Origin of the sequence: Shewanella atlantica, assembly GCF_003966265.1 — a bacterium.
GTDB lineage: Bacteria > Pseudomonadota > Gammaproteobacteria > Enterobacterales > Shewanellaceae > Shewanella > Shewanella atlantica.
On sequence record NZ_RXNV01000001.1, the window covers coordinates 346,030 to 461,372 of the forward strand.

Annotated in this window: 93 protein-coding genes and 1 riboswitch (2 of these 94 only partly in view); of the genes, 46 read left to right on the top strand and 47 right to left on the bottom strand. The window is 46.9% G+C overall.

Translation table 11 applies throughout. From position 1 onward, the window contains the following. The 6 genes from EKG39_RS01395 to EKG39_RS01420 all read left to right on the top strand — a co-directional run. A protein-coding gene (locus tag EKG39_RS01395) for an MtrB/PioB family decaheme-associated outer membrane protein (RefSeq protein ID WP_126503522.1) crosses the window boundary here: on the top strand, positions 1-1,020 show its 3' portion. 1,092 nt of this gene lie to the left of the window's left edge; the window shows 1,020 of its 2,112 coding nt (coding positions 1,093-2,112); the start codon falls outside the window, past its left edge; its stop codon occupies positions 1,018-1,020. 351 nt (positions 1,021-1,371) lie between these two features. After that, positions 1,372-1,962, top strand: coding sequence for a hypothetical protein (locus EKG39_RS01400; protein WP_246028387.1), 591 nt, complete (start codon positions 1,372-1,374; stop codon positions 1,960-1,962). Positions 1,963-2,002: 40 nt separating this feature from the next. Then, the gene (locus tag EKG39_RS01405) at positions 2,003-2,647 is read left to right on the top strand and encodes a uracil-DNA glycosylase family protein (protein WP_126503526.1); all 645 of its coding nucleotides are present in this window, start codon (positions 2,003-2,005) and stop codon (positions 2,645-2,647) included. Between the two features lie 126 nt (positions 2,648-2,773). Next, positions 2,774-3,754, top strand: a complete 981-nt coding sequence (locus EKG39_RS01410; protein WP_246028388.1) for a sensor domain-containing diguanylate cyclase — start codon at positions 2,774-2,776, stop codon at positions 3,752-3,754. Between the two features lie 143 nt (positions 3,755-3,897). Continuing rightward, complete coding sequence (locus EKG39_RS01415; RefSeq protein ID WP_126503528.1) at positions 3,898-4,671, top strand: hypothetical protein; 774 nt, start codon at positions 3,898-3,900, stop codon at positions 4,669-4,671. A gap of 186 nt (positions 4,672-4,857) precedes the next feature. Next, positions 4,858-6,015, top strand: a complete 1,158-nt coding sequence (locus EKG39_RS01420) for a sugar diacid recognition domain-containing protein (RefSeq protein ID WP_126503530.1) — start codon at positions 4,858-4,860, stop codon at positions 6,013-6,015. 307 nt (positions 6,016-6,322) lie between these two features. On the opposite strand, the gene EKG39_RS01430 is transcribed toward EKG39_RS01420, so the two are convergent. After that, positions 6,323-8,071 carry a phospho-sugar mutase gene (locus EKG39_RS01430; protein ID WP_126503531.1) on the bottom strand — a complete coding sequence of 583 codons (1,749 nt, stop codon included), beginning with the start codon at positions 8,069-8,071 and terminating at the stop codon, positions 6,323-6,325. Positions 8,072-8,560: 489 nt separating this feature from the next. Between EKG39_RS01430 and EKG39_RS01435 the strand changes: the two genes are divergently transcribed. Both EKG39_RS01435 and EKG39_RS01440 read left to right on the top strand, forming a co-directional pair. Next, positions 8,561-8,887: an SMR family transporter gene (locus EKG39_RS01435; RefSeq protein WP_126503533.1), complete on the top strand. Its 327-nt coding sequence runs from the start codon at positions 8,561-8,563 to the stop codon at positions 8,885-8,887. Between the two features lie 67 nt (positions 8,888-8,954). Continuing rightward, complete coding sequence (locus EKG39_RS01440) at positions 8,955-9,803, top strand: RluA family pseudouridine synthase (RefSeq protein ID WP_126503535.1); 849 nt, start codon at positions 8,955-8,957, stop codon at positions 9,801-9,803. Positions 9,804-9,870: 67 nt separating this feature from the next. Here EKG39_RS01440 and EKG39_RS01445 read toward each other — a convergent pair whose 3' ends face one another. Together EKG39_RS01445 and EKG39_RS01450 are read right to left on the bottom strand one after the other, a co-directional pair. Continuing rightward, entirely contained in the window at positions 9,871-11,235 is a 1,365-nt protein-coding gene (locus EKG39_RS01445; RefSeq protein ID WP_126503537.1) for an aldehyde dehydrogenase family protein, read from the bottom strand. Positions 11,236-11,275: 40 nt separating this feature from the next. Further along, positions 11,276-11,638, bottom strand: a complete 363-nt coding sequence (locus tag EKG39_RS01450) for a nuclear transport factor 2 family protein (RefSeq protein ID WP_126503539.1) — start codon at positions 11,636-11,638, stop codon at positions 11,276-11,278. Positions 11,639-12,799: 1,161 nt separating this feature from the next. Between EKG39_RS01450 and EKG39_RS01455 the strand changes: the two genes are divergently transcribed. Next, a complete protein-coding gene (locus EKG39_RS01455; protein ID WP_126503541.1) occupies positions 12,800-15,238 on the top strand; it encodes an endonuclease in 2,439 nt (812 codons plus the stop codon). 166 nt (positions 15,239-15,404) lie between these two features. On the opposite strand, the gene EKG39_RS01460 is transcribed toward EKG39_RS01455, so the two are convergent. From EKG39_RS01460 to EKG39_RS01490, 7 genes are all read right to left on the bottom strand, one after another. Next, entirely contained in the window at positions 15,405-15,854 is a 450-nt protein-coding gene (locus EKG39_RS01460) for a GFA family protein (protein ID WP_126503543.1), read from the bottom strand. A gap of 120 nt (positions 15,855-15,974) precedes the next feature. Then, complete coding sequence (gene oleD, locus EKG39_RS01465) at positions 15,975-17,072, bottom strand: 2-alkyl-3-oxoalkanoate reductase (protein ID WP_126503545.1); 1,098 nt, start codon at positions 17,070-17,072, stop codon at positions 15,975-15,977. A 5-nt stretch (positions 17,073-17,077) separates the two neighbouring features. Beyond that, a complete protein-coding gene (gene oleC, locus EKG39_RS01470; protein WP_126503547.1) occupies positions 17,078-18,799 on the bottom strand; it encodes an olefin beta-lactone synthetase in 1,722 nt (573 codons plus the stop codon). A 75-nt stretch (positions 18,800-18,874) separates the two neighbouring features. Continuing rightward, positions 18,875-19,768 carry an alpha/beta fold hydrolase gene (locus tag EKG39_RS01475; RefSeq protein WP_126503549.1) on the bottom strand — a complete coding sequence of 298 codons (894 nt, stop codon included), beginning with the start codon at positions 19,766-19,768 and terminating at the stop codon, positions 18,875-18,877. Positions 19,769-19,931: 163 nt separating this feature from the next. Continuing rightward, complete coding sequence (locus tag EKG39_RS01480) at positions 19,932-20,981, bottom strand: 3-oxoacyl-ACP synthase III (protein ID WP_126503551.1); 1,050 nt, start codon at positions 20,979-20,981, stop codon at positions 19,932-19,934. Between the two features lie 258 nt (positions 20,982-21,239). After that, positions 21,240-22,481: a methyltransferase gene (locus EKG39_RS01485; protein WP_126503553.1), complete on the bottom strand. Its 1,242-nt coding sequence runs from the start codon at positions 22,479-22,481 to the stop codon at positions 21,240-21,242. Positions 22,482-22,710: 229 nt separating this feature from the next. Further along, positions 22,711-23,889, bottom strand: coding sequence for a chemotaxis protein (locus EKG39_RS01490; protein WP_126503556.1), 1,179 nt, complete (start codon positions 23,887-23,889; stop codon positions 22,711-22,713). Positions 23,890-24,183: 294 nt separating this feature from the next. Here EKG39_RS01490 and EKG39_RS01495 point away from each other — a divergent pair, with 294 nt between their 5' ends. Then, positions 24,184-24,432, top strand: coding sequence for a DUF1289 domain-containing protein (locus tag EKG39_RS01495; RefSeq protein WP_126503558.1), 249 nt, complete (start codon positions 24,184-24,186; stop codon positions 24,430-24,432). A gap of 381 nt (positions 24,433-24,813) precedes the next feature. Here the strand turns inward: EKG39_RS01495 and EKG39_RS01500 are convergent, their stop codons facing one another. From EKG39_RS01500 to EKG39_RS01530, 6 genes are all read right to left on the bottom strand, one after another. Next, the gene (locus EKG39_RS01500; RefSeq protein ID WP_126503560.1) at positions 24,814-25,179 is read right to left on the bottom strand and encodes a YajD family HNH nuclease; all 366 of its coding nucleotides are present in this window, start codon (positions 25,177-25,179) and stop codon (positions 24,814-24,816) included. Positions 25,180-25,687: 508 nt separating this feature from the next. Further along, on the bottom strand, positions 25,688-27,655 hold the full coding sequence (locus tag EKG39_RS01510; protein ID WP_126503562.1) for a BCCT family transporter: 1,968 nt from the start codon (positions 27,653-27,655) through the stop codon (positions 25,688-25,690). A 461-nt stretch (positions 27,656-28,116) separates the two neighbouring features. Beyond that, entirely contained in the window at positions 28,117-28,827 is a 711-nt protein-coding gene (phoU, locus tag EKG39_RS01515; RefSeq protein WP_012141851.1) for a phosphate signaling complex protein PhoU, read from the bottom strand. Between the two features lie 72 nt (positions 28,828-28,899). Further along, positions 28,900-29,718, bottom strand: a complete 819-nt coding sequence (gene pstB, locus EKG39_RS01520) for a phosphate ABC transporter ATP-binding protein PstB (RefSeq protein ID WP_126503564.1) — start codon at positions 29,716-29,718, stop codon at positions 28,900-28,902. A gap of 89 nt (positions 29,719-29,807) precedes the next feature. After that, positions 29,808-31,460: a phosphate ABC transporter permease PstA gene (gene pstA, locus EKG39_RS01525; protein WP_126503566.1), complete on the bottom strand. Its 1,653-nt coding sequence runs from the start codon at positions 31,458-31,460 to the stop codon at positions 29,808-29,810. A gap of 279 nt (positions 31,461-31,739) precedes the next feature. Further along, on the bottom strand, positions 31,740-33,998 hold the full coding sequence (locus EKG39_RS01530; RefSeq protein WP_126503568.1) for an ABC transporter permease subunit: 2,259 nt from the start codon (positions 33,996-33,998) through the stop codon (positions 31,740-31,742). 182 nt (positions 33,999-34,180) lie between these two features. On the opposite strand from EKG39_RS01530, the gene EKG39_RS01535 reads away from it, so the two are divergent. The 4 genes from EKG39_RS01535 to EKG39_RS01550 all read left to right on the top strand — a co-directional run bounded on the left by EKG39_RS01535 (position 34,181) and on the right by EKG39_RS01550 (position 40,632). Beyond that, on the top strand, positions 34,181-34,681 hold the full coding sequence (locus EKG39_RS01535; RefSeq protein WP_126503570.1) for a glycine cleavage system transcriptional repressor: 501 nt from the start codon (positions 34,181-34,183) through the stop codon (positions 34,679-34,681). Positions 34,682-34,938: 257 nt separating this feature from the next. Next, positions 34,939-35,778 (top strand): DUF2797 domain-containing protein, encoded by an 840-nt coding sequence (locus EKG39_RS01540; RefSeq protein ID WP_246028389.1) that lies wholly within the window; start codon positions 34,939-34,941, stop codon positions 35,776-35,778. A gap of 354 nt (positions 35,779-36,132) precedes the next feature. Next, positions 36,133-38,199 (top strand): methyl-accepting chemotaxis protein, encoded by a 2,067-nt coding sequence (locus EKG39_RS01545; RefSeq protein WP_126503572.1) that lies wholly within the window; start codon positions 36,133-36,135, stop codon positions 38,197-38,199. 282 nt (positions 38,200-38,481) lie between these two features. Further along, complete coding sequence (locus EKG39_RS01550; RefSeq protein WP_126503574.1) at positions 38,482-40,632, top strand: TonB-dependent receptor; 2,151 nt, start codon at positions 38,482-38,484, stop codon at positions 40,630-40,632. A gap of 128 nt (positions 40,633-40,760) precedes the next feature. Here EKG39_RS01550 and EKG39_RS01555 read toward each other — a convergent pair whose 3' ends face one another. Continuing rightward, complete coding sequence (locus EKG39_RS01555; protein WP_126503576.1) at positions 40,761-41,324, bottom strand: DUF4136 domain-containing protein; 564 nt, start codon at positions 41,322-41,324, stop codon at positions 40,761-40,763. A 195-nt stretch (positions 41,325-41,519) separates the two neighbouring features. Here EKG39_RS01555 and EKG39_RS01560 point away from each other — a divergent pair, with 195 nt between their 5' ends. The 3 genes from EKG39_RS01560 to EKG39_RS01570 all read left to right on the top strand — a co-directional run bounded on the left by EKG39_RS01560 (position 41,520) and on the right by EKG39_RS01570 (position 43,668). Further along, positions 41,520-42,113: a LysE family translocator gene (locus tag EKG39_RS01560; protein WP_126503578.1), complete on the top strand. Its 594-nt coding sequence runs from the start codon at positions 41,520-41,522 to the stop codon at positions 42,111-42,113. Positions 42,114-42,256: 143 nt separating this feature from the next. Continuing rightward, complete coding sequence (locus tag EKG39_RS01565) at positions 42,257-42,754, top strand: DUF1415 domain-containing protein (protein ID WP_246028412.1); 498 nt, start codon at positions 42,257-42,259, stop codon at positions 42,752-42,754. A gap of 140 nt (positions 42,755-42,894) precedes the next feature. Then, entirely contained in the window at positions 42,895-43,668 is a 774-nt protein-coding gene (locus EKG39_RS01570; protein ID WP_126503582.1) for a ribonuclease H1 domain-containing protein, read from the top strand. 131 nt (positions 43,669-43,799) lie between these two features. Here EKG39_RS01570 and EKG39_RS01575 read toward each other — a convergent pair whose 3' ends face one another. Next, the gene (locus EKG39_RS01575) at positions 43,800-45,287 is read right to left on the bottom strand and encodes an MFS transporter (RefSeq protein ID WP_126503584.1); all 1,488 of its coding nucleotides are present in this window, start codon (positions 45,285-45,287) and stop codon (positions 43,800-43,802) included. A 382-nt stretch (positions 45,288-45,669) separates the two neighbouring features. Here EKG39_RS01575 and EKG39_RS01580 point away from each other — a divergent pair, with 382 nt between their 5' ends. The 4 genes from EKG39_RS01580 to EKG39_RS01600 all read left to right on the top strand — a co-directional run bounded on the left by EKG39_RS01580 (position 45,670) and on the right by EKG39_RS01600 (position 50,853). Next, positions 45,670-46,068: a hypothetical protein gene (locus EKG39_RS01580; RefSeq protein ID WP_126503586.1), complete on the top strand. Its 399-nt coding sequence runs from the start codon at positions 45,670-45,672 to the stop codon at positions 46,066-46,068. A gap of 209 nt (positions 46,069-46,277) precedes the next feature. Next, positions 46,278-47,639: a leucyl aminopeptidase family protein gene (locus EKG39_RS01585; RefSeq protein ID WP_126503588.1), complete on the top strand. Its 1,362-nt coding sequence runs from the start codon at positions 46,278-46,280 to the stop codon at positions 47,637-47,639. A 748-nt stretch (positions 47,640-48,387) separates the two neighbouring features. Further along, complete coding sequence (locus tag EKG39_RS01595; RefSeq protein WP_126503590.1) at positions 48,388-49,599, top strand: NupC/NupG family nucleoside CNT transporter; 1,212 nt, start codon at positions 48,388-48,390, stop codon at positions 49,597-49,599. A gap of 468 nt (positions 49,600-50,067) precedes the next feature. After that, positions 50,068-50,853 (top strand): helix-turn-helix transcriptional regulator, encoded by a 786-nt coding sequence (locus EKG39_RS01600; protein ID WP_185817500.1) that lies wholly within the window; start codon positions 50,068-50,070, stop codon positions 50,851-50,853. Positions 50,854-51,034: 181 nt separating this feature from the next. Here EKG39_RS01600 and EKG39_RS01605 read toward each other — a convergent pair whose 3' ends face one another. From EKG39_RS01605 to EKG39_RS01615, 3 genes are all read right to left on the bottom strand, one after another. Continuing rightward, positions 51,035-52,603, bottom strand: a complete 1,569-nt coding sequence (locus tag EKG39_RS01605; RefSeq protein WP_148103045.1) for a hypothetical protein — start codon at positions 52,601-52,603, stop codon at positions 51,035-51,037. A gap of 454 nt (positions 52,604-53,057) precedes the next feature. Then, entirely contained in the window at positions 53,058-54,656 is a 1,599-nt protein-coding gene (locus EKG39_RS01610; RefSeq protein ID WP_126503595.1) for an ABC-F family ATPase, read from the bottom strand. Positions 54,657-54,878: 222 nt separating this feature from the next. Further along, positions 54,879-57,137, bottom strand: a complete 2,259-nt coding sequence (locus EKG39_RS01615; RefSeq protein WP_126503597.1) for a heavy metal translocating P-type ATPase — start codon at positions 57,135-57,137, stop codon at positions 54,879-54,881. A 157-nt stretch (positions 57,138-57,294) separates the two neighbouring features. On the opposite strand from EKG39_RS01615, the gene EKG39_RS01620 reads away from it, so the two are divergent. Next, a complete protein-coding gene (locus EKG39_RS01620) occupies positions 57,295-57,675 on the top strand; it encodes a MerR family DNA-binding protein (protein WP_126503599.1) in 381 nt (126 codons plus the stop codon). A 32-nt stretch (positions 57,676-57,707) separates the two neighbouring features. Here the strand turns inward: EKG39_RS01620 and EKG39_RS01625 are convergent, their stop codons facing one another. The 3 genes from EKG39_RS01625 to EKG39_RS01635 form a co-directional block, all read right to left on the bottom strand. Further along, positions 57,708-59,759, bottom strand: a complete 2,052-nt coding sequence (locus EKG39_RS01625; RefSeq protein ID WP_126503601.1) for a S9 family peptidase — start codon at positions 59,757-59,759, stop codon at positions 57,708-57,710. Between the two features lie 78 nt (positions 59,760-59,837). Continuing rightward, on the bottom strand, positions 59,838-60,086 hold the full coding sequence (locus EKG39_RS01630) for a hypothetical protein (RefSeq protein WP_126503604.1): 249 nt from the start codon (positions 60,084-60,086) through the stop codon (positions 59,838-59,840). Positions 60,087-60,533: 447 nt separating this feature from the next. Next, positions 60,534-62,480 (bottom strand): B12-binding domain-containing radical SAM protein, encoded by a 1,947-nt coding sequence (locus EKG39_RS01635; protein WP_126503606.1) that lies wholly within the window; start codon positions 62,478-62,480, stop codon positions 60,534-60,536. Between the two features lie 358 nt (positions 62,481-62,838). On the opposite strand from EKG39_RS01635, the gene EKG39_RS01640 reads away from it, so the two are divergent. Beyond that, complete coding sequence (locus EKG39_RS01640; RefSeq protein ID WP_126503608.1) at positions 62,839-63,150, top strand: hypothetical protein; 312 nt, start codon at positions 62,839-62,841, stop codon at positions 63,148-63,150. A gap of 164 nt (positions 63,151-63,314) precedes the next feature. On the opposite strand, the gene EKG39_RS01645 is transcribed toward EKG39_RS01640, so the two are convergent. From EKG39_RS01645 to EKG39_RS01685, 9 genes are all read right to left on the bottom strand, one after another. Next, positions 63,315-64,073: an SDR family oxidoreductase gene (locus EKG39_RS01645; RefSeq protein ID WP_126503610.1), complete on the bottom strand. Its 759-nt coding sequence runs from the start codon at positions 64,071-64,073 to the stop codon at positions 63,315-63,317. Positions 64,074-64,077: 4 nt separating this feature from the next. Then, positions 64,078-65,004 (bottom strand): 3-hydroxyisobutyrate dehydrogenase, encoded by a 927-nt coding sequence (mmsB, locus tag EKG39_RS01650; RefSeq protein ID WP_126503612.1) that lies wholly within the window; start codon positions 65,002-65,004, stop codon positions 64,078-64,080. A 153-nt stretch (positions 65,005-65,157) separates the two neighbouring features. Beyond that, positions 65,158-66,318, bottom strand: a complete 1,161-nt coding sequence (locus EKG39_RS01655; protein ID WP_126503614.1) for an enoyl-CoA hydratase/isomerase family protein — start codon at positions 66,316-66,318, stop codon at positions 65,158-65,160. Then, the gene (locus EKG39_RS01660; protein ID WP_126503616.1) at positions 66,318-67,091 is read right to left on the bottom strand and encodes an enoyl-CoA hydratase; all 774 of its coding nucleotides are present in this window, start codon (positions 67,089-67,091) and stop codon (positions 66,318-66,320) included. The genes EKG39_RS01655 and EKG39_RS01660 overlap by 1 nt, the downstream gene beginning before the upstream one ends. Before the next feature lie 46 nt (positions 67,092-67,137). Beyond that, positions 67,138-68,295, bottom strand: coding sequence for an acyl-CoA dehydrogenase family protein (locus EKG39_RS01665; protein ID WP_126503618.1), 1,158 nt, complete (start codon positions 68,293-68,295; stop codon positions 67,138-67,140). A gap of 246 nt (positions 68,296-68,541) precedes the next feature. Continuing rightward, positions 68,542-70,047, bottom strand: a complete 1,506-nt coding sequence (locus EKG39_RS01670) for a CoA-acylating methylmalonate-semialdehyde dehydrogenase (RefSeq protein WP_126503620.1) — start codon at positions 70,045-70,047, stop codon at positions 68,542-68,544. A gap of 185 nt (positions 70,048-70,232) precedes the next feature. Further along, positions 70,233-71,423, bottom strand: coding sequence for an acetyl-CoA C-acyltransferase (locus tag EKG39_RS01675; RefSeq protein ID WP_126503622.1), 1,191 nt, complete (start codon positions 71,421-71,423; stop codon positions 70,233-70,235). Between the two features lie 413 nt (positions 71,424-71,836). After that, complete coding sequence (metA, locus tag EKG39_RS01680) at positions 71,837-72,784, bottom strand: homoserine O-acetyltransferase MetA (protein ID WP_126503624.1); 948 nt, start codon at positions 72,782-72,784, stop codon at positions 71,837-71,839. Between the two features lie 82 nt (positions 72,785-72,866). Beyond that, positions 72,867-73,295 (bottom strand): YbaY family lipoprotein, encoded by a 429-nt coding sequence (locus EKG39_RS01685; RefSeq protein ID WP_126503626.1) that lies wholly within the window; start codon positions 73,293-73,295, stop codon positions 72,867-72,869. A gap of 210 nt (positions 73,296-73,505) precedes the next feature. On the opposite strand from EKG39_RS01685, the gene EKG39_RS01690 reads away from it, so the two are divergent. Beyond that, positions 73,506-74,273, top strand: coding sequence for an SDR family NAD(P)-dependent oxidoreductase (locus tag EKG39_RS01690; protein ID WP_126503628.1), 768 nt, complete (start codon positions 73,506-73,508; stop codon positions 74,271-74,273). Between the two features lie 85 nt (positions 74,274-74,358). Here the strand turns inward: EKG39_RS01690 and ompW are convergent, their stop codons facing one another. The 5 genes from ompW to EKG39_RS01715 form a co-directional block, all read right to left on the bottom strand. Further along, positions 74,359-75,006, bottom strand: coding sequence for an outer membrane protein OmpW (gene ompW, locus EKG39_RS01695; protein WP_185817501.1), 648 nt, complete (start codon positions 75,004-75,006; stop codon positions 74,359-74,361). A gap of 491 nt (positions 75,007-75,497) precedes the next feature. Continuing rightward, positions 75,498-76,121 carry a nucleotidyltransferase family protein gene (locus EKG39_RS01700; protein ID WP_126503632.1) on the bottom strand — a complete coding sequence of 208 codons (624 nt, stop codon included), beginning with the start codon at positions 76,119-76,121 and terminating at the stop codon, positions 75,498-75,500. Between the two features lie 82 nt (positions 76,122-76,203). Then, entirely contained in the window at positions 76,204-76,602 is a 399-nt protein-coding gene (locus EKG39_RS01705) for a YbaY family lipoprotein (RefSeq protein ID WP_126504690.1), read from the bottom strand. Between the two features lie 89 nt (positions 76,603-76,691). Further along, positions 76,692-77,558, bottom strand: coding sequence for an acyl-CoA thioesterase II (gene tesB, locus EKG39_RS01710; RefSeq protein WP_126503634.1), 867 nt, complete (start codon positions 77,556-77,558; stop codon positions 76,692-76,694). Positions 77,559-77,645: 87 nt separating this feature from the next. Continuing rightward, the gene (locus EKG39_RS01715; RefSeq protein ID WP_126503636.1) at positions 77,646-78,569 is read right to left on the bottom strand and encodes an SDR family NAD(P)-dependent oxidoreductase; all 924 of its coding nucleotides are present in this window, start codon (positions 78,567-78,569) and stop codon (positions 77,646-77,648) included. 421 nt (positions 78,570-78,990) lie between these two features. Between EKG39_RS01715 and EKG39_RS01720 the strand changes: the two genes are divergently transcribed. Then, on the top strand, positions 78,991-79,863 hold the full coding sequence (locus EKG39_RS01720; RefSeq protein ID WP_126503638.1) for a 1,4-dihydroxy-2-naphthoate polyprenyltransferase: 873 nt from the start codon (positions 78,991-78,993) through the stop codon (positions 79,861-79,863). A gap of 154 nt (positions 79,864-80,017) precedes the next feature. Here the strand turns inward: EKG39_RS01720 and EKG39_RS01725 are convergent, their stop codons facing one another. The 3 genes from EKG39_RS01725 to EKG39_RS01735 all read right to left on the bottom strand — a co-directional run bounded on the left by EKG39_RS01725 (position 80,018) and on the right by EKG39_RS01735 (position 84,992). Next, complete coding sequence (locus tag EKG39_RS01725) at positions 80,018-80,965, bottom strand: hypothetical protein (protein ID WP_246028390.1); 948 nt, start codon at positions 80,963-80,965, stop codon at positions 80,018-80,020. A gap of 191 nt (positions 80,966-81,156) precedes the next feature. Beyond that, positions 81,157-82,710 (bottom strand): NADP-dependent phosphogluconate dehydrogenase, encoded by a 1,554-nt coding sequence (gene gndA / locus EKG39_RS01730; RefSeq protein ID WP_126503640.1) that lies wholly within the window; start codon positions 82,708-82,710, stop codon positions 81,157-81,159. 365 nt (positions 82,711-83,075) lie between these two features. Continuing rightward, positions 83,076-84,992, bottom strand: coding sequence for a propionyl-CoA synthetase (locus EKG39_RS01735; RefSeq protein ID WP_126503642.1), 1,917 nt, complete (start codon positions 84,990-84,992; stop codon positions 83,076-83,078). Positions 84,993-85,549: 557 nt separating this feature from the next. On the opposite strand from EKG39_RS01735, the gene EKG39_RS01740 reads away from it, so the two are divergent. From EKG39_RS01740 to EKG39_RS01795, 11 genes are all read left to right on the top strand, one after another. Then, the gene (locus EKG39_RS01740; RefSeq protein WP_126503644.1) at positions 85,550-85,948 is read left to right on the top strand and encodes a MerR family transcriptional regulator; all 399 of its coding nucleotides are present in this window, start codon (positions 85,550-85,552) and stop codon (positions 85,946-85,948) included. Positions 85,949-86,141: 193 nt separating this feature from the next. Continuing rightward, positions 86,142-87,311, top strand: a complete 1,170-nt coding sequence (locus tag EKG39_RS01745; RefSeq protein ID WP_126503646.1) for an isovaleryl-CoA dehydrogenase — start codon at positions 86,142-86,144, stop codon at positions 87,309-87,311. Between the two features lie 67 nt (positions 87,312-87,378). Further along, complete coding sequence (locus EKG39_RS01750) at positions 87,379-88,986, top strand: carboxyl transferase domain-containing protein (RefSeq protein WP_126503648.1); 1,608 nt, start codon at positions 87,379-87,381, stop codon at positions 88,984-88,986. Between the two features lie 142 nt (positions 88,987-89,128). Beyond that, positions 89,129-89,953, top strand: coding sequence for an enoyl-CoA hydratase-related protein (locus EKG39_RS01755; protein ID WP_126503650.1), 825 nt, complete (start codon positions 89,129-89,131; stop codon positions 89,951-89,953). Position 89,954: 1 nt separating this feature from the next. After that, positions 89,955-92,015, top strand: coding sequence for an acetyl/propionyl/methylcrotonyl-CoA carboxylase subunit alpha (locus tag EKG39_RS01760; protein WP_126503652.1), 2,061 nt, complete (start codon positions 89,955-89,957; stop codon positions 92,013-92,015). After that, the gene (locus EKG39_RS01765; RefSeq protein ID WP_126503654.1) at positions 92,012-92,155 is read left to right on the top strand and encodes a 3-methylcrotonyl-CoA carboxylase; all 144 of its coding nucleotides are present in this window, start codon (positions 92,012-92,014) and stop codon (positions 92,153-92,155) included. The genes EKG39_RS01760 and EKG39_RS01765 overlap by 4 nt, the downstream gene beginning before the upstream one ends. Further along, positions 92,155-93,045 carry a hydroxymethylglutaryl-CoA lyase gene (locus tag EKG39_RS01770; RefSeq protein WP_126503656.1) on the top strand — a complete coding sequence of 297 codons (891 nt, stop codon included), beginning with the start codon at positions 92,155-92,157 and terminating at the stop codon, positions 93,043-93,045. Before EKG39_RS01765 ends, EKG39_RS01770 begins: the two co-directional genes overlap by 1 nt. A 13-nt stretch (positions 93,046-93,058) precedes the next feature. Next, entirely contained in the window at positions 93,059-93,772 is a 714-nt protein-coding gene (locus tag EKG39_RS01775) for a CoA transferase subunit A (RefSeq protein WP_126503658.1), read from the top strand. A 16-nt stretch (positions 93,773-93,788) separates the two neighbouring features. Beyond that, entirely contained in the window at positions 93,789-94,445 is a 657-nt protein-coding gene (locus EKG39_RS01780) for a 3-oxoacid CoA-transferase subunit B (RefSeq protein ID WP_126503660.1), read from the top strand. Between the two features lie 410 nt (positions 94,446-94,855). After that, positions 94,856-95,437, top strand: coding sequence for a prepilin-type N-terminal cleavage/methylation domain-containing protein (locus tag EKG39_RS01785; protein ID WP_185817503.1), 582 nt, complete (start codon positions 94,856-94,858; stop codon positions 95,435-95,437). A 384-nt stretch (positions 95,438-95,821) separates the two neighbouring features. After that, complete coding sequence (locus EKG39_RS01795; protein WP_126503665.1) at positions 95,822-96,259, top strand: hypothetical protein; 438 nt, start codon at positions 95,822-95,824, stop codon at positions 96,257-96,259. 121 nt (positions 96,260-96,380) lie between these two features. Here the strand turns inward: EKG39_RS01795 and EKG39_RS01800 are convergent, their stop codons facing one another. Then, entirely contained in the window at positions 96,381-96,959 is a 579-nt protein-coding gene (locus EKG39_RS01800; protein WP_126503667.1) for a thymidine kinase, read from the bottom strand. Positions 96,960-97,245: 286 nt separating this feature from the next. Here EKG39_RS01800 and EKG39_RS01805 point away from each other — a divergent pair, with 286 nt between their 5' ends. Beyond that, positions 97,246-99,399 (top strand): M3 family metallopeptidase, encoded by a 2,154-nt coding sequence (locus tag EKG39_RS01805; RefSeq protein ID WP_126503669.1) that lies wholly within the window; start codon positions 97,246-97,248, stop codon positions 99,397-99,399. A gap of 105 nt (positions 99,400-99,504) precedes the next feature. On the opposite strand, the gene EKG39_RS01810 is transcribed toward EKG39_RS01805, so the two are convergent. The 3 genes from EKG39_RS01810 to EKG39_RS01820 all read right to left on the bottom strand — a co-directional run bounded on the left by EKG39_RS01810 (position 99,505) and on the right by EKG39_RS01820 (position 103,201). After that, complete coding sequence (locus EKG39_RS01810; protein ID WP_126503671.1) at positions 99,505-101,070, bottom strand: Na+/H+ antiporter NhaC family protein; 1,566 nt, start codon at positions 101,068-101,070, stop codon at positions 99,505-99,507. Positions 101,071-101,151: 81 nt separating this feature from the next. Next, positions 101,152-101,372, bottom strand: a riboswitch (Lysine riboswitch). 156 nt (positions 101,373-101,528) lie between these two features. Next, positions 101,529-102,452, bottom strand: coding sequence for an electron transfer flavoprotein subunit alpha/FixB family protein (locus EKG39_RS01815; RefSeq protein WP_126503673.1), 924 nt, complete (start codon positions 102,450-102,452; stop codon positions 101,529-101,531). After that, positions 102,452-103,201: an electron transfer flavoprotein subunit beta/FixA family protein gene (locus EKG39_RS01820; RefSeq protein ID WP_126503675.1), complete on the bottom strand. Its 750-nt coding sequence runs from the start codon at positions 103,199-103,201 to the stop codon at positions 102,452-102,454. Before EKG39_RS01820 ends, EKG39_RS01815 begins: the two co-directional genes overlap by 1 nt. A 327-nt stretch (positions 103,202-103,528) precedes the next feature. Between EKG39_RS01820 and EKG39_RS01825 the strand changes: the two genes are divergently transcribed. The 7 genes from EKG39_RS01825 to EKG39_RS01860 all read left to right on the top strand — a co-directional run bounded on the left by EKG39_RS01825 (position 103,529) and on the right by EKG39_RS01860 (position 111,555). After that, positions 103,529-103,921, top strand: coding sequence for an H-NS histone family protein (locus EKG39_RS01825; RefSeq protein WP_126503677.1), 393 nt, complete (start codon positions 103,529-103,531; stop codon positions 103,919-103,921). A gap of 164 nt (positions 103,922-104,085) precedes the next feature. Further along, a complete protein-coding gene (locus EKG39_RS01830; protein ID WP_126503679.1) occupies positions 104,086-107,160 on the top strand; it encodes an amidohydrolase family protein in 3,075 nt (1,024 codons plus the stop codon). Continuing rightward, on the top strand, positions 107,157-108,476 hold the full coding sequence (locus tag EKG39_RS01835) for an amidohydrolase family protein (protein ID WP_126503681.1): 1,320 nt from the start codon (positions 107,157-107,159) through the stop codon (positions 108,474-108,476). The genes EKG39_RS01830 and EKG39_RS01835 overlap by 4 nt, the downstream gene beginning before the upstream one ends. A gap of 124 nt (positions 108,477-108,600) precedes the next feature. Then, positions 108,601-108,984, top strand: a complete 384-nt coding sequence (rcsF, locus tag EKG39_RS01840) for an Rcs stress response system protein RcsF (RefSeq protein ID WP_126503683.1) — start codon at positions 108,601-108,603, stop codon at positions 108,982-108,984. 60 nt (positions 108,985-109,044) lie between these two features. Further along, positions 109,045-109,767 carry a tRNA (N6-threonylcarbamoyladenosine(37)-N6)-methyltransferase TrmO gene (tsaA, locus tag EKG39_RS01845; RefSeq protein WP_126503685.1) on the top strand — a complete coding sequence of 241 codons (723 nt, stop codon included), beginning with the start codon at positions 109,045-109,047 and terminating at the stop codon, positions 109,765-109,767. Further along, complete coding sequence (locus tag EKG39_RS01850; RefSeq protein WP_126503687.1) at positions 109,767-110,402, top strand: acyltransferase; 636 nt, start codon at positions 109,767-109,769, stop codon at positions 110,400-110,402. Before tsaA ends, EKG39_RS01850 begins: the two co-directional genes overlap by 1 nt. Before the next feature lie 667 nt (positions 110,403-111,069). Beyond that, a complete protein-coding gene (locus tag EKG39_RS01860) occupies positions 111,070-111,555 on the top strand; it encodes a VOC family protein (RefSeq protein ID WP_126503692.1) in 486 nt (161 codons plus the stop codon). Positions 111,556-111,672: 117 nt separating this feature from the next. Here EKG39_RS01860 and EKG39_RS23300 read toward each other — a convergent pair whose 3' ends face one another. After that, on the bottom strand, positions 111,673-111,846 hold the full coding sequence (locus EKG39_RS23300; RefSeq protein ID WP_185817504.1) for a hypothetical protein: 174 nt from the start codon (positions 111,844-111,846) through the stop codon (positions 111,673-111,675). Positions 111,847-112,433: 587 nt separating this feature from the next. On the opposite strand from EKG39_RS23300, the gene EKG39_RS01865 reads away from it, so the two are divergent. Together EKG39_RS01865 and EKG39_RS23305 are read left to right on the top strand one after the other, a co-directional pair. Beyond that, positions 112,434-113,726 (top strand): HD-GYP domain-containing protein, encoded by a 1,293-nt coding sequence (locus EKG39_RS01865; RefSeq protein WP_246028391.1) that lies wholly within the window; start codon positions 112,434-112,436, stop codon positions 113,724-113,726. 48 nt (positions 113,727-113,774) lie between these two features. Continuing rightward, the gene (locus EKG39_RS23305) at positions 113,775-113,936 is read left to right on the top strand and encodes a hypothetical protein (RefSeq protein ID WP_185817505.1); all 162 of its coding nucleotides are present in this window, start codon (positions 113,775-113,777) and stop codon (positions 113,934-113,936) included. A gap of 209 nt (positions 113,937-114,145) precedes the next feature. Here the strand turns inward: EKG39_RS23305 and der are convergent, their stop codons facing one another. Continuing rightward, positions 114,146-115,343: the 3' portion of a ribosome biogenesis GTPase Der gene (der, locus tag EKG39_RS01870; RefSeq protein WP_126503694.1), read on the bottom strand. It continues 269 nt past the right edge of the window; 1,198 of the gene's 1,467 nt are visible here — the last part of the coding sequence; the start codon falls outside the window, past its right edge; the stop codon is at positions 114,146-114,148.

Consider the following 115,343-nt stretch of genomic DNA (forward strand, 5'->3'; position numbering starts at 1 on the left):
CGCCTTAATGCCAGTTACGACTACACAGACCGTGACAACAAGACCAGTGTCGAGCAGTGGACTCAGATCAGTATTAATGAAGTTAATGGTCAAGCCGCTTACAACACGCCTTACGATATCACCACTCAGCGCGCTAAGTTAGGTGTCGATTACCGTATTACACGTGGAATGAAACTCGAAGCTGGTTACGATTACCGTACCGATGACCGTAGTTACCAAGATCGCGAAACCACTGACGAACATACGCTGTGGAGTAAATTCCGTCTAAGCGCGTTCGAAAACTGGGATATGTGGATCAAAGGTAGTTATGGCGAGCGTGATGGTTCTGATTATGAAGCATCCGAGTGGACTTCATCGGAGTCTAACGACTTACTGCGTAAGTACAACCTGGCCGACCGTAAGCGTACTATGATTGAAGCTCGTGTGACTCACAGCCCAATCGATACGCTTACATTAGACTTTGGTACTCGTTACGCGATCGATGACTACAACGACACTCAAGTCGGTCTGACCGAATCGAAAGATTTAAGTTACGATGCCAGTGTCAGTTACCTGCTCAACGATGACATGACTGTGACGGCTTTCTATAACCGTCAGAATATCGACTCAGAGCAGGCTGGTAGCAGCAACTACGCCGCGCCAAACTGGACTGGTATAGTCGAAGATCAGGTCGATGTTATCGGTGCTGGATTTAGCTATAACAATCTGATGGAGAAGAAGTTACGTCTAGGCGTTGACTACACTTACTCAGATTCAGACAGTAACACTCAAGTCACTCAAGGTATTACAGGTGACTACGGCGATTACTATGCTAAAGCACATAACGTCAATATCTATGGTCAATTTCAAGCCACACCAAAAATGGCTCTGAGATTAGATTATAAGATGGAGAAGTATGAAGATAACGATGCTGCAAATGAGATAGCACCAGATGGTATCTGGAATGTAGTCAGCTTTGGCTCTAACAGCCACGACTATACAGCACACCTCATTATGTTAAGCATGAGTTACAGGCTCTAGTAGTGAAACAGGTCATAGATCCGGGCTCTAACAGCCAGCTCTATGACCCATCACTGCACATCTTATTATGCTAAGCATGAGTTATAGACTTTAAGCTTTAAGCTGTAAAAAAGGCTGGTTTCCATATTTAGGAAGCTGGCCTTTTTATTTTCAGGCTTACTTTTAAACCTTGAACTGGATCTGAACTTCCACTTAAATATCACTCAAGTCTCTAATTGAGCTTGAATTGTCATTCACTTTAGTAGATCTTAATGCAACTCTTTTTATGCCTCATGAGATCCCATGCCTTCACTATTTAATCTGGTAATTACAGATACAAAAGTATCAAAGTTAACCGCTAAGTTTTTAAAAATGATTCACTCAACCATGGATGCACAGCGTCTCTCCATCAGCGCTCTTTTATTACTTCTCCCTGTACCCGCCTTCGCTTTTAGTGCTGCGGGTTCTACTGCAACGGCATTTATCATATTAGTCTTAGGTGGCTTTACCTTACTGAACCTGGTCTTAAATGCACTTTTCTTCTTTGCAGGCAAATACCAGAGCCGACGCTTCAGTAAAGTCCATACCCTTGGCTCACTCATTGTTCCGTTAATCGCATTAGTCCTTACTGTGATGGATCACAGAGGTTTCGCAGACATAGCCTTTAACCTTGGATTGATACTCGTAGCCATTGCACTGGCACTGCTTCCGCTTCAACTCACACTCAGCAAGCGTGCTCCAAGCCAGCATAGCCCCTTGATTCTAGCTCTTGGTGCCTTTGTGTTTCTCGCCATCGCCTATGTGATTCCTCCGGTGGTATTGTTTGCCGTTTTGGTCGCTCATGTGGCGCTACAGAGCCAACCGAATAACAAGACCCGTATTGTCTCATTTGCCGCCCTTTTTATCGGTTATCCATTGATGGCTTATTGGCTATATCAAACTCTGCAGATGTTCACCTCATAACATCAGGTTTCCCCGTATTGAAGATCACAGATAAGCACTGATGAGCAGTAAAACTAGCCTAGAAAAATTAATCGCTCAGATCTCTGCCTGCCAAATATGCCAGGCGGAGCTTCCCTACCAGCCGAAACCCATCATTCAAATGAGTGCAGATGCAAAAATTCTTATCGCAGGTCAAGCTCCAGGAATGAAAGCCCATAACCAAGGCATGCCATTTCAAGATATGAGCGGTGACAGGCTCAGGAGTTGGCTTGGTGTGACAAGTTCACAATTTTACGACCCAAGTTTATTTGCCATTTTGCCTATGGGATTTTGTTTCCCGGGCAATATCGTTAGAAATGGAAAAAAAGCCGGCGACAAGCCTCCTATGCCCATATGCGCCGAGACTTGGCGTAGAGCCATACTAAAGCATTTAGGTAAAGTCGAACTCACAGTGATCCTTGGGCAATACGCTATCGACTATCATCTCGGTAATGCCTCCTCCGGTCTTAACAAAACTTCAAAAAAGACCACTAAGATATCGGTTACATCTGCGGTGGCAAACTGGAAACAGTACTGGCCTTCACAGATAGTTTTACCCCACCCCAGCCCTCGAAATAATATCTGGCTTAAACGGCATCCTGAATTTGAAACACAGCTCCTTCCTCAGCTAAAACTCAGGGTTGAGCGCATCATAAGCTCACTCTGAGCTACCACAGGCAGCCCGGTGTTAAAGCCTTATCAGGTAAAGTCGCCTAAAAATATCGCAATAACTTACAAAAAGTCATCAGTTGGCTAAACTTAAGCATACCAACTAATAAGATAAGGCCGCTTTGTGAGCGAATTGCCCGGTAAGACACTTCCTCCCTACCCTTACGCCTCTATCCTGAATCTTGAGATAGAGGAGATCGACTGGCACCGATGGCAACGCTTAGTCAATACCGTAGCAGATATGTTTAATGCCCCGGCAACATTTATCAATCAGGCAAACTTGAAGGGTATAGAGGTCATTATCGCCTCACAAAAGCCTGAGACCCACTATCAGCCCGGAAGCAGCAGTTTAGACACTAATATCTACTGTCACCATGTGGTAAAAAACTCCTCAGAACTCTACGTTCGCAATGCCGGACAAGATCAGAAATGGAATGATAATCCTGAATACACCGAAGACAATTATGTTTCTTACCTTGGACTCCCCATCTCCTGGCCCGATGGCAGTGTGTTTGGCACACTTTGCGTGCTCGACACTAAAGTGACCAATTACCCTCAGACCTACATCAACGCCCTTGCAGTAATAAAAGAGGTGATAGACAGCGATCTACGCCATCTCTACAAGGAGAACCAGCTACTCACACTGAGTTATACCGACCCGTTAACACAGATCTTTAACCGCAGGGGCTTCACTGACCTGCTTAGAAGCACTCAAGAACTCGCTCAGCGGCTAAACCGAAAACTCATCTTACTCTACTTCGATCTCGATGAATTCAAGCATGCCAATGACACCTTCGGCCATGATGCCGGCGACATCATGCTGAAAACATTCGCCAAAACACTCAAAAAAAATAGCCGAAGCTGTGATCTCGTTGCCAGATGGGGAGGAGATGAGTTTATCGTTCTGATCCATGCAGAGAGTGAAAGCTGTGTAAACCTGTTTACCGAAAGGCTGAATACGCTACTCGCGCGGCAACAGCTGGAACACGACATAAAGTATTCCTTTGGGTATGCGGTGATCAAGCCCGGCGACAAGGCGGAATTAGACGAGCTTCTCAAGCATGCCGACGACTATATGTATCAAAACAAACTCTCTAAAAAGTAATCAGGACTAACGTATACTAACCATTACCGTTTCAGCACAAAATGCGAGCATTCAAGCATTCCGATACTAGAAAAGTTGATACATCCTTAATAACAAGGATAAAATAACTACATATTGGAATAACTATAGATGGAACCTATACCGTGAAATCCCCTCTCCTGACAGCCTGTATGGCCTCTTGTATCAGTACGATATTGATAGCTTGCGGTGGCGGCGGAGCCAGCTCGGAAGCGACAACGACACCGAACAGCTCGAGTAAGCATGAATTTCGTGCCGATGTAATAAACTTCATAACGGCATCTGACACAGCCCGACTCAACAGCAAAGTAGATCTCTTTTATAAAAATGCAGGAATTGATGAAGCTGAAATTGCATCAAACGTCGATTATCTCCAGAAACTACGCTCATCCAGCTTTGGCTGGGAAGGCTTGGCTAAAGCGAACCTAATCTTCAGCGTCAAAGACTCGTTTAACAATCAATCTGTGCTATCGACTACGACCATGGAATTTAGCTCAGCACAACCAGAGTTCTTCCTCCTAGCAATGGGCAGGACCTCAGGTTTGGAGAGAAGAACATTACATAGGGTCAATAAACTTGAGGGCGTGCTGAACAGCTATCGCTTCATACATGCTAATGCAATCTCCCCTGGCGGCGTTGACATATACAGTGTCGATACCCAACAGGCATTAGTACTGAACTTGAGTTATAAGCAGACATCGAGCGTACACGTCTATGACGCAGGCTTAGCACAGACCGCTATCATAGTGATCCCGGCCGGCACACAACCCAGCTTCAGTAACACCTCCAACTATCTGCTGCAAACATCACTCTCTCATCTCGATAGTAATCACCTGAATGTGCTTGTTGCGGATCCGGACTCACCATCGAACTGGTCATTAAAACAGTTCTCAGAATAATGTAAGTCGTACCGTGGCTAATCTCTGGTTCGATACTGTATCGAACCAGAGAAATAAATAGCTGACAATTTGATTAATATTTCATTGAGCGACCCTTATCGGCCCACTCCCGCAAATTCTGCACAGCGAATAGCCCTCAACAAAAAAATGTCTTAAGCTGACAAAAATTTTGGGGAGATCTTCATCTTGTACTTTCTTGATTCAGGTTTGGCGCAGCAGATCGTCGCTCGTACGATGAAAATAATTGCCCATAATATTAACGTTATGAACCACCATGGTATTATTTTAGGCTCAGGAGAACCTCACAGGATAGGTGCAACCCATGAAGGTGCCCTACTCGCCATCAGCCAGAATCGCACCGTCGAGATCACCTCGGCAACCGCATCAGATCTGCATGGCGTTAAAGCTGGTATTAACCTCCCCTTACATTATAAAGGTGAGATCATAGGGGTTATCGGTATAACCGGAGAACCTGAATGTCTGCGTAGCTATGGCGAGCTTCTTAAAATGACGGCCGAACTGATTGTCGAACAGGCTAACTCATTAGAGTTGACACTATGGCAATATCGACAGAAAGAGGAGTTTATTTTTCAACTGATCAAATCTGAAAATGGTTTTAGTACTCATCTTCTGAACTGGGCGGCTCAACTCGGAATAGACCTGACAGAGCCTCGTGTGGCTGCCGTTATTCAAGTACAGGGAGATAAGGACCAAGCTCCTGCAAACTCAGTACTCAAAAAAGTACTTAACCTATTGGAAAACCCCTCTCGTGGAAACTTAGTGGCTATGACTTCGATGACAGAGTTAGTCATTTTAAAGCCCGCCTTTCTCGATGGCAAGCAGTGGGATCCTGAGCTGGAGAGTCTTCGTATAGATAGATTACTGACACGCATCCCGAAAGAGATGAATGTCAGGCTTAAAATTGCCTTGGGTCACTTCTTTCCCAATGCCGCCGATATCAGTCGCTCCTATCAAACAGCTAAAGAAACACTCGATGCAGGCAAACTGCTGCGCCCGGCTGAAAGTAAGTATCTTTATGAAGACTTTTCACTTTTAGTTCTACTTTCCGGACTAAAGGGTGATTGGCGTGGTCAGGAGTTGACAACACCTTATCAAGCCTTGCTCAATGCCGATAAGAATGGTCAACTTAATAAGACATTATCTGTCTACTTACAACACTTTGGCGATCAACAACTCTGCGCCAACACCCTATTTATTCACAGAAACACCTTAAGATATAGACTGGAAAAGATACAGCAGATCACCGGGGTTAATATTCAGGAGCTGGACGGATTACTGCAGCTTTATTTAGGCCAGGTACTGGTACCCACTCAGCCCACCTAAGCACCGATGGTTTAACAAATCATACCAATCAGTATAAGAAAGTGATCTACTCAGAGTTATTTTTGGCAAACTAATTCAAGGCGAATAGATGATGCAATGGTGATCCCTTGTGAAGTTATTCAACGAGGAAATAGGCAGCCAAAAACACTCCTGAAAGGCGAGTTTTAGCGCTTCTGATGCTGTGTTAACGAGCTTAAACGTAGAACAACTATGCTCTTCACTCGCTGCCTTGCCTCAGAAGCGCTAAACTCTCGCTGAGCGATCACATCTTTATACTGATTGGTATCAGTGCTCAGATAGCTAAATGCTATTGGGGTAACGACAGTTGATGAGAAGCGATAAATTCATCCATCACCTCTTGTGCCCTGGCCTGAGTACTCGCTAGTGAGTCCGCGGGAGTCATGGTTTCCACGACTTCGTAGTAACACTTAATCTTAGGCTCGGTACCCGAGGGCCTGACAATAACCCGTGCTCCTCCCTCCAGTTGATAGATGAGCACATCGCTGGCTGGCAAGGCAATAGGTTCGGTGGAACCATCTTCGAACCGACGCAGACCAGTACTTATATCATCGGTTACCAACACCTTTTTTCCAGCTATCGACGAGGGCGGGTTATCACGCAGATAAGCACCGATGTTTGGGGTTTCAGGCTTGAGTGCAATGCTGACCTGAAAATTAAGGTGAAAACCATGTTCGCGGTATATCTCTTCCAACCTATCCCAAAGGGTTTGTCCCTTATTAGCAAGCTCGGCCGTCAGTTGAGCAAAAGCCACTAACGCAGATAAGCCATCTTTATCCCATACCATAGAGCCGACGGTATAACCCAAGGCCTCTTCATAAGCAAACAGGAAGCGATTGTCATCACTTTGCTCACTCATGCCTACATTGGTGAGCCATTTAAATCCGGTAAGTGTTGTACGACAGGTGGCATTGAGACTCGCGGCAACTTTGGATAACAAACTCGATGAGACGATAGTGGTACAAGTTAACCTTTGATCTTTTGCGGAGTGTGTCAGCAGATAATGGCCCAATAACACACCCACCTGATCGCCGGTTAACATCTGATACTTTCCCTTTCCGGCCTCAGCTTTACTCCCGTAGTCGTCTTTACGCACGGCAACGGCGAAGCGATCGGCATCGGGATCATTGGCACAAGCCAGAGTCGCACCATGCTTTTTCGCCTCGGCGATCACCCTATCCATAGCGCCCTTCTCTTCCGGATTAGGGAACTTGACCGTGGGAAAATCACCATCTGGTTCACGCTGTGAAGCAACCGAATATACTTGAGTGAAGCCGGCATCCTTGAGCACGGTTTCCGCCATCTCAGCACCAACACCATGCATAGCCGTATATGAGAGACTAACCAACTCCGGACGCGTATGATTTTGTAAAGTATCGGCCGTTCTTACTCCCTCACGATAGGCTTCATAAAAATCAGCCTCGAGCATGATCAAGCAGTTAACGGCTATCGCCTTATCTAACTCCTGCATAACAATGGCTTGAGTGGCCGCCCTATCGATACAGGCCGCAATACCGCTGTCGTGAGGCGGGATGATCTGCGCTCCGTTACCCCAATACACCTTATAGCCATTGTATTGAGGCGGGTTGTGACTGGCGGTCACCACAATTCCCGCCGCGGCGCCAAAATGGGTCACCCCAAACGCGACCAGAGGGGTGGCCGCAACTGCGGAGGTCAAATAAACCTTAATACCCATTGCCGTTAAAACGGCGGCAGCATCATGGGCGAACTGCTTAGAGTCATGTCGTCCATCGTAACCGATGACAACTCCGCGGGTTTCTACATCACGAGTCTGATGTTTAAGGTATAGGCCAAGCCCAGCGGAGGTCTGCTGTACTACCAAGCGATTCATTCGCATCGGGCCCGCACCGACAACGCCCCTGAGACCTGCTGTACCAAATACTAACCGCCCCGAGAAGCGTCGCGCTAGCTCGGTTTCATCATTGGCATCGATTAACCCTTGAAGCTCTTGCTTAGTACGGGGATCTGGATCATTTTCGAGCCAGTTATTAACCTTAAACTTTAATTGTGTATCCATATTGCACTCCAGCGTTTATCCAAGAGCATCGTCGCCCACTTCGCGACAATTAAAAATGATTTACATTTAGATTAAGCCTGACAGGGAATGAGGACAAGCATATTTGAATTAAATATAGGAAATGAAGCCAATGAATGCCTACATCCTCCTCAAAAACACAAGCAAGAGTTTATCCAACGGTTTATTTTAAGGCGTTAATATGGCCTCAGTTGTTATATCTGGCATACATGATTACCAAGATTTATAAATTGTCTTAATGATGATTGGTAAACAAATGGCGGGCAAAATGGCTCTCGAAGTCAAACAGGATTCAACCGGGTTTTCACTCTTTACACTTACGGGTCACATCATCGTCCGGTGAGTAAAATCAGTGATAAATCATTTCAACCTGCTTCTCCTTTGTATCTACTTAGTGTTTTTTAGGCCCTATCTTTCAGTAGGGCCATTTTTTATCCCGTTAGTGACCTTATCTCATGGAAGGAACATGTCTTGAACAGCTACTTATATCTGGCTATAGCGATTATCTCCGAGGTCATAGCAACAACCTTGCTCCCCATAACCATGGGATTTACCCGAATTATCCCCTCGCTGGCTTGTGGCGTTGGCTACGCGAGTGCTTTTTATTTTCTCTCTATGGCGACCGCCCATATTCCTACCGCCGTTGCTTATGCAATCTGGTGTGGTGCGGGTATAGTCTTGATAGCCCTGATTGGCGCAATACAGGGCAACATGCTAAATCTGGATACTATCTTTGGCATGGTGCTAATTATCATAGGGGTCTCTCTTATCAATATGAATACACCCTCGCTGCACTGATATTTCATACCAATTGCATTAAATAATGTAAAATGTGCTCGTCCCTAGGCAGCACAGATTGTTATCAATGAGTAAAAAACAGATAGAAAGCCATATTCAAGTAACCTCGTTAGACTCGGACGCCGCAGCCTTGTTAGCACTCGAATCCGGCTTATCAAAACAGTTAATCAAACAGGCCATGAATAAAGGAGCCGTCTGGTTAACGCGTGGCAAGCACACTCAAAGATTACGCCGCGCCAAAAGAGCACTGAAAATAGGCGATGAACTCCATCTCTACTATAACCAAGACGTACTTGAGCATGAAGTTGCTGACGCTGAGCTTATTGCTGACGAAGGACAGTACAGCCTCTGGTACAAACCCTACGGCATGCTCTGTCAGGGTTCAAAGTGGGGCGATCATACGACGATTAACCGTTACGCCGAGACCCACTTAACCCCTGACCGGCCCGCGTTTATTATTCACAGATTAGACAGAGCCGCCACAGGGCTGGTGCTTATCGGTCACAGCAAGAAAACGACAGCAACGTTAGCTAAGTTATTCGAGCAGAGGCTATTAGAAAAATATTATCAGGTCATCGTTGAGGGAGACTTTTCAAATCATGGAGCCGATGGATTAGTGACTATCGACAGTGAAGTCGATGGCAAACCTGCCCGTTCACATGCAAAGCTGCTTAAATATGATAATGAGAAAAAACGCTCACTCGTGCAGGTGAAGATAGAATCGGGACGTAAACATCAGATCCGTATTCATATGGCATCGATTGGTTTCCCGGTAGTGGGAGACCGCCAGCACGGCATTGCCGATGACTCAGAGGTAAATCTTCAGCTGACCTCCTGTTATCTTAAATTCCCGTGCCCTATCACCGGCGAAGAGAAGAAGTTTGAGCTACCACAGAGGCTCAGACCTGCGCTTTAACCCTCGGCCGCTCCCTAATATCCCTTAAGCAGCTCCCTCTCGATTTTTTTACTTTAGCGGGAGCCCTCTAATCAGCGGCTTTACTGATAACCCGAACCTGACTGAATTGGCGATAACCGTCGGGTGAACCATGATAACCAAACCCACTCTGCTTAGCGCCAACCCAGGGGTTATCTCCAACGCCAAAGATACTCTTGTTTATACCCACCATGCCCGCCTCTAGACGATTAGCCACCTTTTCAGTAGCTGACTCATCCCGACCGAAGACGACAGCACCGAGCCCATACACGGTATCATTAGCTTGTTGGACCGCATCATCTATTTCAGAGTAACGGGTAATACAGACAACCGGCCCAAAGGTCTCATCCTTCGCAATAGACATGTCATGTGTCACACCGCCCAATACCGTAGGCATCACATACCCTTTCCTGAGATTCTTTCCTCCCAGTAATACACTGGCTCCTTTGGTTATTGCAGCATCAATCTGATTGAGCACATGTAATCGCTGTTTATCGTGGATCATCGGGCCCATCTGAACCCCTGATTCATTCCAGGGTCCGACCTTTATCTCTTTTGCAATGTCTACAACCCGCTGCTCAAATGCATCGGCGATATCCTCATGGACAAAAACCCGTTCGGTAGAGACACACATCTGCCCCGCATTATCCACACTGTTACTGACCGCAAATTCGGCCGCTTTTTCAATATCAGCGTCCCTTAACACTATGAGAGGATCTTTGCCGCCTAACTCGAGGACCAGTCGCTTTAAGCCGTCAGCACTGCGCTTCATAATATCGATGCCAACGGCTCGGGAGCCCGTAAAGGTAATTAAATTGATATCGGCTTCAACCAAGGCTTTTCCCTGCTCATCGGCTCCGTGAGCTATTTGTAATACTCCGGCCGGGAGAAATTGATTTAACGTATCGACATAGCATTGCGCTATCAGAGGCGTCTCTTCCGAGGGCTTTAAGATCACTGTATTACCCGCCATCAATGCAGGGAGCAACATCCATTGAGGCATAGCCATGGGGTAATTCCAGGGGCTGATAACTCCCACAACCCCGATAGCCTGATAGGTTATGCTTGTCTGTGCGCTGTCATTTGCATGGACAACGGTCTGCAGGGCAGATTTAATCGCTTTAACCTTACCTGCTATGCTATTGCCACAATTACGCACCTCCCCGATACCACTTTTCAGAGGCTTCCCCATCTCTTTACTTAATATCTCACCGAACTCTTCGGCGTTCTCGACTAATGCCTGACCGGCATTGCTTAAACATTCCGCCCTGTCACTTAATGAGGTCTCTCTCCATGTTTTCAGCGCTTCTCTTGCTATCCTAACCTGCTTGTGGATCTCTTCAACCGAAGAGATAGGCACTTCGCCCACGACCTCTAATGTCGATGGGTTGATTGATTTTAAGGTCCTGTTCATAATCCTCCCTCCACGGAACGTTAGTAGCTCTGCAAACGACTCATTTACGGTTTTTTAAAAATGTACGCTTCACTGCGATTTTGCCGTTTTGAAAGGTGAAGAGATCGCATCCATCAACCTCAATAAGGGAGCCATCACTTTTTGTCGCGACGAATGTCCATTCGCTGCAGCCTCTGTCGGCAGCCACGAAATGGCTGCTATTTTCGAAACGCACGTCAGGAAAATCATGCCAAACCGACATAAAACGTGACTTAACCTGAGTATATCCGGTATATCGTGTACCGAATTTTTCCGCTCCGCCACCGGTTTCAAACACACACTCCTGAGACATAAAGGCCATAATCTTGTCGATATCATGTGCATTCCATGCATCACAGTAAGAGCGAAGATCATCAATATTCATCTTCAATTCTCAACAGTTATTCAATTATTAAGCCTGAATCTGGAGTCAGACCTAGCAAAACAGCAAGAGATATGAGTATAGCAACTGCTGTCATTGTCGGGTTTCACATCAAAAATGGATTGAAGAATACAGAGATAAAGCAGGATCGGGACAGAAATGAAAACAGATCTTCGAACCAGGCTCATCGGTTCGGCTGTAGCTTGCGTTTCTTCCAGAAAGCGTATATTTCCTGCAGAAAACTAGCTTGAACACCAAAGGAGCCTCCTTGAGTTTCTGGCATGCAGTGACGCTTCAGGGGGAAATCTTGGAATTTTTCTTTTATATTTTCACCACTTTTTATTTAAGATTATTGGATGTAGTCTCAAAAATGGAAGCCAGTAGATGGGAATGAAAAAACACCTCCATTCATCTTGAACAATATAAAATTAATTTCATGTTTATGCCTGATAAATCTTAATGAGCAGATGAGTTATCCAACGGTACAAAGTAAAATCTAAACCCATAGAAGCTTAAAGAATGTAATATCGTATAATATATATCTCCAGATATAAAAACAAACCCGCAAGTCCTATTTTAAGGACTAATATAAAACTAACATTACAATAAACATGTTTACCACATAAATATCAGAACATTAATTGTACCCAAAACAGAACAGTCACCTCCAACTGAGATTTAATACATTAACCAAAGGTATTATTTACATCAAAATACCTGATTCACTTCATTCTTAGAGCGTAAATCCAACCTTACACATCCTGATACAACTGTTAACAAATTTCGGTATGGATTTAGCGACAAACCGTTGACAACTTGTTGCAAATACGTTCAACGGTGCGAGTCAGAGTTAATAAAACAAAAAAGCACCCACAATAAAACCAAGGGTAAAGCACTGATTACTAAAAACTTAATGACAACCACTTCAGTTGATGAAATATATCTACCACAACAGACAAGAAACAAAACCCCACACGTTAAAAATTATCGACCCAGTTAACAAAAATGGAACACGAGACACGTTTCGAGGTTAAACAGTTTGCGCTAGATCACACTTCCTCAAGCGTCTACCGATTTATAACTCTATTTAAGTCATTAATATAGGCGGCCAATAAAAGGCCATATAAATAACAAATAAATTATATTAATAATTAGGGGTTAAAGATGCATTCTATAAAAAAGCATCCAATTAAAACTTTCGTTCCGTTAATATTGATAGCAAGTAGTTCGGCTTACGCTGCTATTCCGGATGGCTATTACAACACAGCGGATACGACTAACACTCAGACACTTCATAGCTCGTTACACGAGATCATTGACGACCACCAAAGATTCCCATATACATCATCTTCGACAGATACATGGGATATTTTAGAGGCTGCCGATCAAGATCCTGATAACTCGGGTAACGTCATCGACGTCTATAAGAACGCAAGCTACACCAAAGCCGGTGGTGGTAATACATTCTATAACCGTGAGCATAGCTGGCCTAAATCATATGGCTTTCCCAAGGACGGAAGTACCAATTATGCTTATACTGATACTCACCACTTATTTATAGCTGATAGTGGATATAATTCGAGCCGCAGCAATAAGCCTTATGCCAACTGTGATTCTGGATGTATCGAGAAGATCACCCTGGTCAACAACAATCGTGGGGGCGGAGTTAACGATTCAAGCTGGACGATAGGATCCGGTGCCGAGGGAAGTTGGGAAACATGGCCAGGACGAAGGGGAGATGTAGCGCGTGCCTTGATGTATCTGGCCGTTCGCTATGAAGGCGGAACTCACTCGATTACAGGTGTGAGTGAACCCGATTTAAAGTTAACCGATGACAGAGCCCTTATTGGAGCGTCAAATGTCGGCGCTAACCTTTCTGTCGCCTACATGGGACTAAAGTCTGTGCTACTTCAGTGGCATAAAGAGGACCCTGTTGATGCTTTTGAATTCAGGCACAATGAAGCCGTATACAGTTTCCAGGGCAACCGTAACCCATTTGTCGATCATCCTGAATATGTTGCCTGTGTATTTGAGAGTGACTGTAACTTTGGTAGCGGTGATACTTTACCACCGTCCACTCCAACAGACATTACCGCTACCGGCGGCAGTGGACTGATAGAACTCGCCTGGACCCCTAATACCGAGCAAGATCTGCTTGGTTACAATGTCTACAGAAGCAATAGCTCTGGCGGCAGTTTCATAAAGCTAAACAGCTCAGTGATAACGACCAGTGCCTATACAGATAATAACCTTCCAGGTAATACCACTTACTTCTATACAGTCACAGCGATCGACAGCTCAAGTAATGAATCGCCACAAACTGGTGAAGTATTTGCGACTACCGAAGAGGGCACCACGCCAGCGGAGTCGGCGCTGTGGATCAATGAATTCCACTATGACAATGCCAACACCGATGTAGGTGAATTCATCGAAGTCGCAGGCACAGAGGGGCTTAATCTCACTGGCTGGAGCATTGTTGCCTATAACGGCAATGGCGGAAGTGGATATAAGACCATCAGCTTGTCAGGGATTATTCCCGATCAACAAGCTGGCTTAGGTAGCGTGAGTTTTGTAGCCTCAGGTCTGCAAAATGGTGCCCCCGACGGCTTGGCACTGGTAGATAGTAATGGAAAAGTCGTGCAGTTTATCAGTTACGAAGGCTCATTTACTGCTACAGATGGCGCCGCTGCGGGCATGACATCAGCTGATGTTGGAGTGTCAGAAACCACATCAACACCCGCAGGATATTCACTGCAACTGGTCGGTACAGGCGTAAGTTATGCGGACTTCAGCTGGCAAGCTCCCACTGCGGATAGCCCAAACCAGCCCAATACAGGTCAGGTATTTGGCTCATCCACTCCTGTGAATCAGGCACCGACAGCCTCATTTAACGAGACATGCATCAATCTCAGCTGTACATTTGATGCAGGCACCAGCAGCGATAGTGACGGCAGTGTCATCAGCTTCGACTGGAGCTTTGGCGACGGCGGAACTGCGACAGGTGCGACACCTCTTCATAACTATGATGCAGATGGTGATTACACAGTGACACTAACGGTAACGGATAATGACGGCGCATCTGCCAGCCGTTCCACTAGCGTAACTGTTATCAATGTGATCAGTATCCCCTGGATTAACGAGTTCCATTACGACAACAAAAAAACCGATGTTAACGAGTTCATTGAAATAGCCGGCAGTGCGGGAACTGATCTTAGTGGTTGGACAATTGAGGTCTATAACGGCGGTAATGGTACTGTCTACAACACCTTCAATCTGACTGGTGTTATCGCAAATCAGCAAAATGGAATGGGGACCTTAGGGTTTGATACCTTAGGGCTTCAAAATGGAGCACCCGACGGCATAGCTTTAGTCGATGACAGCGGTAACCTGGTTCAGTTCCTTAGCTATGAGGGAACCATGACGGCCACTAACGGTGCGGCAACGGGCGAGACATCAACCGATGTTGGCGTAAGTGAATCATCCTCAACCAAGAGCGGTTACTCACTGCAGCTTTCCGGCACAGGCAAGGAATATGCTGATTTCAGCTGGCAATCTGCCACGCTAAACACTAAAGGAGCCTTGAACAACAATCAGTCTTTCTGATAGTTATGGCTATCAGGCCTATTGATTAATAGAGTCTGTTGACTAAGTAAGAGCCGTCTCATCACAGACGGCTTTTTAATACAAGCAACCCGGTAATAAAGCGTGAGGACCCATCATTGCCATCCAATAATTTAGAACACAAAACTCAGCCGTATAATAGATCTAGTCAGTCACATCTCTCATCAACTCCTTCGAGTATGACCCAAGGCTGAGCGCGCTCCTCATAGATAGAGATCTTAGGATTAGGTAATTTAAGGTTCGACTGGTGTTCGAGAAAAGCCTGCTCATCGGCAAAGTTGCCCATAGGGACCACCACATCGGTAGGCGCGCTGTCGAGAATGAACCACACAGTTGCGCCACAATCGGGACAGAAATGAAAACATATCTCCGAGCCACTGTCTCCGCGGCGGCGATAACTTTTACTCTGCCCGGCGAACTCAACACTTTCAACAGGAAATCTCACTTGAACACCAAAGGCACTGCCGGTACGTTTTTGACATGCTGTGCAATGACATACTGACACTCTCTTAGGTTCACCAGTAGCACCAATAGACAACTGACCGCAGTTACAGCTCGCCTTTCTGACCAGCTGATTGTCATCCATGTTTTTTTGCATTATTCACTCCTAAATGCTTAATGGTGGGCACTAGTAGCAAGGTTAGCGCTCACTTAGCACCTGAAGCTGAACCACACACCAGAGGCTCACTTCTTACTGATCACTTCGCTGCAGTCGATATCAAACTGAACTGGCTTTAAGATACTCTCTCAGTTTTGTCATCCCCTGGTCAATACTCACCAAGGGCGAATACCCCAGATCTCTCTTCGCAGCCGAGATATCGAAATAGTGACTGGTGGATAACTGCCTTGCGACAAAACGTGTCATCAGGGGTTCATCTGTTTTACCAAGCGCGCCGTATATCATTTCAAGAATACTACCGACAGCATATGCCAGGTTAGCGGGTACTCGCTTATCAACTTCAGGCAGGTCAGCACAATTCAATATTTTATTGAGCATGGCGGCCATGGTAATAGGTTCATCATTACTCAGGAAGTAAGCTTTACCTGCTGCAGAGGTATTCACATCAGTGAGGTTCAGTGCCGCAAGTATATGCGCGTAAGCGGCGTTACCGACATAGATAGTATCGACAAGCTTATCTTCACGGCCCACCAATTTAAGCCGTCCGGCGCGGGCTCGTTCGATGACGCGAGGCACCAAATGGGGATCTTCAGGTCCCCAGATAAGGTGCGGTCTTAAGGAGACCGTTTTCAGAGCGGAGCCATTCGCATCCAGTACCATCTGCTCGGCAATCGCTTTCGATTCACCATAATAATTAAGGTATGTATCGGCATAGGGTGCCGTTTCATCGATCCCCGCCTCATCGACACCGGCAAAGGTCACGCTGGGGGTACTGGTATAGACCAGATATTCGATATTGAGTCGCTTACAGGCGTTAATGATATTGGCCGCACCGTCGACATTAGGTGAGAAGTAACTTTGTTTACTGCCCCACACTCCAGCCTTAGAGGCCACATGAAACACCAGGTCGCAGCCCTTCATCGCGTCGATAACCGCAACGCTATCGCCGATATCCCCCTGGATCATATTAACGCCCATGGCACTTAGCTCAGGATAGGTGCTGCGGGCAAAACCGGTAACCTCAACGCCGGCATCGATCAATCGCTGGCAAATGGCCTTTCCCAGAAAACCACCTGCGCCGGTGACGAATGCTCGCTTAACCTGACTACTTAACTTTTTAAGCGCCGTTTGTTCATCAATATGATAGTGCCCGAGAGCCAGTTGGCTGTGAGATACAGATACATTGCTGGCTGACATCTTAACTATTCCTTATGATTTTTCTGGGCCCATACGGCCAATTTTTCACGGAAAATTTTTGCATTATGGCGAATATCGACCGGAAAGTCGGGATGAATAAGAAAACGTTTTATTCCCTTTGTTTGCACATGCCGCTCCGCTATCTCATTTAGTTCGGCAAACAGGCTCGCCCCCATAGAGCAACCTAATGATTTTTCAAGTTCGATACACAGCAAGGGAACGGTTTGATCCGCCACTTTTACCGCAACCAGCGCCGAACGTTTCACCTGGGGATGAGTATTAAAAATTCGCTCACAGGGAATAGAGAAATATCTGGAGGGTTCTCCCTTCACACTTTGACTAGTATCGACTCTGTGGGCCTTACGGCCACACATCCATAGCTCTCCTGCTTCATCGAGATAACCTAAGTCGCCCATTCGATGGCGAATGGCACTGCCATCGATTATCTTAGCCTGCTCGGTGGCGCTGTCTCGTCTGTAATAGCTTCGGCTGACCATAGGACCTTTAACCACAATCTCACCAATTTCGCCCGGCTTTAAACTTAAACTATCATGCCATTGTGCAATCGGCGCTTCATCGATATCAATAATCGCAATATCGACTCCCTCTATCGGACTGCCCACACAGATGCCGCCACCAGCATCGGTGACTTGGGTCGTGGCAAACAGTGCTTTACTACCCATCTTACTCAGAGGTAAAGATTCGGTTGCCCCATAGGAGTTAAGCACCTCGACGCCATCATTTAACATCTGGCTGAAATGCTTAATCGAGGCAATCGTCGCAGGTGCCCCCGCCGAAATAACCCGTTTAATACTCGATAATTGATGTGTCTTGGTTTGTGTTACACCCGCTTGGCCTAATCGTTCAATCAAGGCCGGATTGACGAACATATTGGAGCATTGATACTTCTCTATCGCGGCAAACAGATAACCCGGATTAGCAGTAATAGGTTTACTGGCATCCATTTCAGGCACAATTGAGGCCATACCAAGTGCCGGACCAAACAGAGAAAACAGTGGGAAGGTCGCAAGATCCCGTTCTCCGGATGCGATACCGTAATCATGCTTTAACGCTGTGATCTGCGCCTCGAACATCTTATGAGAATAAACCACGCCCTTAGGCGTGCCAGTACTGCCGCTGGTAAATAAGATTGCGGCCATCTCATCTTCATCCAGCCAAGCCATCTGGTAGGGACTTACCGATGAGGTTGATGCAGCGTCCTCCATCAAGCGATTTAGGCTCACCCCGCCCCATAGCCCACAGCCACCGACAGTCACAAGGTGCTTAACCGAGTCTTTGCCCCAGGAAAATAACCTTCTGGCCAGATGCGCCTTAGGGATGCCGATAAATGCATCGGGCTGAGACTCGATAAAACACTGCTTGAGATTCTTAACGCCCATTCCCGGATCCACAAGAATTGGAATTATCCCGGCTTTAAAGAGTGCGAAGGTTAAGGTGAAGAAGTCGATACAGGGCGTCACCATCAACACGGCTTTCATGCCACGTTTAATCCCATATTCATTTAAAGCATGGGCAAGCTTATCACTGCGGCTTTCCAGCTCGGCAAAGGTAATCTCTTGATAGCTTAAGGTTTTAGCAGAAAATATTGATCCGGATGCTTGTTGTACCGCAACGGCAAGTTGCCCGGGGGAGTGCTTCGCGGCGTCATTAAGGTGACGACAAAGGTTAGCGCCGGCTCCTCTATTCATTTCCGAAGAATTAGACATAATCGGTAACCGTTCTCGCTTCATTGATACGTTAGCGGATCGTGACGATCCGCTAGCTTGTATTCCAGACTTTACCTAGCTGTCACTAACGGCAGAGTCATGGGACATAAAGTCTGTGATATGACCGACCACCTCATCACTCGCATCTTCCAGAATATAGTGACCACAATCGGCAAATTCATGCACCACGGCGTGGGGCATCTCTGCTTTCCATTGATCAAGAAAGTGTTTGTCGAAGACAAAATCTTTCAAGCCCCAGCAGATAAGGGTGGGCACTTTTGAAAACTTTGGCAGACTCGCCGCAATTTCCGATACCAACTCATAATTTCTATCGCCGGGTTTAAGCGGAATGTCCTGGACAAACCTAAGCGTAGAGATGCGGTTGGCCCAGGAATTAAAGGGAGCGACATAGGCCTCTCTGATCTCTTTCGACATCGGCTTACGTTTCACGCCCACATAGGATGCGATCGATGAAAAGGCATTAAACCCACGTACTAATGCTGTACCCAACAGAGTATTTCTGCAGATCCAAAGCGGCCATGGAAAAGGTTTAGACGAAGGAAGGTGGAAAGCACCGGTATTGAGCACCACAAGACGCTTGATTCGCTCAGGGTAGCGAGCCGCATAACCCATACCGATCATTCCTCCCCAATCATGCACGATTAGGGTGATATTCTCTTTCACATCTAAGTGTTCGAGCAGGGCCTCAAGATCGTCAATGCGATTCTTAAGGGTGTAATCATAACCACTGTCATCGGGCTTATCCGATAAACCACAACCAATATGGTCGGGGACGATACACTGGTGATTGCCACTCAAAGCGGTTACCACGTTACGGTAATAGAAAGACCAGCTAGGATTACCATGAACCATAACCACAGGTTCACCCTGCCCTTCGTTCACGTACTGTAACTTATTGCCATTTCTGTCTAAATAATTGCGCTTGAAGGGAAACAGAGTGTCTAACATGACTCTTCCTAAATATTCTTATTGTGATGGCCAGATTATGGGCCATTGATTATATAGTGCTAACACCGAGTCAATAAGAGAAACCCGGCAAACGTGAGGCACGAGTTACCGAGTTAGCAGCTTATTATCAGTCAAGCTCAGCGATAGATGACCTGAATAGGCGTTACCACTTGATTCCAAGCATCATACAGTTTAAGCCACTGCCAATACCAAGAAAGCTTACCTGATCGCCCTTTTGAAGGAAGCCTTGATCATGGGCCATCGCGGCTGTAACAGGCAGAGAGACCGTCCCCATGTTGCCCAGCAATTGATAGGTCGGAAACTCTTTCTCTTGAGGTATATTGAGCGCATTAAGTACTTGGCGGCGGTTAGATGCGCCCACCTGATGACAAATAACTTTATCGACCTGCTCTACCAACCAATCTCTTTGCTCTAAGAAGTGGCTCCAGGTATGGCGCGCCAGCTCAACGCCCTCTTTTAGCAAGGCTACGCCATCGGTACGCATAAACTCGCGATAGAGATGCACTCCAGCCTCCTGTAGGCCCCACTGACATAAATTGTGGTGCTCAGGTGCCGATAGGTGACTCGCACCTAACAATTGATGTTGACGTTCACCACGAAGAGGCAAGCTGCCATCGGTCAGCAATACCGCTACAGCTCCTGAACCACCGGTCAAGGTCGCCAGAGATTGAGCATAATTCTGCATGGTAGGATCGGCCAGCATATTGTCTATGGTGATATCGACAATATGACGCGCCGATTCACAAGAGACGACTAAACCAGCCTTAATCTGACCTAACTCGATGCGGTTAGCAATATCTAAGATACCTGACAAGACACCTAAACAGGCGTTACTGATATCATAGATTGCCGTATCTTTAGACACGCCAAGTTCGGCGGCGATACGACACGCAGTTGCCGGCTCATGCTGATCACGGCACACGCCGGTATAGACGACAGCACCTAAATCGCCAACCTGAACGCCGGTTTCATTGATGGCTTTATGCGCCGCAGCTAAAGCTCCGTCGGACAACCTGTGACCTTTGGGCCACCATCGACGTTCTTGGATCCCAGTTAGTGCAGCCAACTGGCCCATTGGAATACGAAACTTTTTATATAGCGGTGCCAATCGAGATTCTAATTCGGAAGTGGACACCACTTCAGGTGCCAGTTCATATGCCAGGCTATTGATAAATACTCGGGAATATTTCATGAAACAGTATTATTTCGCTCACTATATCGGCGCTTCGACAGCCAATAAATATTGTTATTTAGTGTTAACCCGACATTTGAGCAAGAAAAAGCTAATGATTCAATAAAAAACCGTCCAAGGTCCGATTTTTTCACCAGTTAACTCTATACGTAACTACAAAATTGCAGGTCTTTGATTAGAAAACGCTCACACATTAACCCGACCAACCTTAATAAACAGTGACTTAGATTTTACTTTATCACTTAAAATCTTTTTTGTTTATTTTTCGGCCTGAATTAATGAATTTCTCGGTGTAACCCGCTCAGAACAAAACTTCCTGAGAGAAACCCGATAGCCTTGTTCTTCGAGAAAACAGATCCTGTCCAGTAACAACCAATGCTCAAGCACGGCACGAAAAAGGTGAGCAACAAGGTCGATTCTTCTGGTCAATCGCTGACGCTTTAAGCCTAATTGTTCAAAATAGGCGAAATCTGTATTTTCTGATAAACGCACTGCTTTGCTTTGTGCTGCCCAAAGACAAAAACCGTTAAAGTCGCCACTGAGCTGACTCTGTTTTATCGAAGGAATGGGCAGATAATGTTCACAACCTCGAACCTCACGCTGCAATGAATCAAACCCAAGACGCCAGGCAATTTCCTTGTGCCTCAACTCCTGTTGCTTACTGCCTGCAATGGTACTTTGTTGTAGTGGTAGCTGCAGATCATGTCGACTCAAGCTCAACTTGCTGTTACGCGCATCGACGCTCAGCGCTTCATACTCTTTGGCACGAATAAGGTGATAGCAACAAGGTGAAAATGCAATATTTCTGGTTCCTGCCGATGCGGCTAACCGCAGCAACTCGATATGAAGATCACCACAAGCATGCAGTGCAACGGCCTGCTGGTTCACCTTTAGTTGGCTTTGGTTGGCCGCAAACGCATCGGCGCAGATGAAGGTTTGCGGCAGATGCCACTGTTCGGCAAAGGTTTTACCCGCTTCACACAAACTCTCTTGCCACTCAAGACTGACAACAGAACGGTTATGGGCCTTTGCAATCAATCGCCCCAAGTGCCCCTTACCGGCGCACCACTCTAATACTTCATTGTCAGACGGGGTTAACTGCGCTGCAAATGCGCTGATCTGTTCAAACTTACGCCCCTTAATGCCAGCACTGAAATGGGAAAGCGCTTTACCCGATAACAAGAGTTCGTCAGGTTTATCACACAAGGGCGCTGAGATATCCAGCAGGCTCAACTCCCACTCTAGTCCAGCCTCCGCCAGGTCTTCTGTCAGAGAGGGCAATAACGCGGCAATGAGATCTGACTGGACTCTGTCGACATCATCAATATCTTCATCAGCAATACTCCAAACACTCTCGGCTAAGCGCGGAAACCGAGTCGCCCATGGCAGAACCATACAATCGAATGCCTTAACTTGCCATAAGTCACGACTTTGGATTAGCAGGGTATCGAGCCTTTTAAATAAGGCACTTTGTGTGGGCTTTTTTGGGGGATTAGACATAGGCTAAATAGTTGTCACTCGATTTTCAGGATATCAGAGATTGCGTTACGCTCGACACGAGCTACGAGGCGGGATTATAAAGCAGAAACGTTAGGAAGCATAATTAGAAAAGTTACGAGTTGCGAAGAATATAAATCAACAGCGGTTAAGTCTATCGCCGTCACCCGCTTTTAAATAAAGCGTCTGTGGGTGACAGCGTTCAGACGAGTACTAAACAGAAACTTAAAACTTATAGCTCATGCGCTTTTTGTGTTTTTTTAACTTCCATACGCTTACCTAACCAGACGCCTAAGCCTAAGGGGGCAAAGAAAACCACAACGAGAAAGAGCACAAAGTAAAGGATCAAACTCTTGAGTGTTTTTGTCAGCTCTTGAAACACGACCTCGACTGTATGCTTGGAAAGTTCATCTAAATTGGCGGCGGCAGCAACACGCTCCCTTGCGACCATTTCTTCTAACGCGATACGCTCGCTCTTGACCATTAATTCTAAAGCTTGTCGCTCGGTAGATAACTGAGCTAACTTACTGTCGGTTGAGTCACTGAGCTGTTGCAATAAGGGGCTTAACTCGCGACGCATATCGACAGCCAATGTCTGTATCATCTCTGGGCTTTGTGCCATAAGCTCCTGGAACTTAGCCGATGTGACGCTGATATGGTTCAGGGTCTTCTGTATCTCCTCGGCATTAATATTAGAGTGCATGGCATAGAGTTCGGCCTTCCAACCAAGAATTTTAGGCATCTGCTCAGAGATCATTGCCATACGATCAGAGATATCACTCATCACCTCCGGCACTGAACCAAAGGTTGTCACCGCTTCAAATTCATTTATCTCTCTGAACTTTAACCAATCATTAAATGCCGACTTACGGCTGAAGGTCATCTCGGTCAGCGGGTTAGCGATGACGTATTGCTCGATGAAATCACGGTTTTTCTGAAATTCCCCCGAGGTTAAGAAGCCTTTAACGGTAGATTCAAACTGTGACTGTAATGCCCTGCTTGTCTCAATGGCCAGTGTTTGCTGTGAACCAAAAAGAGACTGACCGGCACCAGTGTCATAGAAGGCCGTCATCTGCGCAGTTAACGCCCAGGTATCGACCATGGCTGCCACCGGTGATGTTTGAAAAATGCTTCTCTGCAGCGCCTGTTCGGAATAGATCTTCCACATCAACGAATTAGATCTCAGATAGAGGCTTTGATCTCCATCGTCTTCAGAAGAGGCTATTTTATCGGCCGTAAGCTCGACTTTACTATAAAATGAACTGCTAAAATCACGGCTGAAGACACGCATATTCAACTGCTCTTGAGGCAGGGGTTCGATACCACTTTCAAGCTTAACTTCCAATAAAGAACACGCAGTCAAAAACAGCCCTAGCATGACCACAACAGTTAAGCGTAACAACACGTTCATAAAACCCTCTAAAAATAGTAACAACCCATTGAAAAGTTAGTATAAAAAACAAATTAATTCGTTTGTTAGTTTAACTTAATAGCCGGGTATAACCTATCACTGATCCCGCTACCGGTTATTCACCAGGCAATAATTGGCAAAAATTATGTCTGTTATTAGATCGATCGGGAAAGGGTCGTTACTTAACAAACAATTCAGACCACCTAGCACCAATTCACCTTGAATACTATGACGAAGCGCATTAAAATCGACACCCATTAGAACGTATGACATTAAATTAAAAATGGATGTGACATGATTCAATCTCCTTGTGTGGCGAAGTGTGGTGTAAACGAAGATGATATCTGCATGGGGTGCTATCGAAATATTGATGAAATCGTCGGCTGGAGTAAAGCCGATGATGCCTTTAAGGCCCAAGTCTGGAAGAAGATCCCTGGCCGCAAAGCTGAATTAGGCAAAGGGGTGAACAGTGAAAAAATAAGCAAAGATAGGTGGCAAGAAGTGGCGGCACGCCTCAAGGAAGAGGCATTAGTCGCAGGCTAGAGCCTAGTTCCATATTAACGATAGTATTAGAGATGTTGAACATATCTCTAATACGCTCGGGGTTGCCCGACTAAGTCTTGAAAGCCAGAACAGCAAGAATTAAAAATAGTCTTACTTTTTATTCATCATGCCTTTGAAAGCAGCCATAAACGCATTGTAAGTCGCCGACTCTATTTCAACTTACCAGACCTTATGATCTTTGAACTATTTCTTATTCATCATGCCTTTGAGAACAGCCATAAACGCATTGTAAGTTGCCGACTCCGTTTCAACTTACCTGACCTTTATGATCTTTGAACTACTTCTTATTCATCATGCCTTTAAGAGCAGCCATAAATACCTTGTAGGTCGCCTCTTTAGCGACCAGGGAGTTATGCAAAACTATTTTTTATTCATCATGCCTTTGAGGTCAGCAAAAGGATTGTAAGTTGCCGCATCTACTTTAGCTTCCTTAGTCGCTCCGTATTGAATCAACTCTTCGAATCTAGAATGTTCATTATCGTGGCAATATAAGCACAACAACTCCCAGTTAGAGCCATCAGACGGGTTATTATCGTGATTATGATCTCTATGATGCACAGTGAGCTCACGTAAGTTGGCATTATTGAACTCTCGCGAACAACGCCCACAGACCCAGGGGTAGAGCTTTAGCGCTTGCTCTCTATAGCCAGTTTCTCGTTTCGCTTTATACTCTCTGGCTTCTGCCAATACTTTATCTAACTTACTTTGGCCTTGGTTTGCTGACATATCTTTCATCTCGAATTAGGTTGAACGCTTATTCAGTCCCATTGTTAAACAACCTACGTAGAGGTTCCGGACACGATTATCGATCGTTAAATGAGTGAATATAAAAAAACAGCCCTAATGATACCATCAGGGCTGTTTCATACCAATCAGTATAAAGATGTGCTCGCTCAGCGAGAATTTAGCGCTTCTGAGGCAAGGCAACGAGTGAAGAGCATAGTTATTCTACGTTTAAGCTCGTTAACACAGCATCGGATGCGCTAAAACTCGCCTTTCAGGAGTGTTTTTTGCCGCCTAGTTCTGCGTTGAATGACTTCACAAGGGAGCACCATTGTCTCATCCATTCGCCTTGAATTAGTTTGCTAAAAATCACTCTGAGCAGCTCACTTTCTTATACTGCTTGGTATTATAACCAGGTTTTCGAGACAAAATATTTATCCTATCTCTTATTAAACTTAGCTTGGTTATTTAGTTTATAAACTGGCTCTTAACCACTCTCCTAACCTAGCTCTTAACCTAAGTACTCTGAACTGGATAGGTGCAGGTAATGAAGGTATTTTTCATACTGAGTCACCACATCTGCCAGGATCTGATCTTGAGTAAAGCCCATCACGTCATAATGTTGGCCGCCATGCTCGAGGAACACCTCCACCCGATAATATTCGGTTTCACCTTCATCGAGTTCACTCTCGAGTGGATTGATAATGGAAAAGGCACGTATTCGTAGACCATAGGCAAAGTCATCATATTCCTCGTTGGCGATAACGAAACGAATTCGATTATCAAAATTCAACAATTCGGCCGGAATATCTTTACTGATAAAGCTCTCACACACCTTAGTCAGCGCCGGTGTGGCCACGTCATCGAGAAAAGCTTGTGCATCCTTTTGACTCGGATGAGACACTAACACATCGATATGGTCTTCCCAGTTCACGTTGGTTTTGGTGAACTGCACACTCGTATTATGAAGCTGCACACTGTTGATCTTAAGCCAGTCGTCCTGAAGTGCCTTATACAAACCAAAACACATCAAAAGCATGATTAGCAAGAAAGGTAATGCACTGGCAATCGCAACCGTTTGTAGTGCCTGCAGACCGCCTGCAAGCAGTAGAACAGAAGCGACGACTCCCTGAAGTAGGGCCCAGAAGACACGCTGCCATACCGGTGCATCATGATCGCCACCCGATGTTAGGTTATCGATAACCAGTGAACCAGAGTCAGACGAGGTGACAAAGAAGGTGATAACCAGACACAAGGCAATCGTAGATAACAGAGTCGAGAACGGCATATGTTCGAAAAAGACAAACAGAGCAACGGAAACATCACTTGAAACCGCTTCCGTCAGATAGTTTGCCCCATGGTTCATGATCGCATCAATCGCCGTGTTACCAAATACTGTCATCCACAAGAAGGTAAATGCACTTGGTACGAACAACACGCCCACCAAAAACTCTCTGATGGTACGGCCACGGGAAACTCTGGCAATAAAGGTTCCTACAAATGGGGACCATGAGATCCACCAGCCCCAATAGAGTAGGGTCCAACCACCAATCCAGTCATTTTTCTGTTCGTAGGCATACAAGTTAAATGTCTTACCGACAATATCACTCAAGTATCCCCCGGTATTTTGTACAAAGGCCTGCAGTAACTCGACGGTAGGTCCAAAGACCAGCACAAAGAGCAGCAGTAATACCGCCAGACCCAAGTTCAACTCACTTAGTCGCTTAACGCCTTTGTCCAACCCGGAGAAAACTGAGAGTGTCGCAATCAATGAAATTGCGATGATAAGACCAACTTGGACGTAAGCATTTACCGGCACATCGAGCAGATAGTTCAAGCCGGAGTTAACTTGTAACACACCAAAACCCAGAGAAGTTGCGACACCGAACATGGTACCTAACACGGCAAATGTATCGACCGCATGGCCTATAGGCCCATAGATACGCTCACCAATCAGAGGATAAAGCGCACTTCGCGGAAGCAGAGGCAACTTATGTCGATAGGAGAAGTAAGCCAGACTAAGTGCGACAACCGCATAGATAGCCCAGGCATGGATACCCCAATGGAAGAAAGTGATCTTCATTGCATCTTTAGCGGCCTGAATCGACTCAGGCGTCGCATCAGGTGGAGCTAAATAGTGCATCACAGGTTCGGCAACACCGAAGAACATCAAGCCAATACCCATACCGGCTGAAAATAGCATGGCGATCCAGCTTTTGTAGCTGTAATCGGGTTCGGCGTGATCCGGACCTAATTTAATATCACCGAAACGACTCACCATTACAAAAATAATAAAGATGAGGAAGATGGCAACACCTAAAATGTAAAGCCAGCCAGCTTTGAGTTCGAACCAAGACTGGGCAGACTTAAATACAATTTGCGCCTGTTGAGGCCAGAACGCCCCGACAAACACCATTAACGCAATTAAAAAAACGGACGAGAAAAAAACAGGAGGATTAATACTGGATTTGATCGACATAAAACTCTCGAAAATTAGCTAATAGTTGATACAGCTCACTCAACTACAAGAGATCCCGGCCAACATTAGACGGTGAGGCATCATACAGTTTTGCATAACTGTAACTGCGCCGGAAATCACAATTCGTGAACGCCAATAAGGCTATATACTCAGTTTTTTACGCTAAGGTCTTTAAGCCCAGGTTTTTGAGCCAAGCTTTTGAGCCAAGCTTTTGAGCCAAGCTTTTAAGCGAATCATTAACCAGAAAGCAAAAAACAACAAATCCCATTAAATAGCGGCCAAATACTAAAAAATTAATCTGTTCGGCACTATTGAATACAATCTATCTATACACAAATATGAGTATATTATACATTAATTTCAGCTTTAAATCTGAGCGGGCACCATAGAAACAAACAAGCGGCTCAGTAGCCGCTTGTTTTAAAAGAATTATATTTTTACGCTTTACTATCTCATGCTAACTAAAAATTAAGGTCTTTCTCCATCTCCTCATAGGAGACATGACGCACATCTTTTCCCTTCACATAATAGATGATGTACTCACAGATATTTTGGCAACGGTCACCCACTCGCTCAACAGCCCTTGCAGCCCAAAGCACATCTAAAACCTCGGGAATAGAGCGTGGATCGGCCATCATATAGGTCATCAACTGGCGAATGATCCCTTCATACTCTTTATCTAATTTGATGTCTTCTTTGTGCAGTTCCAGTGCAACCTCTGCGTCCATTCGCGCCAATGCATCTAGAGTGGCATTGAGCATACGAGTCGCATGACGTCCCATATTCTCGATACTCACCAATAATGGCTGTTGGTTTTTAGAGCGTTTATCCATTGCTGCCTTAGCAATCTTCACACAAGCATCACCGATGCGTTCCAGATCAGTAATGGTTTTGGAGATCGCCAGTACTAAGCGTAAGTCACTCGCTGCGGGCTGTCGCTTGGCAATGATGCGGGTACACTCTTCATCGATGGCAACTTCCATCCCATTGACTTTGTGGTCACCATCGATAACTTTCTGCGCCAACTCAGAGTCCAGTGTACTTAGGGCATCCAGAGACTGTTCCAGTTGACGTTCAACTAAACCGCCCATCGCTAAGACACGGTTACGGATATCATCCAGCTCGGCATTAAACTGACCAGAGATGTGCTTACTTAAATTCATATTTTCCATTGCAATTTAAACCTTTTCCAATTCTGTTAACGCCCGTTTCTAATCGCCGGACCTGAAAACTAATCAGTTTGATTAACCGTACCGACCCGTTATGTAATCTTCCGTTTTACGTTTTCTCGGAGTCGTAAATATGGTGTTAGTATCGGCATATTCAACCAGCTCGCCCATATACATAAAAGCAGTTTGGTCTGAGACGCGCGCCGCTTGTTGCATGTTATGGGTCACAATCACCACGGTGTATTTAGACTTTAAGTCGGTGATCAACTCTTCAATGGTCAATGTCGAAATAGGATCCAGTGCCGACGTAGGCTCATCGAGCAGTAAAACCTCCGGTTCGATGGCAATCGCACGGGCAATCACTAAACGTTGCTGCTGACCACCGGAAAGGCCAAATGCATTGTCATGTAGCCTGTCTTTCACTTCATCCCAAATAGCGGCGCCACGCAAAGAGCGTTCGGCGGCGTCATCCAGATCGCGGCGATTATTCACCCCTTGAAGACGCAAGCCGTACACGACATTCTCATAGATTGATTTAGGAAATGGGTTTGGACGCTGGAATACCATACCGACATTTCGGCGCAAAGAGGCAACATCGACTTGTTTGTCATAGATATTTTGCCCGTTAAGCAAAATTTCGCCACCGATATGACAGTTATCGACCAGATCATTCATCCGGTTAATGCAGCGCAATAATGTGGATTTACCACAACCACTTGGCCCGATAAATGCCGTAACCTGTTTTTCGGGGATCTTCATCGAGACATCGAAAAGTGCCTGTTTATCACCGTACTTTAGATCCAGATTGCGGATCTCCAGGGCTGTCTCTTCCTGGCTCAAATTGTTCAGATCGACTGAATTGGTGTTCATAGTAGACTTATCTATGGAAATCATTTTATATCCTATCACTTTAACAGAGCGGCCTCACCGCTCTGTTTATGCCACTGCGTGGCGACTTATTTGTTAAATATGTGCTTCAATATTTAATGCTCAAGCGAGCGATACTTCTCACGCAAATGGTTGCGGACGCCGATAGCTGTCAAGTTTAATGACACAATTACTGAAACGAGCAGGAACGAAGTCGCATAGACCAAAGGTCTCGCGGCTTCCACGTTAGGGCTTTGAAAGCCCACATCATAAATGTGAAAACCTAAGTGCATGAACTTACGTTCCAGATGCACAAATGGGAAATTCATATCGATTGGTAAAGTCGGTGCTAACTTGACGACTCCTACCAGCATCAATGGCGCCACCTCTCCGGCGGCGCGAGCCACTGCCAGGATCAGTCCGGTCATAATAGCCGGACTCGCCATCGGGATAACAATTCGCCAAAGTGTCTCAGCTTTTGTCGCCCCAAGCGCCAAACTGCCTTGCCTAACGGCACTGGGAATGCGACTGAGCCCCTCTTCGGTTGAGACTATCACCACTGGCAGAGTCAATATCGCTAACGTTAATGCAGACCAGAGCACGCCCGGCGAACCAAAGGTCGGAGCTGGCAGCGCTTCAGGGTAAAAGAGTTGATCTAATGTGCCACCAAACATATAGACGAAGAAGCCTAGGCCAAATACACCATACACAATCGACGGCACACCCGCTAAGTTAATCACAGCAATACGGATCATCTTAGTCACAGGCCCTTTCTTCGCGTATTCATGCAGGTAAATCGCCGCAATCACGCCAAAGGGGGTCACAATAACCGCCATCAACATCACCATAAAAACGGTACCGAAGATAGCCGGGAAAACACCACCTTCAGTATTGGCTTCCCGTGGGTCATCGCTGATAAACCGACCGACACCGACAAACCAATGGCCGACTTTTCCTATCAGGCTGATGCGATTGGAATAGGTTACATCTAAAATCGTATCGAGTTTTAGTACGACCTCTTCGCCGCGCATATCTTTGATGATCACTGAGTCTCGAGCCGCTTCGGTACGCAAGGCAAAGAAGGACTTCTCCAGCAGCAAATAATCAGCTTGTAGACTCGCTTGCTTTACTGCTATTTCCGCCTTACGCGCCTCGGTGAGTTGACCATCTAACTCATATCGCCTCTCCTGTAGACGAAGCTGTTCCATTGCATAGTTAATAGAGCCGATTTCACTCTTTTGCAGTGTTACGGCTTTATCGTTGAGCTCAACAGCACGCTCGATATGAGCCTCAAAAGAGGCTTCGATATCATCTAGAGCGAGTCGCTTTCCATCTTCAACCACAGCAATCGGATAGCCATAAAAATCACCGTTTTTACTTCTCTCAATCACGGCAATATTTTCAGGCTGAGTGCGTGAGATGATATCTGTTGCTAATATCCAGCGAAAATCTAACCCAACGAACTCACGGTTACCCGTTTTAACCAGATAACGCGTCACGGTTTCCCCTGGCATCTCCTTAAACACATGGCCCGCAGAGATAAGACGTTCGGTTGGCACCTCTTCTTTATCATAAATTTCACCGATCAAGGTGTAACGATTACCATCGGGATCATTTAGCTCCCATTGATAAACCTCAGCCGGCCAGAAATAACTGAGTCCACGCCAGGCAATCATCAACAGTAATCCCAGTACGGCAATTAAGCTGATGCTTACGGCCCCACCTGTCATCCATATCCAAGGCGATCCAGATTTAAACCACTTACCCATGACGGTTACTCCCAAACACTAACTCAGGCTCTGAAGCCACCGCCCCATCTGTCATTATGCAAACCCACGGAGACCCGGATTTAAACCACTTACCCATGACGGTTACTCCCAAACACTAACTCAGGCTCTGAAGCCACCGCCCCATCTGTCATTATGCAAACCCATGGAGACCCGGATTTAAACCACTTACCCATGAGTCATACTCCCAAATACAAATCTTGACTCTGAAACACTCATATTCATGTTCATATATCTAGTCATCATTTTCATTACTCATCATTACAGTGAACTATAACGTTCACGCAGACGCTGTCTCACAACTTCAGCTATAGTGTTGAAGAAGAAGGTAAAAATAAACAGAACAAAGGCTGCAAGGAAAAGAACCCGGTAGTGTGAACTGCCAATTGCCGACTCAGGCATCTCTACTGCAATGTTAGCGGCCAGGGTACGCATACCTTCGAACACGCTCCACTCCATGATGGCGGTATTACCCGTTGCCATAAGCACGATCATGGTTTCTCCCACCGCACGGCCCAAGCCCATCATTATCGCAGAGAAGATACCCGGACTGGCCGTGAGTAATACCACACGGGTCAAGGTTTGCCAGTTCGTCGCGCCTAAGGCTAAGCTACCATTTGACAGGTGACGAGGCACCGAGAACACCGCATCTTCGGCAATCGAGAAGATAGTTGGAATCACCGCGAAGCCCATGGCGATACCAACAACTAACGCATTACGCTGATCGAATGTGATCCCCAATTCGTTAGTAATAAACATGCGTGAATCACCATGGAAGAAGGCAACCTCAATGGCGGGGCTGATAGCGAAAGAGAACCAACCGATGAAGATGATCACAGGCAGTAACATCAGCTCTTGGTAGGTTTCAGGCAGACGCTGTTTCCATTTGCCGGGTAAGTTATGCCAGAGAAATGCCGTGGCCAGAATCGATAAGGGTAAGAGTACCAGCAATACCAAAATGCCCGGCAGATTGTCTTCAATCAGAGGGGCAAGCCACAGACCCGCTAAGAAGCCCAGAATGACGGTAGGCAAGGCTTCCATGATCTCAATTGTCGGCTTCACTATCGAGCGTATCTTCGGCGACATGAAGTAGGCGGTATAGATCGCTCCGGCAATCGCAAGAGGGGTTGCAAACAGCATGGCATAGAGCGCGGCCTTCATGGTACCGAAGGCCAGTGGCATCAAGCTTAGCTTGGCCTCAAAGTCGTCGGAACCGGATGTCGATTGCCATACGAACTTAGGTTCCGGGTAGCCTTCATACCAGACCTTGCTCCACATCGCACTCCAGGAAACTTCAGGGTGAGAATTTTCGACGGCGAATAGATGCAGTTTTGAGCCAGCCTCCACCACAAGCGCGTTAGATCTTGGACTGAAACCGACTTTTTTGGGGTTTTTAAGGTCAAAAGATTCTGAAAACAACTCACGTTCACTGGTTGTGTAAAGGAGTGTCAGATCCCCTTGGTCACTAACAGTCACGAAGCTCTTTCGATAAAATTCACTGGCTACACTGGCAACCGATGAAGACGCATCAAATGAGCGGATCTCCTGGTATTGACGCCCTCTCTCACCATTAACTTGAAAGTACTGCGCAACCAGACCCGAATCGTAACTAACCAAGATAGAACTCGCCCCGGCTAGTAGGCTCACATCGGTAACCTTCGCCTTAGCCAGTTCTAACTCAAGCACTTGCTGTAAGGAGATATCGTCAGCGTCACGAATATTATAGATAAACAACTTATCACCGCTTCTTAGTAGAAGCTGACGCTGATCAGGAGTCATTAACCTTTGCTGGACATCCTGTGGCGCATCAGTGATCAACCCCGTTGTTGCAATCCATTCAACCTCTTCGGTCATCATGTTCTCTTCGCCTTCCTGGCGGGTGAGATGCCAAAGGTTATTCTGGTCTTGATAGGCGAAACTCATCTTGTCACTGCTATAACCAAAAACCAGATTATTGAGCGGTGAACCATTGCCATCGACTGTTAACGGCGCGCTTCCGGCTGGATACCTTAAGTCAGGAGTGATCACGCGTTGGTTATTGGGATAAGTCACGCCAAAATTAATACCAGCAAGTAACATCTGACCATTACTCAGACCCAGGGCAAATCGTTGTTCACTGGCCACCGAAGTTGCACTACCCACAACCTCAGCGCCTTGGGGAAGTGGCAGCGTTTCTGTTTCGATTAACTGGCCACTTTTTGCATCATAAAAATCGACCTGACCTGACTCTGACACGCGGTAGATGATTTCATTTTGCTCATCACTACCAAGCATTAATGCCGGACTTGCGTTATTGGTAATATCGACACTCACCAATGGCGTAACCTCGGCGCCATCGAAAATAGGTTTAACAACGTATAACAGATAAAAGAAGATCAATAGCAGGGCGACAAATACCATAGTCCCCCCTATAGTCACCCCGACTTGGGTTAATCTGTCCTGAATCGCCCTTCTACTCGAGCCTTTACCCATCAGTAGGTTTTTAGCCTTAGGATCAGGTTTTATTACCTGAGTTACCATTAGAACCTCGTTTATTAAATAGCCAGTAGAGTTTTCACTGGGATTGTTTCAATTGCTGTGCTAACAATAGTTTAGAAACATTCTCATTATTCTGATGTGTCGAATTATATGACGTAAAGATGACACTAGTGTTACAGGGTTAGAATCCAGATAGAATATTTAATCAAAGGAGCTAAATCAACATGTTACGATACTTAGTCACCCTACAGGTAGCGGATAGAAAAGGGTTAGTCGAACAGATCGCGCACGCGGTTAGCCGTCATGGTGGTAATTGGCTCGATTCTGAACTTCGTCATATCGACGGAATTTTTGCGGCCATTCTCCTTTTAGAGGTCCCCGCTTCTAACTGGGATATTCTGGCCGAAAATTTAGAGTGCATCGAAGGTTTGAGCATGACCTATGCTAAAACGAATAAAAATTCACATCAGATTAAGCACTTAAGTTTTTCACTCGTGGCCTACGACAGACCGGGTTTAGTACATGACATCTCAAATAAGATCAGTGCTCTTGGGATCAATATTGAACATTTCAGCACTCGCTATGAAAGCGCGAGCCACACGGGTGTGCCCCTCTTCAGAGCTAATTTCGATCTTGGAATAAAGAACCCCGAACAAGAAGATCTGCTTTCCAGTGCGCTATATGCAATAGGTGATGATGTGGTCCTTGATAAGGTCACTACTTAAACTGTTAAGCATTTAAAAACCAACTAAAGGAGAGTGAGGCTGACTCTCCTTCATATCCCCCGCGCAAACACCCCACTCAAACTGTACTTCCATTGATGTTTTTCTTAAGCGGCAACAATCGATAAAATCTATCAGAGCTCATTTAAACAATCTGTTAGACTGTGATCAATCCAGAAGACTGGTCAATAACACCAGCTCAATGTCTTGCTCAATTCTATGCCTTATCTTAATAGGGCATATTTATGCTAGGAACAGTTATGTCAGGTTCAATGTTAGGTACTGTCTCAGGTACGATTAAAAAAATGCGCGCCACACTAGATAATGATGGACTGGTGCAGTACCAACTCCCCATAGGTGATGAGCTGTTAGCCATGAATCCTCTTATCGGTACAACTGTCACTTTGACTCATACCGGCAAAATTTGCTGCAGTAACTGCGGCAAAAAGACCAAGAAAAGCTACTCTCAGGGACACTGTTTTGTCTGCATGAAGAAGCTCGCAAGTTGCGATATGTGCATCATGAAGCCCGAAACCTGTCACTTTGACCAAGGCACCTGTCGTGAGCCGCAGTGGGGAGAGGATAACTGTTTCGTCCCTCACTATGTCTACCTGTCAAATACATCGGGCCTCAAGGTCGGGATCACCCGCCATACCCAGTTGCCAACACGTTGGATAGATCAGGGGGCCACTCAGGGGCTGCCCATTTTAAAGGTATCGACCAGACAGATCTCAGGTTTAGTTGAAGTAGAGCTGGCTAAGTTAATTGCTGATAAGACCAACTGGCGCACCATGCTCAAAGGTAATGCGGAAAATATCGATCTTAAGGCTCAAGCTACCGAGCTGTTGCCCCAGGTTGAGAATAAAATTCATGAGATTTGTATGGCCCATGGCGAATACGCCATCGAGAAACTCGATGAAGATACCCAGGAGATACATTTTCCGATCACAGAGTTCCCGACAAAGATAACTTCACACAACTTTGATAAAAATCCTATCGTTAGCGGAGTTTTACAGGGTATTAAGGGACAATATCTTATCTTCGACACAGGCGTTATTAATCTGCGTAAGTTTACCTCCTATGAGATAAGTGTCAGTTAATCTACAAGCTTTTATGAGCCGGTGTATCACTTGTAAGAAAGCCGGCTTATTTTCTAACACTTCAAGCAACGCCCCCAGCACCTATTTACATCATCAGATGAACGGCAAAAAACTTACGCAACCCCTTTATTTCCAATAAGTTACATTAGCCAGTCCTCATTCACTCCTCAGCAGTGACCTTGTTCAACAACACGTTATTTTCGATATATTTGTTAATCGGATCCCATTTGAGATATTGGAGTTACACCGGGTTCACACTTTTGCAACCACCGTATTGTATTTGAGTGTTATTTGTCACTTAATATCTATTAGATTTTTCTTATGTCTTATCGAACTCATCCTAGGGTGGTTTTCATGAAAATGACAATTAAAGCTAAATTAATCATATTAGTAGGTGCTTTACTCGTTGCTGTTTCCGGCTACTTCATTATCAATATGATCGTGATTGAACAGGCGGTTCTCAAACAAGAAAAGCTTAACATCAGCGATAAAGTCGAAAGCCTGGTAAAGCAGAATCTTATCGGTCAGGTGGATACGCTCAGCCGCTCGGTCAACGACTTCTATCAACAGTCCAGAGTCGAAAATATCAGACAGGCCCTGGGCGATGAGATTGTCATGTTTCGCAATATTATCGATCGCATGTATGAGAATAATCTTACCGATGATCCCGACATGATGGTCTATACCTTCATCAACGAATATCAGTGGGGAGAAGGCCGTTACCTGTTTGCCTATGACGCTGACACCCTAACGAACGAAGCTGCCGGTATTGGTGGCGTATCGATGGGAAACAGTCGTGATGTTGTCGATGAAAAAGGCAACTACTACGCTCGTAATATCGTCGCAGCAGCCAAAGAAAATGAGATAGGTTTCACCAGCTACTTCTTTTCGAATCCAACCAACGGCAAAGTCGAAGAGAAGCTCTCAGCCTCCTTCTATTTTGAGCCACTCAATCTGGTCATTGCTACCGGAGAGTACATCAGCACCCTGAAACAGGATAAGGTCACTGCGGCACTGCAGACCGTTATGGCGGCAAAGTATGGTGAAAATGGTGAATTCTGGGTACAAGATGCCAACGGGAAGATTCTGGCTCATTCCCAAAAGGGCCTCATAGGTCAACAAACAGCAAACGCCGATAAGGCAAAACAAGCCTTAGGTGCAAAATCCGAGGCCTTTGTACTGCTGCCAGTTTCATCCTCTTCAACCAATACCACCGAAGCACAGATTTCATATGTCAGAAAAATCCTCCCCGAATGGGGTTGGGTCATAGGAACCGGCGCCTTTGAATCCGATGTAACCTCGATTCAACAGGGGCTGACTGCGGGCACCCGTGAGATATTTGACAGTAAAATCTATCAAAGTATCGCAGTTACAAGTGTACTTATCATCATTGCACTCATTTTCTGTGTATGGCTGCTGAACAAAATAATCACTGATATGGTGGTGCTTAAAGAACGCATAGAAACCCTGTCCACCGGCGAAGCGGATCTGACCTCTCGATTGGAGATAGCTAGCCGTGATGAGCTGGCAGATATCGGCCATTCGGTGAATAATTTTATCGGTTACCTTCAAGCTATGATGCTTGATATCTCCAAATCCTCTAAAGAGATCACCGAGGGGATAACTCAGCTAAACAATCAGTCGGAACTAAACAGTCAGGCCCTCAATAGCCACACCTCAGAGACCGAACTCGCAGTTACGGCGATCACTCAGATGAACGCCTCAGCCGAAGCAGTCGCACAAAGCGCGGTACAAACCGCATCAAGCACCCAACAAGCCAATGAAGAGGCTAAAGCTTCTAAGGTCACGGTTGTCGATGCTTCGAACAGTGTCATAGCCCTGGTAGAGGAGATGAACACGGCAACCAGCAGCATCAATACCATGAGCGAGAATACCAAGCAGATCGTATCGGTACTCGACGTTATAGGAGGGATCGCCGAACAAACCAATCTCCTCGCCCTCAATGCCGCCATCGAAGCCGCCCGCGCCGGGGAGCAGGGACGAGGATTCGCAGTTGTCGCTGACGAGGTGCGCTCACTCGCCTCCCGTACACAATCGAGTACGGCTCAAATTGAAGAGATATTATCTACATTACGACGCGACGCAGCGACGGCTGAAAAAGTGATGACCGAGACTAAGAATAGCTGTCAGAAGGTGGCCGAAAACACGTCATTAGTCACCTCAAGCCTGGATACAATGACAGGTTCTATCGTAGAGATTAACGATTTAGGCAGTCAAATAGCAACGGCATCCGAGCAGCAGAGTGCGGTAACTGATGAGATTAGTCGGAATATGCACACCATAGAGGCCATGGCACTGGAATTATTACAAAACGGTCAACAAACGGCCCTGAGTACTCAGAATCTGTCGGCAGCAAACGAGCAACTCAATGTGTTAGTCAGTAAATTTAAACTCGCATAATAACAGCACAGATAGCTACGCTCACCAGCCAAGGTTCGACTCCCGGATCTTGGCTGAACTCCTGATTCTCCTCACATAGATCCATTAACCTCCCGTTCAAGAGAAGCCAAAGCTAAGAAAAAGGCGCGTTGCCGTCTTTTGTATCACTCACAAGCCCCCCCCCAAGACGCCCCCAAGACGCCCCCCGTGGCAGCAACATAAATGCAACAGATGTAAATACCCTGCAAAGGTAATTGAGAATGGTTATCATCCGCATCTCTTTGTAACCTACCAGGAAATACCATGCCGTTTTCATTAAGTAAGACAGCTCTTGCTACCCAATGTGCATTACTTTGTCTCACCCTTCCCTCTTACGCCAGCTTTGCAGCAGAGCAGACTAACGCTTCAGCTCAGTCAATGGAGCGTATGATAATTACAGGAAGCCGCTCGGTAGAGCGCATCGATGAGGTCCCCTCTTCGGTCACCTTGATCGACAATGAAGCGCTAAAGCAAGACATGTTAGTCAGCTCTGAGCTACAAAACATTCTCGCATTTCGGGTACCCGGCATGGCGCCAAGCTCCGGAACTTCGAGTAACTCGGGGCAAAGCCTGCGTGGCCGTCAGGCACTGATCATGATAGACGGCGTGCCGCAATCGACACCACTGAGAAATGGTCAGCTGGGTATTCGCTCCATCGATGCCGGGGCTATCGAACGTATCGAGGTGATCAAAGGCGCGACCTCAATCTATGGTAACGGCGCTTCCGGCGGTATCATCAACTACATCACCAAAAAAGCCACCAGCGACGACAAGGCCAGAGTACAGCTGGGTGCCTCGACCAAGTTCAGTGCGGTAAAATTTGAAGATACACCGGGTTATCGTTTCGACGCCTCGATAGACGGGACCAATGAGAACTTCAGTTATGTACTCAGTGGCGCCATCGAAGAGACCGGTCTTCAACGTGACGCAGAGGGCGACGTCATAGGCCTTAAATACGGCCTCTCCGAAGCCAAATCCAAGAATCTGTTTACTAAGCTGGGCTATGCCTTCGATGAAGAGAAGTACCTTCAGCTTACCTATAACTACTTTGAAGCTCAGCAGGAAGCGGATTATGTCGATGTGGTCGGCAGCGTCAATTCCGGCGTAAAAACCTACGCCGTCAAAGATACCAGCGGGGATCCAAAACTTGGTGCACCGCAAGGGCCTCGCGGTAACCATAACCTGATGCTCAAATATGTAGATGATGAGCTATTCAGCAATACTCAGTTAACTGTTGACGGCTATGCTCAAGTCATCGAGAACATGTTCTTCTATTCGACCAGCCTCTCTAACCCCAGTGAAGGCTACGCCGGCGGTCAGTCACTGATAAAATCTGACAAGAAAGGACTGCGGGTTAACCTTAACACTCAGATAGACTGGGATAATGTCGAAGTCAGCTTCATCTATGGCCTGGATGCACTCAATGACGTCAGCTCTCAACCCCTGGACGATGGACGCATCTGGGTACCGGAGATTGATATGACCAACCTTGCAGCTTATCTGCAAACAAAAATAATCATCGATGGCGACTGGATTGTTAAAGCCGGCGTGCGTCAGGATAGGGTTGATCTCACCGTCGATGATTATGAGACTCTGAAGGTATGCCGCGATGCCAATACCTGCTCGGTGCCTATGGACGTTAAGGGGGGAGATATCGACTACGACACCACGACCTTTAACTTAGGTATCAGGTACAATATGAATGAGCATTTCAGTCCGTTTGTAAGCTTCTCACAAGGCGCGGATATCTCAGACTTAGGTCGTTTGCTGCGCACCGCAACGGTTGATGATATCTCGCTTATTCGCACCGAAGCCTCAGTTGTCGATAACTATGAGGCGGGCTTCTCGGGGCAATTTGAGGATCTCACCTTTGAGCTTGCCGCCTACCGCAGTAACTCAGATCTGGGGACGGGTAACAAGTATGATGAAGCAACCGGCGTCTATATGCCGGTACGAGCACCACAGAAGATCTGGGGTTATGAGGCACAACTTGGCTATCAAATTCAGGACAACTTACGCAGCAACATCACCTATAGCTGGATAGAGGGTAAAGATACCGAGAATGATGTCTATCTCGATGGCAAGGCAATTTCTGCCCCCAAATTTACCGCCAGCATTGACTGGCAGCCAATCGATGCAGCAAACATAGGCATTAATTACCTCTATGTTGGCGACCGCTCTCGCTTCGAGCCAACAAACGGTAACTATGTCGGCGCCCAAGGGCCGGTGAGCAGCTATAATCTGGTCAATCTAAGCAGCAGCTACACCATAGATAATTGGCAGCTGTCACTGGGTGTAGAAAACCTGCTCAATGAAGATTACTACTCCGCCCGCTCTCAGGCATTTACCTACAAGGGTTATAACACTAAGGGGCTAGGGACCACGGTAAACCTTGGAGTTAAGGCCAGCTTCTAAGGTGCTCAAAAACAGGTTTGTTTATAACTGATTAATAAAAAACGGGGCCGGTATTAACCGGCCCCGTAAAAGAGATAAAATAATGAAAGAGATAGCAGTCAACAAGTCCGGCAGATGTTCTATAACTACTAGATACTCGGCACCGCCCCCAACATGAGTGAGACCAACTCATCGACTCGCTGCTGACGCTCATCCCTGCTCTGCTCTGAATCAGTGAACCCCTGCGCTAACACGCGCCATGCAGGTGCTGCCATACGCGGATTAAACAGCGCGAGTAGCACCGACCCTTTTTCATGCTTATCGGCATCGACTCCGATAGTGGAAAGACCAGGAACCAGACCCGCTTTGTCCAGTATCTGTGCATCGCTCATCTCAGACTCCAGCGCGATACCAAAACCTAATAACAGATCCGGTGAATCATCGATTGAAACCAGACGATAGCCTTTAGCTTCCATCGCTTTAGTCATCGATGCGCGCATAAGGCCGACAACGTTATCATCATTAACGCCCTCCTCTGCCGCTACTCTGGCCAGAGATGGGTGCCATGCAAAACGGGGGGTGCTTTGTGACAGGAAGCTAAGATCTCCGGTTGTCACCATAGTGGCGCGTGTCGGCTTAGACTTGGGTACATCGACAGTGACACAGGCGGTCAGAAAAAATGTTAACAACAAGCAGCTGATTTTTTTGAACATGATGTAAGATTCCCTCTTAAATATAATCCAATAATAACCCGTTAAAGATTAACCTAAGCTGACTCATAAGTAATTACAAATAGTTAACCAAAAAACATCTGTGAGCAATCATTATCAGCTCAAGCTATATCCTCTCTGTAGCTGATCAAAAAATTCCGCTAAAATGCAGCTTTATATTTCCAACAGCGGATCGACATGGAACTGGTTTTAACTATTGCACTTTTTGCATTCTCATCTGGCGTCACGCCCGGCCCCAACAACATCATGCTCATGACCTCAGGCGTCAACTTTGGTGTGAAGAGAAGCCTTCCTCACCTGTCCGGAGTCTGCATCGGTTTTCCCGCCATGGTACTCGCAATAGGGTTAGGCTTAAGCACCGTATTTCAGGCGCATCCAGTCATTCATTCAATCATCAAGTATGTTGGCATCACCTATCTTCTCTACCTCGCCTGGTTAATTGCCAATAACAGCAGTAAAATTGAGGGCAAGAACACATCTAGCCCATTGAGCTTTATACAGGCAGCAGCTTTTCAGTGGGTGAACCCGAAGGCTTGGATAATGTCCATAGGGGCAATCGCCGCCTTCACAAGCGTTCAGTCGCCACTGCCGCCCCAAGTACTGACCATCGCCACCGTCTTCATGTGTGTCGCCTTCCCCACCGCCATCCTCTGGCTGGGATTCGGAGTAGGCTTAAAGCGATTATTAAGAAACCGCCGCCAACAAAAAATCTTCAACATCTCTATGGCGCTCTTGCTTGTGGCATCTATCATCCCTATCATCGCCCCATAAACTGATAGCCGTAGCGTGAGTAAGGCTGGCATAACGACACAGCCTGAATAGGGCAAGGAGAAAGCAGAGTGAAAGACCAAGAGCAGGATACTGAACTTCAAGCCATTGCAGAGCACACACTGAACTGGGTTGAACGTGTGATCATGAAGTACAACATCTGTCCTTTCGCTCGCCGGGAAGTTGAGCGTCGCAGCATTCGGTACGCCGTTATCGATGAGAGTAAGATGCACAATGTGCTCGAGGCCTTAATCGCTGAATGTCAGCACTTAGATGCTCACCCTGAGATTGAAACGACGCTGTTTATTATTCCCAGAGGCTTCGAAGGGTTTTACCCCTACCTGGATCTCGTCGACATCGCTAATGACTTGCTTATCGAGCAAGGCTTTGAGGGGATATATCAACTCGCGAGCTTCCACCCAGATTACTGTTTCGATGGGGAAGCGATGGATGATCCTTCCAACTACACGAATCGCTCACCATACCCGACCCTACATATCATACGCGAAGCCAGCATGGAGCTGGCTCTGGCAACTTATGATGATCCGGAATCGATCCCCGAGCGTAACATCGAGTTCTCCCAGAAGAAGGGCAGTGATTTTTTTGAAAAATTACTGTCTGGATGCATGGGGAAAAAAAGCTAGTTACATATTTAATTCCATTTTTAGTTCCATAAAGGTTCAAAGCCCCATAATTTATGTTTTGCAGCCTCATAGGTTAGTATTCAACAGGCATGAGCCTCATAGGGAAGTATTTTCCCTATTCACAGATAGAAGAGATAACAATGGCGAAGAAGTTTTACGTAGTGTGGCAAGGCAGAGAAACCGGAATTTTTACCACCTGGGATCAGACTAAAAAGCTGGTCGATAAATTTCCGGGGGCACGCTACAAATCTTTTCCCAGCCAAGCCGAAGCCGAAGCGGCTTTTGGAAAGGGGGCGACATCGTCTCTTTCTAAAAAAGCCTATTCTAAGCCCGCTTCAGCACAGAGGAAAGCTAACAGCCCTACAGTAACCAGCGTCTCTGAAAACGCTAAAAAGTATGATGTAGAGATATATACAGATGGGGGATGTGAACCCAACCCAGGAAAGGCCGGCTCAGGCATCGCCGTATACCGGGATGGCGAACTATCAGAGCTCTGGTATGGACTCTATAATGCCTTCGGCACCAATAACACTGCCGAGTTAAATGCACTGCATCAGGCACTCTTAATCGCTCAGAAAAACCTTGAAAAGGGCAAGAGTGTTCATATCCTGAGTGACTCCCAATACTCCATTAACTGTATAACCAACTGGGCCTATGGCTGGAAGCAGAAAGGCTGGAAGAGAAAGACCGCCGGAGATATTAAAAACCTGGAGATAATTCAGCTATCTCACGCCATATATGAGGAGATAAAAAATAAGCTCCACATCTCTCATGTGGCGGCTCACGTGGGCATTGAGGGCAATGAGTTAGCCGACCGGATGTCGATCTATGCTATCGACCAACAGGACACACAGTTTTGCCGCTATCCTGAGCCGATAGACCTCGCTTCGATTCTAAGCCTGAGAGCGGGTTAACATTCGTTTTTGAAGGCATTATTTTCAATAATGACACAGCAAATTCAACTGATTTAATACCGACTGACAGAACACTTCTGCCCATTTTTCTGCACAAGAGAGAAATGGGCAAAATATCCATAGCTAAGCCTTTACCCCTCGGCCTTCGCCATCTTATCTTCACCCACGCCCTGAGTCAGGTCTTCATCGTTAGCCAACATCTTCTTGATAAGCTTAGATGCGGCAAATGCGACACCGACCATCACCACAGCCATAATGGTCAAGATACCGAAATAATCGCCATATAAGCTACGCACGACCTCCTGTGTTATAGCCTGTCCCTTTTCAACGGCAATGGAGGTTGAGAACACAGCACCAACGACACCACTGAGCGCAATCGCGACCGAAAACAGGCTGACCGAGAATGCTTCGATATGTTTAGGCGCCACAGACAAAATGAAGGCGACAACCATGCTGCCAACGATCACTTCCGCTAACGCCTGGAAGAAATGAATAACCAAAAATACTTCGGGGCGGATAACCACATCAGTGCCCACCGTCATAACGGCAAAGGTAAGGATACCAAAGGCGATGGCGGTAAAAATAAAGGCAAAGCCTACCTTAGTCGCGATAGTGAAGTGAATATCCCGCTTCTCCAAAGCAGTAAAAGCCAGTGCGATCAGCGGGCCACCGACCATGCACCACATAGGATTCATGGCCATCGAAGCCTCCGGCGCTATAGGAATGATCCCAAACAGGTCGCCGCGCATAGTATTAATGGTCACTAACGTCATCGAGGTCATCATCTGACCGTAATAAACAAAAAATGCGATGGTCAGCAACACCATAATTAATATGGTCCCCATTCTCAGTGACTCACGCTTTTCCGATTTTAGCATTATCGAAATGAAATAACCTATGGCACCCAGACCTATCGCATAAACAATATTCTTACCGATATCCATGTTAGAGAACATAAAGAAGACCAAACCTATCATGGCCGCCGAACTTATTAAAAACAGCACCCAGTTCTTGGTACTGACAGGCTGCCTGTCAATCTCTGAGCTGACCTCAAGCAGAGGTTTGCGGGTTACCACCATCAGCACAAAGGCCAACAGGGCCATCGCTGCACACAAGAGGTAACTGCCACTAAAGCCTATGACCAGCACAATTAACGGAAACAGATATTGACTAATAAAGGCACCGATATTGTTAATTGAGTAGTTAACCGCATAACCACTCTCGAAGGCCTCTTCGGTGGCGAAGGTACGCTTGAATAGTGGTGAATAGGAGGGGAACATCAAGCCTCTGGCATAACTGGCCAGGGCGATACCCGCCAGACTAAGCGGCACATTGATTATCGATGCGCCCAGCACCAGTAAGCCATAACCTGCAGCGAAACAGACGAAGGCCAAGGTCAGGGAGCGATAGGCCCCCAGAAACTTATCGGTGATGAAACCGCCGGCAATGGCAAACAAGGGGCCGATAGCAGAAAAAGCACCAACGACCATCATGGTATCAGCTTCTGAATAGTTCAGATCTTCCAGAAAGAAACGGGTCAATATCACCATGACACCGTAAAAAGACATGCCAAACATCATCTGGCAAATCATCATCGAACTGTTCAACCTATTCCACATAATCCGCTCTCTTCCTATTAGTCACTCAATAAACGTCAATGTTTATCAACGTGCGCGGATATTACATGAATCAACTACCAGAACCAGAGTGACTAGTCGCAAAACCAAAGATCATCGCTAAAAATCTCACTATCGCTGCTGTTACTAATTGTTTACACCTGCATCTTTATATGATGAGTTTAATGCCTGCTCTATGGCAGACTTAAGACTGAAAATGACTTTCTGAAAAAAATGGAAACAATATGAGTCCAATGGTCATTCCACTCAGCCGCTTGCTATAAACTAGATTTAAAGAGTAGAGAGATGACAATCTTAAGAAATACTTACACAAAGGAGAAACCTTTCCTATGCCAATCAGACCGCCTGTGAGACAATCTGCGCCATGAAAATATACGCCCATGTTCATAAAGCGCCCATTCGAGTTCTCCGCATCAGCAAGCGGCGCTTTTCGATACGTCTAAAACGCGATCTTATCGTCCTCAAAGAAGCATTGGCGCAGGAAAAACAGGAGACCAAAGATATGTTGGTCACCTACAAGCGTTACACCCGCAAGCAGGCCAATCGTGAAGAGCTACGTGAAGCTAACAGGCAGTTCGGGGACCTGTTAAAAGGGTTAGGACTTGGCATGTTTGCAGTATTGCCTTTCGCGCCGATCACCATTCCCATAGTTGTTAAACTAGGTAAAGTGGTCGGAGTCGATGTATTACCCAGCTCATTTAATAATATGTCGGAGAGAAAAAGACAGCGAAAATCTCCGGTGTTGGCTGGCAGTAAAGAGTAACCTTCTTTTGAGTGACTAGAATAAGTAACTCAAAAGTGCACTGAATATCTAATGGCTGACACTGCTGCCAATATTGTGATACCTAAATCCCCTCCCCGCTTCCCCCTGAATTCATAGCCTGTTACCCTATCGATTGATATTCTATGTATGAATGAATTGTTCACTCTTCCCTAACTATTTTAACTACCAGCAGAGAGTACGAATCCCACATGACTGATTTACTGATTTCAGGCGTTCCAGGTACACCACTGACCATCTTACATACCGATTCTTATGCCGACTGGTTGGCACAGCAAGAGCAACAAACACAAAACTGGCTAGCGACAACCCAATTTACCGGCAAGGGTATGAGCCTTATTCCCGCAGCCAATGGCGAGCTGGCACAGGTTATCTTAGTGAGCGCTGAGACCGAATCTTACTGGTTATGTGGCGATCTCGTTAACCAGCTTCCCGCAGGACAATACGCAATTTCCGGCTCTGATGAGCAGATAAAGGTCGCAGCATTCAGCTGGGGACTCGGTGCCTATACCTTCGATAGATATAAGGCCAGTGAAAAGGTCTTCCCTCAGCTTGTATTGCCGACTCAGGCACAAGCCGATGAAGCACTGAAGATGGTACGCTCGGTCTCTATTGTACGTGATCTGGTCAACACGCCGGCTGCCGACATGATGCCACAGCATTTAGGTGAAACCCTGGAAGGGTTAGCCAGCGAATTTGGTGCAAGTGTCACACAAATTGTGGGTGACGAGCTGCTGGAGCAGAACTACCCGACCATCCATATGGTAGGCCGCGCAAGTGAGAACTTACCGCGTCTTATCGACCTTACCTGGGGAGATGAAGATGCGCCAAAAGTTACCTTAGTCGGTAAAGGGGTCTGCTTCGACTCTGGAGGATTGGATCTAAAACCAGGCGCGGGCATGCGTCTGATGAAGAAAGATATGGGCGGCGCCGCCCATGTTATCGGTCTTGCACATCAGATCATGGCCAGTAACCTGCCGATCCGCCTGCGCGTGCTTGTTCCTGCGGTAGAAAATGCCGTATCTGCCAATGCGTTCAGACCCGGGGATGTCATTAAAACCCGTAAAGGGCTCACGGTTGAGATCGATAATACCGATGCCGAGGGACGCCTGGTCCTGTGTGACGCGCTCGCCGAAGCCAACAATGACAAGCCTGAGCTTATGATAGACTTCGCCACGCTTACCGGTGCAATGCGTATCGCTCTGGGAACTGAGCTCCCCGGTTTCTTCAGTAATGATGATCAGGTGGCTATAGACATGACTCAGTCTGGCCTTAAGGTTCAAGATCCAATCTGGCGCATGCCACTTCACAAGCCATACTTCGAGCTGACCGGCAGTGATATAGCCGATCTCGCAAACTGCGGCAAGGTACCGTTTGGCGGCGCAATTACTGCAGCCCTCTATCTCGAAGCCTTTGTCGATGAAGATATCAGCTGGAGTCACTTCGATGTGATGGCCTGGAATAACCGTAAACTGCCCGGTCGCCCTATCGGCGGTGAAGCATTCGGTATCCGCGCTGTATTTGACTATCTGCAGACACGTTTCACTAAATAATTGATAAACGAATACCAACCGATACCACCTCATAAGGCCTGCTTGCAGGCCTTATACCAACCGGTATAAAGATGTGATCGCTCAGCGAGAGTTTAGCGCTTCAGAGGCAAGGCAACGAGTGAAGAGCATAGTTATTCTACGTTTAAGCTCGTTAACACAGCATCGGATGCGCTAAAACTCGCCTTTCAGGAGTTTTTTTGGCTGCCTACTTCTGCGTTGAATAATTTCAGAAGGGAGCACCATTCCCTCATCCATCCGCCTTGAATTAGTTTGCCAAAAGAAACTCTGAGTAGATCACTTTCTTATACCGATTGGTATTACTCTTTCCCTCTCCCGCCCTCCGCACTATTAAGTAATAATATTTCAACAAAAATGCTAAATTCAGTATAGAATCCCATGAAAAAATCGCTAGACAGTCTACAATCTAGTCAAACTGTAATTTAGCAACATTAATTACTTTTAATCTGTAATGTTTTTTGTATAATCCTTTTCCGGCTCGAACCTCAGGTTCAAAGCTGGCTGTTACAAGGACAAGTGATCGACCCACGGAGTTGGACCGGCAAAACTTTTGTAAGTTTTAAAGGTGATCTTTTCTTGTATCAATGGCCGGACAACTCAAACCGCTCGTCTAAGTGTCTTCACTTAGCGACGTCAAATGTCGCTTTATCAAAAGCCTGCCCCAGCGTCATCAAAACAAGCATACGTTCACCTTCGACTTACTCCTTTGTAGTTCAAACTTGGATAAATCATGCAGTTGTTGATTAGCTTAGCCGGGATCTTATTTCTTATACTCTGTGGCTGGATTTTCTCTGAAAATCGCAGCGCAATTAATTGGCGTACCGTTATCGGCGCCTTAACCCTCCAGGCAGGTTTTGCCGCTCTGGTTCTCTATGTCCCTATGGGGCAACAGGTACTGGGTAGCGTCAGCCAAGGCGTCGCATCGGTATTAGGATTTGCCGACGAAGGGATTAAATTTCTGTTTGGCGATCTGGCCAGCACAGGTTTCATATTTGCGATTAGAGTGTTGCCTCTGGTGATATTCATCAGTGCCCTCATCTCCATGTTGTACTACCTGGGCATCATGCAGTGGGTGATCAAGCTCATTGGTGGGGCGCTACAAAAGTTACTCGGCATTAGCCGCGCCGAGTCTCTGGTCGCTACAGGAAACATCTTTCTGAGTCAGGGTGAATCACCGCTGCTGGTAAAGCCTTTCCTGCCAAAAATGACCCGTTCAGAGCTCTTCGCAGTTATGACTGGTGGAATGGCATCGGTCGCAGGTAGCGTCTTAGGCGGATATGCAGGTCTTGGTGTCGAGCTTAAGTTCCTTATTGCGGCGAGCTTTATGGCCGCACCGGGCAGCCTGATGATGGCAAAACTATTGGTACCTGAAGTTGAGTCTGTAGATGAACATCAAAATATCGATATGAACCAGAGTGAGCACAGTAATGTCATCGATGCCTTAGCCTCCGGCGCCATGAACGGTATGCGTGTAGCCGTTGCTATCGGTACTATGCTTATCGCATTTATCAGCGTTATCGCCATGTTTAATGCCGGGCTTGGCCAGCTTGGTTTGTGGTTCAACTTCGAAGGCGTCACGCTGCAGAGCCTATTGGGATATCTCTTCGCACCAGTGGCCTTTATCATAGGCGTGCCAGCCAATGAGATGATGCAGGCCGGTGGATTTATCGGACAGAAACTGATCCTCAATGAATTTGTCGCCTTCATGGACTTTGTCTCGGTAAAAGAGCAGCTTTCGGCTCACTCTCAGATCATCATCACCTTCGCCCTGTGTGGTTTTGCCAACATAGGTTCGATTGCGATTCAACTCGGCAGCATCGGTGTGATGGCACCTCAGCGCAGCGGTGACGTGGCAAACTTAGGCTTTAAGGCCGTACTCGCCGCCACACTCGCTAACCTGATGAGTGCAGTTTTAGCAGGAATATTTTTCAGTATTGCATAACTCTTCAGATTAAAGAGTCAAACACCAAAGGCGAACCGAGTGGTTCGCCTTTTTTTGCCAGCTTTTAGTCTGCCTGGTGTCCACTGCTTACCTTGAATGAAAATAGTCATGAACATATTTTAAGGAGAAGTGGAGTCTCCTAAGTTCGAATAACATGGCTCTGGCTAATGGAAAATCAATATTGATATCTTGTATGCATATAGATATTGGGGACATACCAGACCAAAGCACTCAGTCCTCCAGCAAGAAAATGTTCTCCAGCAAGAAAATGTTCTCCAGCAAGAAAATGTTCTCCAGCAAGAAAATGTTCTCCAGCAAGAAAATGTTCTCCAATGAGAACAACACTTTTCGTTTTAACCTATTGTGACTTATGTCAAAGATAGCTGAAAAAAACTATTTTACAGATTGAAAGTTCGCCCCTCAACATGTTACTGATATGTTATCCGAAATATTATTGTGATGAAAAAAATGGACTGGAATAAGTTCGCTTTATGGCAGCAAGAGCTCATTACAATTCAGAATATCAGGCCGATACAAGGGGAAGATTTTTCTCTCCTTTCATCTTGGATAGAAGCTGACGTCATAACCATCACTCTGGTCGATACAAGGTTATCATTTCAACATACCTGGTCACCTCAACTATCTGAGCAAGATATTGCTTTTTACGGCACACACAAAGCACATGATGTATACCTCAATACCTATCTTAAACAGGGACTTATTGGTTCGTCTCAATTCATGCATGAACTGCTACCTATGCAAAAAATTCAAGACCCGATATTTATAGATACTCTGCAGCCTTATTTTAAATTCAATCACTCTTTAAGCCAGATTGCCTGCTATCCCAAGCATCTCTATCTCATTTTTACTGCTCATCGCTTCTCTAAACCATTCGACCGAAATGCTCGTATCCTGCAACAACAAATAAGTCATTCTATGGCTCCTTGGGTCTTGGCTTCTCACTACCATAACTTAGCGCAGCAACAAGCTTATTTTGCATCGCAACAATGTCTGCAACATTTTCCGCTCTCGGCGAAATTCACGCAACCTATCCGCCTAACTCAAGCTGAAAATCAAGTTTTAAACCTACTGACTGAAGGCGAATCTGGCAGTGATATAGCAAGAATAAGAAATGTATCTAAAGAAACCATCAAGAGCCAAATTAAGAGTCTCTTGCATAAGACGGGGACTCGGCATCAAAATGAATTATTAAGCCGCTATGCCCATGATGAACTATTCACTATGTCCCACTAGTCAACAGTTGTATAAAGCTCCATCGATATTTGATATCTAAAAACAATCCAATAAAAAAAGCCTATCTACTTGGAAGATTAGATAGGCTTAAAGTTGCGCCTCGCAATCACAAAACAAATATTCCAACTTACCTTAGCTTAATTTTTCTGACAAATGACTAACCTCGATACCAGCTTTCACCTTAGCGAACTTGCTTGATCGCGATAGCATATGCTGCTTTTCCATCATATATAGACGTCACCACCATAAGGTCTTTCGTCTGATTCATCGCCCAAAGGTCTTCATCCCCGGTAAACACACCATTATTAAGACTCATTGTCATAGATTGCTCTGTTAAGAAAGCATCTTCTGAAGTGGCAATATGGCTCCATGTGGCATTCCCCTTGTCATCAAAGGACAAGTCCACTATCCAATAACCAAACCCCGCCGGATCCATATCTCCCTCATTAGGCACTTGTAAATTGTACAACCTCCACGAACCCTGCAGATCAGCCAAAGAGGGGGTTAGACTAGATTTAAGCATCACCACGAAGTTCGCCCTACCAGCCTTATGACCATGTCGAAGAATGACATCATTACTTCTAGATATGTACATCACGTTAGTTTCATCATCACCGTCAAATGCAACTTTTCCGGTATCATCGAGTGTAAATGTAAGCTCCTCGCTTCCTGTTTGTGCTTGCTGATTGGGTAGCGCCATCTCTTTAATAACCGCATGGCCCTGTGCATCAACCTGCATAGAATCGGCCCAAACTCCGAATTCGGTTGGGTTAAAGTTATCTGCGACCGGAGTTTCTATAGAGAGGTTATGCCACAATCCCTCTAGATCACTCACACTGTGGCCATTAGATAGCTTAATAGCTAAGCCTAACTCCTGTTCAAGTCCATCTTCATCGGCAAAGTAGTTAGCAATAACATCCTTATTAGCACTCAAGCCCATATCAAGACCAGCCAAATCCTCATCAAAAAGAGTGATCCTTCCCTTTTCATCCACATTTATACTGAAGGTTTCGGTATCCAACTCTCTGCCCGGATTTTTAATCAGTGCGGTGCTAGTCACAAGCGCCTGCTCAGTCACATCCCAGCTTTCAACTGTATAGTTCAAACTATTTTGCGATGCAGTCCCCATTACCGGAACGGTAAAAAAAACGCTGTGCCAACGCCCGGTAAGATCTGCCAATTGATACGGACGACCTTGGCCAAAGTGCGCTAAGGCCTCGTTGGAATCAACCAAATCATCGGCGCTCATCCCCGCAACAACAAGTGCAGCAGTAGCTTGTTGTTCAAATTGTGGAGCTTGAGGATCCATCTCCGTTCCAGCCAAAATTTCATTTATCCCTTCGGCTAGCTGAATGCCATTTTCAGGATTATGATCCTGGTCTAGTGACTGTAATATACGCAAGGTATTTACCACACCAATATCAGATGCTAATTCGGTTTGATAAAGATCCATTGGAGTGACCTCTGATTGAGCTGTCACAGATGGAAAGCGTGTTCCCCCCAAGAAAAAGACCACCTCTTCGCCTTCCAGGTAGTCAAACATCCCCTCAGCGTCAGTCACCCCTGATTGACTCGCAGTTTCAAATCCAAGACCTGATACGGGACTATCTGAAAAAACACCACTAAGAACAACTGGTGTAGGTGTTGGGTCTGGCGTTGAATCATTGTCACTCCCACCACAACCAACCATGGTAATGCTTAAGCCGACAGCTAAATAGATTAGAGATTTTTTACTTTGTGTTTTCATCATCTCATTCCTTATATTGATACGTAACATAAGCATCAAATAAACAAGATGTTTTGGCATCCCCCTTACGGGGGACAAGTAGACATATTGCGAAGTTAAACAAGCTCCCCGGACAAAAAGTAATATAATTGAAAGACACTCTTTATGACTAGGCAGTCATAAATGTTCAAGACATAACATCTATTTGTATACATCCCTGCCGAATCCGGCTTTATATTAAAGAGAGTGTTCCAGACATAACGCCAATTTGTATGCATCCCTGCCAAATTGCCCTTTCTATTCAAGAGAGTGTTCCAGACATAACGGATATTTGTATGCATCCCTGCCAAATATTCATAAATGTTCTGACTGCCAAGGATGGCGGAAATGCCAATAAATGAATGGAACATTTATGGCCAGACATAAAAAAGCCCCGGACTTTATCCGAGGCTTTTCAATAATTCGTTAGCGTGAAGGATTAGCCTTCAATCACACCTTTGCTTACCAGGAACTCATCATAAGTCCCTTTGAAGTCATTCACGCCATTTGGAGTGACTTCAAGAATGCGGTTGGCAAGTGATGATACAAATGCACGGTCATGACTGACGAACAATAATGTACCTTCGTACATCTCTAGTGCGTTGTTCAATGACTCGATCGATTCCATATCCATGTGGTTAGTCGGTTCATCGAGAAGCAGGATGTTTGGCTTCTGCATAATCAGCTTACCGAATAACATACGTCCTTTCTCACCACCGGAAAGCACTTTAACTGACTTCTTAATATCATCAGAACCAAATAGCATGCGGCCTAAGTAGCCACGTACTGATTGATCGTCATCTTCCGGCTTGCGCCATTGACTCATCCACTCGAACAAGGTCATATCGTTTTCGAAATCTGACTCGTGATCTTGAGCATAGTATCCAATTGATGAATTTTCAGACCATTGAATTGTACCGCTATCTTGCGGGATATCGTGTACTAAGGTACGCAGTAAAGTGGTCTTACCCACACCATTATCACCCAAGATGGCAATGCGCTCGCCCACTTCAGCGATGATGTTCAGGTCTTTAAATAGCGGACCTTCATCGAATCCTTTGGTTAGATCTTCCACAACCAAGGCGTTACGGAACAATTTTTTCTCTTGTTCGAAACGAATGAACGGGTTCACACGGCTGGAAGCTTTAACTTCGTCAAGCTTAATCTTGTCGATTAACTTAGCACGTGATGTCGCCTGCTTAGCTTTAGATGCGTTAGCCGAGAAACGGGCAACGAAGCCTTGAAGCTCAGCAATCTGGGCTTTCTTCTTCGCATTGTCTGACATCAAACGCTCACGGGATTGTTGAGCAGCCATCATGTACTCATCATAGTTACCAGGGAACAGGCGTAGTTCACCGTAATCCAGATCAGCCATATGGGTACAAACAGAGTTCAGGAAATATCTATCGTGCGAGATGATGATCATGGTGCTGTTACGCTGGTTAAGCATCTCCTGCAACCAACGAATCGTATCGATATCCAAGTTGTTGGTAGGCTCATCGAGAAGCAACAAATCTGGATCGGAGAACAGCGCCTGTGCCAAAAGTACACGCAACTTGAAACCCGGTGCAATTTCGCTCATCAGGCCGAAATGTTGATCGACACCGATACCTACGCCCATTAAGAGTTCGCCGGCACGAGATTCGGCGGTATAACCGTCCATCTCGGCAAATTCCATCTCAAGTTCGGCAACCTTAATCCCCTCCTCCTCTGTCATCTCCGGCAGAGAGTAGATACGGTCGCGTTCCTTTTTAACTTCCCACAGTTCAGCATGACCCATGATAACGGTATCTACGACGTTAAACTCTTCATAACCAAACTGGTTCTGACTTAGCTTACCCATACGTTCATTAACATCTAATGAGACGTTACCCGATGTTGGTTCAAGGTCGCCGGCAAGGATCTTCATAAATGTTGACTTACCACAGCCGTTAGCGCCGATCAGACCGTATCGGTTTCCGCCGCCAAATTTGACTGAGAGGTTTTCAAACAGTGGCTTAGCGCCAAACTGCATGGTGATATTAGCTGTAGTAATCAAGTTTAAGTATTCCGAATTCAGTTATGCGATGCGCGGCAAGCTCACGCTGCCAGCGCTTGAGTGAGCAAAATCAAGCGCGAAAGTATAGTAGATCAGGCTTAAATTATCAAGATTAGGTGGCGCCCGCCGCCATGACAGATTCCTCCCCTGGATGATTAAATTCAATAGTGATTGGATTACAGATAGAAGAGTGCCGGCGCCCTCCTCTATCGTCGATTGCTATTAGTTCAGTTTCTGATGCCTTAACCGATTAGCATTAGTAACCACAGTCAGTGATGACAATGCCATTGCCCCACCAGCGATAACCGGACTCAACAGCATTCCGGTAAAGGGGAACAAAACGCCTGCGGCAATGGGTATGCCTAAACTATTGTAAATAAAGGCGCCGAACAGGTTCTGCTTAATGTTACGCATACTCGCGCTGGCAAGTGAGAATGTATCTGCCAGAACAGACAATCTGCCGGATAGAAAGGTCAGATCGGCGCTCTCTATTGCCACTTGTGTGCCATCCCCCATAGCGATGCCCACATCTGCACTGACCAATGCGGGGGCATCGTTTATTCCGTCCCCCACCATGGCAACAATCTCACCGCTGCTCTTAAGGTCGATAATATGTTGCTGCTTCTGCTCGGGCAGCACCCCAGCTATCACCTCTTCAATTCCCACTTCTCTTGCTACCGCATTGGCGGTTTTGTGATTATCGCCGCTGAGTAAAATCACGCGTTTACCGGAGCGTTTCAATGCCGTGATGGCCTCTAAAGCATCGGGTTTTAGCGGATCGGTAATGGCAATGACCGCCTTCAGTACCCCGTACAGTGCAACAAAGACCGGCGTCTTTCCCATCTCGGCAAGCGATATGACTTCATCTTCCAGCGCGTCCATGTTGCTAACGCTCTGCATTTTCATCAGCTCCATATTACCTACCACCAGATTTTGCCCATCGACGACACCGACAATGCCTTTACCCTGGTAATTGGTAAACGCTTCGGGCTCAAACAGATCTAACTTTCTGGATTTAGCCTCACTCACCATGGCATCGGCCAGCGGGTGCTCCGAGTGTTGCTCCAGACTCGCCACACTTTTTATCAAGACATCTATCGCATCACCACTATCGATACTGTCCCTCCCCGATCCCAACAAAATATCGGTAACCGAAGGCCTGCCTAAGGTGATGGTGCCGGTTTTATCGAGTACCACACAGCTAACCTTACTCGCCGTCTGCATCGCCTCACCATTTTTAATCAGTACCCCCATCTTTGCCGCCCTTCCCACCGACACCATTATCGACATCGGCGTCGCTAAACCTAAGGCGCAGGGACAGGCGATAATCAACACGCTGGTCAATACGATAAGTGCATGTGACAGTTGAGGCGCGGGTCCAGCCATAAACCAGACTGATGACGCGGCCAGTGCAATCAGCACAACGACAGGCACAAAGTAGGCCGAGATTTTATCGGTCAGGCGGCCAATAGGCAGTTTGGATGTTTGCGCCTGTTGAACTAACTCTATGATCTTCGCCAACCGGGTATCCTTTAAGCCAGCAGTCACCTTAAATATCAAGCTGCCATTGCCGTTAACGGTTCCCGCACTCAAGGGATCTCCTGCAGATTTATTAACGGGGACGGGCTCACCGGTCAACATAGATTCATTAAGCTGTGAATGGCCGGATAGCACTTCACCATCGAGCGCGACTCTGCCACCGGGTTTGAGTCTGAGACGGTCGCCGACATTGACCCAGGCTATTTCAACCTCTTCATCTCCTGAATCGGTCACTCTGATGGCTGTAGTTGACTGCAAGCCTATGAGACGCTGTACCGCTTCTCCTGTCTTGCCTTTTGCCCTGAGCTCAAGCGCATGGCCCAAGTTGATTAAACCTAAGATCATCACACTGGCTTCAAAATAAACATGGCGGGCCTCGGCCGGGAACCCCTCAGGCATCAAGACCACTATCATGGAATAGAGCCAGGCACTCGTGGTGCCGAGCACAATCAGGGTATCCATATTCGCCGTTCCCGCCTTAAGGGCCCGCCACATCCCTTGATAGAAGTGCCCACCGGTGGTGATAAGCAGCACTAAGGTTATCAGGCCCATCCCCCCCCACATAAATTGCTGACCCGGGCTATTGACCATCATCTCACCACCAAGCAGCCCCCACAGCATCATAGGAATACCTAAACCCAGGCCGAGTGCCGACTGGATAATACGGGTGCGATACTCGATGTTCTCCTCTTTAAGCTTGTCCTCGGATGCAAGTTTTGCATCGAGTACTAACTCACTGTCATAACCGGCACTGGCTATTGCAGCTATGGCTAATTCGCTGGTGATATCGCCATTGATCAGCACCTGTTTTTCCCCTAGGTTTACTCGCGCCTCGACGTGCTCCGCGGATTCTTCCCGGGCTAACTTTGCAAATGCGCCCTCGATCTTGGCAACACAGCTAGCGCAGTTCATTTTGGGGACATATAAAATCATGCTCGTCATAAGATAGTTTCTCCCGACCCTTTATCAGTTAATTTGTCTAATACAGATTGGTATAACGACTAAAACAAGCGTAATGTCTCCCCTAATGGGAGAGTCAAATATCTTTTTAAAGTAATTTAAAAATAGCCTATATGAGGGCAGAAAATGAGGACAGAAAATGAAAATTGGTGAAGTGGCTAAAGAGACAGGGTTATCGATTAAGAGCATTCGCTATTATCATGATATTGGACTTATCTGCGCCACACGCGGTGAAAACGGTTACCGTGAATATGGCCGACCTCAAATCGAGTCTCTTAAGTTCATCCACCATTGCAGAGAATTGGGGTTCTCTCTCGATGATTGCCGATCCCTGCTTGACCTTAAACTGAACCTTGCAAGGGATGCCGAGGACGTTAAAAATTTAGCGAAGGTACATCTCGAGCAAGTCAGCGCGCGTATCATCAAGCTTCAGGCTCTGGAGGCTCAGCTCAAACATCTGGTGGATGACTGTCGCGGGGGACATCAGCCTGATTGCTCAATCATCAACAGCTTAAGTTGAAGTAAAACCGAAGTGAAAGAGGTGAAACCACCTTACTCGGTATGTTTAAGGTTTTGGGCGTTTTCCAGTTGAAGCGGAGCCTGTTCACCTGCCGGTGTAAAGCCAAAGACCTTACCGTAAAAAGCCAGCTCCACCTCCAACGCTTTGACCTTGTTCTGCGGATCCTTCTCCCCGTGCCCCTCACCATTGAAAGCCAGATAAGAAACGGGCACGCCCTTGGCTTTAAGCGCATTGAATACGGTCTTCGACTGCTTTTGCGCGACAAGGGCATCATCGCTCCCCTGGATCAATAACAGAGGTTCATCCAGCTCCTCGAGATGATACAGAGGAGAGCGCTGACGATAGACATTCTGTGCTTCGGTGCTGACTCCGACTAATTGCTCAAGGTATTTCGACTCAAACTTATCCGCCTCTTTACTCAGCACCTCCATGTCGCTGATCCCCGCATAACTCACACCGGCCTTAAAGGTGTCATAGAAGGCTAACGCCGACAGAACGGTTAACCCGCCCGCGCTGTTTCCGCGCATGGCAAGCTGCAAACCATCGACCCAGCCCTTGTTCACCAGGTGCCCCGCGGCTCTGACCGCATCTTCCACATCCGCGATGCCCCAGCGGCCATAGATACTCTGACGATACTTACGCCCGAAGCCGGAACTGCCACGGTAATTGAGATCCATCACCGCAAACCCCCGGCTGGTCCAAAACTGAATATCACGTCTGAATGCCAGACTCGCTTTATAGGTTGGTCCACCGTGTAACATCACCAACAGTGGCGGCCGGGAATCCTTAGGAGGGATATAATCTGGGTTGACCGGGCCATAATAATAACCAAAAACCTGTTCACCGTCCCCGGATTCGAAGCTGATGCTTTCGGCTCTGGATATATAGTTAGGATCGAGTACCGGTAGTTCTGGCGCATAAACAAGCTGAGTGCCACGGCCATTCACCTTATATATTCCCTTTTCCGGCGTCACTTTCGCGCCGACAAAATAGATGCCGTTTTCACCTTTCACAACCTGAGATATCTCACCAAAATCCACCGCGATAGACTCAGTTAACCCGGTATCGAGAAAGATACGGATAAGCGACGCCTCACCGTTATGGTTGTAGCTGGCGATGATGGTATTGTCAGACTCAAATGCATAGTTGTGATTTCCCAACTTCCAATCGGGAACGGCAAACTCCGCCTCCATGTCCAGTACATGCTCGAGCTCCCCCTGCGAATTGATGCGATATAGGTTCCACCAATTATTAAAGTCGGCCACAAAATAGAGCTGACCGTCCGGGCTGTACAGGGGCTGGGTGATCGAGCCTTCATGATCGGCAATCAATCTGCGTGCATTATGCAATCCGCCCTTGGGTTCAAGTTCGCCGACCCATAATTGAGTATTATCCCAGGGCATGTTGGGGTGGTTCCATGATATCCAGGCCAGTTGATTGTTATCCGGTGAGACTCTGGGCGCCGAATAAAAATCGGCGCCGGAACTGAGTACCGCCCCCTCCCCGGAGAAGTTCAAGTTCAGTGCAACCAGACTGGAAACCGGCATGCCAGGCTTACGATGATCTTCCCTGACACAGATAATGCGGGAGCCTTTGGAATAGGAGACACAATCGGCATGGCGAGTCCCATTGGGAGTGAGCGGCACGGGTTCTTGATTAGGGGCTATTCGGTAGAGGAGTTGATCCTTCCCCTTAGAGACGAACAGACTCTGACCTATACCGAGAAAAGGGGAGCCACCGTATTCATGTACCTTAGATCTGACATCAAACCCGCTGTTCACGGCCTCGGACACGCTACCATCGAGATCCAGGCGTTTAATGCCTAACCTGCCATCGGAGGCGGCATCGGATTGCACAAAATAAACGGCATCGTTTACACTCTGTAACTCGCCAAAATTGTCTGATAACCCATAAACATCGCTCGCTGATATCGGCGATGTCCAACTGCCATAAGTATCAATCTGGCAACCCGTTCGTTTATCGATAAGCTCTGTGGGTTCGGTAGGATCTTTCTTAGAGCAACCGACAAGCAAGCTTAAAAGTAGCGCTGAGAAAATATAGGCCGTATACACGCGAAATCTCATTGATACCTCCAAAGTTCATCTTGCTTTATTAGTTAGAATTAGTTCACTGAAATCAGTTCCCTAAAGTTAGTCAATCAGCTACTTCTTTGTGACAATCTTATTCTTAAACCATTCAATAACGGCCAATTGTTTAGCTTGGGTCAGTCCGAAATAGATACATACCCAAGGGGAAAGCAGCAGGTACCAAGGCAACACACTTGTGTCACGCCCACTGAACAGGAGAAAAAAGAAGCCGCAGTAGATAATCAAAACACCAGAAACCCCAACAAACAACATGACATTTCGCGTTACTTTTTCCAACCAATCCATCTTCTTATCAAATCTCATCGATACAAAATCCCCATAACGTGATTATTATCACCTAGATTAGCGATACAGTTCAAGAGACGTTCAGCTTCGGGGTTGCAGGTCTTCGAATGAAGGCTGTTTGCACTTTCTGATTTAGCTTCTGGCTGAGTCGATATTGGATAGCCTGTTTTAAGGTCGACCTTCTTTTTACCTGACGCCTACGGCGAGGTATGTGCACTCTTAAATTTGAAAAGGTTCTGCGAGAACGGTGAATATGGCGTAGATATATGATTATGAACGCGAGGGTAAATATGGTTGTTCACTAAAAAGGCCACTTTCTTCCGGAACAAGAAAGTGGCCTTTTTTATAGATTAAATCTATTGGTGTTCACCTGACTCTAATGACCCTTAACAGCTGATGACCCTTAACTGCTGATGGCTCTTCACTGCTGATGACTTTTAATCGTTGATGGTGCTTAACTACTGCTCACTCTTCATTGCTGGTGATTAGATTGTTAATCGCTTTTGATACCAGGTCTTTTTTCATCCTAGTACGTGCTACAGGCTGATTAAACCAGAAGCTCATCGGCTGCTCAAAGCCAATACCATGCATATAATTGTAGATAGCCTTACGGAGCCCTTCGCCCAACATTTCATGATCTGTACCGGTCGGATCGCTGAAGTCCACATCGTTTTCAGCGAATAAGATCTCAGGTCGCTCCGCAAGGGTAATACCAAACTTCTCAGGGTTTATGCCAACAGGACTGTGAATCGTGGCCACAAAACGGTGCCAGTAGGCGGACTGGAAACAACCTTGCTTCATCATCTGCCGCACCATTTCCAGCGAATCAACGGTTTCTTGCTCAGTTTGTGTCGGAAAGCCATACATCAAATAGGCATGAACCAAAATACCTGCATCACTGAAGGCTTTGGTTACCTGGGCGACCCGCTCAACACTCACGCCTTTTTTCATCAATTTCAATAGACGATCTGATGCCACCTCCAGGCCGCCGCTTACAGCGATACAACCGGAATCCGCCAGTAACTGGCAACGCGCTTGACTAAAGGTTCTCTCAAAACGAATATTGCCCCACCAGCTGATCACCACATTGCGTTCAATGAGCCGTTTTGCAAGCTGAAACAACAGCTTTGGCGGTAGGGCTTCATCGACAAAATGAAAGCCTGTCTCTCCGGTTTCTTCGATGAGTTGTTCGATTCTATCCACCAGAACATCGGCGCCAGCGGCATCGAAACGGTCGATATAGTCCAGACTGACATCGCAAAAGCTGCATTTACGCCAGTAACAGCCATGGGCGATGGTCAGTTTATTCCAGCGTCCATCACTCCAAATGCGGTGCATAGGATTGAGCATTTCACACAAAGAGAGGTATTCCCCCAATGGCAGGCCATCGTATATCGGTGCACCGACCTCAGTTTGAGGGATATCGTGGAGCTGCGCATTTTCATTGAAGTGTACATAGGGTTGGCCATTTTCATCGCCATCGCTGTCTTGGGCGAGGAAATAGGTTCGTACTAAGTCGTCTATCCCACGCTTTCCTTCGAAGTATTCCAGCAGCGTGATAAAAGGACGCTCGCCGTCGTCCAGACAGATAAAATCGACAAACTCAAACACTCGCTGGTCTTTCAGCGCTCGCAACTCGGTATTGATAAAACCACCGCCCAAAACGATGGGAATATCTGGATTAATGGCTTTACAGGTTTGCGCAATACGTAAAGCGCCTAACATATTTCCGGGAAAAGGTACGGTTAATGCGACGACGCTAGGCTGAGTTTCTTCCAGATATTGCTCGACCAATTGTTCTAAAATTTCCGAGCTGAAACTCGATTCGTTCATCAAGGTATCGTAGAGATTGTCAAAGCTTGGGTTGGCCGCCGCTAATTGCTCGCCATAACGGCTGACTTCAAAGTAAGGATCAACCCCCTGAGTAATGACATTAGACAGGTCATTAATAAACAGGGTTGCCAGATATTTGGCTTTATCTTGTACGCCTAGGTTGCCAAAGGCCGCTTGCAACACATCGCCGGATACCGCTTCCATCTGAGCAATCGTGTCAAACGCCGGCCCCTCAGGTAAAAAACGACGGGAGTTGATACGCATTGCAAGGCTTGGGTCTTTGCCCTGCAAAAAGCGAATAACGCTCTCAACGGTTTGATGGTAACGGTCAAACTCAGCCAGAAAATTAAAAATTACTTCAGGTAGCTCATCGTCTTCAAAATGCTCAAAGTTTTGTTCCACATGCTGACGAATAATCTCCAGCGCAGGTGCTGTCATCATCTCCAGGAAAAGCTCAATAGCAGGATCTCGCTGCACCGCCTCATAACCTCTAGAGCGTAAAAAACCAGTTAAATACGCTGTTGCCGGATAGGGCGTATTAAGCTGGGTCATAGGTGGAGTCATTAGAAGAACGGTCATAACCTGCCTTTAAATTGTAAAACCTGAATGCACTGTTAGAAACTGAACGGTGCGAAACCGTCAGTACGAACAGAGCGTAGCAGCCAATACGGCTGCCATAAAATAGGAATGGATTCTAGCAAATGAGCCATACCCGTTCTACTTCAAAGTGTAGATTTTAGAGCAGACTGAGCGAATCCAATAAGAAGGTATCATTTAGATACGGCGAGCAAGAATTAGCTTAAGACAGCAGTTCTGTAGAGACCTTCATGCCGATGGGGCGCAAAGCAAAGTTAGCAATGATACTCATTCTCTAGATAAATAGCATTTATGGGCTATATTTATTACTTCGTAACCAATATAGAGGGAGGGAGTTCATATGATAGTTGCACGTTGGTCTATAGACGCAAAATTTGGACATAAGCCTGCTGTTATTGACTCTCTATCAAAATGGCAAAATAATTTTGGGGCTCAAATCGGCTGGGAAGGAAAATGTAGAATTCTAACAGGTTCTATTGGTGCTTTAGAGTCGACAGTTATCTCTGAAATTACTCTCAATAACCTGGCTGAATTAAATGAGTCTTGGGAAAAACTAGGTGCGTTAGACGGCCATAAGCAATGGAGTATCGAACTCGAGCCTCACATTGTGTCTGGTACTATGAAGTGGGAAGTATTCCGTATTGTTGAGTAGCTTAAATCAAAAAACAGTCGCTAGAGGCTGTTTTTTTGATTTTCACTTTTGACCACTAGATACAGCTTAATTTCTAAGTTTCGAACAAGTAACCATCTTATCAAGCAATAAAAAAACGAGCCTAAGCTCGTTTTTTTCAGCGATATCAGAAGGTATCGTATCGTTTAGATACGTATCCCACCATCGATTTCGAATACGCGGCCATTCACATAATCATTTTCGATGATAAATTTAACCGTCGAAGAGATCTCTCCCGGCTGACCTAAACGACCAACCGGAACCATCTTCTCCAGACGCTCCAATGCTTCAGGCTTCATCGCTGCAGTCATCTCAGTTTCAATCACCCCTGGTGCGACGGCTGCGCTACGAATATTGTAGCGAGCTAACTCTTTAGCCCAACCGACTGACATCGCCGCGACACCGGCTTTAGATGCAGAGTAGTTAGTCTGACCTACGTTGCCCGCCTTAGCCAGGCTGGAGATATTAATGATCACCCCTTCCTGCTCAGACTCAATCATGGCGGCAGCCGCTTCACGGCCACACAGGAATGAACCTGTGAGGTTGACGTTGATAACGGCCTGGAATTGTTCGAACGACATACGGTCGGTGACCTTGCCCTCTTTAGCTTTCACCAACATGCCATCGAACAAGATCCCCGCGTTGTTGATCAACACATTAACCTTGCCAAAATCTTCCATGATGAAGCCGAAACCGGCGACCACATCTTCTTCATCTGTGATATCGAAAGCGTAACCCTGAACTTCTGCTCTGTCGCCGATGTCGGCACAGGCACGTTCAAGTTTCTCCTGATCAACATCGATAAGCGCCAGCTTAGCACCCGATTCAGCTAAATCCAGCGCCATTGCCAGACCTAATCCACCGGCGCCACCAGTGATGACCACAACCTTATCTTTTAAATCCATCGAGTTACCCTTTGTTTTTAACCTGTTTTAAATTAGTAAACTGTTCAAAAATACTGGAAAAATCACGTGCACCATTGCCCTGACGAGCATGGTTAACGTATAAACTGCGCGCTAAGGCTCCCATCGGCGTGCTTGAATTAGACAGTAGTGCAGCCTCTTGGGATAACCCGAGGTCTTTAACCATCAAGTCCACCATGAAGCCCCCCTGGTAGCCATTCGATGAGGGCACTGATTCCATTACGTCCGGACAAGGATTATATTTATCCAGCGTCCAATTACCACCACTACTTACCTTCATTATCTCAGATAATACCTTGGGATCCAGACCATGGTCGATTCCCATCTGCAAAGATTCACTGGTTCCGACCATCAGGACAGATAACAACATGTTATTACATATCTTGGCAACCTGACCGGCGCCCGCATCACCTGCGTGAAAAATGTTCGCTCCCATATTGCTAAGCACGTTCTTAGCTTGCTCGAAACCACCATCGCTGCCGCCACAGATAAAGGTGAGTGTCCCCGCCGCCGCACCAGCCGTTCCCCCCGAAACCGGAGCATCGACGAATTCGAGCTCTTTCTCTGCGGCAAACTTTGCCACTAACTGCGCACTTTGCGCATCTATAGTTGAGCAGTCTATCAGTAAGGTGTCCCTTGCAACCACATCAATTAAGCCCTTACCCTCACCACCGCCACTTTCTCCGAGATAGAGCGAACGAACATGTTTGCCGGCCGGAAGCATAGTGATAACGACATCTGCGCCCGCTGCGGCGCCACAGGCACTGCTCGCCGCTAACGCGCCAAGATCGGTAAGCGACTTTATCGCTTCCGGTACCAGATCGAATACTCGCACCGTTAAGCCAGCCTTAACTAAATTGGCCGCCATTGGCGCCCCCATATGCCCTAACCCGATAAATGCGACACTTGTCATCTCATGCTCCTTAGCCTTCAATTTGAAGATAAACTTAATTCATTATTAGTCGTTCATACTCATTCTGTTTTTTAGCGTTCACTTTCGCGCTCACACCGTTACGCCATTTCATTAGCACATCTCTTTCAAGACACTTTGCTTAAACCATTATGTCTAAGAGAGCGTCTTCAGTGGATGCTGAGCATCAGCCCAAGGTGATGTGATTAATTGCGCTATCAAATCCTGGGGTACTGCCGAAACGTCCTGATAACGCCATCTTGGCTGTCGGTCCTTATCGATCAACAAAGCCCTGACTCCCTCACTGAAATCACCGATAGCGCAGCAGTTCACGCTACACCCCAGCTCAAATTTAAATACCTCAGCCAGACTGAGCGAGGTACCAAGCTGAGCTTGACGATAGATAAGGTGCCAGCTGATTGGGCTACCCGAGAGCAGCGTCTTCAGTGGGCGTTCGAGCCAGGAGTCGTTGCAATCAAAATCGGAAACCCGCTCGATGATCTCGACCAAAGAGCCTGTCATCAGCCCGTCTATCTCGGCTTGATTCGTCTCTAACTTCCCCTGAGGCAAGGGCACCGATGCCTGCAGCTCCATGGTATTGAGCTGCTCGGTTAACAAGCTATGATTGAGCTGTTGCTCATCACTCCAACCCAAGGTGGCTAAGTGATCCAGCAGTGGCTCTTTACTGTCACTGTTGAGATAGTGGTTACCCACCCCGACATATTTTGCATCGCCGGCATTCATATTGTAGGCGGTTAAACCGAGAAACAGCCCGGTTTTACCCGGCATGCGATTAAGAAAATAGCTACCGCCGACATCGGGATATAGACCGATAGTGACTTCAGGCATGGCGATACGTGAACGCTCGGTCAATACTCTGTGACTGGCTCCCGCCATTAAGCCCAGGCCTCCCCCCATGACAATGCCGTCGCCCCACACCATGACCGGCTTACCTAAGGTATGCAGCAGATAATCGAGACGATATTCACGTTCAAAAAACGTCTCTGCCTGCTCGGTCACTTCACCCGGCGTTTGAATCGAAGCATGATAGATAGCCCTTACATCGCCGCCGGCGCAGAAGGCTTTTTCGCCAGCGCCATCGAGCATCACCATGGCAATATTCTCATCTTGCTGCCACTTCAATAACTGCGTAGTCATGGCGTTAACCATGTTGAGATTAAGCGAGTTGAGCGCCTTTTCAACATTGAGTGTCACGACACCGATCTGCTTACCCGACGCCGTACCTAATGTCTGAAATACGACGCTGTTATCACTCTGGGCAACCAGTTCAGCACCTGCGTTTTTATGAGTTGTCATCAGCAATTTTTCCAGTTGGCCTTGCGCTTATCCAAGAAGGCATTCACCCCCTCCGCCTGATCTTCTGTATCGAACAAACCGACAAACAGTTCTCGCTCTAAGGGTAATGCCAGGCTTCTGGGCATAGTCCGGCCTGCTTGAATAAGTTGCTTACACACGGCTACACTGCTTGGGCTCTGATTGGCCACTTTTGCGGCCAGCGCAATCGCCGCATTGAGAGACTCACCGGTTTCAACCACCTCTTCAACCAAGCCCAGAGACTCGGCCTTGTCGGCCTTGAGTCGCTCACCACACAAGATCATGCGCTTGGTCCAGCCTTCGCCAACCAGTGCGGTTAGATTTTGAGTGCCACCGGCGCAAGGCAGTAATCCAACCGAAGCTTCCGGCAACGCCATCACAGCCTGAACTTCTGCAATACGGATATCACAGGCCAGCGCAACCTCCAATCCGCCCCCCATGGCATAACCATTTATCGCCGCAACAGATACACCACGAAATTGACTCAAGGCTTCGAACGCTTCACCGAAGTGTTTCGACATCGACGCCGCGGTGCCCTTATCACCATCGGCAAAGAGCTTAAGGTCGGCGCCTGCCGAGAAAAACTTCTCCCCTTCGCCAGTCATCACTAAGGCATAGATATCCCTGTTCTCGTTGAGCTCAAGTACCTTATGTTTTAGAGCTTGCAGGCTTTCGGCTGTCCAGGTGTTTGCCGGCGGGTTACTCATGGTCAGAATGGCTGTATGGCCTTCTATGCGTTCAATTATTCCTGTCATTAATCGATTCCTTATTAGCTGGTCGAGTCAGTTCCAACACTGTGAGTTACAGGATCTGGCCTGCATTTTCATTCAACAAACGACGGGCAATGATCAAACGCATGATCTCGTTCGTGCCCTCTAATATCTGGTGCACCCGCACATCACGCACATGGCGCTCTAACGGGTATTCACGGATATAGCCATAACCACCATGCAGCTGAAGCGCCGCATCACACACCTGAAACCCGATGTCGGTAGCAAAACGTTTTGCCATGGCGCAGTAGGCAGTTGCCTCGGGATCTTTTTCATCCAGCTTAAACGCAGCCAGACGCACCAGTTGCCTTGCCGCCACTAATTCGGTGGCCATATCGGCTAATTTAAATTGAAGCGCCTGAAATGCGGCAATGGGTTTACCGAACTGTTTACGCTCATTCATATATTGAGTTGCACGTTCGAGAGCGGCCTGGGCCGTACCGATTGAACAGGTCGCGATATTGATGCGCCCGCCATCGAGTCCCTTCATGGCAAAGGTAAAACCTTGCCCCTCTTCGCCCAGTAGGTTTGAGACAGGAACGCGCACTTCTGTGAAGGTAATTTCGCGAGTAGGTTGGGCATTCCAGCCCATCTTATCTTCCGCCTTACCGTAGATGACACCCGCCGCATCGGCCGGTACTGCGATAGCCGAGATCCCTTTGGGTCCTTCATCTCCGGTTCTGCACATGACAACTAACAGTTCGGTGGCTCCCGCACCCGAGATGAACATTTTAGCGCCGGAGATCACATACTCATCGCCCTCTCTCACCGCTTTAGTCTTCAACGATGCCGCATCACTTCCCGCCCCGGCCTCGGTCAGGCAGTAGGAAGCCAGCTTCTGACCCGTGGTGAGGGACTCAGACCACTCATCTCTTAATGTTTGTGAGCCAAAACTGGTGACCATCCAGGTCGCCATATTGTGGATGGTCAACATGGCGGTGGTGGCAGTACATCCCATTGAGAGCTGCTCAAAAATGATTGAGGAGTCGAGTCTGGACAGGCCCATACCTCCCTCAGCTTCCGGTGAATAGAGTGAGCAGAATCCGAGTTCGCCGGCGCGCTGAATAACGTCTTTGGGGAAGTGATGTTCCTCATCCCATTTAGAGGCGAAAGGGGCTAACTCCTCTTGAGAAAATTGCAGGGCGAGATCGGCAAACTGACGTTGGTCTTCATTCAGATTGAAATCCATCTGTAGGTCTCCTTCGGCACATATTTTTATTAAACTAGTTGTTGAACTAGTTATTGAGCTTGCTGTAGATCTTAGTGGCTAAAATCGGCTCTCTTTTTTTATTGTGCCTTGCGTTAATAATGTGAGTGATACGGGTTCTTAATACCGCTGCCTATAGAAAAACCTTATAGACAGCGGACGACTTTCTATACCGACTTATTTAAGTGCTTATATTAAGATCTTATATTAAGCCCTTATATTAATTACTTATTTTAGTGCAATCGTCATATTTGGCGCTGCGTGTTCGGCTTCAGAGATCTGCGACTCAAACCAACGAGAGGTGATGGTTTTCGTTTCGGTGTAGAAGCGAACGGCTTGCTTACCGTAAGCATGTTGGTCGCCATAAAAGCTTCCCTTCCATCCGGTGAATGAGAAGAACGGCAGAGGCACAGGAATGGGAACATTAATGCCCACCTGCCCCACCTCGATTTCATGCTGATACTTGCGGGCGGCCGCGCCGCTGGCAGTAAAGATTGAGGTGCCGTTACCGTAGGGACTGTCGTTAACGATATCGATAGCTTCCTCTAATGAATCGGCTTCCATGCAGCACAGTACAGGTCCGAAGATCTCCTCTTTATAGATGCTCATCTCGGTTGTCACCTTAGTGAACATAGTCGGGCCAATCCAGTTGCCACTCTCATATCCGGGGACGGTAAATTCAGAACCATCGAGCACACATTCTGCGCCTTCATTTTTCCCCTGCTCGATAAGAGATAACACCCGAGCCTTAGCTGCGGGGCTGATAACAGGTCCATAACCGGCGTCCTTGTCATCCCAAAGCCCTGGCTTAACCTTAGCCAGCGCCGCTTTCAACTCAGGAACCCACTCTTTGGCGGCGCCGACAAACACGGCAACCGACAGTGCCATACAGCGTTGACCCGCCGCACCTACAGAGGCACCCACCAGGTTATTGATCACCTGCTGCTTATTGGCATCGGGCATGATGACGCAATGGTTTTTTGCCCCGGCAAATGCCTGAACACGCTTTAAGTTATCGGTTCCCGTCTTATAGATGTACTGACCTACACCGACCGATCCCACAAATGAGATGGCTTTGATATCTTTATGATTAAGAAGCACATCTACGGCAACCTTATCACCATGAACCAGTTGCAGTACGCCCTTAGGTGCACCCGCCTCTTCGAACAGCTCGACCAGACGTTGTGGCGTCATTGGATCTTGTTCCGATGGCTTAAGCACGAAGGTGTTACCACATGCAATGGCGAGGGGGAACATCCATAACGGGATCATGGCAGGAAAGTTAAACGGTGTAATACCGGCGCAAACACCAAGAGGCTGAGTGTAGCTGTAGGTATCGATACTGCGGGCGACATTCTCGACGGTTTCTCCCATCAACAGAGTCGCAATATTACATGCATGCTCAGCCACTTCGATACCGCGCCATACATCGCCCTTGGCATCTTCAAATGTCTTGCCCGTTTCCTGGGCTAAAATAGTCGCAATCTCGTCATGGTGCGCTTTAAGAAGATGCTGGTAGTTAAACATCACACGTGCACGTTCAGATACAGGCACCTCTTTCCAGCTTTTAAATGCCGTCTTGGCGCTGGCTACAGCGGTTTCTACCTCTTCGACGGTGGCACTATTGATCACCGCTATCTGTTCGTTGTTTGCAGGGTTCGTTACCGAAATCTGCTGTTCTCCCTGACCCAGAATAAATTGGCCGTCGATATAATGCTTAACTTGAGTTGTCATATTGCTTCCCATTAAGATCGTTTCGAACCGATTTTTGCGGCATTATTATTGTTTTTACACACAAAAAAACGGTCATTTTGTCTTGTTGATTGCTACATGTGAGTGACTACTTGTTAACTCACATCTCTTATTTACTTACGACAGTTGCTTGCGTTAGTTACTCGCGTTAGTGCAAATCGATAGAACTAGACTTCAATAGCCATGGCCGTCGCTTCACCGCCACCGATACACAAGGAGGCGACGCCTCGCTTAAGACCCCGGGCCTTAAGGGCATGGATTAGCGTCACTAACAAGCGTGCACCGGAGCAACCGATAGGATGACCAAGCGCACACGCGCCACCATTAACATTAACCTTCGATTCATCGAGGGATAGCTCTGAAATAGCCAACATGGTCACCATGGCAAAGGCCTCGTTGATCTCAAACAGATCCACATCTTCCTTGCTCCAGTTCACCTTATCGAGCAGCTTATTCATCGCACCGACAGGAGCCGTAGTAAACATAGATGGCTCCTGAGCATGCGTCGTATGTCCCTTGATGGTGGCAAGCACAGCTAACCCCAGTGAACAGGCCTGCTCAGCCGTCATCAACATCAATGCCGCAGCACCATCAGAGATTGAACTTGAGTTCGCCGCCGTAATGGTGCCATCTTTGGCAAAGGCCGGACGTAAGCTTGGGATCTTATCCGGACGGGCATTGCCGGGTTGCTCATCGGTATCGACAAGGGTGTCGCCGCGACGACTGGAAACCGTAACCGCAGCGATCTCCTCTTTAAAGGCACCGCTTTCAATCGCGGCATTGGCTTTTTCCAGTGAGCTTAGCGCAAATGTATCCATCTGCTCTCGGGTCAAATTGAACTCATCGGCCGTCTCTTGAGCGAATGTGCCCATAGCACCACCGGTATAAGCATCTTCGAGGCCATCGAGGAACATATGGTCCATCACCTTGCCGTGCCCCATACGCATCCCGCCGCGAGCTTTATCGAGCAGGTATGGCGCCTGGCTCATACTCTCCATGCCACCGGCAACCACAACTGAGGCACTGCCGGCCTTAATCAGGTCATGGGCTAACATAACGGTCTTCATGCCCGAACCGCAGACTTTATTTACCGTTGTCGCGCCAACAGACAAAGGAAGTCCAGCGCCTAATGTCGCCTGACGAGCCGGAGCCTGGCCCAGTCCTGCAGGCAATACACAGCCCATCAGCACTTCGTCCAGCTGCTCACCAGGCAATCCGGTTTGCTCCATTAAGGCCTTGATGGCCGTTGCTGCCAATTTTGGTGAAGCCACACTCGACAATGCCCCTTGAAATCCACCCATAGGGGTACGTTTAGCGGCAACGATGACGATATCTTGGTTTGACTGCTCTGTACTCATATCTACTCCGGTAATGGATTAGCCCTGTCGGTGAATAACCTGAATCACCAACATCTAAAAACAAATAGTAAGTGTGATCTTGCTCAATTAATATCACTGTGACGTTTACGCGAACGTAAAGCAAGTATAGCTGGTCAAACTTCTACCAAAGTATGAGGTCTGAATGTCACTCAAGATTTACAGATTAGCTATTTAGTCGTATTGAAAGATGGCAAGGAGCCTAACGAAGGGAAGTGGCAGAAAAAGAGAGGGGGAATATAGAGTTTTAAGTTTTAAGTTTTAAGTTTTAAGTTTTAAGTTTTAAGTTTTAAGTTTTAAGTTTTAAGAGTCGAGGGTCGAGGGTCGAGGGTCGAGGGTCGAGGGTCGAGTAGCAAGCTAAAGCCACTCGAACCTAGTACCTAGTACCTAGTACCTCAATTACCCTCACTTTCCCAGGGGGTGATGCCACTCATGTCAGCCAGGTTATAGGGGGTTAACTGGTAAACATAGTAGTTGAGCCAATTACTGATCAACAGACTGCCGTGACCATACCAGCGCGCGACGGGTTCCTCGTTCGGGTCATTGTGCCTGAAATAGTTTTGCGGGATCTCAGGTTGCAACCCTTCACCCAGATCCCGGAAATACTCATCCTTAAGCGTCGTTCTCTGGTACTCAGGGTGTCCCATAACAAACAGGTTACGGTTATTGGTACTGAGTACCATATAGGCGCCAGCTTCGTCAGATTCAGCTAATACCTGCAATGCTGGATGCGCTTTTAAAAGTTTAATATCCATTTCGGCAAAACGTGAATGAGGGGCCAGGAACTCATCATCGAACCCGCGTAACAAGGGGAAGTGTCTGTGCGCTCGTCGATGAGGAAATACTCCAGAACGTTTCACCTCGAGTAAGTTTCTATTCAATCCATAGAGATGGTAGAGCGCTGCGTGCGCTGCCCAACAGAGGAAAAGCACGGAGGTAACATGGTGTTGTGACCAATCGATAATTTCGCGAATATGGTCCCAATAAGTCACATCTTCAAATTCAACCTGACCCAAGGGGGCGCCGGTGATAATCAAGCCATCATAGTTTTTATGACGCACGGCTTCAAAATCACGATAAAAGTTGTTCATGTGATCTATTGAGGTATGCCTGGAGGCTTTATCATGAATTCTGAGCAGATCCACATCGACCTGCAGAGGAGTATTTCCCAGTAAACGCAGCAGCTGGGTCTCAGTCTCAATCTTATTCGGCATCAAGTTCAAGATAAGCACTTTCATCGGGCGAATATCTTGATTTGCAGCCCGAGTCTCACTCATGACAAAGATATTCTCAGACTCTAAGATCTCTGCTGCTGGCAGATCATCGGGAATTTTAACCGGCATACCGCGCCTCTTCCATTATCTAAATCATTAAAATAATGTATCTGACAGAGAAATCGGCGCTGTTAGTTTGCTAATGATAAGCTTAACGGCCAACCTTCTGTACCAATACTGACATAGGCTCACTGGAACCTAAATCTATGTTGTATGCTTGAGTATTGATGAATAACAGCTTGTCATTGAGGGTAATTTTGGCACCTATGGCATAGGTATGACCCGACTCAAACTGATCTCTATGTATCAAAAACTGAAAAGGGGCCGGTGTACTGACATCGCTTCGCTCAAACTGAGCCAGTATAATTGCCGGCGCATCCATCAGTGATACATCCTTAAGTTCCACCGTTAACACAGCCTCTTGTGGCAGAGCAATTCGCTCCTTGAACCAGATCTCACCCTGGATCTCTACGCCCGCATTGGGTGTAGCACAACCGGCTAATGCACCGACGACTAACGCTCCGACGAATGTACCGACCACTGAGACTATAGGTAAAACTCGCTTTAACCACTTTTTCATATTCTTGCTCCTAATCATACATCAAGACTTCTGGATGTCCATATGTCCATATTAAAATATTCGACACTTTTGAATTGCTATTAGAGATATGTCATGGCAATGACTCGCCTCAGGGCACAAAGCACTAATACCTATTGGTATAACTATAAATCTTGTCCTGCCCACGATATCTCCCTATCATAGGCTACCAATTTCAAGCCGAATAGCCTAATGACACAAGCAACCGCCATCATTGTGGGCGCTAGCTCACTCCTGAGCCGAGAAATCGCAAAACAGCTCGCCGCTCAAGGTGTCGAACTGGCGTTACTCGCACAAGATCCTGATTCACTTCAAGAGTTTGCAGATAGCCTTCCAACCAAAGTACATCTGTTTCCATTACAAATAGTAGAGCCTCAAGCCATTATCTCAAGCCTGGAGGGGGTGTGGCAGCAACTGGGCGGGGCACACCTGGTCTTGGTTAATACCGGTCTGAACAGCTATGATCCTCAGCTTCCCTGGGGACCAGAGCAAGATATCATCACGGTTAATGTGCAGGGCTTTGCGGCCGTCTGCAATACGGCTTTTCGCTTATTCAGAGAGCAAGGTTACGGTCAACTTGCCGCGGTAAACTCGATTGCAGGCCTGCGTGGCGGTCCAAGTGTGGCTTATCATGCATCAAAAGCCTTTGCGACCAATTATCTGGAAGGTTTGAGCATGCATGCTCAGCGATTAAAGTTACCTATCACAATCACAGATATTCAGCTGGGCCTACTCGATAAGGCTGCGATGCAGCAAAGTCGTTTATGGCTCTCGCCGCCGAATGAGGTCGCAAGGCAGATAATTAAGGCGATGCAGGGCGGGAAACGAAGAGTCTATGTGACCAAACGATGGCGTTTAGTCGCCTGGCTGACTAAGTTATTGCCGGAATTTGTCTACAACACCCGTCACTGGCGAACCAAGGCTGAACGCCTCGCAGCCAAGGCCGAAGGGAAGAAATAGGTTCGAGTAGCGAAAGATTAAAACAAAAAAGGAGCCTTAGGCTCCTTTTTTACTCTCTAGTGTCTTATCTCTGACGAGATATCACTTAGAAAGTGTAACCCACGCTCACCATGTAAACCCAAGGGTCGATATCCGTTTCAATCGTCACGGCATCACCGCCCAAGTTGAAATCAACATCGGTGCTGATCTGAGCGTACCAAACTGAAGCATTGACTAGCCAATTCTTGTTGATTTGGTAATCCAGACCCACCTGCGCCGCAAGGCCCCAAGAGTTACCCAGACTAAGATCTGTCAAGGCACCGTCGAGATCATTGGTAAACTCGTTATCGAAGAAATTGGTAAAGTTTACACCGGCGCCGATATATGGACGAAGCTTAGAATCGGCAGAACCGAAGTAGTACTGAGCGACTAAGGTAGGTGGCAGGTGCTTAGTCTCGGCAATCTTTCCAATACCATCAAGAGAAATGTCATGAGTAAACGGCGAAGCCGCTAAAAGCTCGATACCGATATTGTCTGTTAACATATAACCGAAGTTCAAACCCAGCTGGGTATTATCATCAACGCCAAACTCACCATTTCCAGCGACATCTTGGCTTGATTCATTTGGTGCGACGACAGCAACACCGGCACGAACGATAATATCACCCGCCTGATGGGCAGAAACAGAAGAAGCGAAACCGGTAGATAGTAGGGCGGCCGCGATTAATCCAGACACAATAGTTTTGTTCATCATACTACTCCATTAATACAACACGAAAATTCTTTATTATTATCAACTTCTTTAACATTCGCGTGCATCCTGCCAGACGAGCGCACCAACAATGTTGATCCAGATCAACTATTCACCTAGCTACTCACTTATAGATAGAAACGCATGATCTAAATCACAAAAAACAAAAGAAGCATGGCAAATACAGCTTTATTTTTGAGACAAACATCAAAAACAACAAGCTTCACCAAGGAATAAAACATCAAGGTAAACAACGTTGAGCGCAACATACCGGTAACAACCAGCCCACCCATATCCCCACCTGAAGGAAGAGTCATTTCAGCCGTGACGCATTTATAAGCCTGGGTTTACAAATCTAGGTATATAAGTCTGGCTTTGTAGTCGAAGGGCTGAAAGTTAAGGCTTGCAAGGTAAGATTTTTAGACAAAGTCTGTGAGCTAAGACTTATAAAACTATGGCTTGCAAACTATGGCTTATAAACTAGGGCTTATGAGCTAGGGCTTATGAGCTGAGATTTGTAAGCGAGGGTATGTGTCTAGCCACCCCTTGGTGCGTACTCTATGGTTAAACAGTGTGAGGGGGCGTTTAGGGTTATGAGTGAGCTGCAACTGAAACAGCGATTCGAGTCCAAACGCCGAACTAAATACTATCGTTTCCCCTTCTGAGATTAAGGAGTTATCTCCCATTGCTGCTCCATCGGGGCTCAGTGAAACAGCGATAGCCGTCTCTTTTTCGGGCCAATAGCCCATGGCATCCAGCATAGAGGAATAAGGCTTGTCACCGTTTTTCAGATGCATTCTGGCTTGATTTTTTACCGACCAAGGATACTCAGGAGCTAAAACTCTCAATTCAGCCTCAAAATGTCGTTCAGTCTCTCTGGAGAGGTCTGAGGGATCGAAGTAGATAAGATCGATATCCGTAAATGGCGTGATATCTGTTCCATGTAGTCTGTCCCAGGCCAGGTTTCTTACAAAACCTGCAGCCAAACTCCATTGCGGCAACGCCAGTACACTCGCGGCCCGTAATGCACGAATATGCCGGGGAGATCCATTTATCCATTGGCCCAGCTTCAGTTGATATTCACTCAATTTCAGCTCCCCTTCTTTTAAAACCGACATAATACCAATCGGTATAAACTAACAAAAAAAGGAGCCTAAGCTCCTTTAATATCAATACGATTCAACCTTTGAACATAGGTCACTACTTGATCGGCACCGCTTTCATAAGTACTTCCGTTGTGAACTTTCCGTTACCTATCACAGGGTAACGGTCGTAGGTTTGAAAAATCACTTTCCCTTGGTATTTAATCATGGAAACAACGCCATAATTAACGTTGGATTTAACCGTCTCAGCAGGCAGAATAAACTTAAATGGTACCGGCGCTCGGGCGATATCAAAACTCTTCTGCGCAATAATCGCACCGGGAGTATCCATATCGATAATGGCAATGGTGATTGAGCTGCCATTAGGCAAGGCAATCTTCTCAAGATAACCAGCGGCGCCATTAACAATTACAGGTTCATCTTCAGTGACTGTGACACAGGCAGAAAGCATCATCACGCAGATTAATACAAGGGCTCTCTTCATCATTACAAACATCTTCCTACTCATAGATATGGACTCACACGCATTTTATCGGATAAGACAGATAATTTACCAGGCTAATTCAAAAAGCCCGACTCACAAGCCTATTTGCCCTTTGATAGCCTGATTAAACCTTCCTGTGTTGCAGAAGCCACCAGCTCACCGGCCTGATTAAAAAATTGTCCCTTAACAAAGCCTCGGCCACCTCCGGCATGAGGACTCTCATTGCTATACAGTAGCCAATCATTCAAGTCTAATGGCCGATGAAACCACATCGCATGATCTATGGTGGCCATACGCATGCCGGGCGTTAAAAAGGAGACCCCATGGGGCTGTGCTGCCGTCACAAGAAAGTTAAAATCAGATGCGTAGGCCAACAGGTATTCATTAACCGAATGGTCGCTGGGCACCCGGCCATTTGCACGGATCCAAATGTTACGTTTGGGCTCTCTGGCACGGGGGTAAAAAGGATTTTCAGGATTAACTAAGCGCATCTCGATGGGTGCATCAGCCATAAACTTCTCTAACATTTTGGGTGGAACCTTATCCCCCATCGTCATGGCAAGCTCTCGTTGGTTTAGCAGACCATCGGGGCCCGGTACATCGGGCATCTGCGCCTGATGTTCAAACCCCTCTTCATACTCCTGAAATGAGCAGGTCATATTAAAGATCGGACGTCCTTTCTGAATAGCCTTAACACTTCTGGCACTGAAACTCCCTCCATCACGCATGATCTCGACATCATAAATAATAGGAAGTTTTTCATCTCCGGCACGAAGAAAATAGGAGTGAAAAGAGTGAACTTTGCGCGTAGGAGGCACGGTCTGCTTAGCCGCACTCAACGCCTGCCCCATGACCTGGCCACCAAACACGTGACCAAACCCCAGGTCCTGGCTTTGCCCGCGAAATAAGCCGACTTCAATTTGCTCCAGTGAAAGCAAAGATAATAGATCGTTTAACACCTGACTCATCGCATTTTCCCCCCAACTAAACAGCACAACAGCTTAACTCAAATATCTGCTTTCATGCCAGAGCTTTAGATGGAGAGAGCCGAAAACTCATTCAATCACTATGTGTCTCTCGGCTGCACCACGTCGGGCCCATGCCAGTACCTGATCCTCGCCACTTTTATGTAAATTCACCGGCAACGCATGATGGATCTGTTCCCAGCTGCTAAGCAAGGTTTCCGGCTTGCAAGTATCGGCTTCAAAATAGGTGGGTTTAAATTCGGTAAACTGACCGTGACTGACGCTGCCGGCTGCCGTGAGCAGGTGTTGCCCCGTTGGTGCATCGGTGCTGCATAGAAACAGCATGCTGGCGGTAATAGAAGACTTTGAAAATAGCGGCTTAACAGATGCGGCCAAACGCTCCTCAGTCATACCGGTTAACGCATGGGGAGTAAGACTGTTGACCTTAATATTATGCTCTACACCTTCAAGATAAAGACTATTTACCAGACCAATCAAGCCCATTTTACTGGCACTGAATGAAGTCTCGTGCATATCTCCATATAAGCCACTTGCGGCGCAGCTCATCATAATCCGGCCATATCCCTGACGTTTCATCAGAGGCCAGATGGCCTGAGTCATATAAAAACTGCCACTGAGGTCGACATTTAATTGAGTTTGCCACATATCGACGGTTAAGTTTTCAAACGCGCAAGGTGTGTGAACCCCGGCATTATTCACCAGAATATCGATGCGTCCCCATAGATTTACCACCTCCTGGACGACCTGTTTGATACCATCGACATCACTGACATCGAGCCTGAACATCAAGGCTTTGGCCCCGAGCTCCTCAACGGCTTTATGACAACGTTCAAGCCCGGAGTAGTTCATCACAGATAAATTAGGCTCACTTTCCGCATAACCCGAATCTATCAACACCACGTTGGCTCCGCGCTCTGCCAGTGCTATCGCATATGCTCGCCCCAGTCCGGTTCCAGCACCGGTAACTACCGCAACTTTATTATCAAAACGCATCGATACTTTTCCTCAATGAATAGCCTCAAATGATACGATACATGCTCACAGACAGGACATTTATCAATACAAGGTCATTTAATAAAGAGCCAGAGCATACATATGTTCTAAAAAAGGATATTTATCTCTCCTCCCATCAATAAATATTCCCTTCAGACAGCTATAAAAGCACATCCACAGGCTATTTTCTTTGAGCCAGATAACAGAATTGCATACAGTTTAAGATAGTTAAAAATTGTATTTGAGATAGTTAAAAATTGAAATTGAGATAGTTAAAAACTGAATAATTTACCTTCAAAGAGACACACATCAAAGTGCGTCACTTCATAGAACCAGAGAAACTTGTTATCATATGCCGATTAACATCCAGTAGACTTCATCAGAACTGCTGTTCACTCCCTTTATAAAAACGATTAAACAAATGAACCCTTGGATTATAGCCATTAGGCCTCGTACACTGCCGGCGGCAATTGGGCCGCTATTGGTGGGAAATATTCTAGCCCTTCAATTAGAACAATTCACCTGGCTCATAGCCTGTACTTCTATGCTTTGTGCCATCTTATTGCAGATAGCCGTCAATCTGGCAAACGACTACTTCGACTTTAAAAGTGGTATAGACACAGAGGAACGAATAGGCCCGGTAAGAGTTACCCAAGGCGGATTGCTCGCCCCTGATAAAGTCAGAAATGCCATATTCATCAGCCTCGCACTGGCACTTTTAGTCGGCTCTTACCTTATCTACCACGGTGGTTGGCCCATCGCCTTTCTTGCGGCGGCGTCCATATTAGGCGCACTCGGCTATAGTGGGGGTCCCTACCCACTGGCTTCCCATGGGTTGGGAGAGGTCGCGGCTTTTATCTTTTTCGGTCTGGTTGCCGTTGTGGGAAGTTATTACCTGCAAGCGGGTGACACAAGTACCGCAGCCTGGATTTTAGGCAGTGCCATTGGCTTTCTGAATGCGGCAATTATGTTGGTCAACAATACCCGGGATATGCAAACCGATATTAAGGCGGGCAAACATACACTGGCCGCACATATCGGAGAGGGACAAGCCAGGCTGCTCTACCAGGCACTGGTATTTCTGCCTTTTGCTCTTATCATAGGTGGCTTTATACTCGGCTTCTTGCCGGGGTTACCTGTCTTGCTCGCGGGAGTATCACTTATTCTGGCCCGTAAGTTAAACAGTGAGTTTAGTAACACTTCCGGTGAAGCCTTAAACCCGATCCTCGGCAGTACCGCCAAGCTCACCATGATATTCAGCGGACTGTTCAGTATCGGGCTGATATTCGTTTAACGATTAAGCCGTTAATCGTTAACTTAAAAACGAAGACAGGCACCATGGAATACCTATTCTATGGTGCCTGTATCATCTTCTGTTCTTTTCATCCTTTTCCACCTACTGAAACCCCAATCAGATTCCTGAAATAGCAGAGACTTAACAAGTGGAACTAGATATTTTGAAACAGGATCTCTATCGTAAAGGTAATTATGGCCTGATTGAGCCGCTCGGTATCAGCCTCTTTACTCCAGTTATATTCCGGCGTGATCTGGAAAAATAACCATTCACGGGCAAAATTTTGTCGATAGCTTAAACCGATATTGGCATTGCTGATATAATGATATGGCTCATCGACACCATAAATACTGGCACGATAGTTAATCGCCTGTGTGTTACTGATGAATTGATACAGATTAATACTGGTTCCCAACTCCCAGATATCGAGATCATTCTCGAAGCTGGCAGCCGCCGTCCAACGCAACAGATATTCTTGATTGAAAGCGTGCTCAATATCGAACTCAGTCGATTCTCCCGTGACCTTTTTCTCTTGGTACACCTTCTGCGTCAGCCTGGTAGTCGTACTCTCAGAGATCGGATAGGTGTAACGCCAGCGGGCCTCCAACTTAGGTTTTAAATTGGCCTTGATGTTAAAACTGACCCGACCTTTCGCATACCAGTCGTAGCGTAATCCGATATCACGCTCACTCTTATCGTCAGGCCCCTTTAAAAAGGAAAACGGATCGTCTTCTCCTGTCGAGTCAAAGATAAACTTCAAGCGTTCATTAACTCCAGGGAGGTTTAAGCGGGCATTTAAGTTGGCCCTATATTTAAAGCCCTCTTTCTCGTAGTAAGAAAAGTCATTGTACCAACGTATTATGGTCCCGGCTCTGGCATCATCTTCAATGCGGTCATCTTTAAAGAAGCTATCGAACCATATCGCCGGTTGGCAAAATTTAGTATTGAGATAATCGAAGGCTTGATCCAGCGCGGCATCATCGGAGGACTCGCTAAAACAGGGGTCATCCTCGGGAGCCACTGGGGGCGTAGGCTCTACCTCTTCGGCAGATAATGAAGCGGTAAATAGACAAGTGAGTAAAACTGTAATCTTCAGATACAACTTAATTCCGTGTTGTTATTATGGGTTAAATTATTGATAACCTGATACTAGCACTTGTTACAGCCATTTGATAAGTGGCATACAACACGGTTTTTAATCCCCCACCAGAAATATATCCATATCATTAGTAATAAAACGGCCTCCGAGTGGAAGCCGCCGATATTTTATGACTGATGCGCTCTCACACTCAATTAAACCCTGTTTATCTCTCTTGAGGCATCGCTCCAGTTAAGATGGTATTTCTCACCTGCTGGTGTATCAGTTCGCTCAAACGTGTGCGAGCCAAAATAATCCCTTTGCCCCTGAAGCAGGTTTGCTGGCAAGGTGGCACACCGATAACTGTCGTAATACGCCAGTGCAGAGCTTATGCAAGGGACAGGAATGCCTCTGAGTACGGCGGTTGAAACTGTCTTACGCCAGTCTGACTGCTTCGATGATAAAGCGCTGCTGAAACTCTCGGCCATCAGCAGGCTCTCAAGTACTGACTCGGTAGATGCTGCCACTTGATATGCCTGAGTAATGGACTGAAGGAAGGTGGCACGAATAATACAGCCGGCGCGCCAAATTTTTGCTATTTCGGCGAAATCTAAGGCCCAATGCCTCTCTTTAGCCGTCATCGCCATTAACTGAAAACCTTGAGCATAGCTGGCTATCTTGGCACAGTAGAGAGCATTCTCAAGTTGAGCTATAAAGGCCTCACGCTCTTCATCTGTTGGCTTATTAACATCCGGTCCACTGAGTAACTGACTCAATGTTTGCCTTTGCTCTTTTTGAGTACTCACGGCGCGGGCATAAACCGCTTCGGCAATTGTCGGTGCCGGACAGCCTATCTGCAAACTGCTCACCGCGGTCCATAGACCTGTGCCCTTCTGACCCGCTTTATCCAGAATCATCTCAACCAGTGGTTTACCTGAGATAGGATCGGCTTGTTTTAACACCTCGGCGCTGATCTCCATCAGGTAGCTGTTCAGACTTCCCTGACTCCAGCGCTCAAACAGAGAACCAATCTCAGTGGCAGACATACCAAAACCATCACTGAGCAGTTGATATGCCTCGCAGATGAGTTGCATGTCAGCATATTCGATACCGTTATGTACCATCTTGACGTAATGACCCGAGCCAGCAGGACCAATATAGGTCGTACACGGCTCTCCCTCTGTCACTGGATTGCCAGGCTCCTGACGCTCAATAGGTAAACCCGTTTCTGAGTCAACTTTAGCCGCAATCGCTTCCCAAATAGGTTTTATTCTATCCCAGGCCTTGATATCACCACTTGGCATCAAGGAGGGACCGAAACGCGCTCCCATCTCTCCGCCCGAGACTGCACAGCTGAAAAAGGTAAACTGGTTAGCATACCGAGCTTCACGCTCTACGGTATCAGTCCATAGGCTATTACCGGTATCGATAACGATATCATCATGGTCGATACCCGCCTCTATAAGCGCGTTACATACCCCATCGACCGGACTCCCGGCAGGCACAGAGAGTATCAAAACACGAGGCTTTTCGAGAATAGATAACATTTCAGAAAGATTATTACAGCCGTTTACTCTTAGCTCAAAATCAATTTGCTGGCTACGATCTCGTTCAGTCCTCTCTTGCTGAACAAGTCCTTCTATCTTATCGGTATCGAGATCGAAAGCAGCGACACGATAGCGGTTATCGGCGATATTCAAGGCAAGATTCTTGCCCATTACGCCCAGCCCGATAACGCCAACATCATATAGTTTGGAGTGGTTTTGCATTAAGTTATACTCCGTAGGTAACAGAGATTATTTTATTCCTATCTATCACTAGCCAGAGATATCAAACAGTACATTGGATTTGGCCGTAATCGGCTCAATCAAAATGTGTCACGCGATACCAGCCACCTCTAATACCAATAGGTATAACAGAGCGCTCATCATAGGAGCAGAGATGATAGGTGTTATTTTGGCCGGGATTATACAGACTTTGGTAAGTGAGTTACCAGAATTTAACAATAGAAAGGCGGTGTTGGTTTAATGATTACGTATGCAGGATTAAGATCCTGCATACGTTATGAGGTGAAGTTGATACTTAATGGTCATCATTCGTCAGAGCAAAGGTCATAGTTTGCCCTGACTAACGGCTACACATGGGCGTCCGCATACCCCATACGCGTGAGTGCATTTCGCACCAACTCTAACGTTTGCGGATCTTCTATGGTTGCCGGCATCTTATACTCCTGATTATCGGCTATCTTTCTCATCGTTCCCCGTAAAATCTTACCGGAGCGGGTCTTTGGCAATTTCTGAACTGCACTGACCAGACGAAATGATGCGACAGGACCAATGTGTTCCCGAACCAGAGCGATCAGCTCGCGATATAACTCTTCATCGGACAAGGTCACCCCTTTTTTGAGAACAACCAAGCCCAAAGGCAGTTGCCCCTTGAGTTTGTCGTCGACGCCAATCACCGCCACTTCGGCCACGGCCTCATGTTGGCAGAGCACCTCTTCGAATCGCCCGGTAGAAAGACGATGACCGGCGACATTGATGATGTCATCGATACGACTCATGATATAGAGATAACCATCCTCATCCATGTAACCGGCGTCCCCGGTCAGGTAGTAACCCGGATACATAGAGAGGTAACTGTCCAGATAACGCTGCTCATTATTCCATAGCGTCGTTAACGTCCCCGGCGGCAGAGGCAATTTGATCACCACATTCCCCGAAGCGCCCGACTCGACAACGTCTCCCATCTCGTCAACTACCTCAACCTGGTAGCCCGGCACAGGTAGGGCCGGTGATCCCGCCTTAACCTCAACGGGTGCCGTACCCATCAAGTTAGCCGCAACCGGCCAGCCTGTTTCGGTCTGCCACCAATGATCGATCACGGGCTTCTTGAGTCTATCTTCAGACCAATGAAGAGTATCTGGATCGCAGCGCTCCCCTGCCAGAAAAAGGGTTTTGAGACAGTTAAGGTCGACATCCTTAAGAAAATCGCCATCGGGATCGTCTCGTTTAATGGCGCGTATCGCAGTCGGCGCGGTGAAGAAACTCTTAACCTGATACTTCTCAATTATTCGCCAAAATATACCGGGATCCGGTGTGCCTATCGGCTTACCTTCAAACAGCACAGTTGTAGCACCGACCAGAAGCGGGCCATAGACAATATAGGAATGCCCCACCACCCAACCCACATCGGAAGCCGCCCAAAAGACATCACCGGCAGCGATATCGTATATATGTTTCATTGACCATGAGAGTGCAACGGCGTGGCCACCATTGTCACGCACGACGCCCTTAGGTTGACCCGTCGTACCTGAGGTATACAGCACATAGAGAGGATCGGTTGCAGCAACGGCTTGGCATGCAATATCCGGTGCGTCTGCAACAGCGCTTTGCCAGTCCACATCACGCCCCGTCACTAAGTCTGCAGTGTATTGACTACGGTTTAAGATAATACAGGTATCCACCTGGTGCTTAGATTGCGCTATCGCATCATCGAGCAGAGGTTTATAGGGCACGACGCCGGAAGGTTCTATGCCACATGAGGCAGATAGGATCAGCTTTGGCTTAGCATCATCAATTCTGGTCGCCAGTTCACTGGCTGCAAAGCCACCAAAGACCACTGAGTGGATCGCACCAATACGAGCACAAGCTAACATGGCATAGGCCGTTTCAGGCACCATGGGCATATAGATAATAACGCGATCGCCTTTCTTCACGCCTACCGAATCCATATATCCGGCGAGTCTGCTCACCTGAGCCAGCAGTTCATTATAGCTGATACCATATTCAGACTCAGTTACCGGGCTGACATATTGAATAGCAACTTGCTCTCCCCGGCCATTTTCCACATGCCTGTCGACGGCGTTATAACAAGTATTGAGCTCGGCTCCCGCAAACCATGAGTACATAGGGGCCTTACTGTCATCGAGCACTCTGTCCCAACGCCGATCCCAGTCTAACTCTTCGGCTGCATTGGCCCAGAAGCTATCGGGCTCAGTTAAAGAGTTACGATGTATCTGATGATGTAATTCACAATTGCGTGTCTTCATTTTGCTCTCCCACAATAACAGTGATGCCAGCCTAATAACCTTCCCTAAAGGCGTTCCACTGTTAGCTTTCCCTTCCTTCGGTAGTTCCTCTATGAGTCGATACTAATAGAAGTTGATCTATTCCATTATGCAAACCCCACCAGGCATTCCCATTAGACCTTGGGATAAGGTCCTCACTCTTGATTGAATTAAAACACAAACTTGGGGATAGCATTTTTAATCACCCGCCCCCCTTAAATATCACCTCCCCCTTTGTCTCATCTCTTAGCCAACACTCTTAGCCACGAGATGCTTTGATGGCATATTATCTGTGAACCTGACTTCATATCTAGAAAGTGGCGTCAACTAGTCAACGAGGCAAAGGCATCCCCCAAAACTCTTAAGTCAAAACACAAAACAGCTCAAATATCAAAAGGTAACCTCAACAATAACATTGACACTGCCACTTTCACCCATAGCTAATGACGCCTGAAAGAGTATAAAATACCGCCCCCAGCTTTACCTTTACGTAAACTTCATATATCGTTTCAGATAAGTTAAATTTTATGGTGTTATTCATGAGCGAAAATCAAAGTCCACAAACCACTTACTCCATTAGCGACCTCTCTAAAGAGTTCGATATTACGACTCGTAGTATTCGCTTCTATGAAGATCAAGGGTTACTTAAACCTAAGCGTCGCGGGCAAACGCGTATCTACGGCTTAAAGGACAGGGTCCGCCTTAAATTGATCCTGCGAGGCAAACGTCTGGGATTTTCACTGGCCGAAACCCGCCGTCTGTTTGAGCTTTACGATGCAGATAAGAACAGCAGTTCACAGCTGCACACCATGTTAGAACTCGTCGAAGACAAAAAGTCTTCACTGCAACAACAGATGGATGACATCAAGGTGGTATTGATGGAGCTAAATTCCGCCGAACAGCAGTGTCGTGCGGCGTTGGAAAAACAGCAAAGCTAAGCCTTTGCCGGATGCGGTTAATACAGCTGTAAAATCAACACCATAAAAAATTATTACGTTAAAGTTCAATACCATAAAATGCTAACAATCATAAAACTTAAGCACTAAAAAGATTCTAAAAATAAAATCTAACTCATTACGATAAAAATAAAAAATACGTAATTACCTTAAAAAAATTGATAGGACACAAGCAATGACTCAACTCTACTCATCTCTCAATTTTGGCCTTGGCGAAGACGTCGATATGCTGCGTGATGCAGTACAACAGTTTGCTGCCAATGAAATCGCACCGTTAGCCGCTAAAACCGATCTCGATAACGCCTTCCCTAACGAGCTTTGGCCGGTTCTGGGTGATATGGGGTTACTCGGCGTCACTGTTTCAGAGGAGTATGGTGGTGCCGATATGGGCTACCTTGCCCACGTCGTTGCCATGGAGGAGATCTCCCGAGCGTCGGCCTCTATTGGTTTAAGTTATGGCGCCCACTCCAACCTTTGCGTCAACCAGATCAATCGCAACGGTAATGCGGCTCAAAAAGCCAAGTACCTGCCAAAGCTGATAACTGGTGAACACATTGGCGCGCTGGCGATGAGTGAGCCAAATGCCGGTTCAGATGTTGTGTCGATGAAGCTACACGCCCGTAAAGAGGGTGACCGCTATATCCTTAATGGCAACAAGATGTGGATCACTAACGGTCCCGACGCCCATACCTATGTTATCTATGCAAAAACGGATCTCGATAAAGGTGCTCATGGTATTACCGCCTTTATCGTAGAACGAGACAGCAAAGGCTTCAGTACAGCACAGAAGCTGGACAAGCTTGGCATGCGCGGCTCTAACACTTGTGAACTCGTCTTTGAAGACTGTGAAGTCCCAGAAGAGAATATCCTTGGCGGCCTCAACAACGGCGTTAAAGTATTAATGAGTGGTCTGGACTACGAACGCGTAGTGCTTTCCGGCGGCCCGTTAGGCATCATGACCGCCTGTATGGATATCGTCGTTCCCTACATTCACGAACGTGAACAGTTCGGTAAATCCATTGGGCAATTCCAGCTGGTTCAGGGAAAGCTGGCCGATATGTACACAGGCATGAACGCCGCAAAATCTTATATCTACAACGTGGCAAAATCCTGCGACCGCGGTGAGACAACACGTAAAGACGCCGCCGGCGCTATTTTATATTCGGCCGAGCTCGCCACTAAGATGGCACTCGATGCCATTCAACTCCTGGGCGGAAACGGTTACGTCAACGAATATGCGACAGGCCGATTACTGCGCGACGCCAAACTCTATGAGATTGGTGCCGGCACATCGGAAATTCGTCGTATGTTGATAGGCCGTGAACTCTTCAACGAATCTAAATAGGACTATCTCGCCTGTTGGCTTTGAGCAGCGACAGGCGCTGGATTTCAGCTTAAAAAGGATTGAAACCGTGACTCAACTTAGCAGTCGAATTAATGCCCGCAGCGATGAATTTAAGGCTAAACATGAAGACATGTCCGCCCTTGTTCAAGATCTTAAACTCAAGCTTACCGAGATTGAACAGGGAGGTGGCAGCGTTGCCCGAGAACGTCACCTTTCCCGGGGCAAGCTTCTTCCTCGTCAGCGCGTCGAAAAACTGTTAGATCCCGGCTCACCTTTCCTTGAACTGTCACAGTTTGCAGCATTTGAGCTCTATGAAGATGTGGTTCCATCGGCGGGTATCATTGCCGGTATAGGACGTGTGAGCGGTGTAGAGTGCATGGTCATCGCCAATGATGCCACAGTGAAAGGGGGCACTTACTATCCGGTAACAGTGAAGAAGCACCTTCGAGCACAAGAGATCGCGAGTCGTTGCCACCTCCCCTGTATCTACCTGGTTGACTCAGGCGGCGCTAACCTGCCCCGCCAGGATGAGGTATTCCCCGACCGTGACCATTTTGGTCGTATCTTCTACAACCAGGCACAGATGTCAGCCAAAGGGATCCCGCAGATAGCCGTCGTCATGGGGCTGTGTACCGCAGGTGGTGCCTATGTTCCCGCCATGGCCGATGAATCCATTATCGTAAAAGAGCAAGGAACCATCTTCCTGGCCGGTCCGCCACTGGTTAAGGCAGCAACGGGCGAAGAGGTCACCGCGGAGGAGCTGGGCGGCGCCGAAGTTCATACCAAAATTTCCGGTGTAGCCGATCATATGGCTCACAGTGACGAGCATGCCCTCGAACTTGCCCGTAAAGCCGTGACCCGGCTCAATCATCAAAAAGAGATCTTGGCACAATTGAGTCAGGTCAAACCGCCGAAGTTCGATATCAATGAGCTGTACGGCATTGTCGGGACGGATCTGAAGAAGCCTTATGATGTCAGAGAGGTCATAGCACGTGTCGTTGACGATTCTGATTTCGATGAATTTAAGGCCAACTACGGTAACACCTTGGTCTGTGGCTTCGCCCGAATTCATGGCTACCCCGTCGGTATCATCGCCAACAATGGCATCTTGTTCTCCGAGTCCGCTCAAAAAGGCGCGCACTTTATTGAATTGTGCTGTCAGCGAAAAATCCCGCTGCTTTTCCTGCAAAACATCACAGGTTTCATGGTGGGCAAGAAGTATGAACATGAGGGGATAGCTAAACATGGTGCCAAGATGGTCACCGCGGTTTCCTGCGCCAATGTGCCCAAATTCACCGTCATCATTGGTGGCAGTTACGGTGCGGGCAACTATGGTATGTGCGGGCGGGCATTCGAACCCACCATGATGTGGATGTGGCCCAATGCCAGAATATCCGTGATGGGTGGCGAACAAGCCGCCGGCGTACTCGCGACTGTTCGCAGAGATGGCTTAGCACGTAAAGGGGTTGAGTGGTCGGCAGAGGAGGAGCAGGAGTTCCGCGAGCCTATCGTCAATCAATATGATAAGGAAGGTCATCCATATCACGCCAGTGCACGCCTTTGGGACGACGGTATTATCGACCCGGCTCAAACCCGTGATGTCGTCGGTTTGGCTCTCTCTGCGGCATTAAATGCTCCGGTTGAAGAGACTAAATTTGGTGTATTCCGTATGTGATCATGAAGCAGGCAGTTTGCTGCCTGCTGATAATCCAAATGAAGTACCGATAATGAAATACGCCACTTAAAGCACGAGTCGCGATGTTTCAGATAGCTAGATTTAAGATAAACAGGTTAGAAGAACAATGGACAGCTCAGCCATGACAACCGAATTTTCCAGTACGTTTAATTATGTCACCTGCACACTCAGCAAGGGTGTCGGTGAGATGATACTCGACCGCGCCGACAAACATAATGCCTTCGATGAAGTCATGATAGGTGAGATGATTAGCGCCTTAGAATACTTTGCCGATAATGCAGCCTGTCAGGTCCTACTACTGAAAGCTAACGGCAAGAACTTCAGCGCGGGCGCGGACCTTAACTGGATGCGTAAACAGGCGAAGATGGATTTTAAGCAGAACCTCAATGATGCTAACGAGTTGGCTAAACTCATGTCATTGCTCGATAAATTTCCTAAGCCAACACTCGCTCTGGTACAAGGCGCCGCTTTTGGAGGTGCATTAGGTCTCATCTGTTGTTGTGATATCGCCATTGCCAATCAAAGAGCCAGTTTCTGCCTGAGTGAAGTCAAACTGGGGCTAATTCCCGCAGTGATAAGTCCCTATGTCACCCGCGCTATGGGACAACGCGCCGCGAGACGCTATATGCTGACGGCCGAGCGTTTCGATGCAGTCAAGGCGCAGGAACTACAGGTGATCCACGAGATTAACGACGATCTGGAGGGCGCCGCAGAGCCGATAATCAATCAGCTGCTCAGTAATAGTCCACAAGGTATGGCGTGGGTTAAGACCCTGCTCTCAACACTTGAAGATGGCGTAATAGATCAAGATACCTTAGATCACACCAGCGAACGTATCGCAAAAATCCGGGTATCGGATGAAGGTCAGGAGGGACTCAATGCCTTCTTTGAAAAGCGCAGCCCCAAATGGGATCCCAGCACCGATAATACGCAAGGAGCTAAATAATATGTTTACTAAACTGCTAATCGCCAACCGAGGCGAGATTGCCTGTCGTATTATCAAAACAGCCAAAGCAATGGGAGTGCGGACAGTAGCCCTCTACAGTGATGCCGATATCGATGCTCGCCATGTCGCCATGGCCGATGAATCCTTTTATCTCGGTGGAAGTGCACCGGCTGACTCCTATCTTAAAGCATCGGCTATCATAGATATCGCACAAAAATCCGGTGCCCAGGCTATCCACCCCGGCTATGGTTTCCTGTCTGAAAATGCCGACTTCGCCCGTATGTGTGAACAATCTGGCATCAGCTTCGTCGGGCCCACAGCCGACGCGATTGACTCTATGGGCAGCAAGAGTGCGGCGAAAGAGATCATGGGCGCGGCCAATGTTCCTCTGGTTCCGGGTTATCACGGTGACGCACAAGATGATCAACGACTCGTCGATGAAGCCAATAAGATGGGCTTTCCCCTGCTCATCAAGGCCGCATACGGCGGTGGCGGTAAAGGCATGCGGATCGTCGAAGGCAGCGGTGAAGTACTCGAGGCCATTCAATCTGCGCGCCGGGAAGCCATCTCCTCTTTCGGCAATGACAAGCTCTTGATGGAACGTTATCTGCGTCAGCCCCGCCATGTTGAGGTTCAGGTGTTCGCCGATACCCAAGGCAACTGCATCTATCTCTCCGATCGTGACTGCTCGATACAGCGTCGTCATCAAAAAGTGGTTGAGGAAGCGCCTGCGCCGGGTTTGAGTGATGAGCTCAGAGTCAAGATGGGTGAAGCCGCCGTCGCTGCGGCCAAGGCTATCGACTATAGAGGCGCCGGAACCGTCGAATTTCTGCTCGATACCGATGGCAGCTTCTACTTCATGGAGATGAACACCCGCCTTCAGGTAGAGCATCCGGTCACCGAGATGGTCACGGGACAAGACTTAGTGAAATGGCAGCTCATGGTCGCCAGCGGGAGTGAACTGCCACTCACTCAAAAGGAGGTACGCATTCATGGCCACTCCTTTGAGGTACGTATCTACGCCGAAGACCCTCAAAACGATTTCCTGCCGGCCAGCGGTAAACTGAATTTCCTGCGCGAACCAGAGCAGAGCAAGCACGTGCGTATTGACTCGGGCATTCGTGAAAATGATGTAATAAGTAACTTTTATGACCCTATGATCTCCAAACTTATCGTTTGGGATGAATCACGCCCGCGCGCCTTACAACGTCTGGTGCATTCATTAGAGTCTTATCAGATCAGCGGCCTGAAACACAACATTGAGTTCTTAGCCAATATCGCCGAACACAAGGCTTTCAGCGATGCCAATTTCAGTACCGATTTTATCGATCGTTACGGTGACTCTCTCATAGGCACCGCATCGAGCGATGAGCAGACCGCATTGGCCTTAGCCGCGCTTTATCAACTTTGCGCCCGTAAGGTCGAAGCTAAAGCTTGTGCCGTGAATAGCAAGGACCCTTACTCTCCATGGGGAGCCGTAAGCGGCTTCAGGCTTAATAGTGCAAGCCTGCATAAGGTTGCACTACTCGATGATAACCATGACATTCAGCACCTTGAGCTCACCGAAATTTTAGTAGGTGAGCAATCCTTCTATCAACTGGATCTTAATGGCAGCCATTTAGTACTCAAGGGCGAGTTAAAGGGTGAGATGCTGCATGCTGAGATAGCCGATAGTGCCCTCGCCGGATCTAGTAACGCACACAAAACCAGTGGTCATAAAATCAAGGTTCCGGTCAGCCGGATTAACGATGACTTCACCCTGTTTATCAACTCGACCAGTTATCACTTCCGGGCACTTCAAACCGAGTTAGAAGAGGAACTGGAGTGTCTGGAAGACAAGCTAAAGGCGCCGATGAACGGCACCATCGTCACCCACCTGGTAGAGAAAGGTGACAAGGTCACCGCCGGACAAGGGCTGATGGTAATGGAGGCGATGAAGATGGAGTACACAATCGAGTCTCCCTTCGATGGTGTGGTAACCGCTTTCTTTTTTGAGCCGGGGGAACTCGTCAGCGACGGTAGTCTGTTAGTAGAGGTAACACCTGAGGAGAGCGACGCATGAAGATGACATATTCAGCAATCGAATCCCCCTTCGACGGCACAGTCTCAGCCTTCTTCTTCGAACCTGGCGAATTGGTCAGCGACGGTAGTCTGTTAGTTGAGGTATCACCTTCTGATGCACCAGTAAAAGGTGATAAATAATGCTTCCTAACCAAGTCAGTATTTTCGAGGTTGGCGCCCGTGACGGGTTACAGAACGAAAAGAGTGTCAGTACACAGGACAAAATAGCCTTAATTGAAGGTTTAGCCGACGCCGGCATCAAGCGTATCGAAGCCGCAAGCTTTGTCTCTCCTAAGTGGGTGCCACAGATGGCCGACTCGGGAGATGTGCTTAGAAACATCAAGCGAAACAGCGGCGTGACTTACAGCGCCCTGACTCCAAACTTGAAAGGGCTGGAACTTGCACTTGACGCGGGTGCCGACGAAGTTGCCATATTCGGTGCCGCTTCTCAAAGCTTCAGTCAACGTAATATCAACTGCTCCATCGAGGAGTCGATAGAACGTTTTATCCCTGTTGTGGAGCGTGCTAAGGCTGAAAACATCCCTGTCAGAGGCTATGTATCTTGTGTGCTGGGCTGCCCTTATGAAGGAGACATCCCCTCGAGCGAAGTCGCTCGGGTGTCTGAGATCCTTTACAAAATGGGCTGTTATGAAGTTTCACTGGGTGACACCATAGGCGTTGGCACACCGCACAATGCCCGTAAAATGGTTGAAGCGGTGAGCCGTAAGGTTCCCGTCGACAAACTCGCACTACACTTTCACGATACCTACGGACAGGCGCTGGCCAACATTCTGGCCTGCCTGGAAACCGGAGTAAGTGTTATCGACTCTTCGGTTGCCGGCCTGGGCGGCTGCCCCTACGCCAAAGGCGCATCGGGTAACTTAGCCACCGAAGATCTCGTCTATATGTTACATGGATTGGGGATAGATACCGGCATAGATCTGCGCTTATTAGCGAGTGCCGGACACACAATAAGTCAGGCACTTGGAAGAACAACCGGCTCAAAGGTCGCGCTTGCGATGGGCAAATAAGGAGACAAGAATAATGGCAGGACTCAATAAAGTTGTAGGCAGTTATGAGCAGGCCCTGGAAGGCTTAAGTAATGACATGACCATAATGGTCGGCGGATTTGGCCTGTGCGGTATTCCTGAAGGGTTGATCTCACAGATGGTTACCTCCGGAGTTACAGGGTTAACCGCAATCTCAAACAACGCAGGAGTCGACGATTTCGGTTTGGGTTTGCTGCTTAAGAGTCGTCAGATCGATACCATGATCGCTTCTTATGTCGGCGAGAACGCCACCTTCGAGCAGCAGATGTTATCCGGCCAGCTTAAGGTAATTTTGACTCCCCAGGGTACGCTGGCCGAGAAAATTCGTGCAGGCGGCGCCGGGATCCCGGCCTTCTTTACCGCAACAGGCTATGGCACACCTATCGCCGAGGGTAAAGAGACACGAGAGATCGATGGTCGTCACTACGTACTCGAGCCGTCACTGACTGCCGATTTCGCCTTAGTACGGGCATGGAAAGCCGATACCATGGGGAATCTGGTCTTCCGTAAAACCGCAGCAAACTTCAATCCTATGATGGCAACGGCAGGTAAGATCACTGTGGTTGAGGCGGAGCATATCGTCGAGCCCGGAGAGTTAGACCCGGATCATATCCATACACCCGGCATCTACGTGAACCGTGTCATTCAGGGCAAGTTTGAGAAACGTATCGAGCAACGTACCGTTAAAGCCGCACCGGTTATTCTTTAAAAGGGAGGGAGACATCATGGCATTATCAAGAGAACAACTCGCGCAACGTGTAGCCCAGGAGCTTAAAGATGGCTTTTACGTTAATTTAGGCATAGGTATTCCCACCTTAGTAGCTAACTATATTCCCGAGGGAATAGATGTCATGCTGCAATCTGAGAACGGCTTGCTTGGCATGGGTGAGTTTCCCACCGAGCAGACCATAGATGCGGATCTGATTAACGCAGGAAAACAAACGGTCACAGCCGTCGATGGCGCCTCATTCTTCTCATCGGCGGAGAGCTTCGCCATGATCCGCGGCGGTCATGTGGATCTGACCGTATTGGGCGCCTTCGAGGTTGACGAGCAGGGCTCAATCGCTTCATGGATGATCCCAGGAAAACTCATCAAAGGAATGGGCGGCGCCATGGATCTGGTTGCGGGTGCAGACAATATTATCGTCACCATGATGCATGCAGATAAGAAAGGAAACTCGAAACTCTTGCCTAAGTGTGAGCTGCCATTAACGGGTTTCGGCTGCATTAAGCGCGTGTTAACCGACTTGGCATTCATGGAAATTAAAGATGGGGCATTCCATCTTCTTGAGCGTGCGCCCGGGGTTAGTGTTGAAGAGATCGTGGCTAAGACAGCCGGTAAGCTTATCGTCCCAGAGCATGTACCAGAGATGATTTTCTAACACCTTGAAAATGTGCCAACAAGAAACATAACCTTCTTAATAGCCCAGAAACCTAATCTGGGCTTTTTTATTGCCTAACCTCTCTCCTAACTCAACCTCCTGCTGCACCTCGCACCTCAGGCTTACGCTTACAAAAGTATCAAAAGGTTACATTGAATAATGGCTGGGACCACAATCAGATGTGAGTTTCTTGATAAAAAACCGTAAACACAACATCTGCGGCACCAATAAACACGACTGAACCACTAAATAATTACCACTCAAAAACCAACTGAACACAAAATCACCACAACCCATTTACACACTGAAAGCATTGATGTTTTATTCGTTAAATACTCTCGAACTTGCTTGTTCGGTAGGTTTAATTTCAGTATATTCCGCTCATTATTAGTAATGTAAAATATAAGATTGTGAGCTCAAATAAACTACAGCAAGGTTTTACCCTGATTGAATTGGTCATAGTGATCATAATTCTTGCCATATTAAGTGTTATCGCGGCTCCTAAGTTCCTCTCTCTGAGTAGTGAAGCACAGACATCGAGTCTCGAAGGCGTGGCAGGCTCTATCGCCTCGATGAACCAGATAGTGCACAGTAAAACCCAGATCGATGGCATCGCCGATAAACAAGACTGTGATGGTACATGCAACAACCATCCTAACTGGGATAGACAAGTAGGTTACTTCTATGTAGATGTATCGGGCACCCGTCTCTACGTATCAAGTGGTTACCCTATGCCAGCAGGCACCTCTAAATTAAATACCATCGTAAAGGATAACTTCACAACGGTTATGGGATTATCCGACGACGATTTTGTATTCGGCACCGGTGATAACGACTCATTTGCCGCCGTCCCCAAGAAGTTTGCACACAAATTAGCAGAGATTCAAACTGGCAAGTTCAAATGCCACGTCGAATATCGCTCTCCGGTTGCCTCCTACAACTATTATGTTCGCGCCGTTACCGATGATTGCGAAACATATACGTTAACTTAGCCGTTACTCAACAGGCTTGAGATACATTCGGACATTTTATACCTATCGGTATTAGCAGCTCTTTTTAAATACCAATCAGTATAAAGATGTGATCGCTCAGCGAGAGTTTAGCGCTTCTGAGGCAAGGCAACGAGTGAAGAGCATAGTTGTTCTACGTTCAAGCTCGTTAACACAGCATCAGAAGCGCTAAAGCTCGCCTGTTAGGCGTATTTTTGGCTGCCTACTTCTGCGTTGAATGACCTCACAAGGGAACAACCATTCCATCATCCATTCGCCTTGAATTAGTTGCCAATAAACACGCTGAGTAGATCACTTTCTTATACTGATTGGTATATCAATGTTCTACATTTAATAAGAGAGAAGCGTCAATGTCAGAGGTATTTAATGAAACTCAGCCTGCAAGGCAATGGAAAGGTCTCCATTTTTCAACTCACCGCCGTGTTCAGCATGTTATTTGCACTGGTGGGTTTCAGTTACAATGTCTGGCGTATGGAGATCACCGAATACAACAGTAATATGCGCTCGGCAAGTTTCGAACTCCTGCTACAACTTTCTGAGCTGGAGGGGATCGTATACGCCGCCCATTATGATCAAGATACAGTGGCCGGAAACCCAAGAAAAGGTTGGATTAAGGTCAACTTGATCGCCGATTTGAGTATGATAACCGAAGCAGAAATCAAAGATTCGGCGATACAGCTCAAACAGGAGTGGCAGGCTAACTGGCAAACGATGACAGACAGTGAATCCAGCGCAGTGGCGGTGGTAGAGGCGATAGACCACACCCGCGAAGAGGTACGCCTGTTACTGTCTAAACTAGATTAGCGTACTGTTACATAGAAGCTGCTGTAGTACCATTCCACAATAAAAACGGCGGGATAAGTCACCTTATCTCGCCGTTTCTTTAGAAACTTATAACTTAAAGCTTACAACTCGTGACTTTCGTTTAATCCCAAAGAAACTCTCGGAAGTGTTTACGACAGACAGACTCATAACTCTCGTTACCGCCTATCGCCACCTGCTCACCTTCCTGCATAGGCTTACCGTCACCATCGAGGCGTACGACCATGTTCGCCTTTCGGCCGCAGTGACAGATAGTCTTAAGTTCGACTAACTTATCCGCCCATGCAACCAGATATTGGCTACCTGTGAAGAGTTCGCCCTGGAAGTCGGTTTTAAGACCGTAACACAGCACGGGGATATCCAAGTTGTCCACGACGTGAGTCAACTGTCTAACCTGCTCTTTGCTTAAGAACTGTGATTCGTCAATCAAGATACAATGCAGCGGCTGCTCTTTAAGTGCCGTTTCAATCATGTTGGCCAGATTATCATCGCTTGCAAACACCTGAGCATCGGTCTCTATACCAATTCTTGATGCGACTTTACCTACTCCATATCTGTCATCGATAGATGCCGTCATCACTAAGGTATTCATGCCGCGTTCGCGGTAGTTATAAGAAGACTGCAATAAAGAAGTTGATTTACCGGCATTCATCGCCGAGTAATAAAAATAAAGTTGCGCCAAACTGATATCCCCTGAGCCTGAGCTTAAATTCTGCAATATCTTAACACTTTTACTCCCACAAAATCACGCTGAATCAGGTCACAGTATGCTTAGCATCAACTTAATGAGAACAAAATCATATTATCATAGCCTCTTCATCCAATGATGAAGAACACATAGAAATCTCTACGTATTTTGAACTATTTAGCACAAGTAAATTAACCAAAAGCAACACTCATGCTGTTTCAGATACGTTTAATAAGCAATTGCTAGATTGAAGGCAAAACTAAAAGGAAATATTTAATTCATGCAAAAAACTTTACTCGCGGTTACGATTGCCGCAGCACTGACATTGACTGCCTGTTCGGGCACCGCAACGACTCAACAAGCTGCCACATCCGACACTCAAACCCAAGGTTCACAAATAGAAAACCCACTGTTTCAAGCCAGCACACTGCAATATCAGGCACCCGACTTCAGCCAGATAAAAGATGAGCACTTTCAGCCAGCTCTGGAACAAGGGATCGTTGAGCAATACCAACAAGTCCTTAAGATTGCCAATAACCCGGAAGCGGCGACTTTTGCCAATACCATTGTCGCATTGGAAACAAGTGGCGAATTATTAAATCGCTCGTCGAAGATTTTCTATAACCTGGCTGGATCGAACAGTAATCCGACTCTCAGAGCCGTGCAAGGCGAGATGGCCCCGAAGATGGCGGCTCATTCTGATAACATCAACCTTAACCCCGAGCTGTTTAAACGAATTGAAACACTTTACTCGTCACGCAATGAGCTCGAACTAACGCCTGAGGCTATCAGGCTGATAGAGAAGTATCATCAAAGATTCGTGATGGCTGGTGCCAAACTCACCGATAGTCAAAAACAACAGATCCGTCTCCTCAATGAGGAACAGTCGACATTGACCAATGAGTTTGCACAACGCTTAATGCGCATGACAAAAGAGATAGCATTGGTGGTCGATGATAAGCAACTGCTCGCAGGCTTGTCTGAAAGTGCAATAAAGGCAGCCAAGGCTGATGCCGATGCAAATGGTCACGCCAATAAGTACCAACTCAATATCACCAACACTACACGCCAGCCTGTACTGTCTCAACTCGATAACCGAGAGATCCGTCAAAAGGTATGGGAGCTGTCGTCAAACCGTGGCCTCAGCGGTGAAAATGAGACCGCAAGTTTAGTGGCCCGATTGGCACAGTTACGCTCAGAGCGCGCCGAGTTACTTGGCTATGAAAGCTGGGCAGATTATCGTTTGACACCTCAGATGGCTAAGACGCCGGAAGCGGTTTATAAGATGTTCGGCTCTATGGTTCCAGCTGTCATCGCCAACACCCGTAAAGAAGCCGACGATATTCAGGCCATGATAACCAAAACCGGTGGCGAGTTTGAACTGTCACCATGGGACTGGGCTTATTACGCCGAGCAGGTACGTAAAGAGAAATTTGATCTCGACGCCAGTTCGATAAAGCCCTATTTTGAATTTAATCGTGTACTCGAAGATGGTGTCTTCTTTACCTTAGAGGAACTCTATGGAGTCACACTCAAGCCACGTCCGGATCTACCGGTTTATCATCCCGACGTAAAAGCCTACGAGATGTTTGATAACGATGGCAGCAGCATGGCCATCTTCTATGCCGATTACTTCGCAAGAGAAGGAAAACGTGGTGGTGCATGGATGAGCTCGTTCGTTACTCAATCTGGCTTACTGAACAATAAACCCGTTGTCGTCAATGTGATGAACATAAAAAAGGCGCCTGAAGGAGAGCCGACATTCGTCAGTTATGATGAGGTCACGACCATGTTCCATGAAATGGGGCATGGCACACACGGTATGTTCTCAAAAGTCACCTACCCCAGTTTATCCGGCACCGCAGTATCCCGTGATTTTGTCGAGTTCCCATCGACATTCGAGGAAGATTGGGCCGCACACCCAAAAGTACTGGCAAACTATGCTAAACACTATGAGACTGGTGAACCGATCCCCGAAGAGCTGCTGAATAAGTTGTTAAAGTCTCGCAGCTTTAATCAAGGTTTCGATACATTAGAATATATGTCAGCCGCCCTGTTGGACCTGGAGTGGCATTCACTTAAAGCTGGAGAGCCACTGCAGGATGTTGCCAGTTTCGAAGCCGCTGCACTGAAAAAGCATGGAGTAGACTTGCCTGCGGTGCCACCTCGCTATAAGTCGACCTACTTTGCTCATGCCTTCCCCGGCGGGTACTCATCGAGCTATTACGCTTACATGTGGAGTGAGATCCTTGCCGCCGATGCCTTTGCTTATGTTCAAACTCAAGGCGGATTAAATCGTGAAATTGGCATGAAATTCCGCAAGACGATAAGAGAGGTCGGTAACAGTGTCGACCCAATGGAAGCTTACAAAGCCTTCAGAGGACAAGAGCCCACAACCCAGGCTCTGCTTAAACGCCGCGGTCTGGACAAGTAACCAAAAATGTTCAGCTAAGTCATTCGCTCTTTAAAGCTATCAAATACAAAAAAGCCACTCATCATGAGTGGCTTTTTTTATAAACGGTAGCGTTCAACTACACTATCAGGCCCGCTTATTCACTTTAATCTTAAGCGCAATAATCGAGATAACAAACAAGACGCAACAAGTAGCGAAACCTGCAGCTAAAGACTCTGTAAAACCAAGAACGGTATAACCGGCTAAACTTATCACCGCAACGATCAAGGCATAAGGCAACTGAGTGATCACATGATCGATATGATGACAGTTTGCCCCCGTCGACGAAAGAATAGTGGTATCAGAGATAGGCGAGCAGTGATCTCCGAATACCGCACCGGCAAGTACCGATGCCAACATAGGTAACATCATGTTGGTATGCGTCCCCATCGCCATATCGGCGGCAATCGGCAACATGATTCCAAATGTCCCCCAGCTTGTACCTGTAGAGAAAGCAGTCAGTCCGGCAAGCACAAATAATACCGCAGGCAGCAGTGCAAATGGGATATTACCCGTGGCCAGGCTTGCCATATACTTACCAGTTTCGAGCTGACCAATCACTCCGGCAATCGTCCAGGCGAAAAGAAGAATGTAGATCGCAGGCAGCATAGAGCGGGCACCGGCAAGCATTCCCTTCAGGATATATGACTTGTCCAGCCCCTGAATAAGCACTAAGGCCAGTGTTGATGCAAGACCGATAGCGGCACCAAAGAAGAGTGAAGATGCCACATCAGTGTTTTCAAAAGCGCCTAAGATGCTGAACTCCAACCCCTTGGCCGCTAATGCATCGCCACCACTGCTGACCATAAAGTAGAAAGTCGCAAATACCAGCACAGTAATAGGCAGGAATAGCCCTAAAATTTTACCATTATCGGCCTCGGGTAAGTCCGAGTTTGCTCCTGGTGGTAACCCTTTTGCCTCATCATATAGATTGCCCTTCTGCGCATTCAATTCATGTTGACGCATAGGACCGATATCCAGCCCCATAAAGGCAACACAAAGCAGCAATAAAAGTGCGAAGATGGCATAAAAATTCATTGGTATCATCTGAATAAACACGCTCAGATGCCCGGAATCGGTAAACCCATGTGCCGTTAAGATCCCGCCTATCAGCGCGATGATATAGGCCCCCCAGCTTGAAACCGGTGAAATTACGCAGATAGGTGCAGCCGTAGAGTCGAGAAGATAAGCCAGCTTACTACGGGATATGTAATATCTGTCCGTTAAGGGTCTGGCAACACTACCCACGACCAGGCTGTTAAAGTAGTCATCGATAAATACGACGCAACCCAGGAACATGGTCAGTAATTTTGCATCACGTTTATTTCTGATCTTAGTGCGCGCCCAATCGGCAAAGGCTTTAGCTGCGCCACTGACCGTAATAAGGGCCGTGATCATGCCCAGTAAAATAAGGAAGCCTAACAGATAGATGTTCCAGCTATTGATGCTGCCATCATCCCAGAAGAGCCCTACAACCTGCTCACCAAGATACTGACCGGAACTCATCACCGAAAAATCGGTGATCAAAACCACACCCAGTAAAATTCCTACCCCTAAAGAGAATAAAACCCGACGACTAACAATCGCCAGCAAAATCGCAACCACAGGAGGTAGCAATGAAAGTGCCGAATCGGCATAACTTAAAGTTGTCATTAATGTCTTTTCTTCGTTTTAAGTACGAATGGAGGGCGACTGAACTGGTGGGATACTAGAAATATCACAGAAAACACCTGTCCTATCAGTAGCGCTCCATAGTAATACCATGTGTTAAAAGGTATAAAAATCTTCTTATCTTCCGGATAAGAAATACTATGGCAGTGCTGCACCTATTCGATGACAGCCCCAGTAGTAAACCTTGATATGTTTTACTACTTCGGCATCAAATCCTTTCATGATAGATAAGCGGAATCACCCTGGCTATCACTACTGATATTTAATGCACCTCTACTTCTCAGGACGTTAGTTGGAATGGCTCCAAAAAACGTGAAGGTCATAAAAACATAAGCGGCTTTGAGGATTCTACCCCAAAGCCGCTCAATGTGAACGAGTTCACACTTATTTAGTGTAAATTAATGCACAGGCAACCTGCGCATTACATTTCACTCACATACTCATACGAGCTCAAGCAGTTGTGGAACCGCTTCAAAAAGATCGGCTTCCAGACCGTAATCGGCAATTTGGAAAATTGGCGCTTCAGGATCTTTGTTAATTGCAACGATAACTTTTGAATCTTTCATCCCGGCAAGGTGCTGAATGGCACCTGATATACCAACTGCAATGTAGAGATCTGGCGCGACAATTTTACCCGTTTGACCCACTTGAAGATCATTGGGGACAAATCCCGCATCAACGGCCGCACGAGATGCGCCCAATGCGCCGCCCAGTTTATCGGCAAGCTGCTCTAAGATAGCGAAGTTGTCACTACTACCCAAGCCGCGACCACCGGATACCACAACAGAAGCAGCACCCAATTCCGGACGTTCAGACTCTGTCAGGCTCTGGGATACAAATTGAGATAGTGAGTCGCTGATTTTTTCGATTGATACCGTCACAGCAGCACCATCGTTAGCAACCGCATCGAATGCACTAGAGCGCACCGTCATTACCTTCTTGTCATCAAGGCTCTGTACCGTAGCCAATGCACTACCTGCGTAGATTGGACGAACAAAAGTATCAGGGCTAACCACCTCAACCACTTCCGATAGTTGGGCTACATCTAAAAGCGCCGACACACGAGGGAGCATATCTTTACCATGGCTCGTAGCCGCAGCCAAAATATGTTCATAGTCTGAAGCGATACCTACGATCAGCTCAGAAGTATTATCCGCAAAAGCATTAGCATACACGGCCGCATCGGCAACCAATACACTTCTAACTCCGGACAGTTTAGTGGTCGCTTCAACGACGGCACTACATTCGTGTCCTGCAACTAACACATCCACATCGCCGCCGATAGCCTGAGCACAGGCAACGACTTTGGCAGTATCCAGCTTTAAACTGGCATTATCATGTTCCGCTATTACTAAAATTGCCATTAGATCACCTTCGCTTCATTTTTCAGCTTTTCAACAAGCTCTGCAACAGACGCAAGCATCACACCACCTTTACGCTCGGCAGGTGGCGTCACTTTCAATACTTTTTGATGAGATTTCAGGTTTACCCCTAAATCATCAATAGAGAAGGTTTCTAATGGCTTACGCTTAGCTTTCATTATATTAGGAAGCTTGGCATAACGCGGTTCATTCAAACGCAGATCGGCAGTTACAACGGCAGGAAGCGGCAGAGTAATGCTTTGTAATCCACCGTCAATTTCACGGGTGATCGCTAACTGACCTTCCTCAACCTTAACTTCTGAAGCAAACGTGGCCTGAGGCATCTTGCCTAAGGCTGCCAACATCTGACCAGTTTGATTATTATCACCATCGATAGATTGCTTACCTAAGATAATCAGCTGTGCTTCCTCTTTACTCTGCACAGCGTTAAGTAATTTTGCTATCGACAGAGGAACCAACTCCTCATCGGTTTCAATATGAACGCCTCGGTCTGCACCTAAAGCCATAGCGGTACGTAACTGCTCTTGAGCCACCTTAGGGCCAACAGTAACGACAACAACTTCAGAAGCCACACCGGCCTCCTTTAAGCGTACGGCTTCCTCTACAGCAATTTCACAAAAAGGGTTTATCGCCATTTTCAAATTTGCGGTATCGACACCTGTATTGTCAGCATTAACCCTGACTTTTACATTAGCATCAACGACGCGCTTAACTGGCACCAATACTTTCATAGGGCTTCCTTTACGTCATATTTTAGCGGAGTTGGATGTAGGGATGAATCTACACTTATTATAGTAGTCTCACTTTACGTGCTGTTAACGTTAACGTCAACAGTGATTCAAACGAGCGTTTGTATATTTTTGCAACCAGCTTGGTTAAAAATGGTTGTTTTTGGTTACTTTTGGTTATTTAAATAATCAAAGTATGAGTCTTTTATATGATATATTTAATTATTGAGAAATAAATACAAATACTATTTGATACTTGCTCTATTAATTCCTATTATTATCCATCAGATATATCTGTTACTTACTTTTATTAATTGGACCCTAATCATTATGAGCGATTTTCTTGAAATACTAACTCATGGCCGTCGTTTTAAAGCCGCAGTAAAAGAACTTTCAGTTGAAGATTTAAAAGAATTAGCCGCAAAGCTCGATAAAATCATCTCAGAAAGAGAGTCAGAAGCTGAAGCTGTTAATGCAGCAATGGCTGAACGCAATGCTCAAATCGATGAAATCCGTAAGCAGATGGAAGCCGTTGGGTTATCGATTGACGATCTAGGTTCAACTGCAATTAAACCTGCTCCTAAGAAGCGTGCACCTCGTCCGGCTAAATATACGATCGATGTCAATGGTGAAACTATCACCTGGACCGGCCAAGGCCGTATGCCGACTGTATTTAAAAATGAACTCGATAATGGCCGCACTATGGATGATTTCCTCATCTAAGTCGCCCTTACATCAGTACATTCTATATTAAACCGGCCTGGCCGGTTTTTTTATGCCCCTATGAAGCGATTAGAATGAAGTTAAAACACAATGAGTAATTGGTGTTTACATAAAGATTAAGATAACCTCTCCTTCATGTTTCGTTTATCAATATAACCCCTACTATGAATCGCAATATAAAAACCATAATCATACTCGCGGCTTTAGTACTTCCTTATACATCTTCGGCGGAAGCAAATGACCAACTAACTGATAATACGCCTAAACTAACGGCACTCACACATGCCAGGCTTATGATTGAACCCGGAAAGATACTCGATGACGCAACACTTCTAATCGAGAATAATAAGATTATCGAAGTAATTAAAAGTAATAAGGTTCCATCACAGACATATGTTATCGATTTAAAAGGTTATACCGTCTACCCCGGCTTTATCGACCCCTTTACCGATTATGGTATAGAGTTTGAATACCCTAAAGTTGACGCCACGCCACCGGTTTATGAAATAAAACGTATAGGTGGCAATGCTAAAAATGGGGCGATTCATTCAGAAAAAGAATGGTTTAACTATGTTTACCCTAATAGTGAACAAGCTAATAAATGGGTAAACAATGGTTTCACCAGCGTACAAAGCAGTTATCAGGATGGAATATTTCGCGGTCAGGGCGTGACATTATCTTTAGCTGGAAAAACGGCGAATGAAATAATATATCGCTCAAACTCGGCTCATTTCTTAGCATTCGACAAAGGCAGCTCCCCCCAAGACTACCCTACATCATTGATGGGAAGCATTGCGCTTATTAGGCAAACCCTAGCTGATGCAAGTTGGTATAAAGATAATAAGAGAAAATCATTTTCTAAAGCCGGGAATAACATTGTCGAATTTAATAATGCCTTGGATAAACTTTCAAATATCGAAAATGAACAGGTCATCTTCGATACCAATAATCTAAACGACCAACTAAGAGCCGCTCAAATTTCAATCGATCATGAGCTCAAGGCCACGCTATTAGGAAACGGTAAAGAATATGCCCGTATTGATGAGCTCAGTGCTTTTTCTTACGGTTTAATTTTACCTCTTAACTTTCCTGCTGCGCCCGAAGTTGATGATGATGATGCTGAAAGAGAAGTTTCACTGGCAAGGATGAGACATTGGGAACGTGCTCCGGCTAACCTTATGGAGGTTGAGCGCGCAAAAGTCCCCTTCGCTTTAACTCAACATGGTATTAAAAGCGATGCTTTCTGGCCAAGGCTGAAACAGGCTATTGACTATGGTCTCAGTGAAGAGGCTGCATTAGCCGCATTAACGACCGAAGCTGCAGAGGTCGTCGGCACCGCCGACTTCAGTGGCCGATTAAAACCCGGCTATATGGCCGACCTGGTAATTACTAAAGGTAACATTTTTATAGATGGCACCATACACAGTGTATGGCTACAAGGTGAAGAGCGGCAACTCATAAGCCGTGACAGTCACCTATTGGATTTAACCTATCAGATCCAAATTGGCGATCTGACGCTGGACCTTATGTTAGATAGTAGCAACACGGGTAGCGATAAAATTACCGGCACGCTTTCCAGTGGCGAGCAGGAGATAGCGCTATCGAACGTCTCCTATCATGATCAAAGGCTGAACTTTACCGCCGATATGAGCGACGCAGGATTTGAAGGGATAAGCCGGTTTACACTATGGTTCGATAATCAGGGACTTCGCGGACGTATGCTCGACAAGAACAATGCGCAGACACCGATTGCAGGAATACCCACAAAACAGGTTATTGAGGCGCCTGTCGCAGAGGAAGAAACCGAGATATCAATTATCTCCAGGCTCACTAAACCTAATGTCGCCTATGGCATTAAGGGTTCAGTTGAGACAGAGAAACTTCATATCAGTAATGCCACCATCTGGACCTCAGATGCACAGGGGATCTTGGAAAACAGCGATCTACTCATCTCCCGGGGTAAAATTGAGCGTCTGGGTAAAAATCTGTCCACCCCCTCCGGTTACCGGTTTATCGATGCTAGCGGCAAACATCTGACCGCAGGCATTATCGATGAGCATTCACATATCGCCATCAACGGCGGCACCAATGAAGGCTCTGATGCCATAACCTCAGAGGTTCGTATCGGAGATATTCTCAATCCCGACGATATCGCCATCTATCGTGCATTGGCAGGCGGTGTCACCACCGCGCAACTGTTACACGGCAGCGCTAACCCTATCGGTGGTCAGGCTCAGGTGATCCAGATGAGATGGGGCGAGAGTGCCGAGAAGCTCAAATACACCCGGGCACCGGCCAGCATCAAATTTGCCTTAGGTGAAAACGTTAAACAGAGCAACTGGGGCGACAAGTTTACCCGCCGCTTCCCCCAGAGCCGTATGGGGGTCAAATCTCTCTTCAGTGAAGCATTTAATGAGGCCCGCGCCTATCAACAGGATCTAAAAGCCTATAAGCGCCTCAGAAGTAGTGAAAAGCGCAATCAAATAGCGCCTAAGCCTAACTATCGTTTAGCGGCAATAGTAGAAGTACTCGATCAGCAAAGAGATGTTCATATTCACTCCTATGTGCAGTCGGAGATATTAATGTTTTTACGCTTAGCCGAAGCATACGACTTTAAGGTCAAAACCTTTACCCATATTCTCGAGGGGTATAAGGTCGCACAGGAGTTAGCCGACCACGGTGCATCCGCGTCGACCTTCTCCGATTGGTGGGCCTATAAATTTGAAGTCTATGATGCGATTCCGCAAAACACCTGTCTCATGCAAAATAAGGGCGTACTGACCAGTATCAACTCAGATGACTACGAAATGCAGCGACGTTTAAATCAAGAAGCGGCCAAATCTATGATGTATTGTGACATGTCCGCCGAAGACGCATGGAAAATGGTCACCATCAATCCAGCTATACAGCTTGGAGTTGAGACTGAATTAGGCTCTATAACCAAAGGCAAACAGGCAGATATTGTACTTTGGGATCACAACCCCTTATCGGTTTACGCTAAGGTTGAGTCGACCTGGATCCAGGGGAAACCTTACTTTGACCGCAAACAGGATAAGCTGGCTCAGCAAGCTATTGCAGAGGAGAGAGCCGAGCTCATTCAAAAGATATTATCCAGTGAAAACAGCGAAACGACACTCCCGCCCGGAGAGGTGATAGAGGAGAAGAGTGAGCCCGAATGGCATTGTGATACTCAGTTTGATGTTTGGAAACAATCCAGCCAAGGGAGGAGCTCGCTATGAATAACGGACACACTAAAACAGGCTCGCACTTTCCCGGGAAAGTAAGAGGTACTTTAGCCTTTGCTTTAGTCGTGCTGAGCACTTTCACCGTGCCGACTCAGGCACACGACATTTTACCCGCGTCAGCACAGACATCCGCCATTCTCTTTAAGAACGCCACCATTCACACGGCTGTAGATGGAGTAAAGGCCGACAGTGACCTGCTAATTGAAAATGGCAAGATAATGGCCATCGGCAAGGCGCTCGCCGCACCCGAAGCGGCAATTTATGATGCCAGCGGGCGGCATATCTACCCGGGACTTATCGCGCTCGATACCAGTTTAGGTTTGGTCGAAGTTGAGATGATGCGCCCGAGTAATGACAGCCGTGAGGTCGGTGAAATCAATCCGCAATTAGAGGCATTGACGGCTTTTAATCCGGATTCAGAGATCATCCCGACCGTCAGAGTCAATGGCATCACTCACGCTCAAATAGTGCCTCAAGGTGACAGCTTAGCCGGTCAATCGGCTCTGGTATCATTGGATAGCTGGACCGTCGAAGACGCGATTGTGCAGACAAAGGCGGCCTTTCATCTCTATTGGCCAAGACTCAAATCTCTGTCCAGCGAAACGAAAAAAAGAGAGGAGCAACGCAAAGAGTATCGGCAGCAGGTTGCAAAGGTAACAGAGGCGTTCACCGACGGTTATCGCTACTATCTGGCCCATAAAAGCGGGGCTAAGACCAAATTAGATATGCGCTGGCAATCAATGCTGCCCCTTTTTCGAGGAGAGGCTCAGCTGTTTGTCCACGCTAGCACTCAGAAACAGATAGAGGAAGCCGCTGCTCTGGCAAAACACTATCAATTTAAGTTAGTTATCGTTGGCGGATATGACGCCTGGCGACTCGCGGATCTTTTAAACGAGATAGATGCAAAAGTGATCTATACTCGAACTCTAAGCTTGCCGATGCGTAAAGATGAACCTATAGAGATGAGCTTTAAAATTCCCGCCCTGCTCAATCAGGCGCAAATTCCATTTGCATTGGGTTTCTCATCCGACTGGAACAGCCGAAACTTACCTTTGGCAGCAGGACAAACGGTCGCGTACGGGCTGAGTAAGGAAGAAGCCCTTAAAAGTGTCACGCTCGATGCGGCTAAGATATTAGGTGTAGAGGACATGGGAGCTATCGCCGTCGGGTACAAAGCCAATCTGATTATCTCAGGTGGCGACATTCTCGACCCTATGGTGACTAAGATCGAAAAGGTCTATATAGATGGCAGGGACGTCGATCTAAATAATCGGCAACAACAGCTTTATCAAAAGTACCTAAAGCGATAGAATTCTACCTCGAAGGAGTCATAGCAGGCGATCCGCTTGTTTGACTCCGATCTTAATGATTTAAAATCATAAATTGCCAAAAAATGCAGCTTCCAACCCACGTTTATAATGACAGGCCTGAATTATGAAAACGCTTTTGATTGCCCCCTTAGTTTTACTTCTCAGCGCATGTGCCGGCGACTATAAGTTCAATACGAATCTCGATGGTGAAGCCATCGACGAATACTTTAAAGCATCGGATGTCGCCGTGTTTGAAGGCAATACCCACCCCACGGTGCCTTACGAGATCATCGGCTTAGTCGAAGGTGAGACTTGTCAGGAAAGCGCCAATGACGCCCCAGCCTCGATAAGTGAGGCACGTACCCTTGCCAGAAGGGCCGCCGCCGATAAAGGGGCTAACGCAATTCTCATCAAGAAATGTATGGTGTTCGAAGAGCAAGGTCAGGCGTGTTTCAGTAGAGCAGTCTGCGTTGGGCAAGCGATTAAGACACCTGAAGCAGATAAATAATAGCTAACCTGGCCTGGCCGGGTCGTTGCATCCTTATTCCAACACAGTGATCTGTAAAATATGAGCTTTAACTGTCAAATAGAGGCGGTGGCTTTCTGCCGCACTCCTTATAAGCAAAAATTCGGCATTCCGAGACAGCCTGGACTGGTTGGCGCCGCCCGGGGCTTTGTCGAGCTGCAAGCGCCCTATAACCATATCGATGCAGTGAGAGGGTTAGAGCAATACTCTCACCTCTGGTTACTCTTCTCTTTTCATGAAAACCTATCCCAGGGTTGGAAGACAACAGTCAGACCGCCGCGTCTCGGGGGTAACGAAAAACTGGGCGTATTTGCCACCCGCTCGACCTTCAGACCCAATGGCATTGGCCAGTCGGTAGTCAAACTACATAAGATCCATCAGAAAAAAGGCAGCGTTATTTTAGAGATCTCTGGCATGGATCTGCTCGACGGTACGCCGATCATAGATATTAAGCCCTATATCCCCTTCTCGGATTCTCAGCCTGACGCATCTGGCGGCATTGCACACGAAGCGCCACATTTGATTGATGTGGCCTTTACCCAGGAAGCCAGGGAGCAACTTGAGGCTTACAGTAAACTCGAACAATATCCACGTCTCGAAGAACTGATCACCGGAGTGCTGGCACAAGATCCTCGGCCGGCATATAAGAAATCAAAAGCCGATCCTAAGCTTTATCAGGTCGCTCTGTTTGATCTCGATATTCTCTGGCATGTCATCGATGACCGCATCCTGATACACGAAATTAAATCCGGTGTTTCGCTATAATGGAAACAAAAGAAAACATCTTGAATACTCCCGACTATCAAAGCCAGCATAAGAAACGACTCTCGCATATGCCCTGGCTCTACTTCAGTCTCAAACCTAAACTCCTGAGCTGGGCTAAACCCTGGCAGGAGCAGGTTCAGGCCGAGTTTATGGCGCTGGAGACCGTCTCATTCGGTCAGAACTGTTTCATCGCCCCCGAGGTTAATCTTTTTGCCGAGCCGGGAAGAGGTATCCAAATAGGCGATCAGTGTATGATAGCCGCCGACAGTTTTCTGCATGGTCCCATCATCTTAGGCGATGAGATTGCCATCAACCATGGCTGCTCTCTCGACGGCGGCCGCACAGGGATCACCATAGGCGACCAGACCCGCATCGCCAATAACGTCACCATCTATGCCTTCAACCACGGAATGCACCCGGACAGACCTATCTACCAGCAAAATGTCAGCTCTGAAGGTGTCGTCATAGGCAAAGATGTCTGGATAGGCGCACAGGCGGGCATCGTAGATGGCGTCACCATAGGCGACAGCGCAGTCATAGGCATGGGCTGCATCGTCACCAAAGATGTCCCCGACTATGCCATAGTGGCGGGTAACCCGGCGCGGGTTATCGGCGACCGAAGGGAGAAGGTATAGGGATACACCTTTTCATCCTTTTAGTTATCCATCTATCCTTGGTTATTTTATTGATGTTTTAAGACCATAGCTTCAATTTCATCTACCACCTGCCGTGGGCAAAAGTGCATTCCATTATCTGTGACACGTTGAGTGAAGCGAAGCTTGGTGCTACGAACGAGAAGCATGGATTCTGAACTGGCTGTTAGATATGGATATCGTTGCAAGCACATCTGACCGCCATGGATGGTGGAAATGCCGAAAAATGTATGGAACATTTTCGGCCCAGTAAACTCTACCAAAACGTCCATGTTTTGGAAGCCCACAGCCGCAGCTACATCATGTTATTAATTTCTTCGCTTGGTGATCACAATTGGAGTTTACGATTTGTAACTAACTTCTGGGCATTTCCGTATTACGAAGTTCGGCTGACTCTGATATTTCGGATAAATTTTATGATGTCTAAAAGAGGAAAGTCTAAGAATGAATGGACAATTTGGTTAACCCACTACGCTACCTGTTCTTAACTCCGGCGTGATCGAGGCCTTTAGGTAGAGTGCTTACACTTTTAATAACGAAAAATTATCGTTTGAATAAATTATGATAATTTTTAATAGGACCACCTCTTCCATATACTCTCCTTATCGAAACAATACACGAAACAAATTCTTAGAGATTGGAGCAGATTATGAAGATGAATCACGTAGGTATCATGGTTGGCGATATGGACAAAGCGGTTGAGTTTTACACCAAAGCGCTGGGTCTTAAAATTGTTATGAACAACACTAAAGTTATCGAAGAGCGCGAAACAGCCATTGGCCGTATGTGTATTGCTGTATTCGGTGAAGGCTTTAAAGGCTTTAACATCGCACACCTAGTTACCTCTGACGGTATTGGCGTTGAAATGTTTGAGATGAAAGAGCGTCAAGAGCGTCACGAAGTTGATTTCTCTCGCCTTGGTATCTTTCACTTCTGCCTGCAAACTGACGACTTTGCTGGCGCTATTGAGCGTACTGAACAGTACGGCGGTAAAGTTCGCATGGACATTATGCGCTACCACCCAGAAGACGACAGCAAACCAGCACAAATGGTTTACCTGGAAGACCCGTTTGGTAACTTATTTGAGCTTTACTCGCACACTTACGAAGAGACTTACGCTTCAGATTACGAGTAATCTAGCGAGTTTAATCATTGATGAAAGAGGATTGGCCAGTAGCCAATCCTTTTTTGTTTGATTAGGAACTTGGCAAACTTTGGGGCATTTCCAAGTTAGAGGCTGCTCCAAAAAGCTCTAATCGAAGAAAGAACTTTCTCGTAAACCAGCCAGTGCAGATGCGGCTGCGAGCTTCCAAAACATGGATGTTTTGGCAGAGCCCACATGGAAGTGTTCCCGGCGTCTCGCTGAAGTATCTGCACATTCCCTCGCCGGGCAGGCGGTAAACAGCAATGAAGGTACGACCTTCAAGCTCACACTCCAATAACAACGAACGAAAAAAGAAAATGTAATCAGCCTTCATTCGAAGGCTAACAAACTTTGGGGCATAAACGTGTTACCAACAAAACTTCAATCGAAGAGATAGATAAACGGGTGTAAGTGAGCTCGAGGACTTCGATTTCAGAGATGAAATCGCAGAGCGCCCAAGGACGGGTTTACAGCGTACCGAGAGATTACTTACACATGCGCCCACAGCAGGTGATAGATAGCAATGAAAGTACGACTTTCAAACACACCACTCAATACCTACTCAGCCAGAAGTTAAAATAGAAAATGTAATAAGCCATCATTCGAAGGCTTGCTAACTTTGGGGCATTTCCTTACTAGCAAGCTCATTCAATAAAGCTTAACTCGAACGAAAAACAGTGCCATGAACTCTGGTCGCTTCAACCAAACCCAGTTATATTAGTGATTAATATTAATAGAGAGTAATTATACAGTAGACTTATCAGACAAATGCTTCAGTATCAGGATATAGTCTATGTAAGTGAGTAGATGAGTATCCGACTCCATCATTAGTTATCAATCGATTCAACTCGAATGAAGGATTCAAAGGAATGAACATATCATCGCGTTATTTTTCAATGCCAGTGAAACAAGGTTTAACTGATACCTTACCTCTATGGCGAAGATTGATCTTTAATCGGTTATTTGGACTACTGGCAATCCTTTGTGTGCCCGTTTACTTTACCAGCGTCTACCTCTGCATCGTATCAAATCTCTGGTCTATGGCTCTATTTGATACTTTAGCTTATGGCGTATTGCTCTATATATTACTGGTAGAATCGATAAGTGAACGCTACAAATACATCATAGGCTGCCTATTGGCCTATGGCATCGGGTTTGCCTTCCTCATCACTATAGGGCCCACAGGCGCAGGTTTTTTCTGGCTATTTGTATTTCCGCCTCTGACAGCCATACTTCTGGGGAAAAAGGCCAGTATTGTCGCTCAGGTTCTCAATGGTTTTTGTCTGCTTACTGTTGGAGTGGCCTACAGTTCCGGAGCCCTACAGTGGCCAATAACCGAAGGGTACAGCACCTTTATTTGGTTTGTGGTCAGCATCAATTTTATCGTAACTAATGCAATGGTTACCCTATCGACCTCATTTTTACTGGGTAAACTAACACGTTCTTTAGAGGCAACGTTAGCCTCCAGACACGCAACCATCATGGGCCTTGCAAAACTGGCAGAGTATCGAGATAACGAGACTGGCGCGCACCTCATCAGAATGCAGCACTATTCAAATATGCTTGCCACTCAACGCCAGCTTGATGCGAATACACCTGAAGAGCTTACTGACAACTTCATACAAGATATTACCCTCTCCTCCATCCTGCATGATATCGGTAAGGTGGGGATCAGCGATGCAATCTTGCTAAAACCCGGACGGTTAACCCCAGAAGAATTTGAACAGATCAAGGCTCACCCAAGCATAGGTGCGACAGTGTTAGAAAGCTTGCGCACATACGCACCGCAATGCAACTTTATACAGATGGGAAAAGATATTGCAGGTGGACATCATGAAAAGTGGGACGGCTCAGGCTACCCAAAAGGGTTAAGGGGCGAAGCGATCCCCTTATCCGCCCGCATCGTCGCTTTAGTTGATGTCTACGATGCACTTACCTCCCCTCGATGCTATAAACGCCCTTTCAGTCATCCAGAGGCAGTGTCGATGATATCAGCGGGTAAAGGCGCCCACTTTGACCCCAAATTGGTCGAGAGCTTTATCGCTATTAATGAGCAATTTGAACAGCTGTCGAAAGCTTCCTTAGGTGAATTACAGCAAGATGCTGTAGATGAGTTGAATTTTTGCAACCAGGCGCAACGAAATTGTTTGAGGGAAAGTTAGAGAAACAGTACAGATTGCCATCGGCTTTTGCTTAAAGGGAAGTTTGTCATGGACAATATCATCACCAAAGATATCCTACTTATCTCCCATTACGGGTCATCGGCGGCCAAAGGAGAAGGTGTTGAGATGCACCACACATCTTCGTTCCATATAATTGAGGTAACTTGTCAGATAACAAGTTTCAAATATCCCGGTGACAGGATGCAATAAATGACCTGAATATGCAGGTAATTCTTCGGCATTCCTGCACGGCACCCATCGCTGGCGACAGGTAAGAATGAAGGTACGGCCTTGAAGCAAACATCCCAATACCATAGAGCAAATGCAGAGCAACCTTCATTCGAAGGTAACAAAAAGGCCAGTTAAATTTAATTAACCGGCCTTCTATGATTCAGACTCAAGGTTCTAAAACCTTAATACTACTTCTTATCTTTAATATGCGTCATCATACGCTTACGGCGACGCTCTTGACTCACCGTCAGCTTCTTGGTGTTCATCCCTTCAAATGGGTTACCACCATCCTGGAATCGGATCTGAATAGGCGTGCCCATAACCTTCAATGAACGACGGTAGTAGTTCATCATGAAGCGCTTATAAGAATCCGGTAACTTCTTAACCTGATTACCATGCACAACCACAATAGGTGGATTGTACCCACCGGCGTGAGCGTACTTAAGCTTAACACGACGTCCGTTAACCAACGGAGGCTGATGATCGTCTTGTGCCATCTGCATGATACGGGTCAGCATAGAGGTACTCACACGACGTGTCGCACTGTCATAGGCTTCCTGCACAGACTCAAAAAGGTGTCCAACACCGGTGCCGTGAAGCGCCGAGATAAAGTGAATGCGGGCAAAATCGATGAAGCCAAGGCGGCGGTCGAGTTCGCTCTTCACTCTGTCTTTGATCTCCTGATCGATACCATCCCACTTGTTGACGGCAATCACCAGCGCACGACCGGCATTGAGCGCGAAGCCTAATAGGCCCAGGTCTTGCTCTGCGATACCTTCACGGGCATCGATGATCAATAGCACGACATTACTGTCTTCAACGGCTTTCAGTGTCTTAATCACCGAAAACTTCTCAACGGTCTCATGCACCTTACTACGACGACGAACACCCGCGGTATCGATCATGACGTATTCACGTCCGTCTCGCTCCATAGGGATATAGATACTGTCTCGAGTGGTACCCGGAGAGTCATAAACAACCACACGCTCTTCACCAAGAATACGGTTAGTTAGTGTAGACTTACCCACATTCGGCTTACCAATAATAGCCATCTTGATAGGCAGATCCTGAAGACGCTTCTGTTCGGCTTCCGCTTCCTCTTCGGTGTACTCTCTCTCCTCTTCGCCCTCTTCGCCTTCACCATCACGATTAAGGCCAAGTGCTTCGGCGTAAGGTGCTAATGCGTACTCAATCATGTTGGTCACACCGCGCCCTTGCGCTGCAGCCATCTGATACACTTCGCCCAGACCTAAGGCCCAAAATTCGGCACAAGCCGAATCGGCATCAATACCGTCGACCTTGTTAGCGACAACAAAGGTGGTCTTTTCACGGCGACGCAGATGCTCAGCAATAGCCTGATCTGCCGCCGTTAAACCGGCTCTGGCA

Coding starts and splice junctions, on each gene's coding strand:
- EKG39_RS01400 (WP_246028387.1), top strand. CDS start 1,372: ATGATTCACTCAACCATGGATGCACAGCGTCTCTCCATCAGCGCTCTT.
- EKG39_RS01405 (WP_126503526.1), top strand. CDS start 2,003: ATGAGCAGTAAAACTAGCCTAGAAAAATTAATCGCTCAGATCTCTGCC.
- EKG39_RS01430 (WP_126503531.1), bottom strand. CDS start 8,071: ATGGATACACAATTAAAGTTTAAGGTTAATAACTGGCTCGAAAATGAT.
- EKG39_RS01440 (WP_126503535.1), top strand. CDS start 8,955: ATGAGTAAAAAACAGATAGAAAGCCATATTCAAGTAACCTCGTTAGAC.
- EKG39_RS01445 (WP_126503537.1), bottom strand. CDS start 11,235: ATGAACAGGACCTTAAAATCAATCAACCCATCGACATTAGAGGTCGTG.
- EKG39_RS01450 (WP_126503539.1), bottom strand. CDS start 11,638: ATGAATATTGATGATCTTCGCTCTTACTGTGATGCATGGAATGCACAT.
- EKG39_RS01455 (WP_126503541.1), top strand. CDS start 12,800: ATGCATTCTATAAAAAAGCATCCAATTAAAACTTTCGTTCCGTTAATA.
- EKG39_RS01460 (WP_126503543.1), bottom strand. CDS start 15,854: ATGCAAAAAAACATGGATGACAATCAGCTGGTCAGAAAGGCGAGCTGT.
- oleD (WP_126503545.1), bottom strand. CDS start 17,072: ATGTCAGCCAGCAATGTATCTGTATCTCACAGCCAACTGGCTCTCGGG.
- oleC (WP_126503547.1), bottom strand. CDS start 18,799: ATGTCTAATTCTTCGGAAATGAATAGAGGAGCCGGCGCTAACCTTTGT.
- EKG39_RS01475 (WP_126503549.1), bottom strand. CDS start 19,768: ATGTTAGACACTCTGTTTCCCTTCAAGCGCAATTATTTAGACAGAAAT.
- EKG39_RS01480 (WP_126503551.1), bottom strand. CDS start 20,981: ATGAAATATTCCCGAGTATTTATCAATAGCCTGGCATATGAACTGGCA.
- EKG39_RS01485 (WP_126503553.1), bottom strand. CDS start 22,481: ATGTCTAATCCCCCAAAAAAGCCCACACAAAGTGCCTTATTTAAAAGG.
- EKG39_RS01490 (WP_126503556.1), bottom strand. CDS start 23,889: ATGAACGTGTTGTTACGCTTAACTGTTGTGGTCATGCTAGGGCTGTTT.
- EKG39_RS01495 (WP_126503558.1), top strand. CDS start 24,184: ATGATTCAATCTCCTTGTGTGGCGAAGTGTGGTGTAAACGAAGATGAT.
- EKG39_RS01500 (WP_126503560.1), bottom strand. CDS start 25,179: ATGTCAGCAAACCAAGGCCAAAGTAAGTTAGATAAAGTATTGGCAGAA.
- EKG39_RS01510 (WP_126503562.1), bottom strand. CDS start 27,655: ATGTCGATCAAATCCAGTATTAATCCTCCTGTTTTTTTCTCGTCCGTT.
- phoU (WP_012141851.1), bottom strand. CDS start 28,827: ATGGAAAATATGAATTTAAGTAAGCACATCTCTGGTCAGTTTAATGCC.
- pstB (WP_126503564.1), bottom strand. CDS start 29,718: ATGATTTCCATAGATAAGTCTACTATGAACACCAATTCAGTCGATCTG.
- pstA (WP_126503566.1), bottom strand. CDS start 31,460: ATGGGTAAGTGGTTTAAATCTGGATCGCCTTGGATATGGATGACAGGT.
- EKG39_RS01530 (WP_126503568.1), bottom strand. CDS start 33,998: ATGGTAACTCAGGTAATAAAACCTGATCCTAAGGCTAAAAACCTACTG.
- EKG39_RS01535 (WP_126503570.1), top strand. CDS start 34,181: ATGTTACGATACTTAGTCACCCTACAGGTAGCGGATAGAAAAGGGTTA.
- EKG39_RS01540 (WP_246028389.1), top strand. CDS start 34,939: ATGTCAGGTTCAATGTTAGGTACTGTCTCAGGTACGATTAAAAAAATG.
- EKG39_RS01545 (WP_126503572.1), top strand. CDS start 36,133: ATGAAAATGACAATTAAAGCTAAATTAATCATATTAGTAGGTGCTTTA.
- EKG39_RS01550 (WP_126503574.1), top strand. CDS start 38,482: ATGCCGTTTTCATTAAGTAAGACAGCTCTTGCTACCCAATGTGCATTA.
- EKG39_RS01555 (WP_126503576.1), bottom strand. CDS start 41,324: ATGTTCAAAAAAATCAGCTGCTTGTTGTTAACATTTTTTCTGACCGCC.
- EKG39_RS01560 (WP_126503578.1), top strand. CDS start 41,520: ATGGAACTGGTTTTAACTATTGCACTTTTTGCATTCTCATCTGGCGTC.
- EKG39_RS01565 (WP_246028412.1), top strand. CDS start 42,257: ATGAAGTACAACATCTGTCCTTTCGCTCGCCGGGAAGTTGAGCGTCGC.
- EKG39_RS01570 (WP_126503582.1), top strand. CDS start 42,895: ATGGCGAAGAAGTTTTACGTAGTGTGGCAAGGCAGAGAAACCGGAATT.
- EKG39_RS01575 (WP_126503584.1), bottom strand. CDS start 45,287: ATGTGGAATAGGTTGAACAGTTCGATGATGATTTGCCAGATGATGTTT.
- EKG39_RS01580 (WP_126503586.1), top strand. CDS start 45,670: ATGAAAATATACGCCCATGTTCATAAAGCGCCCATTCGAGTTCTCCGC.
- EKG39_RS01585 (WP_126503588.1), top strand. CDS start 46,278: ATGACTGATTTACTGATTTCAGGCGTTCCAGGTACACCACTGACCATC.
- EKG39_RS01595 (WP_126503590.1), top strand. CDS start 48,388: ATGCAGTTGTTGATTAGCTTAGCCGGGATCTTATTTCTTATACTCTGT.
- EKG39_RS01600 (WP_185817500.1), top strand. CDS start 50,068: ATGGACTGGAATAAGTTCGCTTTATGGCAGCAAGAGCTCATTACAATT.
- EKG39_RS01605 (WP_148103045.1), bottom strand. CDS start 52,603: ATGATGAAAACACAAAGTAAAAAATCTCTAATCTATTTAGCTGTCGGC.
- EKG39_RS01615 (WP_126503597.1), bottom strand. CDS start 57,137: ATGACGAGCATGATTTTATATGTCCCCAAAATGAACTGCGCTAGCTGT.
- EKG39_RS01620 (WP_126503599.1), top strand. CDS start 57,295: ATGAAAATTGGTGAAGTGGCTAAAGAGACAGGGTTATCGATTAAGAGC.
- EKG39_RS01625 (WP_126503601.1), bottom strand. CDS start 59,759: ATGAGATTTCGCGTGTATACGGCCTATATTTTCTCAGCGCTACTTTTA.
- EKG39_RS01630 (WP_126503604.1), bottom strand. CDS start 60,086: ATGAGATTTGATAAGAAGATGGATTGGTTGGAAAAAGTAACGCGAAAT.
- EKG39_RS01635 (WP_126503606.1), bottom strand. CDS start 62,480: ATGACCGTTCTTCTAATGACTCCACCTATGACCCAGCTTAATACGCCC.
- EKG39_RS01640 (WP_126503608.1), top strand. CDS start 62,839: ATGATAGTTGCACGTTGGTCTATAGACGCAAAATTTGGACATAAGCCT.
- EKG39_RS01645 (WP_126503610.1), bottom strand. CDS start 64,073: ATGGATTTAAAAGATAAGGTTGTGGTCATCACTGGTGGCGCCGGTGGA.
- mmsB (WP_126503612.1), bottom strand. CDS start 65,004: ATGACAAGTGTCGCATTTATCGGGTTAGGGCATATGGGGGCGCCAATG.
- EKG39_RS01655 (WP_126503614.1), bottom strand. CDS start 66,318: ATGACAACTCATAAAAACGCAGGTGCTGAACTGGTTGCCCAGAGTGAT.
- EKG39_RS01660 (WP_126503616.1), bottom strand. CDS start 67,091: ATGACAGGAATAATTGAACGCATAGAAGGCCATACAGCCATTCTGACC.
- EKG39_RS01665 (WP_126503618.1), bottom strand. CDS start 68,295: ATGGATTTCAATCTGAATGAAGACCAACGTCAGTTTGCCGATCTCGCC.
- EKG39_RS01670 (WP_126503620.1), bottom strand. CDS start 70,047: ATGACAACTCAAGTTAAGCATTATATCGACGGCCAATTTATTCTGGGT.
- EKG39_RS01675 (WP_126503622.1), bottom strand. CDS start 71,423: ATGAGTACAGAGCAGTCAAACCAAGATATCGTCATCGTTGCCGCTAAA.
- metA (WP_126503624.1), bottom strand. CDS start 72,784: ATGCCGGTTAAAATTCCCGATGATCTGCCAGCAGCAGAGATCTTAGAG.
- EKG39_RS01685 (WP_126503626.1), bottom strand. CDS start 73,295: ATGAAAAAGTGGTTAAAGCGAGTTTTACCTATAGTCTCAGTGGTCGGT.
- EKG39_RS01690 (WP_126503628.1), top strand. CDS start 73,506: ATGACACAAGCAACCGCCATCATTGTGGGCGCTAGCTCACTCCTGAGC.
- ompW (WP_185817501.1), bottom strand. CDS start 75,006: ATGATGAACAAAACTATTGTGTCTGGATTAATCGCGGCCGCCCTACTA.
- EKG39_RS01700 (WP_126503632.1), bottom strand. CDS start 76,121: ATGTCGGTTTTAAAAGAAGGGGAGCTGAAATTGAGTGAATATCAACTG.
- EKG39_RS01705 (WP_126504690.1), bottom strand. CDS start 76,602: ATGTTTGTAATGATGAAGAGAGCCCTTGTATTAATCTGCGTGATGATG.
- tesB (WP_126503634.1), bottom strand. CDS start 77,558: ATGAGTCAGGTGTTAAACGATCTATTATCTTTGCTTTCACTGGAGCAA.
- EKG39_RS01715 (WP_126503636.1), bottom strand. CDS start 78,569: ATGCGTTTTGATAATAAAGTTGCGGTAGTTACCGGTGCTGGAACCGGA.
- EKG39_RS01720 (WP_126503638.1), top strand. CDS start 78,991: ATGAACCCTTGGATTATAGCCATTAGGCCTCGTACACTGCCGGCGGCA.
- gndA (WP_126503640.1), bottom strand. CDS start 82,710: ATGCAAAACCACTCCAAACTATATGATGTTGGCGTTATCGGGCTGGGC.
- EKG39_RS01735 (WP_126503642.1), bottom strand. CDS start 84,992: ATGAAGACACGCAATTGTGAATTACATCATCAGATACATCGTAACTCT.
- EKG39_RS01740 (WP_126503644.1), top strand. CDS start 85,550: ATGAGCGAAAATCAAAGTCCACAAACCACTTACTCCATTAGCGACCTC.
- EKG39_RS01745 (WP_126503646.1), top strand. CDS start 86,142: ATGACTCAACTCTACTCATCTCTCAATTTTGGCCTTGGCGAAGACGTC.
- EKG39_RS01755 (WP_126503650.1), top strand. CDS start 89,129: ATGACAACCGAATTTTCCAGTACGTTTAATTATGTCACCTGCACACTC.
- EKG39_RS01760 (WP_126503652.1), top strand. CDS start 89,955: ATGTTTACTAAACTGCTAATCGCCAACCGAGGCGAGATTGCCTGTCGT.
- EKG39_RS01765 (WP_126503654.1), top strand. CDS start 92,012: ATGAAGATGACATATTCAGCAATCGAATCCCCCTTCGACGGCACAGTC.
- EKG39_RS01770 (WP_126503656.1), top strand. CDS start 92,155: ATGCTTCCTAACCAAGTCAGTATTTTCGAGGTTGGCGCCCGTGACGGG.
- EKG39_RS01775 (WP_126503658.1), top strand. CDS start 93,059: ATGGCAGGACTCAATAAAGTTGTAGGCAGTTATGAGCAGGCCCTGGAA.
- EKG39_RS01780 (WP_126503660.1), top strand. CDS start 93,789: ATGGCATTATCAAGAGAACAACTCGCGCAACGTGTAGCCCAGGAGCTT.
- EKG39_RS01795 (WP_126503665.1), top strand. CDS start 95,822: ATGAAACTCAGCCTGCAAGGCAATGGAAAGGTCTCCATTTTTCAACTC.
- EKG39_RS01805 (WP_126503669.1), top strand. CDS start 97,246: ATGCAAAAAACTTTACTCGCGGTTACGATTGCCGCAGCACTGACATTG.
- EKG39_RS01810 (WP_126503671.1), bottom strand. CDS start 101,070: ATGACAACTTTAAGTTATGCCGATTCGGCACTTTCATTGCTACCTCCT.
- EKG39_RS01815 (WP_126503673.1), bottom strand. CDS start 102,452: ATGGCAATTTTAGTAATAGCGGAACATGATAATGCCAGTTTAAAGCTG.
- EKG39_RS01820 (WP_126503675.1), bottom strand. CDS start 103,201: ATGAAAGTATTGGTGCCAGTTAAGCGCGTCGTTGATGCTAATGTAAAA.
- EKG39_RS01825 (WP_126503677.1), top strand. CDS start 103,529: ATGAGCGATTTTCTTGAAATACTAACTCATGGCCGTCGTTTTAAAGCC.
- EKG39_RS01830 (WP_126503679.1), top strand. CDS start 104,086: ATGAATCGCAATATAAAAACCATAATCATACTCGCGGCTTTAGTACTT.
- EKG39_RS01835 (WP_126503681.1), top strand. CDS start 107,157: ATGAATAACGGACACACTAAAACAGGCTCGCACTTTCCCGGGAAAGTA.
- rcsF (WP_126503683.1), top strand. CDS start 108,601: ATGAAAACGCTTTTGATTGCCCCCTTAGTTTTACTTCTCAGCGCATGT.
- tsaA (WP_126503685.1), top strand. CDS start 109,045: ATGAGCTTTAACTGTCAAATAGAGGCGGTGGCTTTCTGCCGCACTCCT.
- EKG39_RS01850 (WP_126503687.1), top strand. CDS start 109,767: ATGGAAACAAAAGAAAACATCTTGAATACTCCCGACTATCAAAGCCAG.
- EKG39_RS01860 (WP_126503692.1), top strand. CDS start 111,070: ATGAAGATGAATCACGTAGGTATCATGGTTGGCGATATGGACAAAGCG.
- EKG39_RS01865 (WP_246028391.1), top strand. CDS start 112,434: ATGAACATATCATCGCGTTATTTTTCAATGCCAGTGAAACAAGGTTTA.
- EKG39_RS23305 (WP_185817505.1), top strand. CDS start 113,775: ATGGACAATATCATCACCAAAGATATCCTACTTATCTCCCATTACGGG.